Origin of the sequence: Streptomyces lothianensis (assembly GCF_047779955.1) — a bacterium.
Classification (GTDB): Bacteria; Actinomycetota; Actinomycetes; order Streptomycetales; family Streptomycetaceae; genus Streptomyces.
This window is the reverse complement of record NZ_JBLMKT010000015.1, coordinates 56241-162709: the sequence shown is the minus strand read 5'-3', so window position 1 is coordinate 162709 and position 106469 is coordinate 56241. Positions and strand designations below refer to the sequence as shown.

The 106469-nt window shown below is 70.0% G+C and carries 103 protein-coding genes and 3 tRNA genes (1 of these 106 only partly in view); 34 read left to right on the top strand and 72 right to left on the bottom strand.

The window, feature by feature from the left end; genetic code table 11:
- The 7 genes from ACLF6P_RS03015 to ACLF6P_RS02985 all read left to right on the top strand — a co-directional run.
- A partial coding sequence (locus ACLF6P_RS03015) for an FHA domain-containing protein (RefSeq protein WP_415947834.1) occupies positions 1-337 on the top strand: 337 nt, incomplete at its 5' end.
- 10 nt (positions 338-347) lie between these two features.
- On the top strand, positions 348-887 hold the full coding sequence (locus tag ACLF6P_RS03010; RefSeq protein ID WP_415947832.1) for an FHA domain-containing protein FhaB/FipA: 540 nt from the start codon (positions 348-350) through the stop codon (positions 885-887).
- A gap of 132 nt (positions 888-1019) precedes the next feature.
- Complete coding sequence (locus tag ACLF6P_RS03005) at positions 1020-2510, top strand: PP2C family protein-serine/threonine phosphatase (RefSeq protein ID WP_415947830.1); 1491 nt, start codon at positions 1020-1022, stop codon at positions 2508-2510.
- Positions 2511-2532: 22 nt separating this feature from the next.
- Positions 2533-3975: an FtsW/RodA/SpoVE family cell cycle protein gene (locus ACLF6P_RS03000; RefSeq protein WP_415947829.1), complete on the top strand. Its 1443-nt coding sequence runs from the start codon at positions 2533-2535 to the stop codon at positions 3973-3975.
- Between the two features lie 94 nt (positions 3976-4069).
- Entirely contained in the window at positions 4070-5533 is a 1464-nt protein-coding gene (locus ACLF6P_RS02995; RefSeq protein WP_415947827.1) for a peptidoglycan D,D-transpeptidase FtsI family protein, read from the top strand.
- 159 nt (positions 5534-5692) lie between these two features.
- A complete protein-coding gene (gene pknB / locus ACLF6P_RS02990; protein ID WP_415947825.1) occupies positions 5693-7723 on the top strand; it encodes a Stk1 family PASTA domain-containing Ser/Thr kinase in 2031 nt (676 codons plus the stop codon).
- Between the two features lie 204 nt (positions 7724-7927).
- Entirely contained in the window at positions 7928-8959 is a 1032-nt protein-coding gene (locus ACLF6P_RS02985; protein ID WP_415947823.1) for a restriction endonuclease, read from the top strand.
- A gap of 103 nt (positions 8960-9062) precedes the next feature.
- On the opposite strand, the gene ACLF6P_RS02980 is transcribed toward ACLF6P_RS02985, so the two are convergent.
- From ACLF6P_RS02980 to ACLF6P_RS02955, 6 genes are read right to left on the bottom strand one after another with little or no spacing between them, the layout of a single operon-like run.
- Positions 9063-9833: a class E sortase gene (locus tag ACLF6P_RS02980; protein ID WP_415947821.1), complete on the bottom strand. Its 771-nt coding sequence runs from the start codon at positions 9831-9833 to the stop codon at positions 9063-9065.
- Between the two features lie 45 nt (positions 9834-9878).
- Positions 9879-11213 (bottom strand): class E sortase, encoded by a 1335-nt coding sequence (locus ACLF6P_RS02975; protein ID WP_415947819.1) that lies wholly within the window; start codon positions 11211-11213, stop codon positions 9879-9881.
- Complete coding sequence (locus ACLF6P_RS02970) at positions 11210-11848, bottom strand: aminodeoxychorismate/anthranilate synthase component II (protein ID WP_415947817.1); 639 nt, start codon at positions 11846-11848, stop codon at positions 11210-11212. Before ACLF6P_RS02970 ends, ACLF6P_RS02975 begins: the two co-directional genes overlap by 4 nt.
- Entirely contained in the window at positions 11845-12051 is a 207-nt protein-coding gene (locus ACLF6P_RS02965; protein WP_415947848.1) for a hypothetical protein, read from the bottom strand. The genes ACLF6P_RS02970 and ACLF6P_RS02965 overlap by 4 nt, the downstream gene beginning before the upstream one ends.
- Positions 12052-12105: 54 nt before the next feature.
- A complete protein-coding gene (locus ACLF6P_RS02960; RefSeq protein WP_415947846.1) occupies positions 12106-12861 on the bottom strand; it encodes a class E sortase in 756 nt (251 codons plus the stop codon).
- Positions 12862-12920: 59 nt separating this feature from the next.
- On the bottom strand, positions 12921-13688 hold the full coding sequence (locus tag ACLF6P_RS02955; RefSeq protein WP_415947816.1) for a DUF881 domain-containing protein: 768 nt from the start codon (positions 13686-13688) through the stop codon (positions 12921-12923).
- 159 nt (positions 13689-13847) lie between these two features.
- Between ACLF6P_RS02955 and crgA the strand changes: the two genes are divergently transcribed.
- On the top strand, positions 13848-14105 hold the full coding sequence (crgA, locus tag ACLF6P_RS02950; RefSeq protein WP_415947814.1) for a cell division protein CrgA: 258 nt from the start codon (positions 13848-13850) through the stop codon (positions 14103-14105).
- A gap of 246 nt (positions 14106-14351) precedes the next feature.
- Here the strand turns inward: crgA and ACLF6P_RS02945 are convergent, their stop codons facing one another.
- Positions 14352-15233 carry a rhomboid family intramembrane serine protease gene (locus ACLF6P_RS02945; protein WP_415947812.1) on the bottom strand — a complete coding sequence of 294 codons (882 nt, stop codon included), beginning with the start codon at positions 15231-15233 and terminating at the stop codon, positions 14352-14354.
- A gap of 145 nt (positions 15234-15378) precedes the next feature.
- Positions 15379-15906 carry a peptidylprolyl isomerase gene (locus tag ACLF6P_RS02940; protein WP_415947810.1) on the bottom strand — a complete coding sequence of 176 codons (528 nt, stop codon included), beginning with the start codon at positions 15904-15906 and terminating at the stop codon, positions 15379-15381.
- Between the two features lie 294 nt (positions 15907-16200).
- Between ACLF6P_RS02940 and ACLF6P_RS02935 the strand changes: the two genes are divergently transcribed.
- On the top strand, positions 16201-17004 hold the full coding sequence (locus tag ACLF6P_RS02935; protein WP_415947808.1) for a DUF5324 family protein: 804 nt from the start codon (positions 16201-16203) through the stop codon (positions 17002-17004).
- 266 nt (positions 17005-17270) lie between these two features.
- Here the strand turns inward: ACLF6P_RS02935 and ACLF6P_RS02930 are convergent, their stop codons facing one another.
- From ACLF6P_RS02930 to ACLF6P_RS02780, 31 genes are all read right to left on the bottom strand, one after another.
- On the bottom strand, positions 17271-18413 hold the full coding sequence (locus ACLF6P_RS02930; RefSeq protein WP_415947806.1) for an XdhC family protein: 1143 nt from the start codon (positions 18411-18413) through the stop codon (positions 17271-17273).
- Positions 18414-18521: 108 nt separating this feature from the next.
- Complete coding sequence (locus tag ACLF6P_RS02925) at positions 18522-19748, bottom strand: IS701 family transposase (protein WP_415947804.1); 1227 nt, start codon at positions 19746-19748, stop codon at positions 18522-18524.
- Between the two features lie 377 nt (positions 19749-20125).
- A complete protein-coding gene (locus ACLF6P_RS02920; RefSeq protein ID WP_415947803.1) occupies positions 20126-20842 on the bottom strand; it encodes a TMEM175 family protein in 717 nt (238 codons plus the stop codon).
- Positions 20843-20937: 95 nt separating this feature from the next.
- Positions 20938-21279 carry a nuclear transport factor 2 family protein gene (locus ACLF6P_RS02915; protein WP_415947801.1) on the bottom strand — a complete coding sequence of 114 codons (342 nt, stop codon included), beginning with the start codon at positions 21277-21279 and terminating at the stop codon, positions 20938-20940.
- A gap of 65 nt (positions 21280-21344) precedes the next feature.
- On the bottom strand, positions 21345-22826 hold the full coding sequence (locus ACLF6P_RS02910) for an ATP-binding protein (RefSeq protein ID WP_415947800.1): 1482 nt from the start codon (positions 22824-22826) through the stop codon (positions 21345-21347).
- The gene (locus ACLF6P_RS02905; protein WP_415947799.1) at positions 22823-24217 is read right to left on the bottom strand and encodes an MFS transporter; all 1395 of its coding nucleotides are present in this window, start codon (positions 24215-24217) and stop codon (positions 22823-22825) included. Before ACLF6P_RS02905 ends, ACLF6P_RS02910 begins: the two co-directional genes overlap by 4 nt.
- On the bottom strand, positions 24214-26115 hold the full coding sequence (gene glgB, locus ACLF6P_RS02900; RefSeq protein ID WP_415947798.1) for a 1,4-alpha-glucan branching protein GlgB: 1902 nt from the start codon (positions 26113-26115) through the stop codon (positions 24214-24216). The genes ACLF6P_RS02905 and glgB overlap by 4 nt, the downstream gene beginning before the upstream one ends.
- A complete protein-coding gene (locus ACLF6P_RS02895; RefSeq protein ID WP_415947797.1) occupies positions 26112-28286 on the bottom strand; it encodes an alpha-1,4-glucan--maltose-1-phosphate maltosyltransferase in 2175 nt (724 codons plus the stop codon). The genes glgB and ACLF6P_RS02895 overlap by 4 nt, the downstream gene beginning before the upstream one ends.
- 111 nt (positions 28287-28397) lie before the next feature.
- Positions 28398-29267, bottom strand: a complete 870-nt coding sequence (locus tag ACLF6P_RS02890) for an FAD binding domain-containing protein (protein WP_415947795.1) — start codon at positions 29265-29267, stop codon at positions 28398-28400.
- A complete protein-coding gene (locus ACLF6P_RS02885) occupies positions 29264-31690 on the bottom strand; it encodes a xanthine dehydrogenase family protein molybdopterin-binding subunit (protein ID WP_415947794.1) in 2427 nt (808 codons plus the stop codon). Before ACLF6P_RS02885 ends, ACLF6P_RS02890 begins: the two co-directional genes overlap by 4 nt.
- The gene (locus tag ACLF6P_RS02880) at positions 31687-32151 is read right to left on the bottom strand and encodes a (2Fe-2S)-binding protein (RefSeq protein ID WP_415947793.1); all 465 of its coding nucleotides are present in this window, start codon (positions 32149-32151) and stop codon (positions 31687-31689) included. Before ACLF6P_RS02880 ends, ACLF6P_RS02885 begins: the two co-directional genes overlap by 4 nt.
- 217 nt (positions 32152-32368) lie before the next feature.
- Positions 32369-32995 (bottom strand): NADPH-dependent F420 reductase, encoded by a 627-nt coding sequence (locus ACLF6P_RS02875; protein ID WP_415947792.1) that lies wholly within the window; start codon positions 32993-32995, stop codon positions 32369-32371.
- A gap of 162 nt (positions 32996-33157) precedes the next feature.
- Positions 33158-34642 carry an aldehyde dehydrogenase family protein gene (locus ACLF6P_RS02870; protein ID WP_415947791.1) on the bottom strand — a complete coding sequence of 495 codons (1485 nt, stop codon included), beginning with the start codon at positions 34640-34642 and terminating at the stop codon, positions 33158-33160.
- A gap of 131 nt (positions 34643-34773) precedes the next feature.
- Positions 34774-35514, bottom strand: a complete 741-nt coding sequence (locus ACLF6P_RS02865) for a type 1 glutamine amidotransferase domain-containing protein (protein WP_415947789.1) — start codon at positions 35512-35514, stop codon at positions 34774-34776.
- A 121-nt stretch (positions 35515-35635) separates the two neighbouring features.
- Positions 35636-36886, bottom strand: a complete 1251-nt coding sequence (glgA, locus tag ACLF6P_RS02860) for a glycogen synthase (protein WP_415947787.1) — start codon at positions 36884-36886, stop codon at positions 35636-35638.
- The gene (locus tag ACLF6P_RS02855) at positions 36877-38184 is read right to left on the bottom strand and encodes a sugar phosphate nucleotidyltransferase (protein WP_415947786.1); all 1308 of its coding nucleotides are present in this window, start codon (positions 38182-38184) and stop codon (positions 36877-36879) included. Before ACLF6P_RS02855 ends, glgA begins: the two co-directional genes overlap by 10 nt.
- 16 nt (positions 38185-38200) lie before the next feature.
- The gene (locus tag ACLF6P_RS02850) at positions 38201-38944 is read right to left on the bottom strand and encodes a MinD/ParA family ATP-binding protein (RefSeq protein WP_415947784.1); all 744 of its coding nucleotides are present in this window, start codon (positions 38942-38944) and stop codon (positions 38201-38203) included.
- The gene (locus ACLF6P_RS02845) at positions 38944-40194 is read right to left on the bottom strand and encodes a PP2C family protein-serine/threonine phosphatase (protein WP_415947783.1); all 1251 of its coding nucleotides are present in this window, start codon (positions 40192-40194) and stop codon (positions 38944-38946) included. Before ACLF6P_RS02845 ends, ACLF6P_RS02850 begins: the two co-directional genes overlap by 1 nt.
- A gap of 14 nt (positions 40195-40208) precedes the next feature.
- Positions 40209-40739 carry an ATP-binding protein gene (locus ACLF6P_RS02840; protein WP_415947782.1) on the bottom strand — a complete coding sequence of 177 codons (531 nt, stop codon included), beginning with the start codon at positions 40737-40739 and terminating at the stop codon, positions 40209-40211.
- A gap of 178 nt (positions 40740-40917) precedes the next feature.
- On the bottom strand, positions 40918-41229 hold the full coding sequence (locus ACLF6P_RS02835) for an STAS domain-containing protein (protein WP_415947781.1): 312 nt from the start codon (positions 41227-41229) through the stop codon (positions 40918-40920).
- A gap of 1 nt (position 41230) precedes the next feature.
- Positions 41231-43369 (bottom strand): glycogen debranching protein GlgX, encoded by a 2139-nt coding sequence (gene glgX / locus ACLF6P_RS02830; RefSeq protein WP_415947779.1) that lies wholly within the window; start codon positions 43367-43369, stop codon positions 41231-41233.
- Positions 43366-43692: an STAS domain-containing protein gene (locus ACLF6P_RS02825; protein WP_415947777.1), complete on the bottom strand. Its 327-nt coding sequence runs from the start codon at positions 43690-43692 to the stop codon at positions 43366-43368. The genes glgX and ACLF6P_RS02825 overlap by 4 nt, the downstream gene beginning before the upstream one ends.
- Positions 43689-45533 carry an AGE family epimerase/isomerase gene (locus tag ACLF6P_RS02820; RefSeq protein ID WP_415947776.1) on the bottom strand — a complete coding sequence of 615 codons (1845 nt, stop codon included), beginning with the start codon at positions 45531-45533 and terminating at the stop codon, positions 43689-43691. Before ACLF6P_RS02820 ends, ACLF6P_RS02825 begins: the two co-directional genes overlap by 4 nt.
- Positions 45526-45954, bottom strand: coding sequence for a VOC family protein (locus ACLF6P_RS02815; RefSeq protein WP_415947775.1), 429 nt, complete (start codon positions 45952-45954; stop codon positions 45526-45528). Before ACLF6P_RS02815 ends, ACLF6P_RS02820 begins: the two co-directional genes overlap by 8 nt.
- Entirely contained in the window at positions 45954-46568 is a 615-nt protein-coding gene (locus ACLF6P_RS02810) for a DJ-1/PfpI family protein (RefSeq protein ID WP_415947774.1), read from the bottom strand. Before ACLF6P_RS02810 ends, ACLF6P_RS02815 begins: the two co-directional genes overlap by 1 nt.
- Positions 46561-48171 (bottom strand): GMC family oxidoreductase, encoded by a 1611-nt coding sequence (locus tag ACLF6P_RS02805; RefSeq protein WP_415947772.1) that lies wholly within the window; start codon positions 48169-48171, stop codon positions 46561-46563. Before ACLF6P_RS02805 ends, ACLF6P_RS02810 begins: the two co-directional genes overlap by 8 nt.
- Positions 48172-48181: 10 nt before the next feature.
- The gene (locus ACLF6P_RS02800; RefSeq protein WP_415947771.1) at positions 48182-48562 is read right to left on the bottom strand and encodes a nuclear transport factor 2 family protein; all 381 of its coding nucleotides are present in this window, start codon (positions 48560-48562) and stop codon (positions 48182-48184) included.
- A gap of 35 nt (positions 48563-48597) precedes the next feature.
- Positions 48598-49053 (bottom strand): nuclear transport factor 2 family protein, encoded by a 456-nt coding sequence (locus ACLF6P_RS02795; protein ID WP_415947769.1) that lies wholly within the window; start codon positions 49051-49053, stop codon positions 48598-48600.
- Between the two features lie 17 nt (positions 49054-49070).
- The gene (locus ACLF6P_RS02790) at positions 49071-49511 is read right to left on the bottom strand and encodes a nuclear transport factor 2 family protein (protein ID WP_415947768.1); all 441 of its coding nucleotides are present in this window, start codon (positions 49509-49511) and stop codon (positions 49071-49073) included.
- Between the two features lie 74 nt (positions 49512-49585).
- Positions 49586-51232: a thiamine pyrophosphate-binding protein gene (locus ACLF6P_RS02785; RefSeq protein ID WP_415947766.1), complete on the bottom strand. Its 1647-nt coding sequence runs from the start codon at positions 51230-51232 to the stop codon at positions 49586-49588.
- A 36-nt stretch (positions 51233-51268) separates the two neighbouring features.
- Positions 51269-52093, bottom strand: coding sequence for a type 1 glutamine amidotransferase domain-containing protein (locus tag ACLF6P_RS02780; protein WP_415947764.1), 825 nt, complete (start codon positions 52091-52093; stop codon positions 51269-51271).
- A gap of 315 nt (positions 52094-52408) precedes the next feature.
- Between ACLF6P_RS02780 and ACLF6P_RS02775 the strand changes: the two genes are divergently transcribed.
- The 5 genes from ACLF6P_RS02775 (at position 52409) to ACLF6P_RS02755 (ending at position 56117) form a co-directional block, all read left to right on the top strand.
- Entirely contained in the window at positions 52409-52675 is a 267-nt protein-coding gene (locus ACLF6P_RS02775) for a UBP-type zinc finger domain-containing protein (RefSeq protein WP_415947763.1), read from the top strand.
- Positions 52676-52683: 8 nt separating this feature from the next.
- On the top strand, positions 52684-54492 hold the full coding sequence (locus ACLF6P_RS02770) for an FAD-dependent oxidoreductase (protein ID WP_415947762.1): 1809 nt from the start codon (positions 52684-52686) through the stop codon (positions 54490-54492).
- Between the two features lie 58 nt (positions 54493-54550).
- Entirely contained in the window at positions 54551-55117 is a 567-nt protein-coding gene (locus ACLF6P_RS02765) for a hypothetical protein (RefSeq protein WP_415947761.1), read from the top strand.
- An 83-nt stretch (positions 55118-55200) separates the two neighbouring features.
- On the top strand, positions 55201-55536 hold the full coding sequence (locus tag ACLF6P_RS02760) for a putative quinol monooxygenase (RefSeq protein ID WP_415947760.1): 336 nt from the start codon (positions 55201-55203) through the stop codon (positions 55534-55536).
- The gene (locus ACLF6P_RS02755; RefSeq protein WP_415947759.1) at positions 55533-56117 is read left to right on the top strand and encodes a group II truncated hemoglobin; all 585 of its coding nucleotides are present in this window, start codon (positions 55533-55535) and stop codon (positions 56115-56117) included. Before ACLF6P_RS02760 ends, ACLF6P_RS02755 begins: the two co-directional genes overlap by 4 nt.
- Before the next feature lie 115 nt (positions 56118-56232).
- Here the strand turns inward: ACLF6P_RS02755 and ACLF6P_RS02750 are convergent.
- Positions 56233-56308 (bottom strand) — tRNA-Ala (locus tag ACLF6P_RS02750).
- A gap of 173 nt (positions 56309-56481) precedes the next feature.
- Here ACLF6P_RS02750 and ACLF6P_RS02745 point away from each other — a divergent pair.
- Together ACLF6P_RS02745 and ACLF6P_RS02740 are read left to right on the top strand one after the other, a co-directional pair.
- The gene (locus tag ACLF6P_RS02745; protein ID WP_415947758.1) at positions 56482-57093 is read left to right on the top strand and encodes a hypothetical protein; all 612 of its coding nucleotides are present in this window, start codon (positions 56482-56484) and stop codon (positions 57091-57093) included.
- Complete coding sequence (locus ACLF6P_RS02740) at positions 57090-57320, top strand: hypothetical protein (RefSeq protein WP_415947756.1); 231 nt, start codon at positions 57090-57092, stop codon at positions 57318-57320. The genes ACLF6P_RS02745 and ACLF6P_RS02740 overlap by 4 nt, the downstream gene beginning before the upstream one ends.
- A gap of 112 nt (positions 57321-57432) precedes the next feature.
- On the opposite strand, the gene ACLF6P_RS02735 is transcribed toward ACLF6P_RS02740, so the two are convergent.
- From ACLF6P_RS02735 to ACLF6P_RS02725, 3 genes are read right to left on the bottom strand one after another with little or no spacing between them, the layout of a single operon-like run.
- A complete protein-coding gene (locus ACLF6P_RS02735) occupies positions 57433-58284 on the bottom strand; it encodes a helix-turn-helix domain-containing protein (RefSeq protein WP_415947755.1) in 852 nt (283 codons plus the stop codon).
- A gap of 23 nt (positions 58285-58307) precedes the next feature.
- Positions 58308-58835, bottom strand: coding sequence for a DUF6879 family protein (locus ACLF6P_RS02730; protein ID WP_415947754.1), 528 nt, complete (start codon positions 58833-58835; stop codon positions 58308-58310).
- Positions 58807-59067, bottom strand: coding sequence for a hypothetical protein (locus ACLF6P_RS02725; RefSeq protein WP_415947753.1), 261 nt, complete (start codon positions 59065-59067; stop codon positions 58807-58809). Before ACLF6P_RS02725 ends, ACLF6P_RS02730 begins: the two co-directional genes overlap by 29 nt.
- Positions 59068-59262: 195 nt before the next feature.
- Here ACLF6P_RS02725 and ACLF6P_RS02720 point away from each other — a divergent pair, with 195 nt between their 5' ends.
- From ACLF6P_RS02720 to ACLF6P_RS02710, 3 genes are read left to right on the top strand one after another with little or no spacing between them, the layout of a single operon-like run.
- Positions 59263-59487, top strand: coding sequence for a hypothetical protein (locus tag ACLF6P_RS02720; protein WP_415947751.1), 225 nt, complete (start codon positions 59263-59265; stop codon positions 59485-59487).
- Entirely contained in the window at positions 59484-59639 is a 156-nt protein-coding gene (locus ACLF6P_RS02715) for a hypothetical protein (RefSeq protein ID WP_415947749.1), read from the top strand. Before ACLF6P_RS02720 ends, ACLF6P_RS02715 begins: the two co-directional genes overlap by 4 nt.
- Positions 59636-60037, top strand: a complete 402-nt coding sequence (locus ACLF6P_RS02710) for a DUF6907 domain-containing protein (RefSeq protein WP_415947747.1) — start codon at positions 59636-59638, stop codon at positions 60035-60037. The genes ACLF6P_RS02715 and ACLF6P_RS02710 overlap by 4 nt, the downstream gene beginning before the upstream one ends.
- A 360-nt stretch (positions 60038-60397) precedes the next feature.
- Here ACLF6P_RS02710 and ACLF6P_RS02705 read toward each other — a convergent pair whose 3' ends face one another.
- The 7 genes from ACLF6P_RS02705 to ACLF6P_RS02675 are packed head-to-tail and all read right to left on the bottom strand — an operon-like array spanning position 60398 to position 63856.
- Positions 60398-60622: a hypothetical protein gene (locus tag ACLF6P_RS02705; protein ID WP_415947745.1), complete on the bottom strand. Its 225-nt coding sequence runs from the start codon at positions 60620-60622 to the stop codon at positions 60398-60400.
- On the bottom strand, positions 60619-61431 hold the full coding sequence (locus ACLF6P_RS02700) for a hypothetical protein (RefSeq protein ID WP_415947744.1): 813 nt from the start codon (positions 61429-61431) through the stop codon (positions 60619-60621). The genes ACLF6P_RS02705 and ACLF6P_RS02700 overlap by 4 nt, the downstream gene beginning before the upstream one ends.
- A 17-nt stretch (positions 61432-61448) precedes the next feature.
- A complete protein-coding gene (locus tag ACLF6P_RS02695; protein ID WP_415947743.1) occupies positions 61449-61625 on the bottom strand; it encodes a hypothetical protein in 177 nt (58 codons plus the stop codon).
- A gap of 14 nt (positions 61626-61639) precedes the next feature.
- On the bottom strand, positions 61640-62989 hold the full coding sequence (locus tag ACLF6P_RS02690; protein ID WP_415947742.1) for an AAA family ATPase: 1350 nt from the start codon (positions 62987-62989) through the stop codon (positions 61640-61642).
- A complete protein-coding gene (locus tag ACLF6P_RS02685) occupies positions 62986-63360 on the bottom strand; it encodes a DUF2742 domain-containing protein (RefSeq protein ID WP_415947740.1) in 375 nt (124 codons plus the stop codon). The genes ACLF6P_RS02690 and ACLF6P_RS02685 overlap by 4 nt, the downstream gene beginning before the upstream one ends.
- Entirely contained in the window at positions 63357-63653 is a 297-nt protein-coding gene (locus ACLF6P_RS02680) for a hypothetical protein (RefSeq protein ID WP_415947739.1), read from the bottom strand. Before ACLF6P_RS02680 ends, ACLF6P_RS02685 begins: the two co-directional genes overlap by 4 nt.
- Positions 63650-63856, bottom strand: a complete 207-nt coding sequence (locus ACLF6P_RS02675) for a helix-turn-helix domain-containing protein (RefSeq protein WP_415947738.1) — start codon at positions 63854-63856, stop codon at positions 63650-63652. The genes ACLF6P_RS02680 and ACLF6P_RS02675 overlap by 4 nt, the downstream gene beginning before the upstream one ends.
- 145 nt (positions 63857-64001) lie before the next feature.
- Here ACLF6P_RS02675 and ACLF6P_RS02670 point away from each other — a divergent pair, with 145 nt between their 5' ends.
- Together ACLF6P_RS02670 and ACLF6P_RS02665 are read left to right on the top strand one after the other, a co-directional pair.
- Positions 64002-64559 carry a helix-turn-helix domain-containing protein gene (locus tag ACLF6P_RS02670; protein ID WP_415947737.1) on the top strand — a complete coding sequence of 186 codons (558 nt, stop codon included), beginning with the start codon at positions 64002-64004 and terminating at the stop codon, positions 64557-64559.
- On the top strand, positions 64540-65760 hold the full coding sequence (locus ACLF6P_RS02665; protein ID WP_415947736.1) for a tyrosine-type recombinase/integrase: 1221 nt from the start codon (positions 64540-64542) through the stop codon (positions 65758-65760). The genes ACLF6P_RS02670 and ACLF6P_RS02665 overlap by 20 nt, the downstream gene beginning before the upstream one ends.
- A 76-nt stretch (positions 65761-65836) precedes the next feature.
- Here ACLF6P_RS02665 and ACLF6P_RS02660 read toward each other — a convergent pair.
- Positions 65837-65909 (bottom strand) — tRNA-Ala (locus ACLF6P_RS02660).
- 161 nt (positions 65910-66070) lie between these two features.
- Here ACLF6P_RS02660 and ACLF6P_RS02655 point away from each other — a divergent pair.
- Positions 66071-66622, top strand: a complete 552-nt coding sequence (locus ACLF6P_RS02655; protein ID WP_415947734.1) for a helix-turn-helix domain-containing protein — start codon at positions 66071-66073, stop codon at positions 66620-66622.
- 71 nt (positions 66623-66693) lie between these two features.
- Positions 66694-68319, top strand: a complete 1626-nt coding sequence (locus ACLF6P_RS02650; protein WP_415947733.1) for a serine/threonine-protein kinase — start codon at positions 66694-66696, stop codon at positions 68317-68319.
- Positions 68320-68338: 19 nt separating this feature from the next.
- Here the strand turns inward: ACLF6P_RS02650 and ACLF6P_RS02645 are convergent, their stop codons facing one another.
- Both ACLF6P_RS02645 and ACLF6P_RS02640 read right to left on the bottom strand, forming a co-directional pair.
- A complete protein-coding gene (locus tag ACLF6P_RS02645; protein ID WP_415947731.1) occupies positions 68339-69682 on the bottom strand; it encodes a hypothetical protein in 1344 nt (447 codons plus the stop codon).
- Positions 69683-69852: 170 nt separating this feature from the next.
- Positions 69853-69981, bottom strand: a complete 129-nt coding sequence (locus tag ACLF6P_RS02640) for a DLW-39 family protein (protein WP_003999697.1) — start codon at positions 69979-69981, stop codon at positions 69853-69855.
- 405 nt (positions 69982-70386) lie between these two features.
- Here ACLF6P_RS02640 and ACLF6P_RS02635 point away from each other — a divergent pair, with 405 nt between their 5' ends.
- On the top strand, positions 70387-70779 hold the full coding sequence (locus ACLF6P_RS02635) for a DUF6344 domain-containing protein (RefSeq protein ID WP_415947729.1): 393 nt from the start codon (positions 70387-70389) through the stop codon (positions 70777-70779).
- A gap of 52 nt (positions 70780-70831) precedes the next feature.
- Here ACLF6P_RS02635 and ACLF6P_RS02630 read toward each other — a convergent pair.
- From ACLF6P_RS02630 to dnaA, 9 genes are all read right to left on the bottom strand, one after another.
- Positions 70832-70905, bottom strand: a tRNA-Ile gene (locus tag ACLF6P_RS02630).
- Between the two features lie 213 nt (positions 70906-71118).
- Positions 71119-71772, bottom strand: coding sequence for a DUF3566 domain-containing protein (locus ACLF6P_RS02625; RefSeq protein WP_415947728.1), 654 nt, complete (start codon positions 71770-71772; stop codon positions 71119-71121).
- An 18-nt stretch (positions 71773-71790) separates the two neighbouring features.
- Positions 71791-74391, bottom strand: coding sequence for a DNA gyrase subunit A (gyrA, locus tag ACLF6P_RS02620; RefSeq protein ID WP_415947726.1), 2601 nt, complete (start codon positions 74389-74391; stop codon positions 71791-71793).
- A gap of 69 nt (positions 74392-74460) precedes the next feature.
- Entirely contained in the window at positions 74461-76509 is a 2049-nt protein-coding gene (gyrB, locus tag ACLF6P_RS02615) for a DNA topoisomerase (ATP-hydrolyzing) subunit B (RefSeq protein WP_415947724.1), read from the bottom strand.
- Between the two features lie 424 nt (positions 76510-76933).
- Positions 76934-77542, bottom strand: a complete 609-nt coding sequence (locus tag ACLF6P_RS02610) for a DciA family protein (RefSeq protein ID WP_415947722.1) — start codon at positions 77540-77542, stop codon at positions 76934-76936.
- A complete protein-coding gene (gene recF / locus ACLF6P_RS02605) occupies positions 77539-78660 on the bottom strand; it encodes a DNA replication/repair protein RecF (protein ID WP_415947721.1) in 1122 nt (373 codons plus the stop codon). The genes ACLF6P_RS02610 and recF overlap by 4 nt, the downstream gene beginning before the upstream one ends.
- A 53-nt stretch (positions 78661-78713) precedes the next feature.
- On the bottom strand, positions 78714-79592 hold the full coding sequence (gene gnd / locus ACLF6P_RS02600; protein WP_415947844.1) for a phosphogluconate dehydrogenase (NAD(+)-dependent, decarboxylating): 879 nt from the start codon (positions 79590-79592) through the stop codon (positions 78714-78716).
- Between the two features lie 211 nt (positions 79593-79803).
- Positions 79804-80934: a DNA polymerase III subunit beta gene (gene dnaN / locus ACLF6P_RS02595; protein WP_415947719.1), complete on the bottom strand. Its 1131-nt coding sequence runs from the start codon at positions 80932-80934 to the stop codon at positions 79804-79806.
- A gap of 979 nt (positions 80935-81913) precedes the next feature.
- Complete coding sequence (gene dnaA / locus ACLF6P_RS02590) at positions 81914-84112, bottom strand: chromosomal replication initiator protein DnaA (RefSeq protein ID WP_415947718.1); 2199 nt, start codon at positions 84110-84112, stop codon at positions 81914-81916.
- Between the two features lie 401 nt (positions 84113-84513).
- Between dnaA and rpmH the strand changes: the two genes are divergently transcribed.
- The 9 genes from rpmH (at position 84514) to ACLF6P_RS02545 (ending at position 91579) form a co-directional block, all read left to right on the top strand.
- Positions 84514-84651, top strand: a complete 138-nt coding sequence (gene rpmH / locus ACLF6P_RS02585) for a 50S ribosomal protein L34 (protein ID WP_016644655.1) — start codon at positions 84514-84516, stop codon at positions 84649-84651.
- A gap of 19 nt (positions 84652-84670) precedes the next feature.
- Positions 84671-85057: a ribonuclease P protein component gene (gene rnpA, locus ACLF6P_RS02580; RefSeq protein WP_415947717.1), complete on the top strand. Its 387-nt coding sequence runs from the start codon at positions 84671-84673 to the stop codon at positions 85055-85057.
- Positions 85054-85362: a membrane protein insertion efficiency factor YidD gene (gene yidD, locus ACLF6P_RS02575; RefSeq protein ID WP_415947716.1), complete on the top strand. Its 309-nt coding sequence runs from the start codon at positions 85054-85056 to the stop codon at positions 85360-85362. Before rnpA ends, yidD begins: the two co-directional genes overlap by 4 nt.
- 3 nt (positions 85363-85365) lie before the next feature.
- A complete protein-coding gene (yidC, locus tag ACLF6P_RS02570; RefSeq protein ID WP_415947714.1) occupies positions 85366-86676 on the top strand; it encodes a membrane protein insertase YidC in 1311 nt (436 codons plus the stop codon).
- 14 nt (positions 86677-86690) lie between these two features.
- The gene (locus ACLF6P_RS02565; RefSeq protein ID WP_415947713.1) at positions 86691-87206 is read left to right on the top strand and encodes a Jag family protein; all 516 of its coding nucleotides are present in this window, start codon (positions 86691-86693) and stop codon (positions 87204-87206) included.
- Between the two features lie 190 nt (positions 87207-87396).
- The gene (gene rsmG / locus ACLF6P_RS02560) at positions 87397-88134 is read left to right on the top strand and encodes a 16S rRNA (guanine(527)-N(7))-methyltransferase RsmG (RefSeq protein ID WP_415947712.1); all 738 of its coding nucleotides are present in this window, start codon (positions 87397-87399) and stop codon (positions 88132-88134) included.
- Between the two features lie 327 nt (positions 88135-88461).
- Entirely contained in the window at positions 88462-89538 is a 1077-nt protein-coding gene (locus ACLF6P_RS02555; RefSeq protein WP_415947710.1) for a ParA family protein, read from the top strand.
- Positions 89535-90626, top strand: coding sequence for a ParB/RepB/Spo0J family partition protein (locus tag ACLF6P_RS02550; protein WP_415947709.1), 1092 nt, complete (start codon positions 89535-89537; stop codon positions 90624-90626). The genes ACLF6P_RS02555 and ACLF6P_RS02550 overlap by 4 nt, the downstream gene beginning before the upstream one ends.
- Positions 90627-90961: 335 nt before the next feature.
- Positions 90962-91579, top strand: coding sequence for a GNAT family N-acetyltransferase (locus ACLF6P_RS02545; RefSeq protein WP_415947707.1), 618 nt, complete (start codon positions 90962-90964; stop codon positions 91577-91579).
- A 73-nt stretch (positions 91580-91652) separates the two neighbouring features.
- Here ACLF6P_RS02545 and trxA read toward each other — a convergent pair whose 3' ends face one another.
- From trxA to ACLF6P_RS02510, 7 genes are all read right to left on the bottom strand, one after another.
- Positions 91653-92000, bottom strand: coding sequence for a thioredoxin (gene trxA, locus ACLF6P_RS02540; RefSeq protein WP_415947705.1), 348 nt, complete (start codon positions 91998-92000; stop codon positions 91653-91655).
- Positions 92001-92046: 46 nt separating this feature from the next.
- Positions 92047-93006 (bottom strand): thioredoxin-disulfide reductase, encoded by a 960-nt coding sequence (gene trxB / locus ACLF6P_RS02535; RefSeq protein ID WP_415947703.1) that lies wholly within the window; start codon positions 93004-93006, stop codon positions 92047-92049.
- Between the two features lie 156 nt (positions 93007-93162).
- On the bottom strand, positions 93163-94206 hold the full coding sequence (locus ACLF6P_RS02530; protein ID WP_415947702.1) for an anti-sigma factor family protein: 1044 nt from the start codon (positions 94204-94206) through the stop codon (positions 93163-93165).
- A complete protein-coding gene (gene sigM / locus ACLF6P_RS02525; RefSeq protein ID WP_415947700.1) occupies positions 94203-94958 on the bottom strand; it encodes an RNA polymerase sigma factor SigM in 756 nt (251 codons plus the stop codon). Before sigM ends, ACLF6P_RS02530 begins: the two co-directional genes overlap by 4 nt.
- A gap of 25 nt (positions 94959-94983) precedes the next feature.
- A complete protein-coding gene (locus ACLF6P_RS02520) occupies positions 94984-96690 on the bottom strand; it encodes a serine/threonine protein kinase (RefSeq protein WP_415947698.1) in 1707 nt (568 codons plus the stop codon).
- A gap of 129 nt (positions 96691-96819) precedes the next feature.
- On the bottom strand, positions 96820-99285 hold the full coding sequence (gene murJ, locus ACLF6P_RS02515) for a murein biosynthesis integral membrane protein MurJ (RefSeq protein WP_415947697.1): 2466 nt from the start codon (positions 99283-99285) through the stop codon (positions 96820-96822).
- A 47-nt stretch (positions 99286-99332) separates the two neighbouring features.
- A complete protein-coding gene (locus ACLF6P_RS02510; RefSeq protein ID WP_415947696.1) occupies positions 99333-101846 on the bottom strand; it encodes a DUF6049 family protein in 2514 nt (837 codons plus the stop codon).
- Between the two features lie 210 nt (positions 101847-102056).
- On the opposite strand from ACLF6P_RS02510, the gene ACLF6P_RS02505 reads away from it, so the two are divergent.
- On the top strand, positions 102057-103523 hold the full coding sequence (locus tag ACLF6P_RS02505; RefSeq protein WP_415947694.1) for a CCA tRNA nucleotidyltransferase: 1467 nt from the start codon (positions 102057-102059) through the stop codon (positions 103521-103523).
- Positions 103524-103597: 74 nt separating this feature from the next.
- Here ACLF6P_RS02505 and ACLF6P_RS02500 read toward each other — a convergent pair whose 3' ends face one another.
- From ACLF6P_RS02500 to ACLF6P_RS02490, 3 genes are all read right to left on the bottom strand, one after another.
- Positions 103598-104035, bottom strand: a complete 438-nt coding sequence (locus tag ACLF6P_RS02500) for an LppU/SCO3897 family protein (protein WP_415947692.1) — start codon at positions 104033-104035, stop codon at positions 103598-103600.
- 114 nt (positions 104036-104149) lie between these two features.
- On the bottom strand, positions 104150-105412 hold the full coding sequence (locus tag ACLF6P_RS02495) for an MFS transporter (protein WP_415947691.1): 1263 nt from the start codon (positions 105410-105412) through the stop codon (positions 104150-104152).
- A gap of 135 nt (positions 105413-105547) precedes the next feature.
- A protein-coding gene (locus tag ACLF6P_RS02490) for an inositol-3-phosphate synthase (RefSeq protein WP_415947690.1) crosses the window boundary here: on the bottom strand, positions 105548-106469 show its 3' portion. It continues 161 nt past the right edge of the window; only the last 922 of its 1083 coding nucleotides appear in the window; the start codon falls outside the window, past its right edge; the stop codon is at positions 105548-105550.

The following is a 106469-nucleotide window of genomic DNA, read 5'->3' as shown; positions in this document are numbered from 1 at the left end:
CGCGGGCCGCGGCCCCGCCCGCGCCCCGCAGCCCGGCGGCGCGGTGCCCGGCGCGCAGACCCGTCGCTGGATCGAGGTCAACGGCCAGCGCCACCAGATCTCCCGCCCCACTCTGGTCCTCGGCCGGAGCACCGAGGCGGATGTACGGATTGACGACCCCGGCGTCTCCCGCCGGCACTGTGAGATCCGGACCGGAACGCCCTCGACGATCGCGGATCTCGGGTCCACCAACGGCATCGTGGTGGACGGGCAGCACACCACCCGCGCTACGCTCCGCGACGGCTCGCGGATCGTCGTGGGCAGTACGACGATCATCTACCGACAAGCCGAAGGGTGAAGCGGGGGCAATGTCAGAGCTGACCCTGACGGTCATGAGGCTGTGTTTCCTCGCAGTCCTGTGGCTGTTCGTGTTCGTGGCCATCCAGGTCATCCGCAGCGACCTGTTCGGCACACGAGTCACGCAGCGCACCGCGCGGCGGGGGGCCGCCGACGCGCGCCAGGCGCAGGGCGGGCGGCAGGCACAGGGCGGGCGGCAGGCCGCGCCCACGCCGCCGCGCCAGCAGGGCGGCGGCCGGCAGCGCCGGGGCGCCCCCACGAAGCTGGTGGTGTCCGAGGGCATCCTGGCCGGCACCACGGTCGCGCTGCAGGGCCAGACGATCACACTCGGCCGTGCACACGATTCGACGATCGTGCTCGACGACGACTACGCGTCGAGCAGACATGCCAGGATCTACCCGGACTCCGGGCAGGCGGGCCAGTGGATCGTGGAGGACCTCGGGTCCACCAACGGGACGTATCTCGACCGGACCCGGCTGACCACCCCGACACCGATCCCGCCTGGCGCGCCGATCCGCATCGGCAAGACCGTCATCGAGCTGCGGAAGTAGTACGAGAATGAGCGAGCGGAGCGAGCGAGCCGGCCGGAGCCGCGCCAGGCCACTGCCTGGCGCCCCGGACGCGCTCCCGACCGGAGGGTGGGCGCTGTGCGGATGTACCCGGAGCCGACGGGCGAGGTGCGCATGAGTCTGTCACTGCGCTTCGCCGCCGGATCACACAAAGGCATGATCCGCGAGGGCAACGAGGACTCGGGCTACGCCGGTCCCCGCCTCCTCGCGATCGCCGACGGCATGGGGGGCCAGGCCGCCGGCGAGGTGGCCTCCTCGGAGGTCATCTCCACGATCGTCGCACTCGACGACGACATTCCCGGCTCGGACATCCTGACCTCGCTCGGCGATGCCGTGCAGCGGGCCAACGACCAGCTGCGCGTCATGGTCGAGGAGGACCCGCAACTGGAGGGCATGGGCACCACGCTCACCGCCCTGCTGTGGACCGGCCAGCGCCTCGGCCTCGTCCACGTCGGCGACTCCCGCGCCTACCTCCTCCGGGACGGCGTCCTCACCCAGATCACCCAGGACCACACCTGGGTGCAGCGCCTCGTCGACGAGGGCCGGATCACCGAGGACGAGGCCACCACCCACCCGCAGCGCTCGCTCCTGATGCGCGCCCTCGGCAGCGGCGACCACGTCGAACCCGATCTGTCGATCCGCGAGGTGCGGGCCGGCGACCGCTACCTCATCTGCTCCGACGGCCTCTCCGGTGTGGTCTCGCACCAGACCATGGAGGAGACCCTCGCCAGCTACCAGGGCCCGCAGGCCACCGTGCAGGAGCTGATCCAGCTCGCGCTGCGCGGCGGCGGCCCCGACAACATCACCTGCATCGTCGCCGACGTCCTCGACATGGAGTCCGGCGACACCCTCGCCGGGCAGGTCACCGACACCCCGGTGATCGTCGGCGCGGTCGCCGAGAACCAGCACCAGCCGCACGACAACGGCGCCATGCAGACCCCGGCGGGCCGCGCCGCGGGCCTGGGCCGCGGCGTACCGCCGCAAAGCCACGGCGGCGGCGCTCCCGGCGGCGCCTTCGGACCGCCGCCCGGCTCCGGCGAAGGAGAGTCCTACGCACCCGACGGCTCCTTCGGCCCGTACGGCGACGAGGACTTCGTCAAGCGCGGCGGCCGCGGGAAGTGGGTCAAGCGCTCGCTCTTCCTGGTGCTCGCGCTCGCCGTCATCGGCGGCGGCCTCTACGCGGGCCACCGCTGGACGCAGACGCAGTACTACGTGGGCGCCAACGACGGCCATGTCGCCCTCTACCGCGGCATCAGCCAGGACCTCGCCTGGGTGAGCCTGTCCGAGGTCGAGAAGGACTACAAGGACATCGAACTCAAGTACCTGCCGCCCTACCAGCGCAAGCAGGTCGAGGCGACCATCGCCGCGGGCGGCCGCGCCGAGGCGGACGCCAAGATCAAGGACCTGGGCACCCAGGCATCGGCCTGCCGCAAGCAGGAAGCCCTGCGCAAGGCCGAGGACGAGCAGAACGCGCGCACCGGCGAGGGCGAAGCGGGCGGCACCACCGGCGGACCGGCCACCGAGTCCACCGCCAAGGCACCCTCGCCCAGCCCCGGCCTCTCCGAGGAGGAGAAGCAGCTGGTCGGCAACTGCGACAAGAATTAGGGCACTGGGGGCCCGCCAAACCATGAGCAGCACGACACACACCTCGACCATCGGCGCGATCGGCGCCCCGAGCAGGCGCAACACCGAACTGGCGCTGCTCGTCTTCGCCGTGCTCATCCCCGTCTTCGCCTACGCCAACGTGGGCCTCGCCCTCGACGGGACCATGCCCACCGGCATGATCGGCTACGGCCTGGGCCTCGGCCTGCTCGCCGCCGTCGGCCACCTGGTGGTGCGCAAGTTCGCGCCGTACGCCGACCCGCTGCTGCTGCCGCTCGCCACCCTCCTGAACGGGCTCGGCCTGGTCCTGATCTGGCGGCTCGACCAGTCACCCCGGCTGATCCGGCGCGCGGAGGCCATCTTCGGGGCGTTCAACCCCTCGGCCCCCAACCAGCTGATGTACTCCGCCATCGGCATCGCGATGTTCGTCGGCGTCCTGCTGCTGCTCAAGGACCACCGCATCCTGCAGCGCTACACGTACATCTCCATGATGGTCGCCCTGGTGCTGCTGCTGCTTCCCCTGGTACCCGGCCTCGGCGCCGATGTCTTCGGCGCGAAGATCTGGATCCGCGTCGGCGGCGTCTCCATCCAGCCCGGCGAGTTCGCGAAGATCGTCCTCGCGGTGTTCTTCTCCGGCTACCTGATGGTCAAGCGGGACGCGCTCGCCCTGGCCAGCCGCCGCTTCCTCGGCCTCTACCTGCCCCGTGGCCGCGACCTCGGACCCATCCTGACGATCTGGGCGATGAGCCTGCTCATCCTCGTCTTCGAGAACGACCTCGGCACGTCCCTGCTGTTCTTCGGCATGTTCGTGATCATGCTGTACGTGGCCACCGAGCGCACCAGCTGGGTCGTCATGGGTCTGCTGATGTCCACCGCCGGAGCCGTCATCGTCGGCTCCACCGCAAGCCACGTCCAGTCCCGTGTGGCCGCCTGGCTCGACCCCTTCGGCTGCCTGGAGACCGCCGAGCCCGGCACCAACATGGCCAATGCCTGCGACCAGATGACCCAGGTCCTCATGTCCTTCGGCTCCGGCGGCGTCCTCGGCACCGGCCTCGGACAGGGAAACTCCGACCTCATCGGCTTCGCCACCAACTCCGACTTCATCTTCGCCACCGTCGGCGAGGAACTCGGCCTCGCCGGCGTCATGGCCTTCCTGCTCATCTACGCCCTCATCGTCGAGCGCGGCATCCGCACCGCCCTCGCCGCCCGCGACCCCTTCGGCAAGCTCTTCGCAGCAGGTCTGTCCGGCGCCTTCGCGCTGCAGGTCTTCGTCGTCGCCGGCGGGGTCATGGGCCTCATCCCGCTGACCGGTATGACCATGCCGTGGCTCGCCGCCGGCGGTTCCTCGGTGATCGCCAACTGGGCCCTCGTCGGCATCCTGATCCGCATCAGCGACACCGCCCGCCGCCCCGCCCCGGCCCCCGCGGCCGACCCCGACGCGGAAATGACCCAGGTCGTACGCCCGTGAACCGCCGCAGCACGCCCGTGAACCGCCGCAGTACGCCCCTGAACCGCCGCAGTACGCCCCTGAACCAGGCAAAGCACGTGAACCAGGTAGGCCCGTGAACAAGCCCCTCCGCCGGATCGCCCTGTTCTGCGGGCTGCTCGTGCTCGCCCTGCTCGTCCGGGACAACTGGCTCCAGTACGTCAAGGCCGACGCCCTGCGCACCCACGAGAACAACCGGCGCGTCCTCATCGAGCGCTACGCCCAGAAACGCGGCGACATCATCGTCGACGGCACATCCGTCACCGGCTCCCAGCAGACCACCGGCAGCGACTTCGCGTACAAGCGCACCTACCGCGACGGGCCGATGTGGGCGCCCGTCACCGGCTACGCCTCACAGGCCTACGGCGCCACCCAGATCGAGGCCATCGAGGACGGCATCCTCACCGGCAACGACGACCGGCTCTTCTTCCGCCGCACCCTCGACATGGTGACCGGAACGAAGCAGGAAGGCGGCAAGGTCGTGACCACCCTCGACGCCGCCGCCCAGCAGGCCGCCTTCGAAGGACTCGGCACCAAGAAGGGCGCCGTCGCCGCCCTCGACCCCGCCACCGGCGCGATCCTCGCCCTCGCCTCCACCCCCTCGTACGACCCCTCGGCCTTCGCCGGCAACAGCCTCGACGACCAGCAGGCCTGGACCGAGCTGACCGGCGACATCGACAAGCCGCTGCTCAACCGCGCACTGCGCGAGACCTACCCGCCGGGCTCCACCTTCAAGGCCGTCACCGCCGCGGCCGCCCTCGAACACGGCCTCGTCCCCGGCCCGGACGTGAAGACCGACTCGCCCCTGCCGTGGACCATGCCGGGCACCAGGACCGTCCTGGAGAACGAGGGCGACCTGCCCTGCGAGAACGCCACCCTGCGCGAGGCCCTGCGCGTCTCCTGCAACACCGTCTTCGGCAAGATCGGCGCGGACCTCGGCCAGGACCGGATGCTTCAGACCGCCGAGAAGTTCGGCTTCAACGCGGAACAGTTCGTCCCCGTACGCTCCGCCGCCTCCGTCTTCCCCACGGACAAGCTGTACCCCTCGCAGACCGCGATGTCCGCCATCGGCCAGTTCGAGACCACGGCCACCCCGCTGCAGATGGCCATGGTGACCGCTGCGATCGCGAACGACGGCAAGCTGATGAAGCCGTACATGGTCAGCGAACTGAAGGCCCCCAACCTCGACACCATCGAACGGCACAGCCCCGAGGAGCTCAGCCGCCCGCTGTCCGCCCAGCACGCACAACAGCTGCAGGACATGATGGAGACGGTCGTCGAACGCGGCACCGGCAGCAACGCCCGCATCCCCGGCATCACCGTCGGCGGCAAGACCGGCACCGCCCAGCACGGCGTCGACAACAGCGAGAAGCCGTACGCCTGGTTCATCAGCTATGCGAAGACCGCGGACGGCTCACCGGTCGCCGTCGCGGTGGTCGTCGAGGACTCCGACGCCCACCGCGAGGACATCTCCGGCGGCGGCCTCGCGGCCCCCATCGCCAAGAGCGTGATGCAGGCGGTGCTGGGCACCGCGAAGTGAGACAGAACACGTGATCTCGGCCGCTGCGGTACCGGTCCTGTATCAGACCTTGACGAGGGCCGGATCATGCCGGACCGGGCCGGTACGGTATGCCGGGACAGCACACCGCCGCCACCCGGGGGGTGCGGTGGGACTGACGGAGAGGGCTGGTAAGTAGCTATGGAAGAGCCGCGTCGCCTCGGCGGCCGGTACGAGCTGGGCCAGGTGCTCGGCCGTGGTGGCATGGCGGAGGTCTACCTCGCGCACGACACCCGGCTCGGCCGCACCGTGGCGGTGAAGACGCTGCGCGTCGACCTCGCGCGCGACCCGTCGTTCCAGGCCCGGTTCCGCCGGGAGGCCCAGTCGGCCGCCTCGCTCAACCATCCCGCGATCGTGGCGGTCTACGACACGGGCGAGGACTACGTGGACGGGGTCTCCATCCCGTACATCGTGATGGAGTACGTCGACGGATCCACCCTGCGCGAGCTGCTTCACTCCGGGCGCAAACTGCTGCCCGAGCGCGCGCTCGAGATGACCGTCGGCATCCTGCAGGCCCTGGAGTACTCGCACCGCGCCGGCATCGTGCACCGCGACATCAAGCCCGCGAACGTCATGCTGACGCGCAACGGCCAGGTCAAGGTCATGGACTTCGGCATCGCCCGCGCCATGGGCGACGCCGGCATGACCATGACGCAGACCGCGGCCGTCATCGGCACCGCCCAGTACCTCTCCCCGGAGCAGGCCAAGGGCGAACAGGTCGACGCGCGAAGTGACCTCTATTCGACCGGCTGCCTGCTCTACGAGCTGCTCACCGTGCGCCCGCCGTTCGTCGGCGACTCCCCCGTCGCGGTCGCCTACCAGCACGTACGAGAAGAGGCACAGCCGCCCTCGTCCTTCGACCCCGAGATCACGCCCGAGATGGACGCCATCGTCCTGCGCGCGCTGGTCAAGGAGCCCGAGTACCGCTACCAGTCCGCCGACGAGATGCGCGCCGACATCGAGGCCTGCCTCGACGGCCAGCCCGTCGCCGCCACCGCGGCCATGGGCGCGGCCGGCTACGGCGGCGCCGACGCGTACGGCGCCGACCAGCAGACGGCCATGCTGCACCCGCAGAACGGCGGCGGCGCACAGACCTCGATGCTGCCCCCGATGAACCCGGACGACGGCGGCTACGGCTACGACGACCGCCCCGACCGCCGCCGCGGCGGCGCCAAGAAGGGCGGCGCCTCCACGGCACTGCTCGTCATCGCGGGCATCCTGGTCCTCGTCGGCGCCATCCTGATCGGCAAGGTCGTCTTCGCCGGCGACGGCGGCGACAACGACGCCATCAGCGTGCCGAACTTCGTCGGCCAGACACTGGACGCGGCGAAGAAGCAGGCCGCGAACGTGGGGCTCGAACTGGAGAGCACCAACAAGCCCTGCGAGAACCAGCCCAAGGGCCAGATCTGCAGCCAGGACCCGGCCGTGAACACCGAGGCCGAGAAGGGCGACACCGTCAACGTCGTCGTCTCCGAGGGAGCGCCGAAGGTCGCGGTGCCGAACGTGCTCGGCGACGACGTGGACGAGGCCCGCGCCGAGCTCGAAGGCGAGGACTACGGGTTCAACGTCAAGATCGAGCGCAAGGAAACCTCCACCGCCGAGCCGGGCGAGGTCCTCAAGACCGACCCGAAGTTCGGCGAGGAGGTCGAGAAGGGCTCCGACATCACGCTGACGGTCGCGGAGGAGAAGAAGCAGATCCCCGTTCCCGACGTGATGGACCAGCAGCTCGACCAGGCCCGCAAGGCCCTTGAGGACAAGGGCTTCCGGGTCAAGGTCCAGCAGCAGCCCCGCAGTGATGTTCCCGAGAACCAGGTCGTGGCACAGACCCCGCAGGCACCCACCGAGATCGACAGGGGCTCCGAGGTCACGCTGACGGTCGCCAAGGCACCGGAGAAGGTCCAGGTGCCCCTCCTGAGCGGCAAGAAGCTCTCGCAGGCGCGGCAGGAACTGGAGCGGGCCGGACTCACCGTGGGGGCCATCGACGGCCCCCGGGACGACAACGCCATCGTCGAGGCCTCGGTTCCGAGCTTCCCCCAGGAGGTCGAGACCGGCACGGCCGTGATGCTCAAGACCCGAGACGCCGACGGCGGCAACGGGGGCGGCGGCAACGGCGGCCAGGACGGCGGCACCATCTTCGGCCAGAGCGGCTTCAGCGGCCGCGACGAGGAATAGTCCTCGCCGGACAGCACCAAAGGGTCTGGCCCCTCCTTCGGGAGGGGCCAGACCCTTGTTCGTGGCACTGAGGTCCTCAGAGGACCTCAGTACAGACCATCGGCATTCGATCGTGTCTTCATTTATCCCGACTCGTTGATCGGGTGAGGTGACGTGGGGCTCCCTCACGCACACCGATCCTGCACGAGCGGAAAGGACACAATCGTGATCGACGATGCAGTACTGCTGGAGTCGAGGTCACTGCGGAACAGCGTGCTGGCGCAGACAGAAGTGCTGGACAGGGTCAAAGTGCTGTCGCTGCTACCGGACGGGATGCACGTGACGACGGCGATGGTCGCAGCGTACTTCGAGGTGGCCGTGAAGACCCTGGAGTCCGTGATGGAGGACCACAAGGAAGAGCTGGGCGCCAACGGACTCCAGGTTCTGACAGGTACGCGACTGGCCCTCTTTAAGGGGGCCTGTGGGATCCAGTCACGCTCACGGGCACTCGCGCTCTTCTCACGGCGCGCCGTCCTCAACGTCGCCATGCTCCTCCGGGACAGCGAAATCGCACGTCAGGTGCGTGTCTATCTGCTCGACATGGAGTACCTGGCGCGGACCCAGCCTGTGGATAACTTTGTCCACAGGCAGCCCGAGGACCTCGACGAGCGGATCGACCACCGCATCCGGCACGTCCTCGGCAAGACTGTCGTCCCCATGTTCAACGCCCTCATCGAGACCTCCGGCGAGCACCGCAAGGAGCTGATCTCGCTCCGGGACGACGTCGAGCGGGTCGAGCGGAGGCTCTGCGACCACCACCGCAGGCTCAGGCACCTCGAATACGCCCAGGGCCCCCGCGCGTACACCGGGATCATGGCGTCCATCGACGCCATGAACTGGCGGGACTTCGAGCACCACGTCGCCGCGCTGCTCCGTCGCGACGGCTGCACGGACGTCGTGGTGCACGGCGGCCACGGCGACCGTGGGGTGGATGTCGCCGCCGTGACGTCTGACGGACGGCGTGTGGTCGTGCAGTGCAAGAGCTTCGCGCCCTACCGGCCGGTGTGGAGCGCCGAGCTGCAGAAGTTCCTGGGGGCTTCCTTCGTCCAGCACGGGGCCGATGTGGCGCTGTTCGTCGCCACGACCACCTTCGCGCCCGACGCCCGGGCCATCGCCCAGACATACGGCGTCACCCTCGTCGACCGCGCGCACCTTGAGAAGTGGAGCGCCGGGGTTCCGCTGCCTGCCCTGCGGTAGCCGCGACCGACATCCGGCGCGGAAAGGCCCGAAGCCGCAAGACGAAGTTGCGGCTTCGGGCCTTCGCCATCCTAGAACGACTGAGTGCCTTCAAGGCACTCAGTCAACGCAGTTCCTCAGGCGGCGTCCGCCGCGAATCCACCTTCTCCACCCGCTCCAGCTCACCCCACACGATGTAGCGGTACTTCGAGGTGTAGACCGGGGTGCAGGTCGTCAGGGTGATGTAGCGGCCGGGCTTCTTGGCGCCCGAGGCCTCCGGGACCGCGTTGAGGACGTCCACGTTGTACTTCGAGGTCTCCGGGAGCTTCGCGTAGACCTTGTAGATGTACCAGTTGTCCTTGGACTCGAAGACGATCGCGTCGCCCTCGTCCAGCTTGTGTATGTTGTGGAACTTCGCGCCGTGCCCGTCGCGGTGGGCGGCGAGGGAGAAGTTGCCCTTGTCGTCCTCGGGGAGCGCGGACTTGACCGGGTCGATGTAGTAGCCGGCCACCCCGTCGTTGAGGGTCTCCAGGTCCGTGCCCTGCTTGACGAGGATGTCTTCCTCGCCCATGGCGGGCACGTGCAGGAAGCCGATGCCGTCCTTGGTGTCCAGTTCGACGGGTCCGGTGTCCCCGGTGCCGGTGCCGCCCTCTTCGGCGGCCCATTCGTCGCGTACGGCGTCACCCTGCTTCTGCGCCTCGCGGTCGGCGAGGACGTTGGTCCACCACAGCGAGTAGACGACGAAGAGGCCGAGCACCAGGCCCGTGGTGATGAGCAGTTCGCCGAAGACCATGACCGCCGTGGCGACGGGGCCGCGGCCGCGGGGGGTTCGGGCGGGGGCGGGGGCGGCGGAGCGCTGTGTCCGCTCCTGCTCGTCCTGGTCGGTGGCTGCCACTGTGTGTCTGTCCCTGCCCCGTCGTCGTACGTCGCGTCTGCGGCCCTATTGAACCAGCGCGGGCGGCTTGCCCTCGTCGCGCGGGCGTTCCTCGGCCAGTTCGCCCCAGACGATCATGCGGTACGTGCTGGTGAATTCCGGGGTACAGGTGGTCAGCGTGATGTAGCGGCCGGGCTTGGTGAACCCGGAGCCCTTCGGGACGGGGTTGAGCACCGAGATGTTGTCAGGCGTGGTCTGCGGCAGGATGCTCGCCATCTTGTACACGTAGTACGTGTCCTTGGTCTCCACCACGATGGGATCGCCCGGCCGCAGCTTGTTGATGTAGCGGAACGGTTCGCCGTGGGTGTTGCGGTGGCCTGCCACCGCGAAGTTGCCCTGCTTGTCCTCGGGCATCGCGGTCTTGATGCTGTCCTCGCCGTAGTGCCCGACCATGCCGCGGTCGAGCACCTTTGCCTTGTTGATGCCCTCGGCGATGGGCACGACCACGTCCAGCTTGGGGATGTACATGATCGCGAAGCCCTCGCCGGGCTCGAAGGCACCGGGCCTGCCCTCGCCGTTGGCCCAGTTCTCCTGGATCTTGTCGGTCTCCGCGTTCGCCTGCTGTTCGGCGCGGACGTTGGTCCACCACAGCTGGTACGTGACGAAGAGCAGCATCAGGACACCGATGCTGATGAACATCTCGCCCAGCGCGCGGCTCGCCAGCACCGCCGGGCTCGGGCGCTTGGCGCGCTCGGCGCGGCGGGCCTCCAGGCGGGAGGGTCCCGGCACGGGGCGGGTCCTCGGGGTGCGGCGGGTGTCGGAGGTGCGCAGGCCGACGGTCTCGTCGTCGACGGCGGCTTCCGGTGACGGGCGGTGGGGGGCGGTCTGCGGGGACGGCTCGGTGGAGGCGCCCTCCGTACGGGAGGTCTCCTCGGTGTACGAGGTTTCCCCGGTGTACGGAGTGCTGTCGGCGTACGGCAAGTCCCCGGTGTACGGGGTCTCCCCGGTGTACGAGGGCCCCTGGGCCGCCTCCGGGTACGCGGCGCCCGCACCGTACCCACGCGCCGCCTCATAGGCCCCACGCGCCCCCTGAGGCGCTTCGTACGCCCCGTGCGCCCCTTGCGCCCCCCGCTCCCCGTACCAGTCCCGCTCGTACCCCTGCGGGTCGTACCACTCCTCCTGCGGCTCCTGAGGCGCGGTGGAGGGCGCCGGTGCGGACGCGCGGAACCACGGCGAGGGATGCTGTCCGGGCAGTGGATCGCTCAGCGGGTCGTCGAGCCCGTCCACCGCGGCCTCGAACGAAGCCCGTTCCCCGTACGGAGCCCGCTCCCCGTACGAAGCCCGCTCCCCGTACTCCTCGCCGTACGGGGAACCGCCCTGCCCGGAGCGGGGGTACGTCACGCGGAAGCCCTGCCCACGACCGGTGCGAGGCCTTCCGATCGGGCCACCGCCTCCACATCACCGCAGCGCTCCAGCCAGTTGGCGAGCATCCGGTGACCGTGCTCGGTGAGCACCGACTCGGGGTGGAACTGCACTCCCTCGACCGGCAGTTCCCGGTGCCGCAGCCCCATGATGATGCCGTCCTCGGTCCGTGCGGTGATCTCGAGGTCCGCCGGGAAGGCGTCCGGCTCCGCGGCCAGGGAGTGGTAGCGCGTCGCGGTGAACGGCGAGGGCAGCCCGGCGAAGACCCCGGCGCCCTCGTGCCGTACGAGCGAGGTCTTGCCGTGCAGCAGCTCCGGCGCGCGGTCCACGACCCCGCCGTACGCCACCGCCATCGACTGCATGCCGAGGCAGACGCCGAAGACGGGGATGCCGGTGGCGGCGCAGTGCCGGACCATCTCGATGCAGACACCGGCCTGCTCGGGCGCCCCGGGACCGGGGGAGAGCAGCACCCCGTCGAATCCGTCCTCGGCGTGCGCCGTCGTCACCTCGTCGTTGCGGACGACCTCGCAGTCGGCGCCCAGCTGGTACAGGTACTGGACGATGTTGAAGACGAAGCTGTCGTAGTTGTCGACGACGAGGATGCGCGCGCTCATCGCGCCGCCCCTGGCGCGGCGACGAGCCCGTGCACGGCGCCGAGGCCTTCGTCGACCGTCACGTCGTTGAACGGAAGCAGCGGCTCCGCCCACGGGAAGACGTACTGGAACAGGACATAGACCACACCCAGGATGAGCAGCAGCGAGAACACCGCCTTCAGCCAGGCATTACCCGGCAGATGCCGCCAGATCCAGCCGTACATGCTGTCCCTTCCGTCGACGCGCGCCCCGTCCTTCCGTCGGCGCACGCCAACAGCCTAACGGCGCAGCGCCTCCGGCTTGCCGTTGTCCACAGGCTGGGTGGCATCGAGGTGGGCCCAGACGATCAGCCGGTGGCTGTGGCCCCACTCCGGCTCGCAGGTCGTCAGCGTCAGATAGCGTCCGGGCCCGTCGTAGCCGGACCTGCGCGGCACCGGATCGATCACGGCGACATCGGTGGGCAGCGTCTTGTACGGCTTCTCGGTGTCGATGCGGTACGTGAACCAGGTGGTCCCGTCGTTGAGGACCACCGCATCGCCCTCGCGCAGCTTCGGGAAGTCCTTGAAGGGGTCGCCGTAGGTGCGCCGGTGGCCGGCCACCGCGAAGTTGCCCCGCTGCCCGAGCTGCGCGGTGTCCGCGTAGTGGCCGAGGCCCTTCTTCAGGGTGTCCGTCTTCGTGTTCTCCAGGACGGGCTTCTTCCAGCCGTCGCCGAGCCGCGGGATGTACATCACGGCGAAGGCCTTGCCGTCCTCGTACGGCTCGGGCGGCGGACCCTCCCCCGCAGCCTCCCCGTCCGCACCCGCACCACCCGTACCCCCGCCGGCGGTCTCCGACTCCGCCGCGCCGCCCGCGGCCTCGATCTCGGCGCCCGTCATCGCGCCGTTCGCCCACCGGTCCCGCAGCCCGTCGATCTCGCTCTGCATCGCGGCATCGGCCTTGACCCCGGTCCAGTACATGACATACGTCACGAACAGGACGATCAGGGCACCGACAGTGATGCACAGTTCGCTGAAGGTTCTGACGAGCACTCGCACCGACACGGGCCGACCCCTCCCCGAGTACGCCTGCTCCCTCGGAGCCCGCCCGCAGGCTCCTACTCCACAGGCTGCGCGTAATGGAGATCCACTGTGCCCGAGTAGCCGGGAAGAGTCACTGCCCCCGGCTCCTCGACTTCCCAGCCGAGGCCGTACACCTTCACGTACTCCAGATAGTTCCTGATCTCCGGCGAGGAGTTCAGCGCCTTCTTCAGCTTCCCGGTGTCACCGACCGCCGTGACCTTGTACGGGGGCGAGTAGACGCGGCCCTGGAGGATCAGGGTGTTGCCGACGCAGCGCACCGCACTGGTGGATATCAGGCGCTGGTCCATGACCTGGATGCCCTCGGCGCCGCCCTTCCACAGGGCGTTGACGACCGCCTGGAGGTCCTGCTGGTGGATGACCAGGTCGTTCGGCGAGGGCTCGGGGAAGCCGGGGAGCTTGGGCCCCGCGTCCGGCGGGGCGTCGGTCAGGGTCACGGAGAGGGCCTCGCCGCGCAGCTTCTTCGTGCCCGCCTCGTTCTCCAGCGCCTTGAGCTCGGCCTCCTCCTCGTCCGTCGCACCGGTCTCGCGCTCCGCGAGCGACTCCACGTCCGCACGCAGCGAACCGAGCGACTCCTCGAGGTTCCCGTTGTTGTGGCTGCGCTCCTCGATCAGGTCGGAGAGCTTGAGCAGCGAGGCATCCGTGCGGATATTGGTGCCTTTGGCGGTGTTGAAACTCGTCACGAAGAGGAGCCCGGCGAGCGCGAAGACGCCCAAGGTGAGCACTCTCACCGGCCGCCACCGGGCTCGGCGGCCCTCGTCGGGGCTGTCGGCAGAATTGCTCAACGTACCCTTACTCCTTACGGCGCCGCGGAAGCACTACGCTAACGGACGCCCGGGGGAAGCAGATGGTCCCCCATGTGCGAACCCCAAGCGCCCCGCCCGGCGCCCCAGCCACACCCGTTCCCTGCGCGGCCACGCAGCGCATCGACAGGAGAGACCCTCGTGCCGAAGTCACGTATCCGCAAGAAGGCCGACTACACACCGCCGCCCTCGTCGAAGCAGTCGGCCGCCATAAAGCTGACCAACCGCAGCTGGGTCGCCCCGGTGATGCTGGCCCTCTTCCTCATCGGCCTCGCCTGGATCGTCGTCTTCTACGTCACGGACACCCGGCTGCCCATCGAGGCCTTCGGCAACTGGAACATCGTCGTGGGCTTCGGCTTCATCGCAGCGGGCTTCGGCGTCTCCACGCAGTGGAAGTAGAAAAAGTTATCCACAGGGTATCCACACGCTATGGATAACTCTGACCATCTACTGACCGCCTGTGGATAACTATCGACAGGTTGACGCCGGTACGACTGCGCATCCGCCATACGGAAGTCCTCGCGCCCCTTGCCCTGACTGGGAGAACCCGGATCGGGGACAAGGGGCACGTGCGTTCCCCACAGCGTGCACAAGATCCGGCACACGCTGTGGATAAGTGAGCGATCGGACGAGCCGGGGGCGCGCTCAGGTGAGCCGCGCCGTCTGCGCGACGACCATCACCAACGTGATCAGCAGGACCGCCCCGCAGGTGCCCCACTGCACGAGCGCCCGGTGCTCACGCGGTGCGTGGACCATCCCGTAGGCGATGGCCGCACCGGCGACGAGGCCGCCGACGTGGGCCTGCCAGGCGATATTGGGCACGGTGAAGGTGAACACCATGTTGATCGCGAGCAGCACGATCACCGGGCGCATGTCGACGCGCAGTCGGCGCATCAGCACGACTGTGGCGCCCATCAGCCCGTATACGGCTCCGGATGCGCCGAGCGAGTACTGGTAGGGCTCGATGACGTAGGTCAGCGCGCTGCCGGCGAGGCCGGAGAGCAGATAGAGGGCCAGATAGCGGACGCGGCCGAGGTGTGCCTCCAGCGGCGAGCCGAGCCACCAGAGCAGCAGCATGTTGAAGCCGATGTGCCAGATCTCCTGGTGGGCGAACATCGACGTGAACAGGCGGTACCACTCGCCTTGGGCCACACCCTCGGGCACGTAGAAGGGAGGTGTGTCGCCGAGCAGCATGAGGTCGCGCAGCAGTGGTTCGCTGATCGCCCCGGCGATGAACACCGCCAGGTTGAGGCCGATGAGGATCTTGGTGACGAGCCGTGGGTCAGCCGCGATGGTGCCGCCGGCGATGTTCCGCGGGCGGTTGGCTTTCGGTGCGTGGCCGGTGCCCGAGCCCTCGCGTACGCAGTTCGGGCACTGGAAGCCGACCGAGGCGCTGATCATGCACTCGGGGCAGATCGGCCGCTCGCAGCGCGTGCAGCTGATGCCCGTCTCGCGGTCCGGGTGCCGGTAGCAGCCGGGCAGGCCGGAAGCGCCCTGCGGCTGCTGCGGGCTGCCTGGCTGGTCCATGGGAACCCCTCACCTCTTCTGCGCGGCCGGAGCGCGTACACCGCCCCGCTTTTCCTACGGACGGGCGGGCCCAAATGGTTCCCGTGCGCCCGCGCCGGTCCGCGGCGCCCGGACGCAGCCTGCCCGTCCGCGCCGCGCCGTATCCTCAGCGCTTCTCGATCACGACCGATTCGACCCGTACCTCGGTCAGCGGACGGTGGGTCGACGGGTTGACGGGGGTCGTACCGATCGCGTCGACCACCTTGCGGCTGGGGCCGTCGACGACCTCGCCGAAGATGGTGTGCTTGCGGTTCAGCCAGGCGGTCGGGGCGAGGGTGATGAAGAACTGCGAGCCGTTGGTGCCGGGCCCGGCGTTCGCCATGGCCAGCAGGTACGGGCGGTCGAAGCGCAGTTCGGGGTGGAACTCGTCGGCGAATTTGTAGCCGGGGCCGCCGGTGCCGTTCCCGAGCGGATCGCCGCCCTGGATCATGAAGCCGGCGATGACGCGGTGGAAGCTCGTGCCGTCGTAGAGGGGCTGTGTGGTTCTGGTGCCGGTCGCCGGGTCGGTCCACTCGCGTTCGCCCGTGGCGAGCTCGACGAAGTTGCGGACGGTCCTGGGTGCGTGGAACGGCATCAGCCGGATCTCGATATCGCCCTGGTTGGTTCTCAGGGTGGCGTACAGCTGCTCAGCCACAAGGTGCCTTCCGTTTGTCGCGTCCCACGCCCGCATCCTCGCACGCGCCGCGGCCGGGCCCGCCGCACGCGACTGCTCCTGACCGAAGCCGGTACGAGTCCGCACCACAAGGGCGCGCATCGCGCCGATCCGTGGCATTGTCGGCGGCAAGCTCCCCTTGCACCGCATTGCCCGAAGATCGTCCCATACCGGTGGATGCTCACCCGTGGTGCATGCCGGGGCATCGCCCGAGAGGCATGATGCAGAAAAGGGTGGAAAGGTGAATTACCGTACGCCACCGAGGAGGAGGAACCCGTGACCCGCATCGACAGCGCGCGTGCCGCGGCCGGCTCGGCGAAGGAGAGCATGCGGCACGCCGCGGAAGCGGTGGCGCCCTACGCCGACACGGCGAAGGACCGGGCCGCGCACTATGCGCACGAGGCCCGCGTACGGCTCGTACCCGTGGTCTCCGACGCCGCGCACCAGGCCGCCGACCAGGCACGCTCCCTGCACCATGACCATGTGGCGCCGCGCCTGAAGCAGGCCCGTACGCATGTACCGCCGAAGGTGGACGTCGCCGCCCACAAGGCCGCCGCCCACACCCGCCATGCCGCCCGCCAGGCGGCCGACTACACCCGGCCGAGGCTCGACCAGGCCGTCGCGGCCGCCGGGCCGGTCAGGGACGCCGCGGTGGACCGCGGCGCGGCGGCCGTCGCTGCGCTGCGCGGCGAGGTCTCCGCGAAGGAGATCCGGCGTCTGGTCCGCCGCCACGAGCGCCGCTCGTTCGCCGGCCGCTTCCTGAAGCGGATCGCGGTGGTGGGCGCGGTGGGGCTCGCGGGTCTTGCCGCCTGGAAGTGGTGGGACAAGCAGGCGAATCCCGACTGGCTGGTCGAACCGCCCGAGCCGACGGAGGTCCGGGAGTCGGGGGCGTCGATGTCCTCGGCGGCGTCCGCGTCGTCCTCGGCCTCGTCGCCGACGTCCCTGACGTCGGTGGACGGCAGCGACCGGTCCGTCCTCGACCCCGAGGTGCGGGCCAAGCAGGCGGAGGCCGAGGCGGCGGGCGAAGCCGGGGGCACCGGCGGTGAGGACTGGTCACCGCGGCGGCCCGACGAGCACTGAGACACCGCCTGCGTACGCCCGAGGGGCGGGAGACCGGAAGGTCCTCCCGCCCCTCGGGCGTACGGGGCGGGCGGATGCCGGTCAGGCGAATGGCGGGAGGTGCGGGTGCGGGGAGGCGGGGACGACCGGGAGGCGGTGGCGGGGGGACGCGAGGACGCGAGGACGCGAGGACGCGAGGACGCGAGGACGCCGGGAGGTGCGGACGCCGGCGGGCGGTTGCCTGGGCAGGGACTACGGAGGCGCGGGGCGGGCGGTTGCGTGTCGCCTCACGCGTCCGGTGTCGCGGGCGGGCGGTGGATCGGGGCGTCGGTCGAGGTCAGGGGGTGTCCCGTGGCCCCGTGCCGCAGCGCGATGATCTCGGCCGCGATGGACAGTGCTGTCTCCTGCGGGGTGCTCGCGCCGAGGTCGAGGCCGATCGGGGAGCGCAGCCGGGCGAGCTCCCGGCCGCCGACGCCTTCCTCGCGCAGGCGGGCCAGCCGGTCGGTGTGCGTACGGCGGGAGCCCATCGCGCCCACGTAGCCGACCGGGAGGCGCAGGGCCAGTTCCAGCAGGGGCACGTCGAACTTGGGATCGTGGGTCAGCACACAGAGCGCGGTGCGTCCGTCCAGGCGGCCCGCGCGCTGTTCCGCGGCGAGATAGCGGTGCGGCCAGTCGACCACGACCGTGTGCGCCTCGGGGAAGCGCTCGGCCGTGGTGAACACCGGGCGCGCGTCGCACACCGTCACCTCGAAGCCGAGGAAGCTCCCGGCCCGGACGAGCGCGGCGGCGAAGTCGATCGCGCCGAAGACGATCATCCGGGGCGGGACGGCGGCCGATTCGACGAACAGCGTCACCGGCTCGCCGCACCGGCCGCCTTCGGCACCGGTCCGTACGAGTGTCGTGCGGCCCTCCTGGAGCAGGGCCGCCGCCTGGGCCGCGGCGCTCGTGTCGAGGGCCGCGGAGCCGAGCGTCCCCTCGTGGCTGCCGTCGGGCGCGACGGTGAGGGCGCCGGGGGCGGCGGCGCTGTCGCTCTCCGCGGCGATCCGCACGAAGGCGGCGGGCCGACCGGCGGCGGCCGCGTCGAGGGCCGAGCCGAGTATGGCGCGCGCGGGGTCGCCGCGGCGCACCGGGGTGACGAGGATGTCGAGCTCGCCACCGCAGGTGAGGCCGACGGCGAAGGCGTCGTCGTCGCTGTAGCCGAAGCGCCGTACGAGGGGGCGGCCCGTTTCCAGGGCCTCGATGCACAGGTCGTACACGGCGCTCTCGACGCACCCGCCGGAGACGCTGCCCAGGGCCGCTCCGGTGTCGTCGACGGCGAGGGTGGCGCCGGGCGGGCGCGGGGTGCTTCCGCTCGCGGAGATGACCGTGGCCACGGCGAAGTCCCGTTCCCGCAGGATCCATTCGCGCAGTTCTTGCGCCAGGTCGAACATCGGTGGGCCCCCTTTGGCCGCCGTCGGCTGCGACGACGACTGTTTCGACGGGTCTGCGGGTGAAGCGGCTCGTGCGGTCCGGCGCACCGTCCGGTCGGAACCTTCCGGTCAGCGGATGAACTCCCACTGGGCCGCCCCGTGGCCGTGGCGCGGTTCGCCGTGCGGGCGCCCTTGCGGGGGCACGACGGCCCCGCTCGACACGCGGGCGGACGGTGGCGCGTAGGTGCGGGAGCTGAGCAGGGCCGCCGCGTGCGCGATGCTGGCGAGCGTCGCGTGGTGGTGCCAGCCGCGGAAGGAGCGGCCTTCGAAGTCCCGGATGCCGACGGGTTCGCTCACCTCGGCGAAGTCGAGGGCGACCCGGTCGGTGAGCTTGGCGAGGAGGAAGAGCTGGGCGAGCGGCAGGTCCGGGATGTTCGCGATCCAGAACTCGGAGGGCATCGCGTTGGCCGGGTCCGTCCAGGCGCCGAGCAGCAGCAGGGGCTGGGCTCCGGCGGCGTAGCCGTCCACGCCCACGGGGTGGACGGTGGCCGCCACCAGGGGGGTTGCCGCGTCGTCCGCGCGGCCGTGCCGGGGCCATTCGACGGGGCGGCGCTGGGAGCGCAGGGAATCGATCAGTTCCCTGGCGGATGCGGTGTAGAGGGTGGTCTTGTGGCGCCCCGTGGCGGCCAGGACGACCGGCAGGGTGCCTTCGACCTTGAGGACGAAGGGGATGTCGCGGGCCGAGAACGTCTCGATCACCTGGGGGAGTTCGGCGTTGGCCACGTCCATCATGACGGGCCTGCGCTGGAGTTGCCAGGTCTCGGCCATCCGCAGGACGGCGTGCAGGGCGTCCTCGGTCGGGGTGCGTGAGCGGGCGGTGTCGGGGATGCGGGCCCGGCTGCGGTAGAGCTCGGTCGTCCAGGGCGCCGGCAGGGTGAGGCTCCACTCGACGGGGAAGCTTGCGTCACTGGAGGCGAACCAGATTCCCGTGGCCTGCTGGCAGTTGGCCATCCGGCCCAGTTGGGGCACGAACTGGCGGCCCACTCCCACGGACCGGTCGCCGGCCTTCTCGATGATCATCGACTGGACGACCCAGGCGAGCGGGCGCTGCACGCTGCTCTCCAGGTGTTGGGCCAGGGTGCGGCGCACGGGGGTCCAGTCCCAGGGGGACTTGCTGATGAACTGCTGGAGGTTCTGCTCGACCGCGCCCGCCTCGCCACCCGAGATATTGCGGATCGTCTTGCGTCCCTTGGTGGATACGAGACCGCGGAGGTAAACATTTGCCCAATTCCGCTGGTCCCGCCTGGGTAAGGAGACGAATAAAAGAGAAGTCAATTGCTCGAGAAGTGCGGACATTTCCCTCGTGGGCCCCGCCGCGAGTATATCGCTCTCCATCTGAGCCTCCCCCGCTGGTGACTTGATCCAATACCCTACTTGAGTCATATCCTTGGCCATAGGCCGCCGCTTCTACTTCATGAAGTCACCGCGTCCCTTTCGACCCGGACGGGGAGCCCGGGCGGCGGCGGGTGAGGGGTACGAAACGGCGAAGTCGCCGATGAGCGGGGCTCCGGGCCGGGTGGCGCCCGTGTCCGTCGGGGGACTCGCGCGACGGCCCGCTCGTCGTCGGCCGGCCCGGTACGGCCGCGCCTTGTATACCCGCCGGGGGGTTCTGGGGCCGTGGCGGCCGGTGCCGCGGCCCGCGAGCAGGATCGGCTTGAAATCGACCTTGGCGGTCAGGGCGATGAGGATGCGGGGGACTCGGACGCGGGGGACTCGTACGCGGGGGACTCGGACGCGGGGCGCTCGGGTCCTGCCGCTTCCCCGCCCGCCTCCTCGTCCTCGACGACCAGCGGGATGGGGATCTGGTTGGCCGCGTAGTAGAGCGCGATCAGAGCGTGGGCCACCAGCGTGAGCGGGGCGGAGAAGAACGCCAGCACGAGGGTGCAGGGATAGGCGAAGGCGCCGAGGCCGAAGCGCAGCCGTGTGGCGCGGGCTCCGGCCTTGTCGACGTGCTCGTGGAAGAGGTGTCCGACTCGGGTGACGTACCACCAGAACAACAGGAAGACCAGGGCGTACACAACCGTCCACGCGCTGTAGAGGACGGCGGCGGCTCGGGCCGAGGACTCGTCCCGCAGGTGTTCGGCGAGCACCGCGGTGGTCCAGGGGATCACCGAGACCACCATCAGGACCAGCAGGTTCAGGAAGAGCAGCGGCCGGTCGGCCCGCTTGAGGTGGTTGAAGATCGTGTGGTGGTTGACCCACATCACGCCAATCACCATGAAGCTGACCACATACGCCGCGTAATGCGGCCATTGCTCGGCCAGGGCGCTCCATAAATGTGGCCCCGCGTCGTCCGGTACCTTGATCTCAAGGACGAGAATCGTGATGACGATGGCGAAAACGCCATCGCTGAATGCCTCGACGCGGCCTGTGTCCGCTGAGTTCGGCAAGAAAGTTTCCCCCTCAATCATCTGCGGTCCGTACCAAGTCGCGTCGGCGTGCGGGGAGGTGCCCTTCCCCGCACGCCGACGAAAAGCAACGTCGATTACTTGCCAAATCCGGCCGTCTGGCGCCAGATTCGGCCATCCTTCACGACGAGCGTGCCGAACGCGTGCTCCGGTTCACCATTCAAATTCATAATGGCGCGGTAGAAGATGGTGTCGCCGGTCTCGACGTATTCCTGGAGCTCCACCAGGGTCGGCTTGAGCGTGAGGTACCCGGTGAACGTCTCGCGGACCGCGTCGATCCCCTCCGACACGCCCTCGAAGCGGAGCAGGACCGCGTCGTCGGTGTAGTTCTTCATGACCGCGTCGATGTCCAGCGCGGCCAGCGCCTCCATCTGCCGGGCGAAGACCGGGTGCAGCTTGGAGATGTCGTACTCGGGCATGAGCAACTCCCTGTGTCGTGGCGGTACTCGATGGTTCCCCGGACCGGATCGGCCGGTCCGGCGGGTCATTGCGGGGTGGCGCAGCCCGCTTCCTGGGCACTGCCGCCCAGCGGCAGCCGCACCACCATGCGGGTGTCGCCGGGCACGGAGCGGGCGGTGATCGAGCCCCGGTGGCGCTGGGTCACGATCCGGTAGCTGAGGTGCAGCCCGAGACCGGTCCCCTTGCCCACGTCCTTCGTCGTGTAGAAGGGCTCGAAGATGCGGGGGAAGTCGTCCTGAGGGATGCCGGACCCGGTGTCGGCGACCTCCACGACCAGGCAGCCGCCCTCGGCCCCGGCGCGCAGCGTGAGGGTGCCGGCGCCGTCCATGGCGTCCACGGCGTTGTCGATGAGGTTCGTCCACACCTGGTTGAGCTCGCCGGGGTAGCCGGTCAGGGGCGGCAGGTCCGGGGCGTACTCCCGGACGATCCGCACCTTGTCGAGCTTGGCGCCGAGCATCGTGACCGTGGTGTCGAGGCCTTCGGTGACCGAGAACTCCTGCTCGGGCGCCCGGTCCAGATTGGCGTAGTCCCGGGTGTCGGCGACGAGCTGGGAGATCCGGGGCCCGGCCGCGTGCAGTTCGGCGACCAGGGCGCGGGCCTCCAGGACGGCGCCGAGATGGTCGAGGACGCGGGGCAGCGCCGGGTCCGTGATGTCCGCGAGCCCCTCCTGCAGCCAGTCGAGCCCGAGCCCGAGGTCACTGACGCCGGCGGCGACGAGGTCGGGGCGGTCCGCGCCCGCGTCCTCGGCCCAGTCGGCGATCTCGTCCTCGGTGTCGGCGAGCGCGACGGGGTCGAGGTGTGCGGCGGTCGGTACGGCGTCGAGGGATTCGGTGAGCCGGTCGAACGCGGCGCTCTCGGCGGGCGAGGCGACGGCGCCCCAGGCATGCGCGGAGGCGAGCAGCCGGCTCACGGCGGGCCCGAGCTCCTGGGCCGCGCGGGCCACGGCCGCCGCCGGGTTGTTGAGCTCGTGGGCGAGGCCCGCGGCCAGGGTTCCCAGTGCCTCGACCGTGGCCCGGCTCCGCGCCTGCACCTCGGAGGACTTGATGCGCCAGGCCAGTACGGGCAGCAGCACGGCGGCGATGCCCTGGCAACGGGTCAGCATCTCGAAGAAGACGTCCTTGGGGTAGGCGAGGACGGTCGTCTCGCCGCTCGTGGCGACCGTGGCGACGTATCCGCCGTCGGTGAGCAGGGGGAGTTCGCCGGTGAAGCGGTGGGCGGCGGTCGGTTTCGAGTCGTGCTGCGCGGTGGGGTCGTCCCGGGTGGAGTGCCGGGTCAGGACCTCCTCCCGTCCGTCGACGACCTTGGTGACGACGAGACCGCCCTCCAGGAGCACGTAGAAGTGGGTCGCCTCGTCGCCGTCGTGGAAGAGGACCTCGCCGTCGGCGTACCGCACGGGGTGCGAGACGGATGTGAGCCAGTCGAGCTGCTCGTCGGTGAGCCTGGCGAAGAGCTCCAGGGAGCGCAGCGTGTCGCGCAGTCGGGGCGCGCGGAGGTCCGCCTGGGTCACGGTGCCTTCCTTTCCTCGGTCGCGGTGGCGCCCTGGGTCGCGGTGGCGCCCTCGGTCCCAGCGGTGCCCTGGGTCGCGGTGGTGCCCTCGGTCCCAGCGGCGCCCTCGGTCGCAGTGGTGCCCTCGGTCGCAGTGGTGCCCTCGGTCGCGGTGGTGCGGGCGGCGAGCCGGGCCGTCGCGAGCAGCGCGAGCACGCACAGGCCGGCCACGACCGCCATGAAGGCGACGGCCGTGTCGTGCAGTCCGTACCGGGCGCTGAGCACTCCGGCGAGAACCGCGGGCAGGCTCATCGCGAGGTAGCCGAAGACGTAGACGGCGGCGGTGAGTTCACCCCGGTGCTCGGGCCGCCCGAGCCCGACGAGCCCACGGAAGGCACCGAGGAAGGCGCCGCCCCAGCCGGTCCCGAGCACCACCGTGGCCAGCAGGAACAGCGGTGCCGACGAGGCGTACAGGGCGGTCAGGACGAGGCCGAGGCCGGTGATGAGCAGGCCGAGACCGAGCAGGGTGGTGCGCAGCGGCGCGAACCTGACGAGCAGCAGCTGCATGAGCGTGGCGCCGATCGCGAGCAGGGCGACGGTGGCCCCGCCGACGAGGTGGTCCGTGCTGCCAAGCAGGGACAGCGCGAGCTTCGGGCCGAGGGAGAGGTAGAAGCCGCCCACCGACCAGACCGCGACAATGCTCAGCGCGAGCACCAGGAACCTGCGACGGATCCCGGCCGGTATCCGTACCCGGTGCGGCACGATCCGCCGGGGCCCGCCGACACCCGGCGCGGTCTCCGGCAGCCGGTGCAGCCCGGCGAGCACCGCGGCGAAGGCGACGGCCAGGACGAGGAAGGTCAGCGCGGTCGGCGCGGGCGCGTACTGCACGAGAACCCCGGCGGCGAGTCCGCCCAGACCGATGCCGACGGTCGGACCCAGGCTGTTGACCTGGGCGCCCAGCGCGGGCCGGGCCGGTGGGGCGAGTTCGAGCAGCGCGGCGCCGAGGGCGCCGGTGGCGAGCCCCACGGCGAGTCCCTGTACGACGCGGGCGACCAGCAGCCAGACCAGGCCCTGGGCGCCTGCGAACACCAGCATGGAGATCAGGGCGAGGAGCAGGGACACGGCGAGTGTGGGGCGCCGCCCGACGCTGTCGGAGAGCGAGCCGAACAGCAGCAGCGCGGCCAGCACGGTGACGGCGTACACGCCGAAGACCACCGCGATCATGCCGTAGGACAGCTGCCATTTCTCCTGGTAGAGGACGTAGAGCGCGGAGGGCGCCGAGGAGGACAGCATGAGCAGCACCAGGATGGTGCCGACGAGCCAGAATCCGCCGCGGGAGGCCGGGGAGGCCGGGGAGGCCGGGGCCCGGACGCCTGCCGGGGTGCCTGAGGGGATGCTCTGCCGCTGGGTCATCGGGTGTACTCCTGGTGCCAGGGGGCCAGCCAGAGCCCGGCCAGTGGGGGAATGACGGCATGGGCACGGGCGGGCAGCCCCTGGTGCGGTACGGGTACGGCGCGCACCGTGCCCAGGTTGCCGACGCCGCTGCCGCCGTAGCAGCCGGCGTCGGTGTTGAGGACCTCGCGCCAGGCCCCGGCCCGTGGCAGGGCGAGCAGGAAGTCCTCGTGCACCACGGGGCTGAAGTTGAACACCCCGACGAGCGGGTTGCCCTCGTGGTCGTAACGGATGCACGAGAGCACGTTGCGCAAGGCGTCGTCGGGGTCGATCCAGGAGAAGCCGCCGGGGTCGCCGTCGCGCTGCCACAGGGCGGGCGTCTCCCGGTGGACGCGGTTCAGATCGCGTACGAGGGCGCGCATGCCGCGGTGCCGGTGCGCGTCGGGCCGTTGCCCGCCGAGGGCGTCCCAGTCAAGACCGCCGTCGTGCCACCACTCCCCGGGCTGCGCGAACTCCTGCCCCATGAACAGGAGCTGCTTGCCGGGGTGGGTCCACATGAACGCCAGATAGGCACGGAGCTGGGCGAACTTACGCCAGCGGTCGCCGCCGTGCATCTTGGTGAGGAGGCTGCCCTTGAGGTGCACCACCTCGTCATGGCTGAGGGCCAGCACGTAGGACTCGGCGTAGGCGTACATCATGCCGAAGGTCATGCGGGTGTGGTGGTGCGCGCGGTGGACGGGGTCCTCGCCGAGGTAGGCGAGGGTGTCGTGCATCCACCCCATGTTCCATTTGAGGTCGAAGCCGAGGCCGCCCTCCCCGGTGGGCCGGGTGACTCCTTCCCAGGCGGTGGACTCCTCGGCGATCGTGAGGGCTCCGGGGACCTCGGCGTGCACGGTGTCGTTGAGTTCGCGCAGGAAGGCGACGGCGTCGAGGTTCTCCCTGCCGCCGTGGTCGTTGGGCGTCCAGGTGCCGGGTTCGCGCGAGTAGTCGAGATAGAGCATGGAGGCGACCGCGTCCACGCGCAGCCCGTCGATGTGGAACTCCTGAAGCCAGTAGAGGGCGTTGGAGATGAGGAAGTTGCGGACCTCGGGCCTGCCGTAGTCGAACTCGAGGGTGCCCCAGTCGGGGTGCTCGGCGCGCCGCGGGTCGGGGTGCTCGTACAGCGGTCCCCCGTCGAAGCGGGCCAGCGCCCAGTCGTCCTTGGGGAAGTGCGCGGGGACCCAGTCGAGCAGGACGCCGATGCCGGCCTGGTGCAGTGCGTCGACGAGGTGTCTGAAGTCGTCGGGGGTGCCGAGGCGGGCCGTGGGTGCGTAGTAGGAGGTGATCTGGTAGCCCCAGGAGCCGCCGAAGGGATGCTCGGCCACGGGCAGCAGTTCCACGTGCGTGAACCCCAGGTCGCGTACGTAGCCGGGGAGTTCGGCGGCGAGTTCGCGGTAGCCGAGTCCGGCCCGCCAGGACCCGGCGTGCACCTCGTAGACCGACAGCCGCTGTGTGTGGGCGGGGCCGCCGGTGCCGCGCCGGGCGAGCCATTCCTCGTCGCCCCAGACGTACCCTCCGGAGTCGACCAGGGAGGCGGTGCCGGGCGCGGCCTGGGAGGCGCGGGCGCAGGGGTCGGCCTTGCGGCGGGTGCGTCCGTCGGCGCCGTCGATCTCGTACTGGTAGGCGCAGCGGTCCGGCACCCCCGGTATGTGCAGTTCCCAGACCCCGCTGCGCTCCGAGCGGCGCATCGGGTGGGCGGCGCCGTGCCACCGGTTGAAGTCACCGACGACCCGCACGGCGCGGGCGTTCGGCGCCCAGACCGCGAAACGGACCCCGTGCGCGTCGCGGTGCGCGCCGAGCACCCGCCACAGCTCCCGGTGGTGTCCTTCGGCGAGCAGATGCAGGTCGAGTTCGCCCAGCGGACGGACGGCGGCCGTCATCGGGCGGCCGCGGTGCGGGTGCGGGCGGGGTTCGGCCGGACGGTGAGCACGCGGGCGATCCGTCCTGCCGGGTCGAAACGCACCTCGCCGGTGCGTCCCCAGCGGTGGCGTCCGCCGCCCAGGACGTCGTGGACCAGGAAGGTGTCGGTGGGCCCCAGACCCAGGGCCTCGGTGTCGAGGGTGAGACGGGCCCGCTGCGGCCGGTGCGGATCGAGGCTGAGGACGACAAGGACGGTGTCCTCGCCCTCGTCGGTGACGGCCCGCTTGGAGAAGCAGATGACGTGGTCGTTGTCCGTGCGGTGGAAGCGGAGGTTGCGCAGCCGGCGCAGCGCCGGGTGCTGGCGGCGCAGCCGGTTGAGCCGGGTGATGAGCGGCGCGAGGCTGTCGCCCGCGGCCTCGGCGGCGGCGTGGTCGCGCGGCCGGTACTGGTACTTCTCCGAGTCCTTGTACTCCTCGCTGCCCGGCGCCGCCGGCTGGGCCTCGTACAGTTCGAAGCCCGCGTAGACGCCCCAGGTCGGTCCGGCCGTGGCGGCGAGCACGGCGCGGATCGCGAACGCGGCTCGGCCGCCGTCGACGAGGTGGGCGGGCAGGATGTCGGGGGTGTTGACGAAGAGGTTGGGGCGGAGGTAATCGGCGGCGGGCGTGCCGTCGAGCCCGGCCAGTTCACTCAGGTACGCCTCGATCTCGGTCTTGCCGGTGCGCCAGGTGAAGTAGGTGTACGACTGGTGGAAGCCGATCCGGGCGAGGGCCTGCAGCATCGGCGGGCGGGTGAACGCCTCGGCGAGGAACAGTACGTCGGGGTCGCTCGCCCGGACCTCCGCCAGCAGCCGCTCCCAGAAGAACAGCGGCTTGGTGTGCGGGTTGTCCACGCGGAAGATCCGCACCCCGAGCGCCATCCAGTGCCGCAGGATCCGCAGGCACTCCCGGTGGATCCCGTCGGGGTCGGTCTCGAAGCTGAGCGGATAGATGTCCTGGTACTGCTTGGGCGGGTTCTCGGCGTGGGCGATGCTGCCGTCGGGGCGGTGGGCGAACCACTCGGGATGCTCGGTGACCCACGGGTGGTCGGGCGAGCACTGCAGCGCGAAGTCGAGGGCGATCTCCAGGCCGAGCGCGCGGGCCCGGTCGACGAAGGCGCGGAAGTCGTCGAGGCTGCCGAGGTCGGGGTGGACGGTGTCGTGGCCTCCGGCGGCCGAACCGATGGCCCAGGGCGAGCCGGGGTCGTCGGGACCGGCGGTGAGACTGTTGCCGGGGCCCTTGCGACGGCTGTGACCGATGGGGTGGACCGGTGGCAGGTAGACCACGTCGAAGCCCATGGCGGCGACGGCGTCGAGCCGCTGCGCCGCGGTACGGAAGGTACCGGAGCGGGTGACACCGTCTCCGGTCCGCGCGCCCTCGGAGCGCGGGAAGAATTCGTACCAGGAGCCGAACAGGGCGCGCTCCCGGTCCACCCGGAGCGGCAGGTCCGCGCCGCGGACCACGTGCTCGCGCAGCGGGTGCCGCTCCAGGGCCGCGGCCGCGGGGCCCGTCAGCTCGGCGAGCCGTTCGGCCGGCGGGCGGGCCGGGTCCCGCAGGGTGTCGGTGAGTTTGCGCAGCACGTCGACGGTGTCGTCGCAGGACGCCGTGTCCTCGCAGAGCACACGGGCCGCCCGTTCGAGGAGCGCCGCGCCCTCGAGGAGGGTCTGCTCGCAGTCGACTCCGGCCGGGATCTTCAGCCGGGCCGCGTCCAGCCAGGTGGCCAGCGGGTCCACCCAGGCCGTCACGTGGTAGGTCCACAGGCCCTCGGCGTCCACCGCGACGTCCGCGACGAAACGGTCGGTGCCGGGCACCCGTTCGGACATCGGCACCCGCAGCACGCGCCGGCGGCGCTTTCCGCCGGGCGCCGGACCGCGCAGCACGACCTCGCCCACGAGGACGGCCCGGCCGTCGGTGAACACGGTCGCGGAGACCTCAAGCGTCTCCCCGGGGACCGCGCGCGCGGCCCGGGCACCCCCGTCCACCTGCGGCCGGACGTCGACGACCGTGATCCGGTCACGGCCGCCGGCCCCGGACCTGCGCGCGCTGCCGGCTGCTGTCTGGCTGACCACGTCTGCTCCCCCCGTCTGTGTGGCTGCCGTCGTGTGACTGCCGTCGTGTGGCTGCCATCGGTGTGACTGCCGTCGTGTGGCTGCCATCGGTGTGGCTGCCGTCGGTGCGGCTGGCGTCGTGTGACTGCCGTCGGTGTGGCTGCCGTCGATGCGGCTGCCGTCGTGTGACTGCCGTCGGTGCGGCTGGCGATGAGCGGCTCAGTCCGCGGTGATCCGGCCCAGAGCCCGGGCCGCGAGCACTCCGGCCAAGTGCCTCAGGTACTCCGCGGAGGTCCCCCGGCCGGGCACGAACCACTGCCCGGGCAGGTCCCGGAAGGCCGCCAGGACCGTCTGAGTGGTGGGTACGGTGCCGCGCAGGCGCTCCTCGGCCGGCTCCGCGCGACGGGCTCGGGCGGTTGCCCCGGTCACCGCGATCCGCAGCTCGTCGAGGCTGCCGTCGGCCGCGCGGGTGGCGCGGACGGCCACCGCGCACTGTGGGTACCGGGTGGCCCGGTCCGCGGTCTTGGCGAAGGCGCTGCGGGTCCGCGGGCTGTGCAGCGGCAGTTCGAGGGCGGTGACGAGGGTGCCCGCGGGCAGCGCGTCGAGCGCGAACGCGTCGGCGGACCGGGTGTCCGGGCCGCCGGGCCCGGCCAGCAGCAGGCTCGCACCGAGAGCGAGCACCGCGGGCGGCAGATCGGTGGCGTGGGTCCAGGGGCCGCCCGCCGGCCGGGTCCGCTCGGCGCCGAGGTTCCCGCCGACGGTGCCGCGGTTGCGGACCTGCGGGTCCCCGCAGGAGTGGGCCGCCTCCGCGAGAGCGGGGGCCCCGGTCCGTATCTCCGGGTGCGCGGCGAGTTCGGCGAGCGTGGTGAGCGCGCCGATCCTCAGCCGCCCCGAGGCGGTGCGGCTGATGCCGCGCAGGTCGGCGAGCCCGTCGAGGTCCACGAGGCGGCTGGCGCCGGCCTCGCCGGTGCGCAGGTCCACCAGGAGGGACTGGCCGCCGGCGAGCGGGCGGCTGCCCTCGGCCGCGAGCAGTGCGACGGCCTCGTCGAGGGTGGTGGGCCTGACGTAGTCGATGTCGGTGAGGATCACGCGTCAGCTCCTGTCGTGCCGGCAGCGGGGTCGCCGTGCAGCGCCCGCCAGACCTTCTCCGGGGTGAGGGGCATGTCGATGTGGCGCACGCCCACGTCGCGCAGCGCGTCGACGACGGCGTTGACCACGGCCGCGGCGGGCGGCACGGTGGCGATCTCGCCCGCGCCCTTGGCGCCCAGCGGGTTGTGCGGGCTCGGCGTCACGGTCCGGTCGAGACGGAACTCGGGGGCGTCGGCGGCCCGGGGCAGTGCGTACGTACGCAGGTCGGCGGAGACGAGCCGGCCGTCCTCGTCGTATTCGGCGGCCTCCATGAGCGCCTGGCCGAGGCCGTGCACGATGCTGCCCTCGATCTGGCCCTGGACGATCGCCGGGTTGCCGATGTTCCCGGCGTCGTCGACCGCCGTGTAGCCGACGATCTCGGTCTCACCGGTGAGTTCGTCGATCTCGACGACGGCGATGTGGGTGCCGAAGGGGTAGTTGAAGTCCGGCGGGTCGAAGTGGGTGGTCTCGTCGAGGGCGGGCTCGACGGACGCGGGCAGGCCCCAGCCGTACCAGAGCGCCATCGCCATCTCGGCGAAGGTCTTGGACTGCTCGGTGTCGGTGTCCGGGTCCGTGCCCTGGACGAAGACCCGGCCGCTCCGGTAGACGACCTTCTCCTCGTCGACCTGGAACATCGCCGCGGCGGCCCGGCGCATCTTGTCCTTGATCTTCTGCGCGGTGAGCGCGATGGCGGGTCCTGCCATGCTGTAGGAGCGGCTGCCGTACGTGCCCTGCCCGTAGGGGGCCTTGAGGGTGTCGGCCTCCAGGACCTGCACGCTCGCCGGGTCGATGCCGAAGGCGTCGGCGGTGACCTGGGCGAAGACCGTCTGGTGGCTCTGGCCCGTGGAGGCGGAGCCCACGGTGACGGTGACCTCGCCCGAGGGGTGGACGCGGATGTTGGCGCTCTCCCAGGTGCCGCCGAGCATGCCCTCCTGCGACATCCGTGTGGACGGGCCCACACCGCAGACGGCGACGTACGTGGCGATGCCGACGCCGAGCCGCTTGCCACGCGAGCGTGCCTCGCCCCGGCGGCTGTCCAGGTCCGCGTAGCCGGCGAGGGCGAGCGCCTTGTCGAAGTTCTCCTCGTAGTTCCCCGAGTCGTAGGTCCAGCCGAGGCCGTTGTCGTACGGGAACGCGGTCGCCGGAACCAGGTTCCTGCGCCGCACGGCGGCCGGGTCCATGCCGATACGGGCCGCGAACTCGTCGACGAGCCGCTCCATCAGGAACGCCGCCTCGGCGCGGCCGCTGCCGCGCTGCGCGCCCAGCGGCACCGTGTTGGTGAACGCCGCGTACACCTCGCAGAACGCGGCGTCGATGTCGTACATGCCGGTGATGCTGCGCCCCATCAGGGCGGTGGCGACGCCGGGTCCGATGGTCGACGGATAGGCGCCGAGGTTCGCGTGGCTCGTGCAGCGCACGGCGGTGATCCGGCCGTCGCGGGTGCCGGCGATCACCGCGTGCTGGAGGTGATCGCGGCCCTGCACGGTGGAGTTCATCAGGCCGGTGCGGGTGTCGACCCACTTCACGGGGCGCCCGAGAGCCTTGGAGAGCAGCAGCACGAGGGGCATGTCGGGGTAGAGGTAGCCCTTGGTGCCGAAGCTGCCGCCGACGGTCGGTGCCACCACGCGGAGCTTGGTGAACGGGATGCCGAGCACCAGCTGGGCCAGCAGGAACCGGTGGTTGTGCGGTCCCTGCGTCGAGGCGTACAGGGTGTACTCCTCGGTGACCGGGTCGTAGTGGCCGACGGCGCCGCGGGGCTCCAGCGGGCTGTTGATGGTGCGCTGGTTGACCAGGTCGAGCTCGACGACCACCTCGGCATCGGCGATGTTGCGCTCGGTGCGCTCCTGGTCGCCGCAGGTCCAGTGGGCGTTGAGGTTGTTCGGGACGTTCTCGTGCAGCTGCGGGGCGCCGTCCTGAAGGGCCTGGTCCGCGCGGGTGACGACGGGAAGCGGCTCGTAGTCGACGGCGATGGCCTGCAGCGCCGCGGCCGCCTGCCGCGGGGTCTCGGCCACGACCACCGCGATCGGGTCGCCGACATGCCGGACGGTGTCCCCGGACAGGACGGGGCGGGCGCCGGGGAGGCCGTAGGGGTGCGGCGGGAAGTGGCTCTCGACGCCGCCGGGTATCCAGATGCAGGGCAGCGGCATGACATCGGGGAAGTCGGCGGCGGTGGCGACCTTGAGGACGCCGGGCAGCCGCTCGGCCGCGGAGGTGTCGATGCCGCGGATGCGGGCGTGGGCATGGGCACTGCCGAGGATCGCCATGTGTGCCGTGCCGGGCAGCTGGATGTCGCCCACGTAGGTGGCCTCGCCGCGCAGCAGCGCGGCGTCCTCCCGGATGGCGAGCGGGGTGCCGAGCAGCGGCTGGTCCTGCGCTGTGGTCATGACGTCACCGCCGCGTCGTCGCCTGCGCGCCGCACGCCGCGGACCACGCTGTGGTAGCCGGTGCAGCGGCACAGGTTGCCGGTGAGCCACTCGCGGATCTCGGCCTCGGTGGGAGCGGGTCCTTCGCCGCGCTCGACGAGTTCGCCGAGTGCCATGACCATGCCGGGGGTGCAGAAGCCGCACTGGGTGCCGTGCTCGGCACGCAACGCCTCCTGGAGCCCGGTCAGTTCCCGGCCCTCGCCGACGCCCTCGATCGTGGTGACCTCGTGGCCGGCGGCCTGGGCCGAGAGGGTCAGGCAGCTCTTGACGGACCTGCCGTCGAGCCGCACGACGCAGCTGCCGCACTGGCCGGTGTCGCAGCCGACCTTGGTGCCGACGAGTCCGAGCCCCTCCCGCAGCCGTTCGACGAGAAGTTCACCGGGCTCGGCGTCGAATTCTTCCTGCACTCCGTTCACTTTCACGGAAATTCTCATCACCACGCCCTTTTCCGACCTTCGTCTGGCCTTCAGAAAACCTTGGCTGTTTCAGAAACCCTTGCCTGCCGGAAACCTGATCCCCGGGAATTCGGTCTTCAGGGGGTACGTCTCCAGGAACCGGCCTTGGGGACCGGCCTTGGGGACCGGCCTTCGGGACCGGCCTCGGGCACCGGCCTTGGGCACCGGCCTCGGGGAACCGCCTTCAGGAGCCGATGACGGCACGGGCCTGCCGCTCGGTCATCGGCTTGTTGAAGAGCGGCCCGCCCGGCTGCTGGAGCAGCCCGCCGGTGTGCAGCGAACCCGTGTCGACCGGCGCGAAACCCAGCTCCGAGATGAGCGCGGCGACCGTCTCCTTGGCCTCCTGGTCGTCCCCGGAGACGTAGTGCGCGAGCCGCTCGCCGCCGTCCACGGCGCCGGGGCGCCCGGCGGTGGCGAGCGTCTCGTAGTGCATCGTGTTGAGGGACTTCACCAGGCGCGCCTTCGGGTAGAGCTCCGCGACGAGCTCACTGGAGCCGCGGCCGCCGAGGTCACGCGGCGCCCCGGCCCCGGCGAACGCGTTCATGGCGTCGACCAGAACCCTGCCGGCCAGGGACTCGGGCGGCAGCAGCCCCTCGGCGCTGTCGAACGGCACCATGAGCACGAGCAGTTCGGACTCGCGCGCCACCTCGTGCGGCGTGCCGGCCGAGGCCCGGGGCCCGAGCTCGTCGATCAGCGGGGCGAGGCGTTCGGGTCCGTGCGCACCCGCGAGGCACACGGGGTGCCCGGCTGCGACGAGCAGTCGCGCGAGGACGGCCCCGATACGGCCCGCTCCGATGACACCTGTCTTCATGTGTCGAATCCCTACTCGCGAAGAACCAATGGACCGGATGCACAATTACCGGAGGGCGGAGAAATTCCCGGTCGAGCCATAATCACCGACTGCGGGAACCTCGAACCAGCGGCGCGCTTGAATTCAGGAGCACTTGGTGACGTCGCACATCACTTGGTGACGTCACCCCATGCCGATCCACACCGACTTCGTCTGGGTGTAGCTCTCCAGGGATTCCGGGCCGCACTCCCGGCCGAAGCCGGAGGCGTGATAGCCGCCGTACGGAACGGCCGGGTCGTACTGGTTGTAGCAGTTGACCCAGACGGTGCCCGCCTGGATCCGGGAGGCGACCCGGTGCGCCCGGGTGAGGTCCCTGGTGTGCACGCCGGCGGCGAGCCCGTACGCACTGTCGTTGGCGATGCGTACGGCCTCCTCCTCGGTGTCGAAGGGGATGACACCGAGGACGGGTCCGAAGATCTCCTCCTGGGCGATCCGCATGCGCGGGTCCACGCCGGTGAAGACGGTCGGCCGGAAGTAGAGGCCCTCCCCGGACGTGCCCTCGGGGACGCAGCCCTCGCCGCCCGCCCGCAGCGTGGCGCCCTCCTTGCGCCCCAGCTCCACGTACGAGGCGACCTTCTCGAACTGGCCACGGTGGGCCAGCGGGCCGAACAGGGTGGCCGGATCACGCGGGTCGCCGGGGCTCAGCGCGGCGGCGCGGGCGACGAGCCGCTCCACCATCTCGTCGTGCACGGAGCGGTGCAGCAGCAGGCGGGAGCCCGCCGTGCAGATCTCGCCCTTGTTGTAGAAGATGCCGAAGAACGCGAGCTCCTCGGCGGCGTCCAGATCGGCATCCGCGAAGACGATGTTGGCGGACTTGCCGCCGAGCTCCATCGTGACCTTCTTGAGCGTCGCGGATGCCTTGCGGACGATGCTCTGGCCCACGGTCGTGGAGCCGGTGAACGCGATCTTGTCCACGCCGGGATGCTCGACGAGCGCCTCGCCCAGCTCCACGCCGGGGCCCGTCACCACGTTCAGCACCCCGTCGGGCACTCCGGCCTCCTGGAACAGCTCCGCGATCTTCAAGGCGGTCAGCGGGGTGGCCGGCGAGGGCTTGTGGACGACCGTGTTGCCCGCGGCCAGGGCGGGCGCGATCTTGGTCATGGACAGCAGCAGCGGGAAGTTGAACGGGGTGATCGCCGCGACGACCCCGAGCGGCTCCCGCACCGTATACGCGAAGTGCCCGCCCGCCGGGGCCCGGGTGGCGCCGTCGACCCGGGTGGCCGCACCGGCGTAGTAGTGCATGAGCCGGGCGGCCATCGGGACGTCGACCGTGCTGGAGAAGGCGAACGGCTTGCCCATGTCCACCGTCTCAAGGAGGGCGATCTCGTCGTTGTCCCGCTCGATCAGCTCCCCCACCCGGTGCAGCAGCCGGGCCCGCTCGTGATCGGCCATCCGCCGCCACGGGCCGTCCTCGTAGGCGGCGCGCGCAGCCCTGACCGCACGGTCCGCGTCGGACTCGTCGGCCTGGGCGACCGGGATGATCGCCCGCCCGTCCACCGGGCTGACCGTGGGTTCGGTCCTGCCCTCGCGGGCCTCGGTCCAGACCCCGTCGACGTACAGCCTTCCGGGGTTGGCTATCGGATGGTCACTGAGCACGAGCTTGGTCATGACTGCCTTCCGGTGGGGGCGGATCGATCATGTAGACGGACGGACGGGCGGGCGGGCATCTCTCCCGGAGCTGCCGGTCTCCAGGTGCTGCCGGTCTCCCGGAGCTGCCGGTCTCCAGGTGCTGCCGGTCTCTAGGCGCTGCCGAGCTGCCGGAGGAACGTCTCGGCCAGCGCCTTGGAGGAGTACGGGTTCTGGCCCGTCGTCAGGTTGCGGTCGACGACGACGTGCGAGTCCCAGATCGCCTCGGCCTTCTCGTAGCGCGCGCCGAGCCGCTTCAGCTCGACCTCGAGGATGAGCGGAAGCCGGCCGGCCATGTTGGTGACCAGTTCCTCGCTGTGCGAGAAGGCCGTCATCCGGTAGCCCTCGAACGGCCAGCGGCCCTCGCCGTCGCGCAGCGCGAGCAGCGAGGTGTGCCCGTGGCAGACCGTCGCCAGCGGCTTGCCGCCGGCGAGCCACCAGCGCAGGATCTGCGCCAGCTCGTCCGACTTGGGCAGGTCGCCGATGGCGCCGTGGCCACCGCTCACGTAGAGCCCGTCGTAGGCGGCGATGTCCTGCTCGGTGAGGTTCTCCAGCGCGATCGGCTTCTCCAGCTGCGGAGCGCTGTCGATGACGCGTACGTACTCGGCGGCGTCGTCCGCGTCGTGGTCCGCGGAGCCCTGCGGGCGGACCCACTGCAGGAACTGCGGGTCGATGCTGGTCGCGTCGACGGTCGGGGTGCGGCCGCCGATGGTGGCCACGTCCACGGTGTGGCCGGCGTCCAGGAACAGCTTGTACGGGACGACGAACTCCTCGGCCCAGAAGCCGGAGGGGTGCTGCTCCCCGTCCAGCAGGTGCAGGGTGGCCTTGGCCGTCATCACTACGAGGATCTTCACGGTCGATCACTCCTTGGTGAGTGCGTGGATGGGGCAGTACTGCGGGATGTGGTGCGGGTCGTGGATGTGGTGCGGGTCGTGGATGTGGTGCGGGTCGTGGATGTGGTGCCGGATGTGGTGCTCATGCGCGCCCCGCCGCGACGGCTTCGTAGAGCGCGCATGTCTCCTTCGCGACCGTGTCCCAGCCGAAGTCCCGCTCGGCCCTGGCGCGGCCGCGCCCGCCCATGCGGGCGGCCCGGCCGGGGTCGGCGAGCAGGGCGTTGACCCGGTCCGCGAAATCCTGGGCGAAGACCTCGGGCCGTGCCGGTTCGCAGTCCGTGCCTTCGCCGTCCGTGCCGTCGCCGGGGTCGAGGGGTACGAGCAGGCCGGTGACGCCGTCGTCGACGACCTCGGGAATGCCACCGGTCGCCGTGGCCACCACCGGGGTGCCACAGGCCATGGCCTCCAGGTTCACCAGGCCCAGCGGCTCGTACACCGAGGGGCAGGCGAAGACGTCCGCCAGGGTGAGGAGTTGGCGCACGGCGCGGGCGGGGAGCTGCTCCCTGATCCACACCAGCTCACAGCCCGCCGCCCGCACCTCGGCGGCGAGGGCGCTGAACTCCTGCTCGATCGCGGGGGTGTCGGGCGCTCCCACGCACATCACGAGACGGGTGCCGGGCAGCAGCAGCGGGGCGGCGCGCAGCAGATGCGCCATCCCCTTCTGCCGGGTGAGCCGGCCGACGCAGACGACGGTGGCGCGCACACCGGGATCATCCACGCGGATACCGAGGCGCGTGAGTTCGCCGGTGCCCCCGTCGGGACGCCAGGCGTCGGTGTCGATGCCGTTGCGGATCACCGTGACCCGCTCCGGGTCGAGTTCGGGATAGCAGCGCAGCAGGTCGGCGCGCATCGCGGACGAGACGGCGATCACCCGGGCGGCGCCGAGCAGCGCGGTGCGTTCGGCGAATCCGGACAGGGCGTAGCCGCCGCCGAGCTGTTCGCGTTTCCAGGGCCGCAGCGGCTCCAGACTGTGCGCGGTCGCCACGTGCGGCACCCCGTGCAGCAGCTGGGCGAAGTGGCCCGCGAGAGAGGCGTACCAGGTGTGGCTGTGCACCACGTCGGCGTTGCCCGCGGCCTGCGCCATGGCCAGCTCGACGCCCATGGTGCGCAGGGTCGGATCGGCATCGCGCAGGGTCTCGGGCGGCCGGTGCGCCGTGACGCCCGCCTCCGTACGCGGGGCACCGAAGCAGTGCACGTCGACGTCGAGGCCGGCCGAGGCGCGCAGGTGACGCACGAGTTCCTCGACGTGGACGCCCGCGCCGCCGTAGACCTCGGGCGGGTACTCCCTGGTCAGCTGTGCCACGCGCAGGCGGGCTCCGGGGTTCACAGCCATTGCAGCAGATCCCGTACGTCGCTCAGGTGGGCGCCCTGCGGAATGCGGGCGCCGCCGATCTCCAGGCGCGGGAAGGCGCTGACCCCGCTGAGCCGGGTGCCGGGCAGCACGCGGACCTCGTCGCCGAGGGCGCAGTAGTCGTCGAGGGCCACCGGCCGGTCCAGTGTGGAGCGCACGTCGACCATGGAGCCGAGGAAGACGTCGCGCAGCCGGGCGCCGGGCCCGATGATGCTGTGGTCGCCGCAGGCCACGCCGCGCAGGGTGGCGCGTTCGCCGATGTCGACGCCGTCGCCGATGTCGGACTCGACGATGAGCACGCCGGGCCCGATCTCCACATCGCGGCCGATCCGCACCCCGGGACCGATCCGGACGCTGCCGTCCTCGATCTTCTCGGCCAGGGTGCGCCCGCTGACCTGGTCCTTCATCTCCAGGCTGGAGGAGTGGACACGGAATCCGGTGGGCCCGCCGAGCTGGGACGCAAGGACCGGATAGCGGCCCAGGAGCACGTCCTTGAGGGTCTGCAGATAGTCCCGCGGGCTGCCCAGGTCGCCGAAGCGGGCGATCGGATGGGCGAGCACCCGGTGTCCGCGGCGCACCAGGTACGGCAGCAGGTCGCCGCCCCAGTCGAGCCGGCTGCGGGCCATGGCGGCCAGGCCCGGCTCGCGGGCGGCCATCCGCAGCCGCTCGCAGTCGATCAGGTACATGCCCGCGTTGGTGTGGACGGGATCCTCCACACCGCCCCAGGTCATCGAGCGGATCACGGACAGGGGCGGCTTCTCGTGGAAGGCGCTGACCTCGGTCCCGCTGCCCAGCTCGAGCAGCCCGTACTTGCCCGCGGCCTCCGCTCCGGGGCGCAGCACGGTGGCGACCGTGACATCGGCGCGGGCGGCCCGGTGGGCCCGGACCATCGCGCCGAGGTCGAAGTCGAAGACGGAGTCGGTCGGGAAGACCAGCGCGAGCCCGGACAGGTCCCAGTAGTCCAGGCAGCGCAGGGTGGCCTCGCCGCTTCCGGTGTTCTCCTGGTCGAAGCGGGTTCTGGAGTAGCGCACGTTGACGCCGAACTGCTCGCCGTGGGCGAGGATCTCCTTGGTCTGCGCCCGGTTCTCCCGGCCGTTGGCGACGACGTAGTAGTGGTCCACGCCCTGGCTTCTGAGCGAGGTGACGGCCCATTCGATGAGCGGATGGCCGGCCAGCCGCATGGCCGCCTTGCTTCTGATGTAGTCGCTGGAGTTGAGGGTGATGGGCCGGGCCCGCACACCTTTGCCTCCGGCCAGGGCTATTGCCGGTATGGATTCCATCTGCGTCCCCTGTTCGCTACGTTTCGCCAAGGTTCGGCACGAGGGTGGAAATGATCTTTCTGAGTTCCGCCACCAGCGGATGACCGGGACAGGCCTCGGCGAACAGCCGCTCCCCGCCGAGCGCCGCGAGTTGCCCGACGTACGGCAGCACTCCGGCCGTGGGGGCCCCGTACGCGCCCTCGGCCCGCTCACGCACGCGTTCCAGGTCGACGCCCTCGGGCGCCATGTTGATCACCAGGGCGCGGCGGCAGCCGAGCCGGGCGGTCAGCGGAGAGGTCTCGTCGGCGCCCGTCAGGTCGATCCGGTCGGGGCGCAGGGCGATCAGCAGCACGTCGGCGCTGGCCATGGCGGCCAGGGTCTCGTTGTTCAGGCCAGCGTGCGTGTCGAGCAGGAGGACGTCCAGGTCGTGCACCGCCGCGAGCCGGTCGAAGGCCTCGGGCAGCAGTCCCACGTCGTATCCGCTGCTCCTGATCTCGGCGAGCGAGGAGGACGAGGTGCGGGCCGGCACGACATAGAGCCCCTCCGGGCCGACCCGGTGCGCCGCGTCCTCGATCTCGCAGCGGCCCAGCAGATAGTCCGTCAGCGAGCATTCGCCGGGCGGCAGTTTGAGGACGACGTCGAGGGCGGGGGACTGGATATCGGTGTCGACGAGCGCGACGCGGTGGCCGGCGGCGGCGATCAGCACCGCCATGTTGGCGAGCAGCGTCGTCTTGCCGGTGCCGCCCCGGTGGGAGTACAGCACGATCGACCGGGCGCCCATCAGGCCACCGCCCGCGCGGCGGCCGCATCGGCGCGGGGCCGGTGCAGGGCCAGCATGGTCACGTCGTCGTGCTGTTCGCCGTCGCCGGTGTGCGCGCGTACGGCGCTGTCGACGCGGCTCAGCACCTCCTGGCCGTTGCAGGCGGGGGCGAGGAGCAGATCCATCATGCGGTGCTCGCCGAGGAACGTCCCCTCGGGGCAGCGGGCCTCCGGCACTCCGTCCGTGTAGACGAACAGGGTGTCCCCGGGGTCGAGTTGCGCATAGCCAAGTGCGAAGGAACAGTCGGGCAGGACACCGACCGCCGGTCCGGTGGGCTCCAGCGGTACGGGCCTCGCACTGTCCGCTCCGAGCAGCAGCGGCGGATTGTGGCCGCCGTTGATGTAGACCATGCTGCCCGTGGCCGGGTCGAGGACGCTGAAGAACATGGTCGCGAAGTAGCCCTGCGCGAGGTGGTTGCGGGTGAGGTAGCCGTTGGTCGCCGTGACCGCGTTGAGCAGCGGGGTGGCCCCGACCACGGGGATCCCGGAGTGCTGCGCCGAGGACGGTGGTGCCGTGGCCACCAGGTGCTGCAGCCCGCTGTTCTCCGCGGTGTGCCGTAACAGGCTGCGGATCAGCGCCATGAACAGGGCGGCGCCCACGCCCTTGTCGCAGACGTCGGCGACCACGAGGGCAAGACGGCGGCGGTGGACCAGTTCGAAGACGTCGTAGAAGTCGCCGGCCACCTGGCGGGCGGGCCGGAACGTCACGTCGATCTCCCAGCCGTCCGGCACCGGGAGCGTGTCCGGCAGGAAGCCTTCCTGGATCTCCCGCCCTATCTCCAGTTCCCGTTCGTAGCGGATGAGTTCGGCGCGGGCATCGGCCTCCGCGGCGCTGCGGCCGAGGGCGACACGCTCCGAGCAGTGGGCGAGGCGCGCGCCGACCAGGGCCGGCAGGAAGGGCGGCACCACGTAGTCGTGCCCGAGCCGCACATGAGCCTCCAGTTCCTCGAAGTCCCCCGTGGCGTACACCAGCACCACCGGTTCCTGGCCGCCGCGTCCCAGCAGGCGGGCCAGCGCCCGCACCGTCCCGGGTGCGCATCCCGCCGGGGCCAGCAGGGCGTCGGCGGCGGGCGGGTGGGCGTCGCCCGGTCCGCCTCTGAGCCGGTCCAGGGGCCGGTGGATCGTGCTGACGCCCGCGCCTTCGAGGGCCTGGAGCAGTGCGGGAGGAGCGGGTACCCGCTCCTCCACGATGAGCACCGTGGTGCCGGTCATGTGGCGTCCTGTTCTCAAGGGCGTGCGGACGGGCCGTCGCCGGGTCGTGCGGACGGGGCGTCGGCCGGTCGTGCAGACAGGCCGTCGGCCGGTCGTGCGGACCCGGTGCGGACCGCGAGCACGCTGATGTTGCGTCCGTCGGTGCGCTCGTACCGGAAGGTGTCGACGCTGGTGAGAGCGAGATGGACGCCGAGACCCCCGATGGGTCGCTGTTCGGGCGGTACGCCCACGGCGGGCGCGGACCGGCCCTCGCGCGGGTCGAAGGGCGGCGCACGGTCCTCGATCCGGACCCGCACCCAGTCGGGGTCGGCCGAACCGGCCACGACGATCTCGCCGTCGGCCCCCTGGTAGCCGTGGGTGACGACGTTGGTGGCGAGCTCGTCGACCGCGAGGCGCAGCCGGTAGGCGGCCGCCGGGTCGAGGCCGGCCCGGCGGGCCAGCGCCCGCACGTATCCGGCGATCTCGGCCAGCGACCGGAGCTCGGCGGGCACCCGCAACTCGGATGCCCGCTGCGCCACGTCCATCACCTCAGAGGCTGTCGTCAACCCCCTCTCCGGGCCCGAGCGGCCTGGCACCGCCGCCTCCTGCGTTGTCGTCACTCGCCGACGCTCCGCGTCGACTCCCTCCTCCGCCTTGGATTCCGGGGGTACCCCCTGCTCGAAGAGCTTGGGGGAGGCACCAGACCACTCGGTCTGATCCGAAGCGGGGTTTGACAACAGCCTCTTACTCATCCGCGAGCACCAGACTGTGTTCGAGACCCGCGGTACGGATCGTGCGGGCCACCGGCTCACTGGCTCCGACCACGCGGATGGTGACGCCTTCGGCGACCTTCTGCTGGGCGAAGACGAGGGAGCGCAGTCCGGCGCTGGCCATGTAGGAGACGCCGTGCATCCGGATCTCCACGGTGGTGGTGCCGTGGCCGGCGGCCTTCTCGATGGTCTGGTGGAAGTCCGGCGCCGTGTGGGCGTCGAGCTCGCCGGCGAGTTCGATCACGGTGACGTCGCCGTCGACGGACAGGGACACGGAAAGCGGCATGTCAGACTCCTTGGCTCGAAGGGGCGGCGGCCCGCCCGACGAGGACCACGACGCTGCGCGGCCCGATCAGATAGCTGCCTGCCTGCTCCAGTGCGGGTTCGGCGCCCAGCGGGTGCAGATCGTGCGGGGCCGCGGCCCCGGTGTCGGCGAACAGGTGCCAGGTCCGGCCGCCCGGCAGGGCGGGCAGGCTCAGGTCGTGGGACTCCCAGTGGGCGTTCATCGCCACGTAGACGACGTCGTCGTCGCCGGTGCCGCTGCGTGCGACGGCGAGGAGCCGGCTCTCGGCGGACCAGTCGGGCTCCCCGGCGCGCTCGCCGTGCCAGCTGATGTCGGGCATGCCGGTGGTGGGCACGTCGAGGCCGGTGGCGTGCTCGGTGGACCGCAGTTCGGGATGGGCGCCGCGGAAGGCGATCAGGGCCTGGGTGAAGCGCAGCAGCTCGGCGTTGGAGCGCACCAGCTCCCAGTCCATCCAGGACAGTTCGTTGTCCTGGCAGTACGTGTTGTTGTTGCCCTGCTGGGTGCGGCCGACCTCGTCGCCCGCGAGCAGCATCGGGATGCCCTGGCTGGTGAACAGGATCGCCAGGGCGTTCTTCATCTGCCGCAGCCGCAGCGCGTTGATCGCGGGGTCGTCCGTGGGGCCTTCGACGCCGTGGTTCCAGCTGTCGTTGTCGTTGGCGCCGTCGTTGTTGTCCTCGCCGTTGGCCTCGTTGTGCTTGTCGTTGTACGTGACGAGGTCGGCGAGGGTGAACCCGTCGTGTGCGGTGAGGAAGTTGACGGAGGCGGTGGTGCCGCGGCCCGCGTAGAGGTCCGGCGATCCGGCGATCCGGGTGGCGAGTTCACCGACGGTGCCCGGCTCGCCCTTGAGGAAGCGGCGCACGGTGTCGCGGTACTTCCCGTTCCACTCGGCCCAGCGGCCGTAGGCGGGGAAGTTGCCGACCTCGTAGAGTCCGGCCGCGTCCCAGGCCTCGGCGATGAGCTTGGTGTGCCGCAGCACCGGGTCGTGGGCGAGCAGGTCGAGCAGCGGGGGATTGGGCAGCGGGGTGCCGTCCATGTCCCGGCCGAGGATCGCGGCGAGGTCGAAGCGGAAGCCGTCGATGTGGTAGTCGGAGACCCAGTGCCGCAGGCAGTCCAGGACGAACTCACGCACCACGGGGTGATTGCAGTTGACGGTGTTGCCAGTGCCGCTGAAGTTGAAGTAGTACCCCTCGGGCGTGAGCATGTAGTAGGTGGCGTTGTCGAGCCCCTTGAAGGAGATCGTCGGCCCCTGCTCGTTGCCCTCGGCGGTGTGGTTGAAGACGACGTCGAGGATGACCTCGATGCCGGCCGCGTGCAGCTCCTTGACCAGGGTGCGCAGTTCGTCGCCCTGCATGCCGTAGCGGCCGGTGGCCGCGTAGCCCGCCTTGGGGGCGAAGAAGGCGACCGTGTTGTAGCCCCAGTAGTTGTACAGCCGCTTGCCGGTCGCCGGGTCGGTGCGCGGGTTGTCGCTCTCGTCGAACTCGAAGATGGGCAGCAGCTCGACGCAGTTCACCCCCAGTTCCTTCAGATAGGGGATCTTCTCGCGCAGGCCGGCGAAGGTGCCGGGAGCGCGTACCCCGGAGGAGGGGTGGGCGGTGAAGCCCCGCACATGGGTCTCGTAGATCACGAGATCCTCGGCCGGGGTGCCGAGCGGGGAGTCGTCACCCCAGTCGAAGTCCTGCAGGCAGACGCGGGAGCGGTACGCGTAGATGTCGTCCCGGTCCGGTTCCACGCCCCAGACGTCCCGGCCCGAGATGAGCCGCGCATAGGGGTCGCTGAGGATCTGCCGCGGGTCGAAGCGGTGTCCGGAGACCGGGTCGTAGGGCCCGTCGGCCCGGAAGCCGTACTCGATGTTCTCGTGGTCCAGGCCGAAGACGGTCATCGCGAAGACGCTGCCGGTCCTGAACTCGGCGGGGAACTCCAGTTCGGCCATGGGCTGCGGGGCGCCGCGCTCGAACAGCACGAGCGTCATCCGCGTCGCCTGGTCCGAGTAGACGGCGAAGCTGACGCCGCCTGGCACCACGTACGCGCCGAACGGGTAGGGCTTGGCGGCCCGTACGCCGTATCCGGCGACCTGGTGGGTGGGGTAGGCATCCACCCTGCGCAGGGAGTCGAGGGAGGTCATGCACTGCCCCCTTCGCCGTCGTCGGTCTCGAAGAAGTCCAGGAAGCCGGTCGCCGACATCACGAACCTGACCTCCTCGCCGACTCCGCTCAGGGTCACCGTGGCGCCCGCGTGCTGGGCCTCCCGGTAGACGACGAGGAGGGTGCGCAATCCCGCGCTGGACACGTAGCCGACGGCCGTCAGGTCGACACGGAGCCTGCCCCCGCCCGCCACCAGCGGCAGCAGCCGCTCCAGCAGCAGGCCCGAGGTCTCGCTGTTGATCTCCCCGGTCAGCGCCACCACGGTCGCCGTCTTGGTGCGCCGCTCCTTGAGTGCGAGAGTCATCGCTGCTCCGCGGGTCGCTCCGCCGGGGCCACCGGGCTCATCCGGACCTTGACCCGGACCCGCTCCTGCGCCTCGGGCAGGCGCACGGTGAGACCGGCGGCGTCGAAGTCCTCGTGCACCTGGCCGTCGATCTCGACCGAGGAGATCCGCACCGAACCGGCCGGCAGGAGGTCGGGGGCGACCCGCAGGACCCGGTCGGGCAGGGCGGAGGGGTCGGGCTTGAAGTGGAAGTCCATGTCGCGCCCGTTGACCAGCAGATTGTTGTAGACGGCGGCCAGGTAGCACAGCTCGGCGGAGTGGTACATGGACATGGAGTGGCTGCCCTTGAGCCGCTCCGTGCCGAGCAGGTACGGCGTGCCGCTCGCCAGGACGTTGAAGTAGACGGCGCCCTCGTCGTGGTCGAGGAAGAAGGTGTTGTAGAAGGCCTCGGCCTGCCGGGCCTCGCGCCGGAACTCCTCGTCGCCCACCGTGCCGGCGAGGATCAGGTAGGCGAGGATCGCCTGCTCCTGCTGCCACCACGCCTTGCGGTCGTGCCAGGCGAAGCGGTGGATCTCCTCGCCGTCCGCGCGCCGGCGCTCGACGACGTCGTACCAGCCGCCGCGCTGCCGGTCGCTGCCGACCTCGGGCATCAGCCGGCCGATCTTCGCGGCCAGGTCCGTGTACGCGTCCTTGGACCTGAGCGAGTTCATCCGCATCAGGTTCCAGGCGATCTTGAGGTTGTGGCCGACCACGGCACGGTCCTGCTGCCAGCCGTGTTCGGTGTCGTGGGACCAGTCGCGGTGGAAGCGCTCCTGGACGAAGGGGCTGTTCTTGTAGTCCGGGAAGCGGTCGGCGATGGTGTCGAAGGTGTACTCCAGGAAGTCGGCGTACTTCCGGTCACCGGTCGCCAGATAGAGGTTGATCAGATAGGCCGGAGCGTGGTCGCCCACCGAGTTCCAGTTCTTGCGCTCCCGGTTCTCGCCGAGCGACTCGTGGTCGGCGCTGAACAGGATCGGGTCGATGTGCGAGTAGTAGCCGCCCTGCTCGCGGTCGAGGAAGAACTTGTCGAAGAGCCGGATGGTGGCGTCCGCGTCCTGCTTGATCCGGGGGTCGCCGGTGACCCGGTAGGTCTGCACCGGCCCGGCGAGCGCGTAGATCTGCTCGTACATCGGGATCGCGTCGTAGTCGTCGGAGAACTCCGAGGTAAACAGCTTGCGTTCGGATCCCTTGTCGATGCTGATGCCGTGGTACCAGTAGACGACGTCCTCCTCGCCGTCCACGACCCGCATGTGCCGGCGCAGGTACTCGGTGCCCCGCTCGGCGACCTCCAGGTACTCGTCCTTGCCGGTCAGCAGGTAGGCGGAGGCCATGCCGTAGACCAGCCGGGAGATCGTGTCGGTCTCCTGCACATGGCTGGCCGTCTTGTCGCCGCCGAGCCGGATCTCGGTGCGGTACTCGGTGAAGTCGACCGGTCCGTCGCCGAACTGGGCCTTGCGGTAGAAGGCGGCGAGCGACTCGATCTGCTTGACCCACCAGCCGCCCTCCTCGAAGCGGAAGTCCTCCGCGCCGCGGCCCAGGAACACCAGGCGCTTGGCCTCGAAGCGGCCGCCGCCGTCCGGGTAGTGGATCCCGTACGTGATGAGCAGCCGGCCGGGGGAGAGCATCTCGTCGATGTGCCCGGAGGCGTCGATGTAGGGCTCGTCGAGGTTGCGCACCAGCTCCGCGCTCGGATCGCCGGCCAGCGAGACGGCGAAGGTCCTGCCGTCGACCGTACGCAGGCTCAGCAGCCGGGCTTCGGAGTCGAAGTGCTCGACCGAGCCGGCGATCGTGTCGGAGAAGGAGAAGGCCACGGGCTCAGCCATGTCGGACACCGTCCTTGTCGTCTGTGTCGTTGTCCCGGAACCCCTGGCTCACTTCGACGATCACGCCGTCCGGGTCGCGCACCCAGACGGTGCGCCAGCCGCAGATGAAGTCGTCGAAGTCCAGCGGCCCGAGGGTGATGTCGTCCCGGTCCGGGAGGGTGTCCAGGAAGGCGTCGACATCGTCGGTCTGGAAGGCGAGGTGCCGGATGACACCCGCTCCGGTGGGTCCGTCGCCGCTCGCGGCCGTGGCCGGCCCGGCGGCGGGGAACAGCTCCAGATACGCCTCGCCCTTGCGCAGGAACACGATCTCGGACTCGCCCAGGTCGACGGTCCGGGCCCGGGTGAAGCCGAACAGCCGGGTGTAGAACTCCTCGGTCACCTTCTGGTCGGTGCAGTTGAGCCCCACGTGCGCCCAGCGCATCAGAGCTCACCGCCCCGGCCACGGCGCGCCGCGAGCAGCTCGACGATGCGGCGGGCGAAGAGGTGGTGGTGGCCGCCGGTACGCCCGGTGACCAGGTCGCCGTCGACCACGACGTCCTCGTCCACGTACTGCGCGCCCATGTTGCGGACGTCGCCGACGAGGTTGTTGTGGCAGACGAGCTTGCGGCCGCGCACCTTCTCGGGGATCGAGGAGGCGAGCCACATGCCATGGCAGATGATCCCCTTGAGCACGCCGGGCTCCTCGAAGGCACGGCGCAGAAAGTCGGTCGCCGGGGCGAGCCGGTCGACGTCCTCGGTGTAGCGCAGCCGGTCGGCCACCATGCCGGAGGGCACGATGACGGCGGCGTATCCGCGCAGCTGCTCGTCGGTGAGCGTCTCGAAGCTGCGGTCGGCGGTGAACGGGGCGCGGTGCTCGTGCCCCTGGAAGGTGATCGCGTCCTGACCCCACAGCCGGGTCAGGAAGTGCACCTCGGCGCCCTCCTCGGCGAACCGCCGCTCGTAGTAGGAGATCTCGGGCTCGAAGAAGTCGCTCTCGATGAGGACGGCGAGACGGAGCCCGTTCAGCGGGCCGTCGCGCAGCACGGCATCAGACACGACAGACCCCCTTGATGAGGTCGGCGGCGCGCTCGGCGATCATCACGATCGCGGTGTGGCAGTTCCCCGAGGGCACCGCCGGCATCACGCTGGCGTCGACCACGCGCAGGTTCTCGACCCCGTGCACCCGCAGCTGCGGGTCGACGACGGACAGGTCGTCGACGCCCATCCGGCAGGAACCCGCCTGGTGGTGGTAGCTGTCCGACTTCTGCCGTACGAAGTCGGACAGTTCGGCATCGGTGCGGACCTCGGACCCCGGCTGCAGTTCCTGCTTGTACCAGGGCTTGAACGCGGAGCTCGCGAAGAGGTCACGGGCGATCTTCACGCCCTGCACCATGCGCTCCAGGTCCCAGCGGTCCCCCAGGTAGTTGGGGTTGACCAGCGGCGGGGTGGCCGGGTCGCGGTCCGCCAGCCGGATCCAGCCGCGCGAGACGGGCCGCACGACTCCGGGCAGGATGCTCACCGTGTTCGGGTGGCTCTGCCCCACGATGACGTCGAACGGTACGTGCACGAAGGCGATCTGCAGGTCGGGGGCGGGCAGACCCGGCCGGGAGGCCAGGAACAGCGCGCTCTCCGACAGGTTCTGCCGCGGTGCGGGCAGCTCCTGCGAGACCTCGGCCATCAGCCCGGTGAGCACGTGGTTGTGGAAGTTCTCGCCCACGCCCGGCACCGCGGCCGTCACCGGGATGTCGAGCTCGCGCAGCCGGTCGGGGGCGCCGATGCCGGAGAGCAGCAGCAGCTTCGGGGACTCGATGGCGCCGCCCGCGACGACGACCTCGCGCCGGGCCCGCACCGTCTGCGTGCCCGGGGTCCCGGCGGAGCCCGCCACTGTGCGTCCCTCGATGTCCGCGGGATCGGCGCCCTGCTCGTACTCGGCGCCCACGCAGGTGCTGCCCTCGAAGAGCAGCCGGGTGGTGCGGGCGCTGGTGCGCAGGGTGAGGTTGGGCCGTGCGAGGGCGGGTTCGAGATACGCGGCCAGCGTGCCCTGGCGCTTGCCGTCGGCGACGTCGATGTGGTGCCATCCGGTGCCGAACAGGCCGCGGCCCCGGCCGTCGGTGTTGAAGTCGGCGATCTCCTCGTGGCCGAGTTCGACCGCGGCGTCGATGAAGGCGCGCGAGACCGGATTGGGGCCGTGGGCACCGGCGTTGGTGACCCGCTGCGGGCCCTTGGTCCCGGTGGTGGGGGCGGTGACGTCCTCCTGCGACTCCAGGAGCGCGAAGTAGGGCAGGACGTCCTGGTGGGACCAGCCGGCCGCGCCCTGGTAGGCCCAGTTGTCGAAGTCCGAGGCATGGCCGCGGATGTGCATCATGATGTACAGGTTGCTGCTGCCGCCGGGTAGCTTCCCGCGCGGCTCGTACACGCTGCGGCCGCCGAGGCCGGGCTGCGGGACGGTGGTGTAGCCCCAGTCGACCCGGCTGCCGAGCAGCTTGTACCAGGAGGACGGGTCGTCCACCTCGGGCGGAATGCGGTTGCCGCCCGCCTCCAGGACCAGAACGGTGGTGTCGGGGTCCTCGGAGAGCCGGTTGGCCAGCACGCTGCCTGCGGCGCCGCTGCCGATGACGATGTAGTCGAACTCCTGGACCTCTGCGGGTGCTGTGGTCATCTGCGGCTCCTCAGACCTGCGACAGGACCTGGAAAGGCACCGTGTCGTGGTAGTTGGCCATGTAGACGATCTTTCCGTCGACGACCCGGAAGAAGTTCATGACCTCGGCCTCGATGGCCTTGCCCGAGGCCTTGCTGACGGCGCTCAGATGGGAGACCGCGGCCGCCTTCTGGCCGTCGGCGTCGACGATGAGGTGCACCGGCTCGTTGCGGAAGGAGGCGTACATGTCCCCCATGCCGGCCATCATCGAGCGCAGCTTCGCCAGGCCCTCGATATGTCCGGCGAGCTGTTCGTCCATGACCTGGTCCTCGGCGAACAGATCGCACCAGCGTTGCCAGTCACCGGCGTTGGCGTACTCGTAGTACTTGGTCAGCACCTCGCGGGCGTCCATACTCTGTCCCTCGCTCTCGGGTTGGGGCGGGCCGGTCAGCGGCCGGTGCGTACGCCGCCGGGCGCGAACGGCGCCCAGAACTGGCTGAAGGCGGTGGCGTCGTCGCCGAACAGGCCGTCGCGGCCCTCGACGATCCGGCCGTCGCGCCAGCGCATGAAGTGGAAGACCTTGGCGTCCATCCGCTCGTACGGGGACTGCGCGTCCTCGGGGGCGCCCGCGCGCAGGCCCACGTTGTGGCACACGTCGGCGGAGCAGTCCTCGCCCACGAGGATCACCTCGCGGTCCATGCGGAAGGTGCCGCCGGTGAGCTTGCCGGTGCGTCCCATCAGATCGAGGAACGCGTCCAGGGACTCGTACCAGCCGGCCAGCGGGTGGTTGCCGGGGACCAGCCAGCGCAGGTCCTCCGCGTAGTACTCCAGGATCCTGGAGCGGTCGCCGGAGCCGAGCGCGCGGTAGGCGGCCTCGACACGTTCCCTCGTCACCTCGGTCATCGCCGTGTCCCCCGGCCTCAGAGGGTGCCCGAGCCGGGCATCGGGTCCAGGGCGTTGACCGTGTACTTGCTGATCTGCGGGCCGTTCGGGCCGGGCACCACGGTCCAGGTCTGGTCTGCGTCGAAGCCCAGCCACTCGCTCCGGGCGGCCGGCCGCTTCCACACCTTGGCCTGCCAGTTGACGATCACCTGGACGATGGCGCGGTCGCCCTCGATGACGGCGTCCACCTTGGTCACGGTGTGCTCCTCGTCGAAGAAGAGGTTCGTGACGGCCTCGTACCAGCGGGCGAAGCCGTCGTGGCCGAGGAAGGTGTCCTCCGGGACGGCGAACTCCAGGTCGTCGGTGATGAACGCCAGCACCTCCTCGAGCGGTACGTGCCGGTCGAGGGCGACGTACCAGTCGGTGGCGAACGTGCGGATCGCTTCCTCGGTGAGCTGCGACGTGTCTGCGTCGGGCATGCGGTGACCCCTTCTCGTACGGCGGATCGGTCGGTGGCGTGCGGGCCGGTCTCGGAGCTGCGTGCGAGCCGGTCTCAGATCTGGAGGTCGATGAGGAACGGACCGGGGTGGGCGAGCATGCGCCGCACCGCGTCGGCGGCCTGTCCGGGCTTCTCGACCCTGGCGGCTCCGGCGCCCAGCGACCGGGCCAGACCGGCGAAGTCGATCTCCGGCTGCGAGAGATCGAAGGAGTGCGGGAAGGCGTGCGGCGCGATGGCGCGCTCCTTCCAGTACTGCGCGATGTTGTCGTCGAGCAGGCGGTACTTGTGGTTGTTGCAGACGACGAACTTCGCCGCGACACCGTGCCGGGCCGCCGTCCACAGGGCCTGGAAGGTGTACATGGACCCGCCGTCGCCGGTGAATCCGACGACCGTACGGTCCGGATGCGCGAGCTTGGCACCGATCGCCCCGGGGATCCCGACACCGAGCGAACCGCCGCGGGTGACGTGGTAGTCACCGATACGGTCCGGCGGCAGATACGCGGTGACCAGCGGGGAAGTGGTCAGGGCCTCGTCGAAGACGATCAGATCGCCGCCGGTCTGCCCGGCGAGCGCGTGCAGCAGCGCCTCGGCCGCCGTGCCGTCGTGCGGCGCCGCCTCGAACGCGGCCTGTCGCGCCGCGCGTTCCTCGGTACGCGCCGCCAGCCGGGCCGCCGCCTCGGCACGCCGATCCGCCGGGAGCGCCCGGTCGAGCCCGGCCCGCAGGGCCCGCAGCGCCGACCTGGGATCGGCGACGAGACCGACGTCGACGGGGAAGTTCTTGGCGATCTCGTAGGCGTTCAGATCGATGTGGACGATCTTCGCTCCGTCGGCGAACGGGCTCTCCAGGTCGGGGAAGACCTCGGGGAACAGATAGGTGCCGACGACGAGAACCGCGTCCGCATCGCGCACCAGCTCCCTGCTGTGCGCGCCGAACATGTGGCCCGTGGCCCCCCGGTGCAGGGGATGCGAGGCCGCCATGAGCACCTCGGAGAAGTCGACGTCCCAGACATCGGCGCCGAGCAGCTCGGCCACGGCGGTGAGTTCGGCCTGCGCACCGGCCAGGCTCACCCCGTCGCCGGCCAGGATCAGCGGCCGCCGGGCGCCCGCCAGGAGCGCTGCGGCCTCGCCCACACCCCGGTCGGAGGGCGCGCTGTCCGTGCGCGGCACGACGGTCGGCAGCACCGGTTCGGTGTTGGGCGCGTCCAGCACGTCCATGGGCAGCGCCACGAAGACCGGGCCGCGGGGCGGGGTCAGGGCGATCTTCACCGCGCGGCGCACGGTGCGCAGCACGGAGGCGGGATCGGTGACCCGGGTCGCGTACTTGGTCACCGGCTTCGCCATGGCGACCAGATCGGCGGCCATCTGCGCGTCGGTCGCGTCGTAGCGGACCCCGGCGTCGCCCGCGACGACGACGAGCGGGGTGTGGCCGCGCATCGACTGGTAGAGCATGCCGATCCCGTTGCCGAGGCCGACGCCGGAGTGCAGCTGGAGCAGCGCCGCCCCGCCGGTGGCCCGTGCGTAGCCGTCCGCGATGCCGGCCGCGACCGTCTCCTGCAGCGCGAGAACGTACTGGAATCCCGCTGCCTTGTCGGCGGCGTCGAGAAAACCCTGCTCCACGGTTCCAGGGTTTCCGAACATGATGTCGAGGCCATCGGCCTTGAATTGTTCGATCAGTTTTTCCGTGCCCGGCTTTGCCGTCATGAATAGCCTTCCGGTCCGCGACCTCAGCGCTCGGAATTACCAGCCGTATCGAGTGAGACCCTCTTCGAGAACCTGGACGAGTTTCTCGCCCGTGAGATACGAGTCCGGTGTGGAACGGCCGGTCACGAACGGGTAGTCCACGATGACCGAGAGCGGCTTGCCGAAGTTTCCGTGGTACCGGCCGTCGGGGCCCGTGGCATCCCGCAGGATGTATTCGAGCGGATACGGCGGCGGCCCCATGTTGAAGTCGGTGCCGAGGAATCCCGTGCCGTCCTTGTAGTCGTACTCCTTGCAGTGCCCGGTGACGTGCTTGCCGCGGATGATCGAGGCGCGGTCGTCCCAGTCGCGGGCGAAGGCCAGGCAGGCGACCCCGTAGCACTCGGCGGCGACCGCCTTGCCGGCCTTCACGAACGCCAGGATCAGGGCGTGCACCCGCTCGTTGTTGGCCAGGTCGGCGATGGGGCCGCTGCCGCCGACGATGAGCAGCGCGTCGAATTCCGCGATGTCGTCCGCCAGCCGGTCGAGATCCCGGTGGTACTGCTCCAGCTTGCGGAGGTAGCCCTCCTCGCTCGTGTACGGCCGCTCCGGCGCCCAGCCGGAGAGGTCGAGGGACTTGTCGAGGCGGCTGCCCTCGTCGAACTCCCGGCCCTTTCGGGCGTTCTCGGCGCTGGTGACACTGCGCCCGAGCGGCGGGTCGACGTAGTTCTCGTCGAGGCTCGGGGGCAGCGCACGGGCACGCTTTCCCGTGGGGGTCGCGAAAACGACCTCATAACCGCGTTCGTCGAACACGGAAACCGGACCGATGAGTTCTTCGGCCCAATATCCGTGCTCGGAGACAATGACCAGAATTTTCCTGCTCACGGTTTCCCCTCCTGGCGCCGTCTTGGTGGCTGGCTCGCACAACACTGCGGCGGAACCCAAGCGCTGTCAAAGCCCTGGGCAGTGACTAGGTGAGGTAGGAATTCCAACTCCTGGCGACGTCCAGAAGTCGGCCGGAGACCTCATGAGGTTCACCCACGACATCAGGAAGTAGGCCCGGGACTTCCTGATGTCGGGGAAATCGATAAACCCTGCGCGGGACGCGCGCCCTAGTGTGTTCGCGTTGGCTCATGAACCCGGCCGAAGTCCCCCCACTCACGGCCGAAGCCCCCCACCCCCGACCAGAAGGACTTTCCGATGACCAGCAGGTGTACGCACCGGGACGGAATGCGTCCGGTGACGGCCGGCTCCGACGGCTGCGCGGAGTGCCTGGCCCTCGGCGACGCCTGGGTCCATCTGCGGATGTGTCTCAGCTGCGGACATGTCGGCTGTTGCGACTCCTCGAAGAACCGTCACGCGACCCGGCACTTCCACTCCACCAAGCATCCGATCGCGGCCTCGCACGAGCCGGGCGAGACCTGGATCTGGTGCTACGTGGACCAACTGATCATGGAGCGGGCATGAAGGCGGGCATGAACAGGGGAACGCGCGAGAAGGCCTGCGGCGACACCGCCCGCACTCTGACCGCCGAACGCCCTGCCCGCACCGCCGAGCGTCCTGCCCGCTCCGCCGAGAGCCCTCCCCGCAGCGCCGAACGCCCCGCCCAGGCGGCGGCCGACGAGGGCCGCAAGCCGGTGATCCTCGCGGTGGACGACGACCCGCAGGTGCTGCGCGCGGTCCGGCGCGATCTGCGCTCCGCGTACGGAAGCCGCTACCGGGTGCTCGGCGCCTCCTCCGCGGCCGACGCCCTGAAGATCCTCGACTCCCTGGACGAACGCGGCCACGACCCGGCGCTGTTCCTGGTGGACCAGCGGATGCCCGACGTGACCGGCGTGGAGTTCCTGCTTGAGGCCGTCAGCCGCTTCCCCGACGCGCGACGGGTGCTGCTCACCGCGTACGCGGAGACGGACGCGGCGATCACGGCCATCAACCAGGTGCGGCTCGACTACTACCTGATGAAGCCCTGGGACCCGCCGCACGAGCGCCTGTTCCCGGTCCTCGACGACCTGCTGTCGGACTGGCTGGCCAACTACCGTCCCGCCTACGACGGCATCCTCGTCGCCGGCCATCTGGTGTCGCCGGGCACCCACACGGTCCGGGACTTCTTCACCCGCAACGGGCAGCCCTTCAAATTCCTCAACGTCGAGCGCGACCCGGAGGCGCTGGCGCTGCTCGCCCAGCTCCCGGACGCCTCCCTGCCGTTGGTGCGCTTCCCGGACGGCGCGCTGCTGTCCGCGCCCACGGACGCCGAACTCGCCGAGCACCTGGGCCTGTCGACGACGGCGTCCCGGCCGCACTACGAGTGCGTCATCGTCGGCGCAGGACCGGCCGGGCTCGCGGCCGGGGTGTACTCGGCCTCCGAGGGCATGAGCACGCTGCTCGTGGACTCCCGGGCGCCGGGCGGCCAGGCGGGCACCTCCTCGCTGATCGAGAACTACCTCGGCTTTCCCTCGGGCCTGTCCGGCGGGGACCTGACCCGCCGCGCCACCATCCAGGCGACCCGGTTCGGAGCCGAGATCCTGCACCCGGTCGAGGTCACCGAACTGACCCGGGACGACCCGGCCAAGATCCTCACGCTGACGGACGGTACGGAGATCAGCGCCGAGACGGTCCTGCTGTCGACCGGCGTGGCCTACAACCGCCTGGAGGCTCCGGGCGCCGAACGCTTCGAGGGCGCCGGCCTCTACTACGGGGCCGCCACCACGGAGAGCTCCGCCTGCATCTCGCAGCACGTGCACATCGTCGGCGGCGCCAACTCCGCGGGCCAGGCCGCCGTGCACTTCGCCAAGTACGCGGCACAGGTGACGATCCTGGTGCGTGCCGACTCCCTCGCCAAGAGCATGTCGCAGTACCTGATCGACGAGATCGAGCGGACCCCGAACATCGAGGTCCAGGTCAACACCTCCGTACGGGAACTGCTCGGCGGCGAGCACCTGGAGCGGATCGTGCTGCACGACACCGACCGGGGCGAGGACACCGAGGTGCCGTGCCGGTTCATGTTCACGTTCATCGGTGCACGGCCGCACACCGACTGGCTGGCCGACATCGTCGAGCGGGACGACCACGGCTTCGTGCTGACCGGCTCCGACCTGGTCAGCAACGGCGGCGAACTGCCCGCGGAATGGCCCCTGGAGCGGGCCCCCTACCCACTGGAGACGAGCGTGCCCGGGGTCTTCGCCGCCGGTGACGTACGCGCCCACTCGATCAAGCGGGTCGCCTCCGGCGTCGGGGAGGGAGCCATGGCGATCTCGCTCGTGCACCGCTACAGGTCCATGGGCTGAGCGAGCCGGCCCGGCTCGCCCTCTTGCCGTGTCCCCGTAGGCGCGTAGCGTGTATTACATGATTACAGGCGAACAGCGAGAACAGCTCCGCGGCTGGTTCGCCGGCCGCCTTCCGGACGATCTCTTCGAAGCCCTCGTGGAGGTGACGGCCGACCGCGAGGAGATCACCGTCATCGGCCGCATCCCCGAACCCCGGCTTGCCGACTCCGCCTCCGAGGCGGAGCGGGAGGCCGCGGTCCGCAGCCGGATCCAGGAGTTCCGGGAGCGCACCCGGGACGCACGCATCTCCGTGGCCCGCGAGGCCGAGCACCGGTACCGCAAGAAGGTCTCGTGGGGCGTGGAGTGCGGCACCACCCGCGCCCTGTACACCCACGTGTCCGCGCCCGTCATGACCCGGCTGCGCCAGCCGGAGCGCGAGGTGCTCGACACCCTGATCGCGGGCGGTGTCGCCCGCAGCCGCAGCGAGGCGCTCGCGTGGTGCGTCCGGCTCGTCGAGCGCCACGCGGACGACTGGCTGAGCGATCTGCGCGAGTCGCTGGAGCAGGTCCAGCGGGTCCGCGCGCAGGGCCCCGACGCCCGGCCCTCGAACGAACCCGGCACCGATCCCCCGGCCGAGGCCGAATAGGCCGTTTGCCTGACGAACGGGGATCAGCGGGGCAAGCTGACACCTGACGAGCTGACGAATCGGACCCAGGGAGATCTCACAGCATGCCGTCGACCGTTGAGTACATCCGCTACCGGATCGCGTCGGACGACCAGAAGGGGTTCGAGGACTCCTACCGCAAGGCCGCCGAATCCCTCGCAGCGGCCCCCGAGTGCATCGACTACGAGCTTGCCCGCTGCCAGGAGGATCCCGAGCACTACATCCTGCGGATCCGCTGGACCTCGGTCGAGGCCCATCTGGAGGGCTTCCGCAAGGGGGAGCACTTCCCGGCCTTCTTCGGCGCCATCCGCCCGTACGTGACCGCCATCGAGGAGATGCGGCACTACCTGACCACGGACGTCGTGGGAACCGGCCGGGCCGCCGGTCAGGAGGCCCCGTGAGCGACCCGCTCGACACCGCACCGGACCCGACCGCACCGGACGCGACCGCACCGGACCCGACCGCACCCGACCCGTCAGCATCCGAGCCGACCGCACCCGAGCGGCCCGCCTCCGGCGGGAAGCCGGGCACCCCCAGCATCTACGAGTGGGCCGGCGGCATCGACGCGCTGAACCGCCTCACCGAGGTCTTCTACGACCACGTCCTGAAGGACCCGCTGCTGGCCCCGGTCTTCGCGGGCATGGACCCGCGCCACCCACAGCACGTCGCCATGTGGCTCGCCGAGGTCTTCGGGGGCCCCGCGGGCTACACCGAACGGCGCGGCGGACACCCGCACATGGCGCAGCAGCACCTGGGCCGCGGTATCACCGAGCCGCAGCGCAGACGCTGGGTCGAGCTGCTGCTCGACACCGCGGACGAGGTGGGACTGCCCTCCGACCCGGAGTTCCGCGGCGTGTTCCTCTACTACATCGAGTGGGGCACGCGCATGGCGCTGATCTACTCGGGCGAGAACCCACCGCCGGTCGACGCCGCCGAGGTACCCGTCTGGCAGTGGGGCCAGACACCCCCCTGGCAGGGCTGAACACACGCCCCGCCGGACGCCACCCCGCGCACCGCCCCACACCCGGCGCACCCCGAAGAGCAGACAAGAACACCCCCCTGACCACGTTTCCGCAGGTCAGGGGGGTGTCTTCAAGTGGAGCCTAGGGGAGTCGAACCCCTGACATCTGCCATGCAAAGGCGTTCAGGGGGCTCCGCCACCTGCGCGAATCCAGTCACAGGCCGGTTGACCAGCCAAAACGCATCCCAGCGTTTCCCGTGTCATCCCGGCCTTTCCCGCCGTCATGTGTACTGCATGTGTACTGCGGCGGGGCGGCCCCGGAAGGTGTTTCCCCACCTCAACCGGGGCCTACGGCCGGACCCTTCACAAGCAAGGAAGTCCGACCATGCACCACAAGGTACCGTCCCCCGACGCTCCCACCGCCGAGCACGCGGCGGCCCGAAAGTTCGTCGACCGCCACTTCCCCGCGGTCGCGAAGTTCCTCGCCCATGACGGCCAGGCCGCCGAACAGCCCGCGCCCCCGCAGCTCGACCTCCCCCAGCTCGCCGAGGCGATGCCCGACGCGGTCCGGGTCGCCATGCAGCAGGTGCTACCGGACCGGTACACGCCGGAGCTGGCCGAGAAGATCGCAGCGGACGTGCTCGCCGAACTCGCCGGCACACCTACGAACGGGCAGCCGGACACAGGGTGTACGGCACTCGACGGGCAGTGCCTCGGCGAGGACTGCCAGGACCGGCGCGAGCCGATACACCGCGGCCCCGAGCACGGGATGCGTGTCTCGTTCACCGGCGAGCCGCTGCTGCTGTTCGAGCTGAAGCAGTGGGGGGACGACGCCCCCATGCTGTCGTTCTACTCGGACGGCTTGTGGCCGGACCTCGACCTCGCCCAGGTCGACGAACTACTCCTCGCCCTCGACGAGTACACGGGCGTTCTGCGGGTCGGCCGCGAACACCTCGCGGCCGCCCTCGACCAGCAGCGGGCGGAGGGCGAGCGGTGAGCCGCCCGCGCTCCCTGTCGGTACGGATGACGCCGACCCTCGTCGACGACCTGGAGGTGCTGCAGCGCACCGGTATGACAGCGTCCGACGCGGTCCGCTTCGCTGTGCGACGCCTCGCCGAGGCGCACCGCTACACCGCCCAGGCCGAGCAGCACACCGGGCACCGGCCCGCGGTCCTGTCCATCCCCGTCCGCGACCTGTACGACAGGCCCGACGAGGACGTATGACGCCCTTCGGCCCAGACGCGGGTGTGAGGGACGGGGTGTCCCTCACACCCGACGGACGGAACCCTTGGCGTCACTGGCAGTACGCGAGAGCGACTGACCGACTTGAAGTAGGTCAGTCGAGGGTGTCGAGGGCGCGCGTGATGATGGCCCGCGCCTCCGCCCCGTACACGGCCATGCTGCGCAGCCGCTCGAACGTCCGGAGGTACTGTTCGACCTCGCCGGGCTGCGTCACGTTCACCTCCGCCGACACCAACTCGACCGACACAAGCCGGTCGTCGTACACGTGAAACGTCTCCTCAGGCCAGTGCGTCCGACGCGCTGTCTTCGGGATGACTCCAAGCGACACCGCAGGCAGCGCACCGACCGTCAGCAGATACCCGAGCTGCGCGGCCATCGTGTCAGGTTCCGCGACCCGCGCGTGCAGCACGGACTCCTCGACGACCACCACGAACACGCGCCCCGGTTCGTGGATGATCCGGGACCGCTCCAGGCGTGCCCGTGCCGCCTCGGCGCTGTCGTCGTCCGTCAGCCCGTGGACCCTGGCGGCTATGCCGAGCACGGCCAGGGCGTAGCCCTCGGTCTGCAGCAGCCCGGGGACGATACTGGAGGAGTACACGCGGAACGACTCGGTGTTCCGGAACGCCCGGCCCTTTGTCTCCTGGATGTGCCGTAGGCCGGCGCGGACTTGGTCGCGCCACTGCCGGTACATGGACTCGGCGTTGAGCGACTGAACCACCAAGTCCTGTGCCTGCCCAGGTGCGTTCACTGCGGAGCACCACCGGCGGATGTCCGTCGCGGACGGCCCGGTGAGGGCGTTCTCTATGCGGGACGTCTTGGAGTAGTGCCAGCCGCACGCGGCCGCCAGCTGCACCACCGTCAACCCGGCTTCCTTGCGGAGGTCGCGGAGCCGATGGGCGACGGCTTCGCGTGCGGCCTGGGCCGACGAGGACGGGGAGACGGGCATGAGCTGGCGGCCGTGCTTTCTTCTCAGCGGATCTTGTACTCGTCGTGCGGGATGGCACGATCCCACACCGCCTGGAAAGCGGCGGCGCACAGCTTCACGGCAGTCGGATCATCGGACACCTCGTGACCGGTAAGCGCGCCATCTCCGGAGAAGTACCCCCAGCGGACAAGCCGGTCATCGAACAGCCAATAGTCGTTGCCCGGCAGGGCGATGGTGGAGGCATCGCGGCGGGGCAGCCACCGGACTTGTTCGCCGGCGTGCACGTTGACGCTGGTGGATGCGTGCTCGTATCGGATGTACGCCGTGACGGGCTCAGACACGATGCGGGCGCGCCTCACCGTGACGCCTCGGGCGACGGCCCGCGATACGGCCTGGACCCAGGGCGCCCAGTCCTCGGAGGCCGGATCGTCGTCGAGGGCTCCTGTGTCGAGCCAGGCCTGGAAGTCCGCGGCCTCGGTGGCGACGCCGTAGTGGTCCCTCATCTCAAGGTGAACGGCGCTGCGCGTGGAGGCGGCGAGAAGTTCAGTGATCGTCGGCACGTTCGACTGCATCGCACGCCCTCCTGACCATGTCCACCATCCTGGCGGGGATACGGATGACGGCCTCTCCGTCGGGGATGCCGACGGCGTGGCCCGGTACCTCGAACGCTTCGCACTCGGCTTGGAGTTCGGGGCCGGGTAGCCAGCCCTGGAAGACAAGTTCGCGTGCGTCCTGATCGACCCACACCGTCGGGGAGTCGCCGGTCTTCGTGTCGGGGTCGATTCCGATGAACTGTAACGACATGCCAGCCTCCGCCTATGGGGTGTGCAGTTCTTTGCGTCACAGTCATGCAGTCGGATGGCCAGGTCAAGGGCACAAACGCGACAAGTACCCGGGAAAGCGGGGGTTGATGCAAAGAACTGCACATGCCTCGCAGTGCTGCACATCGTGCCCCTAGCTTCATGAGCAGCGGCAGCCCCAGCTCTCCGGAGGCGTGTGATGGCGACCAGATCCCCCGCCCGGCCCTTGCAGGGTGCGGCCCTGCCGAAGCTGAGTGAGCTGAGCGCGCCGCAGATACGCGGCCGCGCCTGCGTGTGGTGCTCGATCATCCTCGCCGCCGGCAACGCCGTCGACCTCGGCCCGCAGCACGCACGCCGAGCCGGAATGCGGTTCGCCTGGTTCCCGCGAGCATGCAACGACTGCCACCGGGAGGCAGCCCAATGATCTGCTGCCGCTGCGACAAGCCCATCCTCCCCGGCCAGAAGTCGCGCCAGGTCACCAAGTTCTCCGCGTCCGGCGGAGGCATCACCCTCCACGAGCACAAGGCCTGCCCGCCGGACGGGCTCACCCTCCGCAATGCGAAGAGGCGGCGGTGAACAAGCTCCGCGCGGTGACCGTGCCCACCCGCGACCACGGCCCGGTGATACTTACCTGCCCCGCCTGGTGCACCACCGACCACACAGCCGAACCGGTCCACTACCGGGCCGACCTGGCGCACAGCGGCCAGCACCTCACCGCCACCGTGCCGTTCATGCCCGGCCAGCTGCCATGGCTCGTCATCTCAGCCGAATGGGCGCCCCACGCCGAATTCACCGGCCCACACCCATACCTCGCGGTAGACCTCGGCGGCTACACCCGACGACACACCCCCACCACCCTCCTCGCCCTCGTCGACATCCTCGCCACACAGCTCGACGAGGTACGCGCCTACGCCCACCGCCTCGAGGCCGAGGGCACCGACTGGCAGACGCCGGCCACCCGCCCGCCTGGATGAGGGCGAGAAGGGTCACGCCCAGATCGTGACCCCTGGTGGCCGCCAGGAGGGCGAGAAAAGGTTCGTTCGTCGGTACGAACCTTTCTGACGCCCTCGCCCTCCTCGACGAGGGCGAGAAGGGTACGGCGATTAGCCGCACCCCTGACAGGCGACGGAACCCCGAACTGATCACTTTCGAGGGACCTCGAAAGTGATCAAGCGGCATCACGTTGCGTGACGGCGGGGCACCCTTTGAACCCTGCTCGCCCCCGAGCGCCCTCCCCCGCGCTGTTCCACCCCCAGGCCGGAGGGGGTCACCCCCCTGGGTCTGGTCACGCGGCGTGAGGCTCGCATCCCAACCACCTCACGCCGCGCGGGTCTTCAGTCGGTGCCGTTGAGCAGCTGGTCGAGGCGTCCGTCTCCCTGTGCCTGCACGATCTGGTGCGGGGTCATGTGCTGCAGGTGCTCCCTGCCGAGCTGCCCCTCGGTGGGGATGTCGTGCACGGGGCGACCGAGCAAGGCATCGAGCCTGCCTTCCTGCTGTGCCTGCACGATCTCGTGAGGGCTCATGGTCTTGAGCTGTACTTCGGTGATCTGTTCGTTCATGCTGCGTCTCCTCGTTCGCTGCGGGGGATGAAGCGTGTGTTGGCCTGGGAGGCGGGGGCACCGGGCAGGCGGGGGCTGGGCTGCTCGGGCGGCCAGCCGTCCAGCCACGCCTCGACCTTCCCGTCGCGCAGGAAGTCCGCGGCGAGGCTGGAGGGCACGTGGATTACCCGGCCGTCCGTGAGGCGGACGTGCCGCTTACTCGGGGGCGTGCGGGTGGTGATCTTGGAGAGTTGCTTGGCGACCTGGTCGGCTCCGTAACGGGCGGCGTAGAAGTCGGGCATGCCGCTGAGGGCCTTGGGGTGGAGGCGTACCTCTGCGCCGGTGTCGAGCGCTTCGACGACGTGCAGCAGCTCGGTTGCTTCCCTGACCATGCGGTAGCGGTAGCTGAGCGCGCGTTCGGCCTTGTCCAGGGCCTCGCGGTAGGCGGCGAGTGCGGGATGCATAGTGGCCGCGGCCGCGTCGACGAGGTGGCCGCGGGCCTGGTCGTCTCGGAGGGCGACGACCAGGCGGCGGCCGATGGAGTCGCGTTCGGCTTCGACGATGGGCAGGGCCTGCTTGGCATTGTCGATCCGGGCGAGGGTGGCCGTCTCGTGCTCCGGGTCGGGCAGGGGGCGGCCGTCGATGGCGGCGGCCTTGATGGCTTCGGCGTCCTTGTTGCGGGCGTCGGGGAGCGCGCTGGTGGCTTCGCGGTGGTGCCTGCGGATGTCCTTGACGTGCTGGTCGGCGGCGCGCCACTGGTCGGCCAGGGCGTGGACGCTCTCGGGGAGATAGTCGTTGCTGGGAAGGCTGGTGATGGGTGCCTTGCTCATAGTGGATTCCCTTCAGTTCAGGCCGCGGTGGTGCGGCGGGGGGTGTGGTCGGGGCGGAGGGCCCAGACGAGTTCGCATGCGGTGTCGGGGCACTGGACGAGGGTCTGTTTGTGGCCCTTGATGGTGGTGGTGCCGACGCGTCGGGTGATGCGTTCGCAGCGGCAGGCGGGGCAGAGGGCGACGCGGACGAGCATGGGCGGTCCCTTCGTTAGGCGGCGGTGCGGCAGTCGACGCAGAGGGGGGAGCCTTCGGCGTTCCACTGGGGTCTGTCGCACTTCTCGCAGGGGGTCTTGGGCCGGTCGGAGCCGACTGCGGACAGTGACCGGGGTGGTGAAGGTGTCAGCGAAGGTGCCGAAGGTGCCAGGTCCCTGGGTGCTGGCACCTTCGGCACCTTCGTGTCGTCTTCGCGGTTGTCGGTCACGCTCAGTACCCAGGCCCAGCCCTTGCCGAAGCCGGACTTCTGGGACGTCACGCCGACCTTTGCGCGGGAGCGCTGGATCGTGCGCTTGGCGAAGCCGTCCCTCTCGGCGGCCTTGATGACCTCTCCCGCAGGGGCTTCGCCTCCCTGGTCGGTGAGGTAGTCGACGAGCCAGGCGGCGGCCTCGTCCCGCTCGCCGGCCTCGTCGCGGTCGACCGGGGCGGAAAGGGTGTCCTCGACGCTGCGTTCGGAGATGCCGGTGAAGACCAGGCGGCCGACGTTCGCCACACCCTTCCTGGTGTGCACGTCGAATCCCTCGATGCAGTAGGACAGGGAGGGGAGGTCGAGGCGGCCGAGGCTGTTCTTCGTCTGCGTCATGACCTGTTCTTCGGTCTCGCGGTCGCGGGCGAACGCGATGACGGCGCGGGCGAGGTCTTTGAACGCGCCGGAGCCGGAGATGAGTTGAGACGCATCGGTGCCGCTGCCTTTGTTGAAGTGGGCGATGCCCAGCGTCAGGGCCTTGGTCCGCTCCGCCATGCGCACCAGGGGCTCGAGCGCCTGGCGCACATCCTGCGTGCGGTGCGCGTCGGTGCTGCTGCCCAGGGTGGACATGAGCGGGTCGACGATGAGCGCGGCAACATCGTGCTCGGCGATGGAGCGCTCGATGAGGGACACGTCCATGGGCAGGGACAGCATCGTCTCGCCGTGCTCGATGTCCTCGACGTCGATACGGAAGACGCGGTCCAGGTCGGCCCCGGCCGCGATGAGGCGGGGCACGAGGGTGCGAGACCACGAGTCCTCTACGGCCGCGTAGAAGACGTTCCTCGGCTGCCCGTGGAAGGTGCCCGGCAGTTCACCACGGGAGAGGCGCGCGGCAACCCAGATACCGAACGACGACTTGCCGGTGCCCTCGCGACCGGCGGCGAGCGTGAGTGCGCCCGCGGGAATGCGGCCCTCTCCGACTTCGGGCTCCCAGGCCCAGATGACCGGCTCCGGCTCGATCGCCGAGGCCGGGGTCAGCTTGATGCGCCGCTTCGGGCCATCGGCGGGCCCGCCATCGGGGATGTACGCCAGCGGGTCCTCGTTCGGCTGCCAGTTGGGGCCGCCCGTGAGTTGCTGGGCGAGATCATCGGTCGTCATGCAGCGTTCTCCCGGGCGACGAGGTAGCGGCCGGACTGGCCGGGGACCGCGATCGGCGGCCAGCCCGGTGTGGCCCGGAGCCGGTGTGGCGGACGCGGCGTGGCCGCGGCGTCGAGCTCGGCCCGGGTCCGGCGGTCGGCGACCGAGGGCCGTGCACGGCACGCGTCGCGGAACCAGTCGAGGAGGGCCTGTTCGTCGCCGTAGCGGCGCCACATCTCGGCGGCCGTGATCAGCGCGGCGGCCTTGCGGGGGTCGCCGGCGGGGAGCTGCAGCCACTCGCGGGTGCCGTAGGCGGGCACACGGACCTCGTGCGGCAGGAGCGTGGTCACCTGCTGCTCGGCCCACATGATGACCTCGTCGTCGAGGCTCACGGCGCCTCCTCGATGGGCTGCAGCCAGTAGCCGCCGAAGTCCCGCCTGCCGCAGTGCGCTGCCCGGTGCCCGTAGGAAGGGCGTTCCCCGTCGCCTCCGCCGTGCCGGTGCGAGTGGCTGCACAGCGGGCAGCGGTCGACGACGAGGAGCCAGTACGGCCCGGTGCCGGTGCTCACCCGCTCGGCGCGGCAGTAGGCGATGACGGAGCTGCGCGGTACGGTGTGAGTCGACCCGCCGTCCAGCCGGTCACTATGCGCCCCGGTTGCCCCCGGGGCGTTTTTCTTGGCGCTCACGCTGCGGCGCCCCCGGTCTGCACAGTCTGTGCGTCCAACCAGGCCTCGACGGCGGCGCGGCGGTAAACGATGCGGCCGCCGCGGCCGGGCGTCTTCTTCACGTAGGCCGGCCCTATGCCCTGCCACCGGTAATTGGCGAGGGTCTGCACGGCAATGCCGTACTCCTCTTCCACCTCTGCCGGGGTCATGAGTTGCTGCGCCACGAGTGTGCTCCTGTCGAGTTTTTCGCGACAAAGACTTGCATCATCTCGGTATGCTCCGAGATGATGCGGAGCGTACCCGGGATGATCCGGTGTCCGCAAGATTCGGGCCGCTGTCGCGATTACCTCGACTGCTAGCGTCCGGATCATGACGACAGGACGTATCGAATTGGGACCGACGGGGCGGACTGTTGCCGCCAACGTGAAGCGACTGCGCGGGGAGCGGGGGCTGACCCTCCGGGCCCTCTCTGCAGCGCTGAAGGAATCCGGAAGGCCGCTGAGCGCCGACGCGCTCAACAAGATTGAGAACGGCGCGGTCGGCACGGAGCCGGGCAAGGGTGGGGAGCCGAAGCCTGTACGCCGGGTGGACGTCGACGACCTCATGGCGCTCGCCGTGGCGCTCGAAGTTCCGGTGATCACCCTCCTTGTACCGGAGAGCGTCCGGGGCTCTGTCGAACTCACCGGCGCCGGGGAGGTGCCCGGACATCTCGCGTGGCGTTGGGCTCAGGCCCGGGTGCCTCTGAGGTCCCCCGAGGGAGCTGACGAGGAGGCGCGCCGTCGCCAGTTGGCGATGTACCTCATGACTGCCACACCGGACGGTGTCGGCTGGGACCAGACCACCCACGAGGGGCAGCGCGCAGCCCTGCAGGTGTTCAAAAACTGGGCCGACGAGGGAGGGGGGGCCGATGGCCCGGGTGTGGATTGAGGACCGTAAGCCGCACGCCGAGTACCGGGCGGCGGTCGAGCGGTGGAAGGCGGCGAAGAAGGCCGGCAGTAAGCGGCAGCCGCCCGGGCGGTGGCGGGTCCGCTGGTACGGGCCGGACGGCAAGCCGAAGTCGGCGACGTTCCAGAAGCTGCCCGAGGCCGAGAACCACGTGCACGTCGTCGAGGCGAAGCTGCGGGACGGCTCGTACCGGGACGCGTCCGCGGGGAAGGCGACGCTGCTCGACGTGTACGAGAAGTGGCGAGGCACCCTCGGCGGCCTGGAGCCGACCACGCGGGAGACGTACCTGGACACGTGGCGGGTGCACGTCGAACCGCGGTGGGGTGACTACCAGGTGCGGCGGATCGAGTGGGAGGACATCGCCGAGTGGGTCGGGCATCTCGCCGAGGGCTCGCACGGCTGCCGGAAGGTTGGCCCGGGGCGGATTCAGAAGATCCACCTCGTGTTGTCGCTCGTACTCGGGCACGCCGTGCGGGCGAAGCGCATCGCCGCGAACCCGGCGGCCGGCGTCCCGCTGCCGAGGCCGGTCCCGCAGGATCACGTCTACCTCAAGCACGCCCAGGTGGACCGGCTCGCCGAGGCCGCCGCCGAGTACCGGCTGCTCGTGCTGCTGCTCGCGTACACGGGTCTGCGCTGGGGTGAGATATCAGCCGTGACCGTGGGGGCCGTCGACACGGCGGCGCGGCGGCTCTCGGTTCGGCAGGCGTACAAGAAGACGCGCGAGGGCCTGGTGCTCGGGCTGCCGAAGACGCACGAGCGGCGGAAGGTACCGCTGCTGCGGTCGCTCGCGGCCGAGCTGGGGGAGATGACGAGCGGCCGCGCCGCATCGGAGCTGCTGTTCACCGCGCCGGGGGGCGGGCCGCTGTACGGGGACAACTTCCGCACCCGCGTGTTCAACCCGGCGGTGAAGGCCGCGGGGTTGGCCGGCCTCGGGGTCACGCCGCACAAGCTGCGGCACACCGCGGCCTCGCTGAGCATCGCGAGCGGGGCGGACGTGAAGGTGGTGCAGACGATGCTCGGGCACAAGTCGGCGGCCATGACGCTGGACACCTACGGGCATCTGTTCCCGGACCGGCTCGACGAGGTGGCGGACCGGCTCGACCGCGAGCGGGCCCGGCGGGACGCTCTGCGGGACGTGGCCACGGTGGTCACAAGGTACTCCGCGAGCAAGGAAGATCACTAGGCATGTGTACTGAATGTGTACTGCGGCCCCGGAGCCCTCCCGTGGGAGGACCCCGAAAACCGCCTGTGACCTGGAGTGGAGCCTAGGGGAGTCGAACCCCTGACATCTGCCATGCAAAGACAGCGCTCTACCAACTGAGCTAAGGCCCCGGGACGACGAAGGTGGCTGATACCGCCTCGCCACGCGTGCGTCGGGGACAAGAGTACCGGGTCACCCCCCGGGGTCCGCAAAGGGATGAGGTCTCCCCGTTCACGACCACTCTCCGTAAGATGCTCCGCGAGGTTCGCACGAGCGAAGGGGAGGACGCATCGTGGATGCGGAACAGCAGGAAGCCACTGCGAGAGCCAGAGAACTTCAGCGCAGTTGGTACGGGGAGCCGTTGGGGGCGCTCTTCCGTAGGCTGATCGACGACCTGGGCCTGAACCAGGCCAGGCTGGCGGCCGTGCTCGGACTGTCGGCGCCGATGCTCTCGCAGCTGATGAGCGGGCAGCGCGCCAAGATCGGCAATCCGGCCGTGGTGCAGCGGGTACAGCTGCTCCAGGAGCTGTCCGGGCAGGTCGCGGACGGCAGCGTGAGTGCCTCCGAGGCGGCCGAGCGCATGGAGGAGATCAAGAAGAACCAGGGCGGTGCGGTGCTCACCACGAGCGACCGCTCCAGGGGGACCGGCGTGGGGGCGCCGACCGTCAAGCGGGTGGTGCGCGAGATCCAGTCCGTGCTGCGCTCCGTCGCATCGGCCGGCGAGATCATCGAGGCCGCCGACACCATCGCCACGACCCACCCGGAACTGGCAGAGTTCCTCCGGGTCTACGGCGCCGGGCGCACCGCTGACGCCGTAACCCACTACGAGTCGCACCAGGGCTGATCCGGGCTTCCGGTCCGGGCTTCTGGTCCGACGGTCCGCCGGGGCCGGGGCAAGGGGGAGGCAGCACGGGCATGGGCGAGGTCTTCGCCGGCCGGTACGAACTGGTCGACCCGATCGGACGCGGTGGCGTGGGCGAGGTATGGCGCGCCTGGGACCACCGCCGGCGCCGCTATGTCGCCGCCAAGATACTGCTGCAGAGCGATGCGTACGCGCTGCTCCGTTTCGTACGGGAGCAGGCGCTGCGGATCGACCATCCGCATGTCCTGGCCCCGGCGAGCTGGGCCGCCGACGACGACAAGGTCCTGTTCACGATGGACCTCGTCGGAGGCGGCTCGCTCGCCCGTCTCATCGGCGACTACGGGCCGCTGCCGCCGCGCTATGTGGCACTGCTGCTCGACCAGTTGCTGTCCGGGCTCTCGGCGGTGCACGCGGAAGGCGTCGTGCACCGGGACATCAAGCCCGCCAACATCCTGCTCGAAGCGACCGGGACGGGGCGGCCGCATCTGCGGCTCTCCGATTTCGGGATCGCCCTGCGCAAGGGGGATCCCCGGCTGACCCGGACGGACCTGGTGGTGGGGACACCGGGGTACATCGCGCCCGAGCAGTACGACTACGACGAGCCGGACTTCCCCGCGGATCTCTTCGCGACGGGGCTGGTGGCGCTCTGCCTTCTGGAGGGCGCGAAGCCGGACACCGAGGCGCTCCTGGAGCTGTTCCGCAGCCAGGGCACTCCGCACGCGCCGCGTACGATCCCCGAGCCCCTGTGGCAGGTGCTCGCGGGGCTCCTCCAGCCCGAGCCGCATGCCCGCTTCCGCAGCGCGACGGGTGCGCGCAAGGCGCTCGCGGAGGCGACGGCCCTCCTCCCGGAGCCGGGCCCCGACGACGAACTCATCGAAATCTTCGACCAACTGGGCCCGCTCCCGTCCCCCTTCGGCCCCGACGGCCCCCTCCCCCCACCAACGACACCGACACCGACACCGACCACGTCTACGCCAACCGCGCCGCCTCCGGCCGCGTCCATCCCCGTCACACCTGCCCCGGCCACACCGACCACGTCCGCACCGATACCGGCCCCGCCTGCCCCGGCCACCCCCACTCCGGCCACGCCGACACCGGCCGTCTCAGGGGACTTCACCACCGCCACCCCATCGACGGCACAGCACCCTGCGGCCCCGCCGTCCGCCGCCCCGCCACCAGGCCCCCCGGCACCCCCGGGCGCCCCACCGGCCCCGTTCATCGCGGATACGGCGACAGGCCCGCCCTTCCCTCATGCGGCACCGACCCCGGCCCCTCCCACCACACCACCGCCCCACACCCCGACCGGCCCGGCCCACCAGGCCCAGGTGGAAGCGTGGCCGCCGGAATCCACCCCGCGCGGGGGCTCCGCCCCCGATACGCCCGCAGCGCACCCGGCCCACCCCAACGCGCAAGCCGAGCCCGCGCACGCGGCCCCGGCCCCCGGCGCCCCCACACCTCACGCCGACGCGCTTCACGCGGGACCCCAGCCCGCGCACCCCACCCCACGCCACATCACCCCGCACGCGGCCACCGCCCCCGACAACACCCCCGCCGCACCCAGCAGCCACCGGCGGCCGAGGCCCGGGCGTTCCGGTCCGCCCGTCAAAGTCGCCGTGCCGGTGCTGCTTCTCGCGGCTCTCTGTTTCGCTGTCGGGTTCTGGGCGCTGGGGCAGATCTGAGACAGGGGAGGGAGCCCCTTCAGCTCTCCCGGTGCCGACGGCCCACCACGGCCCACACCGCGAGCCACAGCACCAGGGCCGTGCCCAGCGCGATCGACACGGCCGCGACGAGCTGCATCCCGCCGTCGTGGCCGGCGGCCGGGCCGGTGCCGTCGGCCGCCTGGCCGTCCGCATCCCGGTCCGCGCCCTCGCCCTCATCCGCGCCCTCGCTCCCATCCGTCCCCGCGTCCGCGTCCGTGCCCGCGTCGACCGCCTCCGCATCGAAGATGCCCGGATCGCCGACATACGAGGGACCGGCGACCGCCGCGCCGTCCACGCCGACCCGCAGCGTCACGTCGAGCGGCCCCTCGCCGTACCGCTCGGCGAGGTCCGGGCTGAGCGTGAGCTGCAGGTAGTACGCGCCGGCGAAGCGCATGCCCTTGACCCGCGGCGCCGAGGCGAGCCGGTTCTCGTAGGCCACCGGCGGCAGCCCGTCGAGCGCCGCCGACACCCGGGTGCCGCGCAGGGAGGGCTGGTCGGCGGCGACCTCGTCGTGCGCGGGGTTGTGCAGCCCGAGCCGCAGCGCCTGCGCCACGACCGCCTCGTCGCCGGGGGCGCGCAGTTCGGCGCCTGCCGCGATCCGCTGTCCCCAGTCGACGGGCACCTTGTAGAAGAGGGTGCGCCCCGGTTCGATCCGCCCGCGCCACACCCCCGTCCCGATGGCGACCGCGTCGTGGAAGCTCGTACCGCCCTGCCGTTCCTCTGCGGCACCTTCCGGCAGCGGCCCGCCGTCCTCCGGCCGGGGCGAGGGCGTCTCGCTCGGCGCAACGCCCTCGAGCGCGGGCTCGTTGACGAGGTCGAGTTCCAGGTCCCAGGTCTCCCGCGAGGCGGACCTGCCGCCGTCCGTACGCGCGACGATCAGGGTGTACGTACCTGCGGCCCGGCAGTGCAGCGCCCCCTGGGCCACGAGCCGTTCCACGGACGCCACGAGCGGCCGCGGGAAGTCCGCGTTGCCGAACCCGGTGCGCGCGGTGCCGCAGCGCCCGCCCTCGGCGTTCTCCAGGCGCAGCGCGAGGCCGTCCCCGAAGGCCACACGGTCGCCGAGGCCCGGCAGCGCCACCGCCGACACGTAGGCGGAGGAGGCGTCGTCGAGCCGTACCCGGTAGTGCAGCTCCTGCCCGGGCCCGATGGTGCTGCGGTACGTCTCGCCCGCGTCGAGCACCGGCGCCCCGCCGGGCCCCCGCGCGCCCGCCACCTCCCGGGTCTCGTCCGGGAAGCCGTACGGGTAGGGCTCGGCGGCCGCCGCCGGTGCGAGCGCCAACGCGGCGCCCACGGACATCGCCGCCACCACCGCCGTACGCCTGCTGCCGCGCCGTGTCGTCACCCTGCTCCCTCGTCCTCGCCCGGATCGGCCGCTCTCATCCTGCCGCGAGGCCCGGGGCGCTGCCAGCGAATCCGCACCGCCCGGAAGCCACGGTTCGGCCGCTCATGACAGCACGAAGCCCCGGTCGCGGCGGGCGACCGGGGCTTGGTGCAATGGAGACGTATGCGGTCTCACGAACCCGTGGGCACGGAGTCAGTCGCCTCCGTCCACAGATCCTGCTCGGCGCGATCCGCCTGGATCTGGCGGTACACGAGGAGCCCGCCGATGGCGGCCAGTGCGACCAGGAGAAGCTTCTTCACCGCGCTACCTCGTCTTTCCTTGACGTAGAGGGACTTCTGGCGCCCGACTATACACACCGTCACCGGCCGCCCGGCGGCCTGTCGGGGCACCCAACTCCCGCCCCGAGCACCGCAGTCGACCTGCGCCTCGGCGGCCTTTCGGGCCTGTGTGACACGCCTTCAGGGCGCTGTGATGTTCGACGCTTTCACCCCTCGTACGGACAAAAGCGAGCCATCACGGAGGAAACAGGGCGCTCACGCGGCCGAACGGGTGGTGTTCATCTGAAGATCGGCGCATCGCGGCACGGGCTCCCCCACATCACGTCCTGCGTACACATCATGAGGAAAGTACGCAAATCGTCCGACCCGAACGGGGCGGGCGAGCAACCGGTACGACCGGTAGAACCGCTTCGAAAAGGAGAGATCATGGCTGCCACCAAGGCCACGCGCCTGTGGTCCGCACTCATCGGCGCACTGCTCGCGTTCTTCGCCTCGCTGGGCCTCATCACCCCCCAGGCCGCCGCTGCCGTACCGCAGCAGACCGAGGCCGGCAACCCGGCGACGGTGCCCCCGGCCGACCGCACCCGCCCGGCCGCGCCCGTCTCGCGCCCCTACGATCCGTCGAGGCCGCCGACGATGAAGCAGCGCATCCGCGCCGAGGCGCACAACAGCTCACCGGCGTCCCGCAGCCCGAAGATCCCGCGCGCCGAGGCCCGGCACCGCGCCGACACCCGCGAACCCGCCCGGCTGAACGAAGAGGCGGTATTCACCGGCGAACACGGCCGGGCGGCGGCCGCGCAGCACCACGGCAATGAATGAAGCCCGGCAACTCGAAGAGCTACCGGGCTTCTCGACCTCATCGGTCGGGCTGTGGGGCTAACAGGATTTGAACCTGTGGCCTCATCCTTATCAGGGATGCGCTCTAACCAACTGAGCTATAGCCCCGCCGCGCTTTGCGGGTGTGTGTCCCGCGCGCTGACTTGAAGAAGATTAGCGCACGACGCGCCCAGTCCCAAAATCGATACCGCAGCACCCCCGGGGAAAAGCCCCCGGACCCCCGGCTGACCAGGCCGGGAGCGGGCGGACGAACAGTGACGACAGACAGAAGACCGAGAGAGACGGTCAGAGACAGTCAGAGACGGACAGCCGTCAGGCGGGCTATTCGTCCTCGGCGAGCGTCAGCTCGATTCCGCCGACGAAACCGGCGGAGAGGTTGTAGATGAACGCGCCGAGCGTGGCGAGCGCCGTGGCCAGAACCACGTCGATCACCGCGATGACCGAAGTGAACATCAGGACTCGCGGCAGCGAGAGAAACGCCTGAAGATCGAAACCATTCGACTCGTTCGACCCCGTGGCCTCCGAGATCGTCCCGCCGACCGTGGAGAAGACGCCCATGGCGTCCATGACCATCCACAGCACGGCCGAGGCGACGATCGTGCAGATGCCCAGGGCGATGGAGAGCAGGAAGCTGACCTTCATGACCGACCACGGATCGGCCTTCGCGACCCGCAGCCGCGCCTTGCGCGTGCGCGGAGTCGTACGTGCGCCGGTCCGCGCACGACGTACCGCACCCTGCGGGGCACCCTGGGAAGGTGCCGGATAGGCCTGCGGCGGATGATAGGGACCGTCCGGCCGGCCCGGCTGACGCTCACCCGGCAGCGGCCCGGCCGCGTACTCCGACTCGGAGGCGTAGGCCTGCGGCCCTCGCGTGTCCGTCACTGTGCCCCCCTGGGCTGTGTGTACCGACTCGGCGGGGCCACGGCCGCCTTCCGTTCCGGGTCCGTGCGTTCCGGCGCCCGTGGCTCCACTCACGTCGTGCACTCCTCGCGCTTACTCGGCTGCCGCGGGCTCGGTGCCCTCGTCCATGCCTGCGGCCGGCTGCGGCTCGGCCGATGCGTCGACACCCGCGTCGACTTCCTCGGCCTCACGCCCGGCCTCGGCGTTGCGAGCGATACCGACCACGGCATCGCGCTTGCCCAGGTTGATCAGCTGGACGCCCATGGTGTCACGGCCCGTCTCCCTGACCTCGTTGACTCGCGTACGAATCACACCGCCGCCCAGCGTGATGGCGAGGATCTCGTCGGTGCCCTCGACCACCAGCGCGCCGACCAGCTCACCGCGGTCCTCCACGATCTTGGCGGCCTTGATGCCGAGGCCACCGCGACCCTGGACGCGGTACTCGTCGACGGCGGTCCGCTTCGCGTACCCGCCGTCGGTGGCGGTGAACACGAACGTACCGGTCCGCACCACATTCATCGAGAGCAGCTCATCGCCCTCGCGGAAACTCATGCCCTTGACGCCCGAGGTGGCACGGCCCATGGGGCGCAGCGCATCGTCCGTCGCGGTGAATCTGATCGACTGGGCCTTCTTGCTGATGAGCAGCAGATCGTCCTCGGCGGAGATCAGCTCGGCGCCGATCAGCTCGTCGTCCGAACCCTCGTCCGTCTCGCGCAGGTTGATGGCGATGACACCGCCCGAGCGCGGCGAGTCGTAGTCCTTGAGAGCCGTCTTCTTGACGAGACCCGACTTGGTCGCGAGAACCAGGTAGGGGGCCGCGTCGTAGTCGCGGATCGCGAGGATCTCGGCGATCTGCTCGTCCGGCTGGAAGGCCAGCAGGTTCGCCACGTGCTGGCCGCGCGCATCGCGTCCGGCGTCCGGCAGCTCGTAGGCCTTCGCCCGGTAGACGCGGCCCTTGTTGGTGAAGAACAGCAGCCAGTGGTGCGTGGTCGAGACGAAGAAGTGGTCGACGATGTCGTCTTCCTTCAGCTTCGTGCCCCGTACGCCCTTGCCGCCGCGCTTCTGCGAGCGGTAGTCGTCGGTCTTGGTGCGCTTGACGTAGCCGCCGCGGGTGATCGTGACGACGATGTCCTCCTCGGCGATCAGGTCCTCGATGGACATGTCACCGTCGAAGGGCACCAGCTGCGAGCGGCGGTCCTCGCCGAACTTGTCGACGATCGCGGCGAGTTCCTCGCTGATGATCTGCCGCTGCTTCGCGGGCGAGGCGAGGATCGCGTTGTACTCGTCGATCTTCGCCTGCAGCTCGTCATGCTCCTGCATGATCTTCTGCCGCTCCAGGGCGGCGAGCCGGCGCAGCTGCATCTCGAGGATGGCGTTCGCCTGGATCTCGTCGATCTCGAGCAGGCTCATCAGGCCGGTGCGCGCGACATCGACCGTGTCACTGCGCCGGATCAGCGCGATGACCTCGTCGATCGCGTCGAGGGCCTTGAGCAGACCGCGCAGGATGTGCGCGCGCTCCTCGGCCTTGCGCAGCCGGAACTTGGTGCGCCGGACGATGACCTCGACCTGGTGGTTCACCCAGTGGCGGATGAACGCGTCCAGGGAGAGGGTGCGCGGCACTCCGTCGACCAGGGCCAGCATGTTGGCGCCGAAGTTGGTCTGCAGATCGGTGTGCTTGTACAGGTTGTTGAGGACGACCTTCGCGACCGCGTCCCGCTTGAGCACGATCACGAGACGCTGGCCCGTGCGCGAGGAGCTCTCGTCGCGGACGTCGGCGATGCCGCCGACCTTGCCGTCCTTGACGAGGTCGGCGATCTTCTGCGCGAGGTTGTCCGGGTTGACCTGGTACGGAAGCTCCGTGACCACCAGGCACTGGCGGTTCTGGATCTCCTCGACCTCGACGACCGCGCGCATCGTGATGGAGCCGCGGCCCGTGCGGTAGGCCTCCTCGATGCCCTTGCGGCCCACGACCAGCGCGCCGGTCGGGAAGTCGGGGCCCTTGATCCGCTCGATCAGCGCGTCCAGGAGCTCCTCGTGGGAGGCCTCCGGGTTCTCCAGGTACCACTGGGCGCCGGACGCGACCTCGCGCAGGTTGTGCGGCGGGATGTTGGTGGCCATGCCGACCGCGATACCGGCGGAGCCGTTGATCAGCAGGTTCGGGAAGCGGGCCGGCAGGACGGTCGGCTCCTGGGAGCGGCCGTCGTAGTTGTCCGTGAAGTCGACGGTCTCCTCGTCGATGTCGCGGACCATCTCCATCGACAGCGGCGCCATCTTGCACTCGGTGTAGCGCATGGCGGCCGCCGGGTCGTTGCCCGGGGAGCCGAAGTTGCCGTTGGAGTCGACGAGCGGCATCCGCATCGACCACGGCTGCGCGAGGCGCACCAGGGCGTCGTAGATGGAGGAGTCGCCGTGCGGGTGGTAGTTGCCCATGACGTCGCCGACGACGCGGGCGCACTTGTAGAAGCCCTTCTCGGGCCGGTAGCCGCCGTCGTACATCGCGTACAGGACGCGGCGGTGCACCGGCTTGAGGCCGTCACGGACGTCCGGGAGCGCACGCGAGACGATGACGGACATCGCGTAGTCGAGATACGAGCGCTGCATCTCGGTCTCGAGCCCGACGGGCTCGATGCGCAGGGTCTGGTCTTCTTCTTCGGCTGCTGCTGCGGCGGTGCTGGGGGTGTTCTCGTCGGCCATGGCCGGCTCTGGTCCTTTCGAAGCTGGTACGTGACCGGTCTTGGGTAACCGGGCTGGTACGTGACCGGCTCAGATGTCGAGGAAGCGGACGTCCTTGGCATTGCGCTGAATGAACGAGCGGCGCGCCTCCACGTCCTCGCCCATCAGGACGGAGAACAGGTCGTCGGCCTGTGCGGCATCGTCGAGGGTGACGAGGCCGAGCACGCGGTGCTCCTGGTCCATGGTCGTGATGCGCAGCTCCTCGGCGTTCATCTCGCCGAGACCCTTGAAGCGCTGGACCGAGTCCTCCTTGATGCGCTTGCCGGCCTGGCGGCCGAGCTCGATCAGCGCATCGCGCTCGCGGTCCGAGTACGCGTACTGGAAGTCGTCCCGCGACCACTTGATCTTGTACAGCGGCGGGCGCGACAGATAGACGTGCCCGGCCTCGACCAGCGGCCGCATGAAGCGGAACAGGAAGGTCAGCAGCAGCGTGTTGATGTGCTGGCCGTCGACATCGGCGTCCGCCATCAGGATGATCTTGTGATAGCGGAGCTTCTCGATGTCGAAGTCCTCGTGGACCCCGGTGCCGAAGGCCGAGATGAGCGCCTGGATCTCCTGGTTCTGCAGGATCTTGTCGACGCGGGCCTTCTCCACGTTCAGGATCTTGCCGCGGATCGGCAGGATGGCCTGGTACTGCGGATTGCGGCCGGACTTCGCGGAGCCGCCGGCCGAGTCGCCCTCGACGATGAAGATCTCGCACTTCGTCGGGTCGTTCGACTGGCAGTCGGAGAGCTTGCCCGGCAGCGAGGCCGACTCCAGCAGGCCCTTGCGTCGGGTGAGGTCACGCGCCTTGCGGGCCGCCACACGGGCGGTCGCCGCGGCGATGGCCTTGCGGACGATGTCCGCGCCCTCGTTCGGATTGCGGTCCAGCCAGTCGGCCAGGTGCTCGTAGACCGCCCGCTGCACGAAGGTCTTGGCCTCCGTGTTGCCCAGCTTGGTCTTCGTCTGGCCCTCGAACTGCGGCTCGCTCAGCTTGACCGAGATGATCGCGGTCAGACCCTCGCGGATGTCGTCACCCGTGAGGTTGTCGTCCTTCTCGCGCAGCAGCTTCTTGTCCCGCGCGTACTTGTTGATCAGGCTGGTCAGGGCCGCACGGAAGCCCTCCTCGTGCGTACCGCCCTCATGCGTGTGGATGATGTTCGCGAAGGAGTAGACACCCTCGGTGTACTGCGAGTTCCACTGCATCGCCACTTCGAGCGAGAGCGCCTTGTCGGTGTCCTCGGCCTCGAGGTCGATCACGGTCGGGTGGATGACCTCGCCCTTGCGCGAGTTCAGGTACTTCACGAAGTCGACGATGCCGCCCTCGTAGTGGTACGTGACCGTCCTGACCTGCTCGGCGTCCTCGCCGTCCGCGGTGTCCGCACCGGCCACGGCCTTCGCCGACTCGCGCTCGTCGGTGAGCTTGATCGTCAGGCCCTTGTTGAGGAAGGCCATCTCCTGGAAACGCCGCGAGAGTGTCTCGAAGGAGTACTCGGTGGTCTCGAAGATGTCCGGATCGGCCCAGAACGTGACCGTCGTACCGGTGACGTCGGTGGCCTCGTGCCGCTCCAGAGGAGCGGTCGGGGCGCCGCCCTTGTACTCCTGCGTCCACCGGTAGCCGTCCGTCTTGATGTCGACGGCGAGCTTCGTGGAGAGCGCGTTCACGACGGAGACACCGACGCCGTGCAGACCACCGGAGACGGCATAACCGCCGCCGCCGAACTTGCCGCCCGCGTGCAGCACCGTGAGGACGACCTCGACGGCCGGCTTCTTCTCCACCGGGTGGATGCCGACCGGGATACCGCGCCCGTTGTCGACGACGCTGACGCCGCCGTCGGCGTGGATCGTGACGTCGATCGTGTCGGCGTGACCGGCCAGCGCCTCGTCGACCGCGTTGTCCACGACCTCGTACACGAGGTGGTGCAGACCGCGCTCACCGGTCGAACCGATGTACATGCCCGGTCGCTTGCGGACCGCGTCCAGACCCTCGAGGACGGTGATGGCGCTGGCGTCGTAGACGGTGTCGCCGGCGTCGGTGGACGGGATGTTCTCGTTGGGGTTGCCGGAATCGGCCACGAAGCGCCCTTTCTGGCACAGCACAAGCCGAACTCCCGGCAGGTGTCGGGAGCGGCTGCGTCGTTCGTATATGACGGCGGTCTCCGATGAGCCGCGTGGGGTGCGCGTGCCGCACGGAGACGTGGTGCAGCGATCTGGCCCCGTCCCCCCGATGGGGCGGGATTGTCACCCAGTCTACCGGTAGCGCCGACAGTAATGGGGGCTTGCCGGGCCTTGAGTCCGCATGTGCCGTCCTGAACCGGACTCGCACGACTCCCCATATGTGGAACGGGGGTCCAAGAAGCTCACACGGGCGCTCAGCGCTTCGGGCTGTCAACCGACCGCTACGGTGAGGGACGGACCCCTCATACAACGTGCATACGGCCCTGCCTACGCCCGCCCGTAAGCCCGCCCACAGGCCCCGGCCCAACGTCCAGACCTACGTCCGGCCCAACGTCTAGCCGTACGTCTAGCCGTACGTATCGCCCGGCCCCGTGCTTCCCGGGGCACGCAAGGGTCCGTAGCGGCGGGCGGGGCCACCGGGGCCCAGCACCCGGATGAGGCGGACGGTGCCCTGACCCAAGTCCTGGTTGAGCCGCGCCACCAGCTGCGGAGCAAGCAGACGCAGCTGCGTGGCCCAGGCCGTCGAATCGCACTGCACCATCAGAACGCGGTCGTCCTCGTCGTACTTCTGCGGGACACAGTGCTTCGCGAGGTCCTCGCCGACGATCTGCGGCCAGCGGCCCATCACCCCGCCGACGGCCGCCGGGGTCTCCCAGCCGCGCTCACTGATCAGCCGGTTGATCGCGGCGCCCAGCGGCAGCGGATCACGGCCGTCGGAGCGCGCGCCGGAGCGCAGGCCGCCGCCGCGCCTGGCCTGCTTCTTCTGCTGGGCCTCCGCGCCACGCGCACGGGCCTGCTCCTTCGCGGCGCGCAGCGCCACGCGGGCGAGGTCGATGCCGCTGGGTTCGGGGGTCCTGGGCTTGTCCGGGGTCCCGGCGGCTCCCGCGTATTCTCCGGGGTTCTCGGGGCCTCCGGGGCCTCCGGGGCCTTGGCCGGCGCTTCCTTCGGAGGTCATACGCGCGTCACCTCGCCCTGCGCGACCGCGTACCGCACCCCGGTCAGGATCTCCGGTACGTCGTCCTCGACCGCCGCCGTCACCAGGACCTGCTCCCCGGGCGCCACCAGCTCCGCGAGCCGCTCACGCCGCCGGGTGTCGAGCTCGGCGAAGACATCGTCGAGGACGAGCACCGGCTCATTGCCCTCGGCCCGCAGCAGATCGTACGAGGCGAGCCGCAGCGCCAGCGCGTACGACCAGGACTCACCGTGGCTCGCGTACCCCTTCGCGGGCAGGTCCCCCAGCTTGAGCTGCAGGTCGTCGCGGTGCGGCCCGACCAGGGTCACCCCGCGCTCGATCTCCTGCCTGCGCACCCCGGCGAGCGCGCCGAGCAGCTGCTCGTACAGCTCATCGCGGCTGTGCGCGGGGCCCTCCGCGGACGGCCGGTACTCCAGCGCCAGCGGACCGCCGCCCGGCGCCAGCTGCTCGTAGGCCTTGTCGGCGAGCGGCTGCAGCGCGGCAATCAGGTCGAGGCGCTGGGCGAGCAGCTCGGCGCCCGCCCGCGCCAGATGCTGGTCCCAGACATCGAGCGTCGACAGGTCCATGGAACGGCCGCCGTGCCTGCGGGCCATCGCGGCGGACTTGAGCAGGGTGTTGCGCTGCCTGAGCACCCGGTCGTAGTCGGAGCGCACCCCCGCCATCCGCGGCGAACGCGCCGTCACCAGCTCGTCGAGGAACTTCCGCCGCTCACCCGGATCCCCCTTCACCAGGGCCAGATCCTCCGGCGCGAACAGCACCGTCCGTACGATCCCCAGCACATCACGCGGCCTGACCTGCGAGGACCTGTTGATCCTGGCCCGGTTCGCCTTGCCCGGATTCAGCTCGAGCTCCACCAGCTGCTGCCGCTCGCCCTGCCGGACCTGGGCCCGGATAACGGCCCGCTGCGCCCCCATCCGTACCAGCGGCGCATCCGAGGAGACGCGGTGGCTGCCGAGCGTGGCCAGATAGCCGACGGCCTCGACAAGATTCGTCTTGCCCTGCCCGTTCGGGCCCACGAACGCCGTGACGCCCGGGTCGAGCGGCACCTCGACCCGGGCGTACGAGCGGAAGTCGGCCAGCGACAGATGCGTGACGTGCATGGTGGGCGCCGACCTCCCCCGGCTGCTGTGCACGGCCTGTGCACAGCTGTGGATTACTTCTTCTCGACCGCGTGGCCGCCGAACTGGTTGCGCAGCGCCGCGATCATCTTCATCTGCGGCGAGTCGTCCTGCCGGGAGGCGAAACGCGCGAACAGCGAGGCGGTGATCGCCGGCAGCGGCACGGCGTTGTCGATCGCGGCCTCCACCGTCCAGCGGCCCTCGCCGGAGTCCTGTGCATAGCCCTTGAGCTGGTCCAGGTGCTGGTCCTCGTCCAGCGCGTTGACCGCGAGGTCGAGCAGCCAGGAGCGGATGACCGTGCCCTCCTGCCAGCTGCGGAAGACCTCGCGGACGTTGTCCACGGAGTCGACCTTCTCCAGGAGCTCCCAGCCCTCGGCGTAGGCCTGCATCATCGCGTACTCGATGCCGTTGTGAACCATCTTCGCGAAGTGGCCCGCACCGACCTTGCCCGCGTGCACCGAGCCGAACTCGCCCTCCGGCTTGAGCGCGTCGAACACCGGCTGTACCCGGGCGACGTCCTCGGCGGAGCCGCCGTACATCAGCGCATAGCCGTTCTCCAGGCCCCAGACACCGCCGGAGACACCGCAGTCGACGAAGCCGATGCCCTTCTCGGCGAGCTGCTCGGCGTGCTTCTCGTCATCGGTCCAGCGCGAGTTGCCGCCGTCCACCACGATGTCGCCGGGCTGCAGCAGCGCCGCGAGCTCGTCGATGGTGTCCTGGGTCGGCCCGCCGGCCGGGACCATCACCCAGACCACCCGCGGACCCTTCAGCTTCTCCACAAGCTCCTGCAGGCTGTGGACGTCCGCGAGGTCCGGATTGCGGTCGTATCCGATGACGGTGTGGCCTGCGCGGCGGATGCGCTCGCGCATGTTGCCGCCCATCTTGCCGAGACCGACGAGACCGAGCTCCATCAGGTGTTCCTTTTGCGTCGCGTGGGTGGGCTGCGGGGCGGCAGCCCCTGGTGCTTTCGTACCTGCGTCCGAGCTTAATCCCGGACGCAGACACCCACCCGCGGGGCCACCCCGGGGCGGCCGCCGGGCTGCCCCGGGGCACCGGGCCGCACCGGTCGGCGGCCCGGACCGGTCGGCGGCCCGGACCGGCGGGGAAGCCGCCGGGGCCCTGCCGTCAGCCGCTGAGGCGGACCGGCATGATCAGGTACTTGTACGCGTCGTCGGCCTCGGCGTCCACGGCCGGCTTGCCGCTGAGCAGCGCGGGCTTGGTGGACGTGGTGAAGCTCAGCTGCGCGGCCGGCGAGTCGATCGCGCTCAGACCGTCCAGCAGGAACGTCGGGTTGAAGGCGATCGAGATGTCATCGCCGTCGAGCTGGGCGTCGACCCTCTCCACAGCCTGTGCGTCATCGCTGGAACCGGCCTCCAGGATCAGCACACCCTGCTCGAAGCTCAGCCGCACCGGAGTGTTCCGCTCCGCCACCAGGGCCACACGCTTGACGGCCTCGACGAACGGGGCGGTCTCGATGACCGCGACCGAGTTGAACTCCGTCGGGAAGAGCGTCTTGTACTTCGGCAGATCGCCTTCGAGCAGCCGCGTCGTCGTACGCCGGCCCGCGCCCTCGAAACCGATCAGACCCTCGCCCGCACCCGAGCCGGACAGCGCGATGGTGACGCTGTCACCGCTGGTGAGCGCCTTGGCGGTGTCGAGCAGGGTCTTCGCGGGCACCAGGGCGACCGCGGAGGAGTCCGGCACCTCGGGCTTCCACAGGAACTCGCGGACCGCGAAGCGGTAGCGGTCGGTGGAGGCGAGGGTGACGGTGTCGCCCTCGATCTCGATCCGCACACCCGTGAGCACCGGCAGCGTGTCGTCACGGCCCGCCGCGATGGCCACCTGGGCCGCGGCCGCGGCGAAGACCTCACCGGGAACCGTGCCGGTCGCCGAGGGCATCTGCGGCAGCGCCGGGTACTCCTCCACCGGCAGCGTGTGCAGCGTGAACCGCGAGGATCCACAGACCACCGTCGCCCGTACACCGTCTGTGGAGATCTCCACCGGACGGTTGGGCAGCGCCCTCGTGATGTCGGCGAGCAGGCGGCCGGAGACGAGCACCGTGCCCTCCTCGTCGACCTCCGCGTCCACCGAGACGCGGGCCGAGACCTCGTAGTCGAAGCCGGAGAGGCTCAGGGCACCTTCCTCCGCCTTCAGCAGCAGGCCCGCCAGGACCGGCGCCGGCGGGCGGGCAGGGAGGCTGCGAGCCGCCCAGGCCACCGCCTCCGCGAGTACGTCGCGCTCCACCCGGATCTTCACCGTAAGCCGCCTCCTGCTGATGCCTGGCTGCTCGCCCTGCTGGTCTGTCTTGCTGTCTGTGTGGTTGGCCCGTCCCCAAGGTGGGGATGAAGCCGGAGACCAGTCTGACGCACCGCACTGACAGCTGGTGCCTGTCGGGGTCAAGTCGTGACCGGCGCACGGACGACAACGCGCCCCCCGTTGTGCACAGCCCCCACTTCGAAACGAATCCCGAGCTCTCTCTAGTTGGTCGTAGTAGTAGGGCCTGTGGAAACCGTGGATAACCCCGTTTGCGCAGGTCAGAGCCGAGATTTTGTCCACCGCGCCTGTGGGCGGCGGTGGTGGATAACCCGGTCGCACTGTGGAGAACGGAAAGTTCTGCACAACCGGTCCACAGGACGGTGCTACTTCTCCCCAGCTCCGTCCCCAGGTTTTCCTCCGTTGCCCACAGGGCCCCTCGGCAGCTCGGTGTGACGCCTTTCACTCGACCCGGTGAGGACGCGCGTTGCGTTGCCGAACAGTGGACAGTGATGTGGAGAAGCTGATGGATCCTGGGGACAAGCAGCTCCAGCCTGTGGGCGGGCGGTGGACAACTTCATCAACAGGCTGTGCACAGATCTTTTGTCCACAGGTTGTGGAGATCGGTTGTCCACGAATCCACAACCCGCTGACCTGGGCTGATGAGCTGTCAGCAGGATCGCCTGTGGATGCGGTCTGGACAACTTCCAGGTCCCCAGGGTGTGGACGGGGGTTTCGGCCCACTTCTGTGGAGAAACCGTCCTGCGGAAGGGCTAATCGAACAGGCCCGGTGGACGGATGGGGAGGGGCGGGAGGGGCGGGAGGCTCGGGGAGACGGCTCAGGGCCGGGGCGGCGGAGGTCAGGCTTCGGCCGAGTGGCGTACGTACGACGAAGGGCGCCCCCGGAGATGTCCCGGGGGCGCCCTTGAACCTTGTGACGTCGGCGCGGTCAGCCGTGCTCAGCCGTGGTCAGCCTGCGCGGTCAGCCGTTCTTGATGCGGTTGGTGAGCTCGGTGACCTGGTTGTAGATGGAGCGCCGCTCCGCCATCAGCGCACGGATCTTGCGGTCCGCGTGCATCACCGTCGTATGGTCGCGGCCGCCGAAATGCGCGCCGATCTTCGGCAGCGAGAGGTCGGTCAGCTCGCGGCACAGGTACATGGCGATCTGCCGGGCCGTCACCAGGACGCGGCTGCGCGAGGAGCCGCACAGATCCTCCACGGTGAGCCCGAAGTAGTCAGCGGTGGCGGCCATGATGGCCGGCGCCGTGATCTCCGGTGCGGAGTCCTCGCCGCCCGGGATCAGGTCCTTGAGGACGATCTCGGTGAGCCCGAGGTCCACCGGCTGCCGGTTCAGCGAGGCGAAGGCCGTGACGCGGATGAGCGCGCCCTCCAGCTCGCGGATGTTGCGCGAGATCCGCGAGGCGATGAACTCCAGGACCTCCGGCGGGGCGTTGAGCTGCTCCTGCACCGCCTTCTTGCGCAGGATCGCGATCCGGGTCTCCAGCTCGGGCGGCTGGACGTCCGTGATCAGACCCCATTCGAAGCGGTTGCGGAGCCGGTCCTCCAGGGTCACCAGCTGCTTGGGCGGCCGGTCGCTGCTCAGCACGATCTGCTTGTTCGCGTTGTGGAGCGTGTTGAAGGTGTGGAAGAACTCCTCCTGCGTCGACTCCTTGTCCGCGAGGAACTGGATGTCGTCGACGAGCAGGATGTCCATCTCGCGGTAGCGCTTGCGGAAGCTGTCGCCCTTGCCGTCGCGGATGGAGTTGATGAACTCGTTGGTGAATTCCTCCGAGCTCACGTACCGCACCCGGGTGCCGGGGTAGAGGCTGCGCGCGTAGTGCCCGATGGCGTGCAGCAGGTGTGTCTTGCCGAGGCCCGACTCCCCGTAGATGAACAGGGGGTTGTAGGCCTTGGCCGGTGCCTCGGCGACGGCTACGGCGGCCGCGTGCGCGAAGCGGTTCGAGGCCCCGATGACGAAGGTGTCGAAGAGGTACTTCGGGTTCAGCCGCGCGGTCGGCTCACCGGGGCCGGTGGCCGGAGCGGGCTGGGCGGCCAGCGGGCCGGGGGCCCCGCTGGGGGCGCCGTGGCCGGTGGGGCGGCCGTGCGGGGCGCGGCCCGGGTGACTGCCGGGGCTGGTGTGGCCGGTGTGGCCCGTGTGGCCGCCGGTGGTCGTGCTTTCGGGGCGCTGGGGCTCGTATCCCTGGTGCTGTTTGTCGTACGGGCCGCGCTCGCTCTCGTACGAGGAGCGCTCGGAGTCGTACGCCGGGCGCTCGGAGCGGTAGTCGTGCGTGGCCTGGGGGGAGGCGTAGGGGGCGCGCTCGGGGTAGGCCTCGCGCTCCGGGGACTGGTAGTCCGAAGGCTTGTACTCCGAGTGCTTGTAGTCCGGCTGGTTGTAGTCCGGGGACTTGTATTCGGTGCCGGACTCGTAGCCCTCGCGCTCCGGGGCACCGTAGGTCTCGCGGTCCTGGGAGGCGTACGCCTCGCGCTCCTGCGGGTTGTACGCCTCGCGTTCGGGGAAGCCGAGGCGCGGCTGCTGCCAGCCGTAGTCGTCCTGCTGGCCTGGGCGCGGCCAGGCGCCCGGCTCGCGTCGCTGGTAATCCGGGTAGGCCGGGCGGACCGTGGGCAGCGGGTCGTGTTCGTCGTGGCGCTCGCCGTGCCGGTCGTCCCTGCGCTCGTCGCGGCGCTCGTCATGCCGCTCCTGCCGTTCCTCCCGGCGCTCGTCCCGGCGGTCCTCGCGGCGGCCGTAGCTCTCGTACGACTGGCCGCTGTGGCCCATGCCGGGGAGCGCGCCCGGGAGCTCCGGCTCCTCGAAGCGCTGGGGCGGCTGAGGTGCGTGCGGTGCCTGGGGCGCCTGTGCCGTGGGTGCCGCGGATGCCGGCGTCGGCGGGAGCTCGCCCATCGACTCGTCCACGGTGATCGCGATACGGATCGGGCGCCCGCACTCGCGGCTCAGCGTCTCGCTGACGACCGGGGCCAGCCGGCCTTCGAGCCGGTTCTTGGCCATCTCGTTCGGCACGGCGAGCAGTGCGGTGTCGGCGACGAGCGCGAGCGGCTGGCAGCGCCGGATCCACTGCACGTCCTTGGCCTCGACCCCGGAGCCGTGACCGCCCTGGCCCTCGCCGAGCAGTTGATCCAGTACTCGCGGCCAGACTGCGGCAAGATCGGCAGGTACGTCAGCCACAGGGCACGCTCTCTCAGCAGGTCACGAGTCACGATGTCCCACGAAGGTGTGGTTCGTGGGACGGTTTGGGTCAATCCGAGTCTGGCCACGGTAGTCAGGGCGATGCCTGCGGTTCAAGTTGTTGTCCACAGGCTGTGCACAGCGCCCGCCGCCCTGCGTACAGTGTCGGTCCCGCCCGTCCCGCGCTGCTCCCGACTGCGCTGGTTTGACCGGATGGCGTAGCCCCGCGTACCGTGACCAGGTCGAGTTGTCGATGGCTGCTGCCGCCTGCCTCCGATGGGCGTAGATCACGCACTGTGGTCCACAAGCGGTGCACTCGGGCGTAATCGCGAGCTACTCGTGGGCGCACGGTGACAGCCAGTCGGCATCGTCCACCCGATTGATTTCTCTGGAGCCCCCGAGTGAGCAAGCGCACCTTCCAGCCGAACAACCGTCGTCGCGCGAAGACCCACGGCTTCCGTCTGCGGATGCGTACCCGTGCCGGCCGCGCCGTCCTGGCGTCCCGCCGCAGCAAGGGTCGCGCCCGCCTGTCGGCCTGATTCCGCAGGTCATGACGTCGTGCTGCCTACCGAGCATCGGCTGAGGCGGCGCGAGGACTTCGCGACCGCGGTACGACGGGGACGCCGGGCAGGCCGCCCGAGCCTTGTCGTGCATCTGCGCAGCGGTGCTGATCTCTATAAAGCAGCGGACCCGCACGCGCCGGGGGAGAGTGTTCCCCCGACGCGTGCGGGTTTCGTCGTGAGCAAAGCCGTGGGCGTTGCGGTCGTACGCAACAAGGTGAAGCGCCGCCTCAGGCATCTGATGCGCGAACGACTGAGCGAGCTGCCCCCCGGTAGCCTGGTAGTCGTACGAGCACTGCCCCCCGCGGGCGGTGCCGACCATGCACAGCTGGCCCGGGACCTGGATGCCGCACTCAAGCGGCTGCTGTCAGGGGGCGCGCGATGAAATATCCACTGCTGGCTTTGATCAAGCTGTACCAGTGGACCATCAGCCCACTTCTGGGGCCGGTGTGCAAGTACTACCCGTCGTGCTCCCACTACGGCTTCACGGCCATCGACCGGCACGGCGCGATCAAGGGAACAGGGCTCACGGCCTGGCGCATCCTGCGCTGCAACCCGTGGTCGCACGGTGGTGTCGACCATGTACCACCGCGCAAGCGGCCGAGATGGCACGAAATGCTGCGCAGCGCCTGGCGCAACCGGGGCGGGAAGGCCCCCACCGAGACTCCGTCCCACGCTCAAGGAGCCTGATTAGTGGACACGATTGCCAGCCTCTTCAGCTTTATCACCACACCTGTCTCGTGGATCATCGTCCAGTTCCACTCGGTGTACGGGAAGATCTTCGGCCCTGACACCGGCTGGGCCTGGGGCCTGGCCATCGTGTCCCTGGTGATCCTGATCCGAATCTGTCTGATCCCGCTCTTCGTGAAGCAGATCAAGGCGACGCGTGGCATGCAGACGCTGCAGCCCGAGATGAAGAAGATCCAGGAGCGCTACAAGAACGACAAGCAGCGCCAGTCCGAAGAGATGATGAAGCTGTACAAGGAGACGGGTACCAACCCGCTATCCTCGTGCCTTCCGATCCTGGCGCAGTCCCCGTTCTTCTTCGCCCTGTACCACGTGCTCAACAGCATCGCGTCGAACAAGCAGGTCGGAGTCATCGACCAGCAGCTGCTCGACAGCGCGCGTGAGGCGCACATCTTCGGTGCTCCGCTGGCCGCCAAGTTCATGGACAGCGCGGAGAAGCTCGCGACGCTGGACGCGTCGGTCACCAGCGTGAAGATCGTGACCGCGGTCATGATCATTCTGATGTCGGCCTCGCAGTTCTTCACACAGCGCCAGCTGATGACGAAGAACGTCGACATGACCGTGAAGACGCCGTTCATGCAGCAGCAGAAGATGCTGATGTACGTCTTCCCCGTCATCTTCGCCGTCTTCGGTATCAACTTCCCCGTCGGTGTCCTTGTCTACTGGCTGACCACCAACGTGTGGACCATGGGCCAGCAGATGTACGTCATCCGCCAGAACCCCACCCCGGGCTCCAAGGCGCAGGCGGCCTTCCTGGAGCGCCTGCAGGCCAAGCTGGTGAAGCACGACGGTGGCAAGACGCGCCGGGGTGAGCGCAACATCATCAAGGCGATCGTCGCCAAGGGCCGCGACCGCAATGATCACGAGCGCAAGTTCATCAACGGTCTGAGCAAGGCCGGCCTGGCCGCCAACACGGAGGGCATCGTCGCCAAGAGCGACAGCGCCGTGGCGGTGCTCGACGGTGAGGACGAGAGCGGTACGGCAGGTCCGGCCCGGCGGCAGCAGCCCAAGCGGCAGTCCAAGTCGCAGCGGCAGTCCGGCGGTGCGGGTGGCGCCTCCGGCTCCCCGCAGCAGGGCTCGAAGGCCGGCGCAGGCAAGACCTCGCTGAGCAAGTCCGATGCCCCGCAGGACGCCAAGTCGAAGACCCCGGCCAAGCCGGCCGGTGCCAAGCAGCAGCCCGGTACGGGTGCGCGCAGCAAAGCCAAGTCCGGACAGCGCAAGGGCCAGCAGCGGCCCAAGCACCCGTCCAAGAAGTAAGAAGGAGTTCCTCCGTGACGGACGGCACCACCACCGAGGCCGCTGCCGAGGCCGGCGACACCCTCACCCGCCTCGAGCAGGAGGGCGAGATCGCAGCCGACTACCTTGAGGGTCTGCTCGACATCGCCGATCTCGACGGCGATATCGACATGGACGTCGAGGCCGACCGCGCCGCCGTGTCGATCATCAGTGACTCCGGTTCGCGTGATCTGCAGAAGCTCGTCGGGCGCGATGGCGAGGTCCTGGAGGCGCTCCAGGAGCTGACCCGGCTCGCGGTCCACCGTGAGACCGGCGACCGCAGCCGCCTGATGCTGGACATCGCCGGCTACCGGGCCCAGAAGCGCACCGAGCTCTCCGAGATCGGTGCCAAGGCCGCGGCCGAGGCGAAGAGCTCCGGCGAGCCGGTCAAGCTGAAGCCGATGACGCCCTTCGAGCGCAAGGTCGTGCACGACGCGGTCAAGAGCGCCGGTCTGAACAGCGAGTCCGAGGGCGAGGAGCCGCAGCGCTTCGTCGTCGTACTGCCCGCCTGAGCAGCTGACAGCAGCTTCTGAGCGAGCCTTGTTCTGTCCGGCCCCGTCTGTTCGCAGGCGGGGCCGGTCTTTGTCAGCCTTGATAGTGAGCCCTCAGCCCCAGCCCCAGCCCTCAGCCTCAGCCCTCAGCCTCAGCCCTGACCGCGTCCTGCGTGTCAGCGCGGTAAAGCGGTACGGAAGGACGATTCCCGTGACGGAGACGTCAGAGCTCCCCTCGTCCGAGCTCCCCCCGGCGCCCGAGCAGGCGCGCGCCGTCTTCGGCGCGCGTTTCGACGACGCGGTCCGGTACGCGGAGCTGCTCGCCGATGCCGGGGTGAAGCGCGGTCTGATCGGCCCGCGTGAGGTGCCCCGGCTGTGGGAGCGCCATCTCCTGAACTGTGCGGTGCTCTCCGAGGTGGTGCCGGAGGGCGTCACCGTCTGCGATGTGGGCTCCGGTGCCGGTCTGCCGGGCATCCCTCTCGCACTGGTCCGTGAGGACCTCAAGATCACGCTGCTCGAACCGCTGCTGAGGCGTACGACTTTCCTCACCGAGGTCGTCGAACTGCTCGGCCTCGACCATGTGACCGTGGTACGTGGGCGCGCCGAGGAGGTCATGGGCAAGATGCCGTCCGTGCACGTCGTCACGGCCCGGGCTGTGGCTCCCCTGGATCGCCTCGCCACTTGGGGTATTCCGCTGCTGCGGCCGTATGGCGAGATGCTGGCGCTCAAGGGTGACACCGCTCAGGAGGAGCTCGACGGGGCGAAGGCCGCATTGGCCAAGCTCGGCGCCGAGTCGACCTCGGTGCTGCAGGTCGGCGAGGGGGTCGTGGATCCGCTCTCCACCGTTGTACGGGTCGAGGTGGGCGAGAGCCCGGGCGGTGTGCGCTTCGCCGCCAAGCGGGCGAAGGCGGCCCGGGTGGGGCGCTCGCGCAGGCGTCGGCGTGACTGATGTCTCGGCCTGACTGAGCTCAGGGGGTGTGCGGCGGATCAGCCGGGCACCCCCTGAGGTTTTTCGGCCGCTGATCCGTCCTGATGACGATCCATAGGCCACACAAGCTGTCAAACGTACGCACGTCGGAGTGTCGCCCGGTGCCATTCGCGGCGTCTCGGCATCGTGTTTCACGTGAAACGTCGCTCTCTCCTGCATGGGATCATCAGCCGCAGCCGAAGTGCGGCACCTCGTGATCGCAAACCCCCCGTGAGGGGGACGGAGTTCTCCACAACGGGGGATTCATCCACAGAAGACCGGGCCTCGCTGGTTCACGACCCCGAAGGCATGGGAGGCTCTGTTCATCGCGAGCCTGAAGCCGAGGAGAGTGAATCCTTGCGGTCCGACGCCAACATCGCGGGACCGATGACCGATCCGGTCCCCGGTCCCCGTACCGAGTCAGCGGGGGAGGATGTTTCACGTGAAACACCGCCCCCGATGGACGACACCCCGATTGGTCGTGCTGCCCAACTGGCGGTCGAGGCCCTGGGCCGAGCCGGGGAAGGGCTGCCACGCCCTGACCGGACACGCGTCATGGTCGTCGCCAACCAGAAGGGCGGCGTCGGCAAGACCACGACCACGGTCAATCTCGCCGCTTCGCTCGCCCTGCACGGTTCCCGTGTCCTGGTGATCGATCTGGACCCACAGGGCAATGCCTCCACGGCGCTCGGGATCGACCATCATGCCGAGGTCCCCTCGATCTACGACGTGCTGGTGGAGAGCAAGCCACTCTCCGATGTGGTCCAGCCCGTTCCCGATGTGGAAGGTCTCTTCTGCGCCCCCGCCACGATCGATCTCGCCGGTGCGGAGATCGAGCTGGTGTCCCTGGTGGCGCGGGAAAGCCGGCTGGAGCGTGCCATCCAGGCATACGAACAGCCGCTGGACTATGTCCTCATCGACTGCCCACCCTCGCTCGGGCTCCTCACGGTCAACGCGCTCGTGGCGGGCAACGAGGTGCTCATCCCCATCCAGTGCGAGTACTACGCGCTGGAGGGTCTCGGGCAGCTGCTGCGCAATGTGGATCTCGTACGCGGGCATCTCAACCCAGCCCTCCACGTCTCCACGATCCTCCTCACCATGTACGACGGCCGGACCCGCCTTGCCTCCCAGGTGGCGGAAGAGGTACGGAACCACTTCGGTGACGAGGTACTGCGGACCAGCATCCCGCGCTCGGTCCGCATTTCGGAGGCCCCCAGCTACGGACAGACCGTGCTGACCTACGATCCGGGTTCCAGCGGTGCGCTCTCGTATCTCGAAGCGGCCCGGGAGATGGCCCTGCGTGGGGTACGTGTCCCCATGGACTATGCGCACGGGCAGACCGGCGCACGGAATGATCAGCAGAACATGGCGGAGGGAACCCAGTGAGCGAGCGACGAAGAGGACTGGGGCGGGGACTTGGCGCGCTGATTCCCGCAGCGCCTTCGCCGGAGAGCTCTCCGGCCGCGGGCGGCGCAGCGGCCTCCCCCTCCGGGGCTCCGCTGCTCACCGCGGAGCGTGGCGTGGCCGCCGCGAAGGTGGCGGGGCTGTCGCAGGGCAATGTTTCACGTGAAACCGAGCCGCCCGTGGCGGTCGAGTCGCTGGTTTCCGAGCCGCCTCCGGCCGGAGCGCACTTCGCCGAGCTGCCGTTGGACTCCATCACGCCCAACCCGCGCCAGCCGCGTGAGATCTTCGACGAGGACGCGCTGGCCGAGTTGGTGACCTCCATCAAGGAGGTCGGGCTGCTCCAGCCGGTGGTCGTACGGCAGATGGGCTCCGGGCGCTATGAGCTCATCATGGGTGAGCGCCGCTGGCGCGCCTCCCATGAGGCCGGGCTCGACCGGATCCCTGCGATCGTGCGGGAGACCGAGGACGAGAAGCTTCTCCTTGACGCCCTCCTGGAGAACCTGCACCGCGCTCAGCTCAACCCGATCGAAGAGGCGAATGCCTACGAGCAGTTGCTGAAGGACTTCAACTGCACGCATGACCAGCTCGCCGACCGGATCGGGCGCTCGCGCCCCCAGGTCTCCAACACGCTGCGACTGCTGCGGCTCTCGCCAACCGTGCAGAAGCGGGTGGCGGCCGGAGTGCTCTCCGCCGGGCATGCGCGTGCGCTGCTCTCCGTGGAGGACACCGAGGAGCAGGAGCGCCTCGCCTACCGGATCGTGGCCGAGGGGCTCTCGGTGCGGTCCGTGGAAGAGATCGTGCAGCTGATGAGCACGGACCCGAAGAAGGCACCCAAGGCCAAGGGGCCCCGGGCCGGGACGCGGGTCTCGCCGGCGCTCACCCACCTCGCCTCCCGGCTCTCGGACCGCTTCGAGACCCGGGTCAAGGTCGACCTGGGGCAGAAGAAGGGCAAGATCGTGGTCGAGTTCGCCTCGATGGACGATCTCCAGCGCATCCTCGGCACCCTCGCCCCCGAGGAGGGTCCGGTCATGGAAGGGGCCCTGACCGAGGAGGACGAAGCCGAGAGCTGAGTTCAGACAGCGCTTCTCAGCGCGCCGCAGGAGCGGGCCGTGTCCGGAACATCCGGAACACGACCCGCTCTTTGCTTTGTTGGCGTTTCGCCGCAATCACCGGGTGGATACGATGCGATCGGGTAGGGCGCAACCACCGATCAGGCGCAAGCCACCGATCAGCACCTCGGCGAGAGGGAGGCGGGGGCCATGACCACGGTGAGCCGCACCGGGCTGATGACCGCGGGCCTGGGCCTGGGCGCAGCCGTCGGATTCGTCGGCAGCCTGCTCAGGGAACGGAGTGCGCTGACTGCCGCCCGGGCGGCAGCGGGCGAAGGAAATGAGGAACTGCCGTCATGGGGCGTCGGCTCGTACCGCTCACGCTGGACAACCTTCCGGACCTTCCCAAGCGCTGTCGCGCCTGTGTTTTCTGGGAGCTGGATCCGGTCAGCGGCCAGGCCGCGGTAGGAGCGGGAACTCCCGAGCTGGAGAAGGAAGCCTGGATCTCCGCAGTGCTTCTGGAGTGGGGCTCCTGCGGCCGGGTGGTCTATGTCGACGAGGTGCCCGTCGGCTTCGTCCTCTATGCTCCGCCCGCCTATGTGCCCCGCTCGACGGCCTTCCCCACGAGTCCGGTCTCGCCGGATGCCGTGCAGCTGATGACCGGCTGGATCTCTCCTGGCTATCAGGGGCAGGGCCTGGGCCGGGTCATCGTGCAGACGGTCGCCAAGGATCTGCTGCGCCGGGGCTTCAAGGCGATCGAGGCCTTCGGGGATGCCCGCTGGAAGGAGCCGGCGTGTGTGCTCCCCGCCGATCATCTCCTTGCCGTGGGTTTCAAGACGGTGCGCCCGCATCCGGTGCATCCCCGGTTGCGGCTGGAGCTGCGGACGACGCTCTCCTGGAAGGAGGACGTGGAGCTGGCCCTGGACCGGCTGCTCGGCGCTGTGCAGAAGGAGCCGGTGCTGCGGCCGCTGTGAGTGTGTTTCACGTGAAACATCGAGGGCGGGGAGACCGATCGGTCTCCCCGCCCTCGATGTCTGTGCCGAGACCTCAGGCCTTGGTGACCTCGTCGCCGATGAAGTCCTCCAGGTCACGCACGATCGCGGCCTTGGGCTTGGCACCGACGATGGTCTTGGCGACCTCGCCGGCCTGGTAGACGTTCAGCGTCGGGATCGACATGACGCCGTACTTCGCGGCCGTCTGCGGGTTCTCGTCGATGTTGAGCTTGACGACCTCGATCTTGTCGCCGTGCTCGGCGGCGATCGCCTCGAGGGACGGCGCGATCTGGCGGCAGGGACCGCACCAGGCGGCCCAGAAGTCCACCAGTACGGGCTTGCCGCTCCTGAGCACATCCTGCTCGAAGGAGTCGTCGGTCACGTTCTTCAGAGTGCCGGCCACGCTGGGCTCCTTTTAATTCGGTACTGCGGCGGGGGGGGAGTGAGGTTCAGACGGCAGCCGCGGCGCTCTCGCTGTCCGCGAGGGCAGCGAGGAAGCGCTCGGCGTCCAGGGCGGCGGAGCAGCCGGTACCGGCCGCCGTGATCGCCTGACGGTAGGTGTGGTCGACGACATCGCCGGCCGCGAAGACACCCGTGAGGTTGGTCCGCGTCGACGGGGCTTCCACCTTGAGGTAGCCCTCGTCGTCCAGGTCGAGCTGGCCCTTGAACAGCTCGGTGCGCGGGTCGTGGCCGACCGCGATGAACAGACCCGTTACGGCCAGCTCGGAGGTCTCGCCGGTCTTGGTGTTGCGCAGAGTCAGACCGGAGAGCTTCTGCTCGCCGTGGATCTCGGCGACCTCGCTGTCCCAGGCGAACGTGATCTTCGGGTCGGCGAAAGCGCGCTCCTGCATCGCCTTGGAGGCACGCAGGCTGTCGCGGCGGTGCACGATCGTCACGGACTTGGCGAAGCGGGAGAGGAAGGTTGCCTCTTCCATCGCCGTGTCCCCACCGCCGACCACGGCGATGTCCTGGTCCTTGAAAAAGAACCCGTCGCACGTGGCGCACCAGGAGACACCGCGGCCCGAGAGCGCGTCCTCGTTCGGCAGACCGAGCTTGCGGTGCTGCGAGCCGGTCGTGACGATGACGGTCTTGGCGCGGTGCACGGTGCCGGCCGTGTCGGTGACGGTCTTGATCTCACCGCTGAGGTCGACGGCGACCACATCGTCGGGGACCAGCTCGGCGCCGAAGCGCTCGGCCTGGCCGCGCATGTTGTCCATGAGTTCCGGGCCCATGATGCCGTCCTGGAAGCCCGGGAAGTTCTCCACCTCGGTGGTGTTCATCAGCGCACCGCCGGCGGTGACGGCGCCCTCGAACACGAGCGGCTTCAGCGACGCGCGCGCCGTGTACAGCGCCGCCGTGTAACCGGCGGGCCCGGAGCCGATGATGATCACGTTACGGACGTCGCTCACGGGTTGATTCCTCGTCTCTGCGGACTGACTGCCTGCTGCCTCGGGAGAGCCCTACCAGGACTCACACCCCACCCAACGGATCCTACGGGGCATGCATTCCCGCCATGACCGCATCGTGGGTGTGTTCGGCGGCCGGACGGCCCGCAGGACCTGGAGTCAGTTGCGAGGGTAGGACGTCTCCAGCAGCACCGCGCCCTTGGCCGTGGACTGGTCCTGTTTCTCACAGGAGGCATCCACCACATACGCGGAGACCCGGTTGGGCGAGGAGGCATGCGGCAGGACCACCAGCCAGGCCTGCGTGCCCTGGTATGTGCCGTCCTCCGCCACGAGCGGCTCCTCGTCGCGGGCGATCCCGCGTGAGACGCACTCGGGGATGATCGGCACGTTCTCCGCCTTGGGCATGTTGTAGGGCCCCTTGGTGGGCTCCCCGGACGTGAGGCCGACCTCGGGGGATTCGGCGGCGCTTGTCCGTGCTGACAACAGGCTCGCCACACGGTCCTTGAGGTCCGCCCCGGAGAACCGCTCCGCCGCTTGCGGTGGGGGCCCGCCGTCCTTGCTGTCCGGCAGGAGGACAAGAGTGCCGATGCCGACCGCGGCGGCCGTGGCGAGAATTCCCAGTGCCGCGACCGCCACCCGGCGGCGCCGCGGTGTGCCACGGCGCCCGGGACCGGTGGCTCCGCGTGGACGCCCCGCAGGGCGCTGAGTGAGGGGCGTGCCTTCGCGGCCACTGAGTGATGTTTCACGTGAAACATCACTCGGCGTTTCACGCACGGCGTCCGTTTCACGCACGGCGTCCGCTTCACGCACGGCGTCCGCTTCACGCACGGCGGCCGTTTCAGGCGCGAAGGCCGTTTCGCGCTCCCCCGCATCGGATGCGTGCGATGTTTCACGTGAAACATCGAGCGGCGCCTCGGTCGCAGCGGCCCCGTGGGGCGCCTCCACCGCCGCCGCTTTCACTGCCTCCGCTGCGAGTGCCCTGTCGAGTCGTTCGGCGACATCGTCCGGCATCGGGATGTCCTCAGGCTGTGAGCCGAGCAATCCCCGGATCTCCTCCAGCGAGGCCTGGACCTCGGCGCACTGAGCGCATGCGCTCAGATGCCCGCGTACGGCAGTGGTGCGTGCGGGCGGGAGCAGCCCTTCGGCGAGATCGGAGAGCTCGGAGACCTCCGGGTGCCCGGCCGCGTCGGTCGTGGATGTCACGCCTGCCCACCTCCGCCCTTCACTGCTGCCGAATCGCCTGTTCCCGTAATCCGTGCTTCTGCTGCCGGTGGGACGGATGTCCCCTCGGTCTGGTTCCTTCCGGATGCGGGTGGCGGGGTGGTCCTGGTGGTTCTTCCGCCGCCCTTGCTCGATCCGCTTCCGTTCTGCTCGTCCGCGGCGGTCGTTCGCAGGTGGCCGAGCAGCGGCAGCAGACGGGCTCTGCCCCGGGCACAGCGGCTCTTCACCGTGCCGGTGGGCACATCGAGGATCCGGGCGGCCTCGGCGACGGGATACCCCTGCATATCCACCAGGACGAGCGCGGCCCGCTGATCGGTGGGCAGGGTGGCCAGGGCCGCGATCAGCTCGCGGTGCAGATCGTGGCGCTCGGCCGGTGCCTCCGCCGATTCATGCGGTTCGAGAAGCTGCTCGAAGCGCTCCGTGTCGTCGACCGGGGAGGTCTTACGGAAAGCCGCTTTGCGGGCGCGGTCAAGGCAGGCGTTGACCGTGATCCGGTGCAGCCAGGTGGTGACCGCGGACCGGCCTCGGAAGGTGTGCGCCGCGCGGTACGCGGAGACGAGTGCGTCCTGCACGGCGTCCGCCGCCTCCTCACGGTCCCGCAGGGTGCGCAGCGCGACCGCCCACAGCCGGTCCCGGTGGCGTACGACGATCTCCCCGAACGCCTCAGGATCGCCGGCGACATGGCGGGCCAGGAGGTCCTGGTCGCTCATCTCGCCGTAGCCGGCTTCGCCCACGTGGAACCCCCTCCCCCGGCTACTCTCAGCTGCTGAACTGCACGTCCGTGATGCCTTGCTTGTGGCCCGGCTTGCTGTAACCGTCCTGGCCCGCGTACGGCAGCGCGGTCAGCCAGACAACCACATACCTGGTCTTCACCGGCTTCTCGGCCGTCACCTTCGCCGTGGTGTCCCGGGTCGTGGTCTCGGCCCCGATCCGCTGCAGCCCCTGCACCGAGCCCGGTGACAGGGAATCGGCCGCGTAGAGGGAGAGCGTGGTGTGGTCGCCGCCGTAGTGGAGCTTTATCTCCGCCGCGGTGACGTCCTGTTCGGCGCCGAGGTCGTAGACGATCCCGACGCCGGGCTTGATCTTTATTTCGGGACCGTCGATGTACGACTTGGTCCGCCAGTACGAGGAGCTGTCGTCGTCGAAGGTCTTGCCGACGTCGCCCGGGGCTTGTGCGCTCCCCGAAACGACCAGTTCCTTGGCGTCCCTGACAGCGAGAGGCTTCGGCGCCGGCGGCTTGTCCTGGCCGTTCTGCTCGGGCTGCTGACTTGTGCCGGGGCCGCTGGGAGCGCCGCGCTCCATCAGGGCATCGGCGAGCTGCCAGCTGCCCAGGCCGAGAGCGGCGATGAGGAGCGCCGAGACTGCCCACTTGAGCGCCTTGCCTGTACGGCTCTGCAGCGGAGCGGGTGGTGTGGGCACCGGCTGTGTCGCACCGGGCTGCGGTGTGCGGGCGTAGCTGCCCTGCTGGTACGTCGTGCGCCGGAACTCGGGCGCGGGGGTGTAGGCGGGCTCCGGAGGCTTGATGCGGGGCAGTTCGGCGACCGCCTTGGCGAGTTCCTCCGGGGTGGTGCAGGGCTGTTCGAGGCGCGATGCCGTGGCCCCGTCGTTCACCAGGGCACGCATCGCGAGCTCGGAGAGCCCGCGGTGGACCCCGGCGCGCACCTGGTCGGGGGCGATCCTTCCGGCGTCCTTGGGCAGTCCGCTGAGGCCGTAGGCATCGACCTCGTACGGCCAGCGCTGGGTCAGCGCGGCGTAGAGCAACGCACCGATCGCCTCGGTGTCGGCGCGCTGCGGGGTGTCCGATTTGATGCCGCGCAGCGCGGCATTCACGGCGAGGCCCCGGATGCGGTACTGGCCGGTGGAGGTGCGCAGCACGGCGCTCGGGGTCAGCCGCAGATGCGCAAGGCCTTCGCGGTGCGCCGCGGCCATCGCCTGCGAGAGCTGGCTGACGAGCTGGTAGGCCTCGTGTGCCTCCAGCGCTCCCGCGGCGAGCACCGCGGTCAGCTCGGTGGCATCGGGCAGCCACTCGTGCACCACGTACACGAGGTCGTTCTCCTCGACGGCGTCGAGGACCTGCACGAAGCGCGGATCGCCGAGCAGCGCGGAGGAACGCGCGGCCGCGAGCACGGAGCGGGCCCGGGGGTGTTCGGCGGGCAGCAGATGGACACCGACAGCGCGGCGCAGTTTCTCGTCGACGGCCCGCCAACTGCTGAATCCGTCCAGACGAGTGACACATTCTTCGAGTCGGTAGCGTCTGGCGAGCTTGTGGCCGCTGTGCAGTTCGGGGGTACGGACCTGAACAACGGCCTCCTCGGCCGCCTGCTCGCTCCGCTCGCCGCCCTCGTCGGCCGCCCTGATCCCGTCGTGTTCCGCCTCGTCGGCCGTGGCCTGCTCCGCCCGCGTGGTCAGCGGCTCGTCCCCGCCTCCCGCTGCCGATTCGACGGCAGCCGTACTCCGTTCCGCCACCGTCGTTCCTGCCTCCCCATCCGTTGCACGCTGTCCGACGTCAAGCCCAATTGTGCCCACACTCCGGTGCTATGCACGACACACGAGGACAGCCAAGGGTTGCGCCACAGGCCCTCGTTCACCGATTGTTCAGCGGCCGAGACGGCCACGGACCATTCCGACCATCGCGTTCATCTCCTCGATCCGCATCCGCCGGGCGGCTACGAAGAACACCCCGAGGAGCACGGCGAATCCGACGATCAGCGCGGTCAGTGAGCCGAGGGCATCATTGCCCATGCCCTGCATGATCGCGTACCCGCAGGCGCCGGCGAGAATCGCCGCCGGTACGGAGGCGATGGCGAGCCGCGCGTAGGTCCGCAGCACGTGCGAGCCGTCGAGATCGCCACCGAGCTTCACGCGCAGCCGCTTCCAGGCGACGGCCACGCCGATCGCGTAGGCGAGACCATACGAGGCGGCCATGCCGGTCACCGCCCAGCGCTCGGGCAGCAGGAAGAAGCAGGCGGTGGAGGCGGTCGCGTTGAGGGCGGCCACGATCACGGTGTTGTAGAAGGGCGTGCGGGTGTCCTCGTAGGCGTAGAAGGCACGCAGGACGACGTACTGCACGGAGTACGGGATCAGGCCGAGGCCGAAGGCCATCAGCATGTAGCCCATGGATGTCGCCGCGCCGCTGCCCGCCGAGCCGAACATCAGGGTGCACATGGGCACGCCCAGGGCGACGAAGGCGAACGAGATGGGAACGATCGCGACGGCCGTCGTGCGCAGGCCCTGTGAGATGTCGTCGCGGACCGCGCCCGTGTCGTTCTCGTGCGCCGAGCGGGAGATCCGCGGCAGCAGGGCCGCCATCAGGGAGACCGTGATGATCGCCTGCGGCAGCCCCCAGATCAGCTGGGCGTTGGCATAGGCGGCGAAACCCGTGCCGTCCTTGTCGCTGCCCGCGGCCGTCGAGAGCTGGGTGACGGCGATGGCGCCCGCCTGGTTGGCGAGCACGAAGAGGAGGGTCCACTTCGCGAGCTTGGCGGACTTGCCGAGTCCGTGGCCCTTCCAGTCGAAGCGGGGGCGCAGCCGGAAGCCGGCCTCGCGCAGGTACGGGACCATCGCGAGCGCCTGGACGACCAGACCGAGCAGCACACCCACGCCGAGGAGGCGGACGGCCTCCGGGGGGATGGTGTCGACCGACATGTCGCTGAACTCGGCCGTCCCGTAGACCCACAGGAACATGCCGAGGGTGGCGATGATGATCACGTTGTTCAGGACCGGGGTCCACATCATCGCGCCGAAACGGCCGCGCGCGTTGAGGATCTGGCCCATCACCACATGGACGCCCATGAAGAAGATCGTGGGCAGGAAGAAGCGGAGCAGGGTGACGGCGACCTCGTTCGCGGCCGGGTCGTTCGCCACCTCGACCGACAGGGCGCGGATCAGCAGAGGAGCGGCGAACATGCCCGCCACGGTGAGACCGGCGAGCGCCACCATCACGAGGGTCAACAGCCGGTTGGCGAAGGCCTGGCCGCCGTCCTCGTCGTTCTTCATCGCCCGGACGAGCTGCGGCACGAAGACCGAGTTGAGACCGCCGCCGATGGTCAGGATGTAGATCATCGTGGGCAGCTGGTAGGCGACCTGGAAGGTGTCCGCGAGCACGCCGAGGCCGAGCGCGGAGGCGATCAGGATCGAGCGCACGAAGCCGGTGAGGCGGGAGACCATGGTGCCCGCGGCCATCACGGCACTGGACTTCAGGAGCCCGGAGGCGCGGCCGCCCTTGCGCGCTGCCGGCGGCGCGGCGGGCGGCGGGGAGGGGGGCGCGGCCGGGGCGGGGATCACGGGATCGGCGCCGGGCGGACGGCCGGGGACGGCGTCCTGCGGGGCGATGGGACCCTGCTGCTGTTCGGTGGGCTGCTGACCGGGCTGATTCCGGCCGTGCTGGCTCTGACCGTGCTGCGCTTCGCTGTGCGGTGCCTGGCCGTGCGGTGCTTGGCCCTGCTGCTCCTGACCGTGCTGTGCGGGGCCGTGCCGGCGGTGGTACTGCTCCTGGCCGGTTCCGCCCTGGTCGTACTCGCCCGGCTGGTCGCCGCCGGAGGCCTGCGGATCGCGGTAGAGCCCCGCGGTCCCCTGCTGGTCCCGGTACAGGTGCGCGAAGGCATCCGGCGCCGAGCGCTCCTCGCCCGCCTGGGTCACCAGGTCGTCCACGCCGACGAACTGTGTCGTGCGCGCATCGTCCCCGTACGGGAACTGGCGTGAGATGCCGTCGGGCTCCGGCGCCGGGGGCTGGGCCCAGTAGCGTGGGTCCGGTGCGTGCTGCGCGGGAGGCGGCTGGGCGTAGAGCTGCTGCGGGTCCGGAAGGGTGCCCGGAGGCGGCGGCGGATGGGCGGCGCGGTCGTAGAGCGCCTCGGCGACGGGGTCCTGCGCGGAGAGGTCCTGCGCGCGGTAAGGGTCCTGGTCGTAGGCGTCCTGGATGTACACATCCGGGGCCGACTGCATGTCCCCGGCGGGCTGTGCCTGGGGGATCTCCGGCGTGGGCTGTTCCTGCGGGGGCCGCCCGCCGGCAGGATCGCCGCCGCCCGCGCCCTGGCCGCGGTCACCGTCGTACGGCGCGTTCATGCTTACCCCACCTCATCGGTCCCACGGCCCACCGGCCACATCATCGTTCAACGGTCCACTCTCTCACCCGTCCCCGACGGGTCCGTGCTTTCCGTGGCGGTGTCCGGTGTCGGGTCACTCGGCTGCTCGGGTACCGGGTCGCTCGACTGTTCCGGTTGCGGGGCGCCTGCCGGTTGCTCATCGGGGCTGCCCGGCTGCTCCGGGCCAGGGCTGTCCGGCCGCTTCGGTTCCGGGCCGCCGGAATCCGGACCGTCCTCGCCCGCCGGACCGTCCCCGCCCGCCGGACCGTCCCCGCCTCCAGGGCCGTTCTCGTTGCCGTCGTTCTGCTCCTCGGCCCTGCGGGCGGCGATGCGCTTGCGGCGCTGGTACATCCGGAACCCGGCAAGGACCAGGAGCAGGAAACCACCGGCGATGACCGCGAGAACGGTGGGCGGCACCTCGGTGACCTTCACGCTGAACGTGATCGGATCGCCGTACTTCCTGCCGTCCTCGGTCAGCAGCTGGGCGACCACCAGCACCCGGCCGCTGGCATTGGCCGAGGTGTCGAACTTCAGTGACTGGGCGTGGCCCGCCGCGACCTCGACCTCGTGCTCCGCGAACTTCTCGCCCTCGATCTGCAGCCGGTTCGGCTTGGTCGACGTCAGGCGGAGCCGGAGATTGTCGACACCCTGGGCGAGGTTGTTCTGAATCGTGACGGGGATCGTTGCGCTGCGCCCGGAGAGCTTCGCCTCGGACTTCTCGATCAGGACGACCTGCTCGGTGAGGAGCTTCAGATACTCCCTGACGCTCTGGCGGTAGCTGTGGGCCTGATCCGGCCGGCCGCGCCAGGAGGTCGACATCGCACGGTCGACCGCACGACCGAAGGGGACCACCACCCGTTCCGGGTTCGTCAGGATGACCTTGAACTCATCGAGCCGTACCTGGATGGCCCTGATCTCCTCGAAGCCCGACTGCGGCATCTCCTGCTTGCGCAGCGAGGCCGGGTACGAGCCCGCCGACGGCACCTTGGTGGCGGCATCGGGATCCGGCTGCGCCTTCGCGGCGTCGACCAGGTTCTCGGCCTGCGACCAGGCATCGCCCTGCTGTGCCCGGATGGCACCCGCCATCGTCACGACCTGCGCGGTGGTGGGCATCCGCTGGGGTGCGACAACGATGCTGCGCTGCTTCTCCGGGGCCTGGAGGTTGATCAGCAGGCTCTGTGCCAGGAACTCCTGGGTGGCGAGCGTGGACTTCTCCGCGCTGGTCATATCGCCCTGGAAGGCCTTCGACAGCCGGGAGTCGGCGACCACGGCCGTGGTACCGCCCCCGATCGGGCGGGCGGCGCTCGGCGTGTAGGTCATACGGCGCGACTCCTCGAAGGTGTCGCTGCGCGCGATGACGTTGCTCGCGCCTGCCGAGGTGCCCACCTTGACGATTGTCGGATCGAGGGCGCCCTCGGCCGGCCAGGCGAAGTCGGTGTTCGGGCTGACGTGCAGCACGGTGCTCAGCGTCGACGCGGCCGCCTCGGTGGCGCTCTTGAGGTGGCTGAGCGAGCCCTGTTGGCCCTTGACCGCCGCGCCGCCATGCGCCATCGACGCCAGATCGGGATCACCGAAGGGCAGCGCGACAACGCTCTCGTCCTTCACCGCCTTGACGAGGGAGTTCAGCCAGCTGCGGGCGATCTTCTGGTTGTCCTTGTCGCCGGCGACGATCTTGCCCTCGGCGTCCTGCACGTTGTAAGGCTCCGCCATCAGCGCTGCCGTATAGACGAGATCCGGGTCGATCACCCAGGTCACCGGGAGGGTGCTGCCCTCCGCGACCATCCGCTCCAGGCGGCCGCCCGGAGCGATCTCCTTGATCAGGTCCTCGTCCTTGAAGACGGGCGTCTGGTTCGCATCCGCGTCCGACTGGGCCGTCAGGTGCGTACGGGAGACCAGCGGCCACATATAGGTGGTGCGGGTCCGCTGGTCCGGGGCCTCGGGATGCCACGGCAGGAAGGTGCGCTCGATACCGAGGATCTGCTCGAACTGCTGCGTCTCGGACCGGCCGGTCAGCGTGACCGAGAGCTGATAGACGCCCTCGCCATCGAGGTCCAGTTCCTTGACGGGGATCCGGAGCTGGAAGTCCACGCTGCCCTTGGGGGCGATCGTCTTGATGTCCTGCTGGTAGTCCTCGCCGCCGGCCGGCACCCCCTCGGTGCCGGTGAGCCGGGCACCGGCCTTGGCGACCCGGTCGATCTGCGAGCGCGTGGTCATCTTCTGGCCCACGCGCAGGGCCATCGAGGCGTCCGTGACCGCCCGGGAGCTGTTGTTGCTGACCTTGCCCCAGATCGTGAGGGTGTCGCTCTCGGTCGGGACCTGGGGCGTGAAGTGGTTGATCGACACGGATACGGTCCGCGAGCCGGTGGGCTCCGCCTTCGCCGTCGTGGACTGATCGCTGCGGGCCTGGGTGGCCGCGCCGGCAGGGGTCTGCGCAAGCACTCCGGCCAGCAGGGGCAGCCCCGCCAGCGAGACCGCGGTGCGCCGCAGCCACCGGCGGGCAGGTGAGGGAATCATCCCCGGGAAGTCTGCCGCCTCGGCCACGCGCTCATCCGTCCCTCGTCGTCGTCAGCGGTCGTGTTTCTGCGTCCCCGCATGGTAACGATGCGGACTGTGGTCCAGTGCCGGGGACCGCTGCAGTGCCGATGTTCCACGTGAAACGACGCAGCCTGCCACTCCCGCGCCGAGATCTTCCCGACGCCGCCCCGGAAACGGGGAAGCTGCGGCCGTCGCGGACACGTACCCTTTTCTGTTGTGCCGAACGCTGATGAACACAACCTCAATGCACTGAGCCAGGTGCAGCGCCGCGCGGTGAGCGAACTGCTGCGGGTGTCCCCGGTCGCCGATGATCTCGCGCGCCGTTTCCAGGAGGCCGGGTTCACGCTCGCCCTGGTCGGCGGCTCGGTACGGGATGCTCTGCTCGGCAGGCTCGGAAATGATCTGGACTTCACCACCGATGCCCGGCCCGACGACGTGCTGAAGATCGTCCGTCCCTGGGCGGATGCCGTCTGGGAGGTCGGGATCGCCTTCGGCACGGTCGGCTGCCAGAAGAAGGGGAAGGCCGGCGATGTCGAGCAGGACTTCCTGATCGAGATCACCACCTACCGCTCCGAGGCCTACGACCGGACCTCGCGCAAGCCCGAGGTCTCTTACGGCGACTCGATCGAGCAGGATCTCGTACGCCGTGACTTCACCGTCAACGCGATGGCGGTCGAGCTGCCCGCGAAGGAGTTCATCGACCCGCACGGCGGCCTCGACGACCTCGCAGCGCGCGTACTGCGCACCCCCAGCACGCCCGAGGAGTCCTTTTCGGACGATCCGCTGCGGATGATGCGGGCGGCACGCTTCGCCGCGCAGCTCGACTTCGAGGTGGCACCCGAGGTCATCGCCGCGATGAAGTCGATGGCGGAGCGCATCGACATCGTCTCGGCCGAGCGGGTGCGCGACGAGTTCAACAAGTTGCTGATCTCCAAGCACCCCCGCAAGGGCCTCAGCCTGCTCGTCGAGACCGGTCTCGCCGACCGGATGCTGCCCGAGCTGCCGGCACTGCGCCTGGAGAGCGATGAGCACCACCGGCACAAGGATGTCTACGAGCACTCGCTGACAGTTCTCGAGCAGGCGATCGACCTCGAGGAGGAGGGGCCGGACCTCACGCTGCGGCTCGCGGCGCTCCTGCACGACATCGGCAAGCCCAGGACCCGGCGCTTCGAGAGCGACGGCCGGGTCTCGTTCCACCACCACGAGGTGGTCGGCGCGAAGATGACGAAGAAGCGGATGACCGCCCTGAAGTACTCCAACGAGCTGGTGAAGGACGTCACCCGGCTCGTGGAGCTGCATCTGCGCTTCCACGGCTATGGCACCGGCGAGTGGACGGACTCGGCCGTACGCCGCTATGTACGTGATGCCGGGCCCCTGCTGACGCGGCTGCACAAGCTGACCCGCTCGGACTGCACGACGCGCAACAAGCGGAAGGCAGCGGCGCTCTCGCGGGCGTACGACGGCCTGGAGGAGCGGATCGCGCGGCTGCAGGAGCAGGAGGAGCTCGACTCTATCCGGCCCGATCTGAACGGCAACGAGATCCAGGAGATCCTCGGCGTCGGCCCGGGGCCGGTCATCGGGCAGGCGTACAAGTTCCTGCTGGAGCTGCGGCTGGAGAACGGGCCGATGGAGCGGGATGCGGCGGTTGCCGCGCTCAAGGAGTGGTGGGCGGCTCAGGGCTGAGGCCCGGGCCGACAGGAACGGGGTCATGTTTCACGTGAAACATGACCCCGTTCGCGTCGGCCCGGGTACGGGCGTTACTTCGCTACCTTGAGGCAGAGAACCACCTCGTGGCTGCTGTCGCCCGTCTGGTAGTAGGAGATCGTCGCCTCCTCGACCGCCTCGCACTTGCTGTCGTCGCTGGTGTTGTCGAACTTCTCGACCACCTCGAACTCCGCGTCGCTCGAGGAGCAGTCGACGGTCTTGAGGTCCGGGCGTATCTGTGTGCCTTCGTTCTTCATGCAGTCGCCCACCGCAGTGGTCTCGGCGTCCGTCTGTCCCAGGTACCACTTGCCCACGCCGATCGCGGCGGCCACCACGACGATGCCGACAATGCTCAGCAGCTTCTTCTTGACCCCGTTGGAGCGGGAGGGCGGAGTGGCAGGCGCGCCGGGCGGGGGGAATCCAGGCTGGCCGGCCTGGCCCTGCTGGTCCTGGGCGAACGGGTTCTGGCCCTGGGGCGGCGGAGTGGTCACGTGGGAGTCCCCCTCGAACGATTGCCTGATGGCGTGGAATTGACTGCGGAAAAGCTATCCGGAATCTGTGGGAACTCTGTAACCCAGAGGGACTTCGTGGCACTGATGTGACACTTACTGCCGGACAGACCGGGACATAGCCGCAGTAGTCGCCCCATAGATGAGAGCCACGGTGACCACGAGGTGGGCGGACCTGCCGTCGGCGGGCAGTATCAACGCGGCCACCCCGGCCGCTCCCACGAAGGCGACGTTGAACAGCACGTCGTAAACGGAGAAGATCCGGCCACGGTAGGCGTCGTCCACCTCGGCCTGGACCGTCGTGTCCGTCGCGATCTTCGCGCCCTGCGTGACGAGGCCGAGCACGAAGGCGGCGATCATGATCGGCATCGGGGCGAAGGGCAGACCGAGAGCCGGTTCCAGCACGGTCGCGGTCCCCGCGCAGGCCACGATCCACCCCGTGGTCCCCAGCCGCCCCACCATCCACGGTGTCACCACCGCGGCGACGAAGAAGCCCGCTCCCGAGACCAGGACGGCGATGCCGAGCAGCGCCAGCCCTTCGGACTCGCTCGTCGTCCATGCGTACCGGCAGAGCATGAGCACCATGACGGTGAGCGCGCCGTAGCAGAAGCGCATCGCGGTCATCGCCGCCAGCGCTCGGGCCGCAGGGCGCCGCTCGGGATCGAGCAGATGCCGTATGCCCGCCACGAGCCCGCGTGCGGTGGAGGCGAAGGCCGCGCCGAGGTGTGGCTGCACCCGGTCGGGATCGGGGCCGAGGAGATCGCGGGCGAAGCCGACGGCGACCAGGGCGGAGCAGAGATAGAGGAGGGCACCGAGCAGTACCACGGCCGCATCGGAATCGGCGGCGAGCAGCCGCACGAGGAAGGCGAGTCCTCCGCCCGCGGTGGCCGCGAGCGTGCCGGCGGTGGGGGAAAGGGAGTTGGCGACCACGAGCCGCTCGCCGTCGACGACGCGGGGCAGAGCGGCCGAGAGTCCGGCCAGGACGAACCGGTTGACGGCCGTGACACAGAGGGCCGAGGCGTAGAACAGCCAGTCGGGGACGCTTGCGAGGATCAGTACCGCCGTGACCGATGCCAGGCAGGCGCGCAGCAGATTGCCGTAGACGAAGACCTGGCGGCGCGGCCAGCGGTCGAGCAGGACGCCGGCGAACGGGCCGATGAAGGAGTACGGCAGCAGCAGCACCGCCATCGCGGAGGCGATGGCCGCGGCCGATGCCTGCTTCTCAGGGGAGAAGACCACATAAGTGGCGAGCGCGACCTGGTAGACGCCATCGGCGCCCTGGGAGAGCAGTCGTACGGCGAGCAGGCGGCGGAAGTCCCGGAAGCGCAGCAGCATGCGCAGGTCACGTGCGACGGCCATGGGCACAGCCTCACACAAGGGTTCTCGGAGCAAGCGAAGGCCCCCGGCCGCGCTCGTGGCGCGTCCGGGGGCCCTGGCAGCCCTCAGGGGTGGGTTTCACTATGTTTCACGTGAAACACCCGCGAAGTACTGGGCTCAGCGCTCGACGTCGCCCTTGATGAACTTCTCGACGTTGTCGTAGGCCTCGTCGTCGAAGTACTGCACCGGCGGGGACTTCATGAAGTACGAGGAGGCGGACAGGATCGGGCCGCCGACGCCCCGGTCCTTGGCGATCTTCGCGGCGCGCAGGGCGTCGATGATGACACCCGCGGAGTTCGGGGAGTCCCAGACCTCGAGCTTGTACTCCAGGTTCAGCGGAACATCGCCGAACGCGCGGCCCTCGAGGCGGACGTACGCCCACTTGCGGTCGTCGAGCCATGCGACGTAGTCGGACGGGCCGATGTGCACGTTCTTGTCGCCGAGCTCGCGGTCGGGGATCTGCGAGGTGACGGCCTGCGTCTTCGAGATCTTCTTCGACTCGAGGCGCTCGCGCTCGAGCATGTTCTTGAAGTCCATGTTGCCGCCGACGTTGAGCTGCATGGTGCGCTCGAGACGGACACCGCGGTCCTCGAAGAGCTTCGCCATCACACGGTGCGTGATGGTGGCGCCCACCTGGGACTTGATGTCGTCACCGACGATCGGCACACCGGCCTCGGTGAACTTGTCAGCCCACTCCTTCGTTCCGGCGATGAAGACCGGCAGAGCGTTGACGAAGGCGACCTTCGCGTCGATGGCGCACTGCGCGTAGAACTTCGCAGCGTCCTCGGAGCCGACGGGCAGGTAGCAGACCAGGACGTCGACCTTGCGGTCCTTGAGCACCTGGACCACGTCGACCGGGGCCTCGGCGGACTCCTCGATGGTCTGGCGGTAGTACTTGCCGAGACCGTCGTGCGTGTGGCCGCGCTGCACCTGGACACCGGTGGACGGCACATCGCAGATCTTGATCGTGTTGTTCTCGCTCGCGCCGATGGCGTCCGCCAGGTCGAGGCCGACCTTCTTGGCGTCCACGTCGAACGCG

Bases quoted from the DNA above. Each gene is read 5' to 3' on its own strand.
- ACLF6P_RS03010 (WP_415947832.1), top strand. From the start codon at position 348: ATGTCAGAGCTGACCCTGACGGTCATGAGGCTGTGTTTCCTCGCAGTC.
- ACLF6P_RS03005 (WP_415947830.1), top strand. From the start codon at position 1,020: ATGAGTCTGTCACTGCGCTTCGCCGCCGGATCACACAAAGGCATGATC.
- ACLF6P_RS03000 (WP_415947829.1), top strand. From the start codon at position 2,533: ATGAGCAGCACGACACACACCTCGACCATCGGCGCGATCGGCGCCCCG.
- pknB (WP_415947825.1), top strand. From the start codon at position 5,693: ATGGAAGAGCCGCGTCGCCTCGGCGGCCGGTACGAGCTGGGCCAGGTG.
- ACLF6P_RS02970 (WP_415947817.1), bottom strand. From the start codon at position 11,848: ATGAGCGCGCGCATCCTCGTCGTCGACAACTACGACAGCTTCGTCTTC.
- ACLF6P_RS02965 (WP_415947848.1), bottom strand. From the start codon at position 12,051: ATGTACGGCTGGATCTGGCGGCATCTGCCGGGTAATGCCTGGCTGAAG.
- ACLF6P_RS02945 (WP_415947812.1), bottom strand. From the start codon at position 15,233: ATGGACCAGCCAGGCAGCCCGCAGCAGCCGCAGGGCGCTTCCGGCCTG.
- ACLF6P_RS02930 (WP_415947806.1), bottom strand. From the start codon at position 18,413: ATGTTCGACCTGGCGCAAGAACTGCGCGAATGGATCCTGCGGGAACGG.
- ACLF6P_RS02925 (WP_415947804.1), bottom strand. From the start codon at position 19,748: ATGTCCGCACTTCTCGAGCAATTGACTTCTCTTTTATTCGTCTCCTTA.
- ACLF6P_RS02915 (WP_415947801.1), bottom strand. From the start codon at position 21,279: ATGCCCGAGTACGACATCTCCAAGCTGCACCCGGTCTTCGCCCGGCAG.
- ACLF6P_RS02905 (WP_415947799.1), bottom strand. From the start codon at position 24,217: ATGACCCAGCGGCAGAGCATCCCCTCAGGCACCCCGGCAGGCGTCCGG.
- glgB (WP_415947798.1), bottom strand. From the start codon at position 26,115: ATGACGGCCGCCGTCCGTCCGCTGGGCGAACTCGACCTGCATCTGCTC.
- ACLF6P_RS02895 (WP_415947797.1), bottom strand. From the start codon at position 28,286: ATGGCAGCCACACGACGGCAGTCACACCGATGGCAGCCACACGACGGC.
- ACLF6P_RS02885 (WP_415947794.1), bottom strand. From the start codon at position 31,690: ATGACCACAGCGCAGGACCAGCCGCTGCTCGGCACCCCGCTCGCCATC.
- ACLF6P_RS02875 (WP_415947792.1), bottom strand. From the start codon at position 32,995: ATGAAGACAGGTGTCATCGGAGCGGGCCGTATCGGGGCCGTCCTCGCG.
- ACLF6P_RS02870 (WP_415947791.1), bottom strand. From the start codon at position 34,642: ATGACCAAGCTCGTGCTCAGTGACCATCCGATAGCCAACCCCGGAAGG.
- glgA (WP_415947787.1), bottom strand. From the start codon at position 36,886: ATGGCTGTGAACCCCGGAGCCCGCCTGCGCGTGGCACAGCTGACCAGG.
- ACLF6P_RS02855 (WP_415947786.1), bottom strand. From the start codon at position 38,184: ATGGAATCCATACCGGCAATAGCCCTGGCCGGAGGCAAAGGTGTGCGG.
- ACLF6P_RS02850 (WP_415947784.1), bottom strand. From the start codon at position 38,944: ATGGGCGCCCGGTCGATCGTGCTGTACTCCCACCGGGGCGGCACCGGC.
- ACLF6P_RS02845 (WP_415947783.1), bottom strand. From the start codon at position 40,194: ATGACCGGCACCACGGTGCTCATCGTGGAGGAGCGGGTACCCGCTCCT.
- ACLF6P_RS02835 (WP_415947781.1), bottom strand. From the start codon at position 41,229: ATGCCGCTTTCCGTGTCCCTGTCCGTCGACGGCGACGTCACCGTGATC.
- glgX (WP_415947779.1), bottom strand. From the start codon at position 43,369: ATGACCTCCCTCGACTCCCTGCGCAGGGTGGATGCCTACCCCACCCAC.
- ACLF6P_RS02825 (WP_415947777.1), bottom strand. From the start codon at position 43,692: ATGACTCTCGCACTCAAGGAGCGGCGCACCAAGACGGCGACCGTGGTG.
- ACLF6P_RS02820 (WP_415947776.1), bottom strand. From the start codon at position 45,533: ATGGCTGAGCCCGTGGCCTTCTCCTTCTCCGACACGATCGCCGGCTCG.
- ACLF6P_RS02815 (WP_415947775.1), bottom strand. From the start codon at position 45,954: ATGCGCTGGGCGCACGTGGGGCTCAACTGCACCGACCAGAAGGTGACC.
- ACLF6P_RS02805 (WP_415947772.1), bottom strand. From the start codon at position 48,171: ATGACCACAGCACCCGCAGAGGTCCAGGAGTTCGACTACATCGTCATC.
- ACLF6P_RS02800 (WP_415947771.1), bottom strand. From the start codon at position 48,562: ATGGACGCCCGCGAGGTGCTGACCAAGTACTACGAGTACGCCAACGCC.
- ACLF6P_RS02795 (WP_415947769.1), bottom strand. From the start codon at position 49,053: ATGACCGAGGTGACGAGGGAACGTGTCGAGGCCGCCTACCGCGCGCTC.
- ACLF6P_RS02790 (WP_415947768.1), bottom strand. From the start codon at position 49,511: ATGCCCGACGCAGACACGTCGCAGCTCACCGAGGAAGCGATCCGCACG.
- ACLF6P_RS02785 (WP_415947766.1), bottom strand. From the start codon at position 51,232: ATGACGGCAAAGCCGGGCACGGAAAAACTGATCGAACAATTCAAGGCC.
- ACLF6P_RS02775 (WP_415947763.1), top strand. From the start codon at position 52,409: ATGACCAGCAGGTGTACGCACCGGGACGGAATGCGTCCGGTGACGGCC.
- ACLF6P_RS02770 (WP_415947762.1), top strand. From the start codon at position 52,684: ATGAACAGGGGAACGCGCGAGAAGGCCTGCGGCGACACCGCCCGCACT.
- ACLF6P_RS02765 (WP_415947761.1), top strand. From the start codon at position 54,551: ATGATTACAGGCGAACAGCGAGAACAGCTCCGCGGCTGGTTCGCCGGC.
- ACLF6P_RS02760 (WP_415947760.1), top strand. From the start codon at position 55,201: ATGCCGTCGACCGTTGAGTACATCCGCTACCGGATCGCGTCGGACGAC.
- ACLF6P_RS02745 (WP_415947758.1), top strand. From the start codon at position 56,482: ATGCACCACAAGGTACCGTCCCCCGACGCTCCCACCGCCGAGCACGCG.
- ACLF6P_RS02735 (WP_415947755.1), bottom strand. From the start codon at position 58,284: ATGCCCGTCTCCCCGTCCTCGTCGGCCCAGGCCGCACGCGAAGCCGTC.
- ACLF6P_RS02730 (WP_415947754.1), bottom strand. From the start codon at position 58,835: ATGCAGTCGAACGTGCCGACGATCACTGAACTTCTCGCCGCCTCCACG.
- ACLF6P_RS02725 (WP_415947753.1), bottom strand. From the start codon at position 59,067: ATGTCGTTACAGTTCATCGGAATCGACCCCGACACGAAGACCGGCGAC.
- ACLF6P_RS02720 (WP_415947751.1), top strand. From the start codon at position 59,263: ATGGCGACCAGATCCCCCGCCCGGCCCTTGCAGGGTGCGGCCCTGCCG.
- ACLF6P_RS02715 (WP_415947749.1), top strand. From the start codon at position 59,484: ATGATCTGCTGCCGCTGCGACAAGCCCATCCTCCCCGGCCAGAAGTCG.
- ACLF6P_RS02705 (WP_415947745.1), bottom strand. From the start codon at position 60,622: ATGAACGAACAGATCACCGAAGTACAGCTCAAGACCATGAGCCCTCAC.
- ACLF6P_RS02700 (WP_415947744.1), bottom strand. From the start codon at position 61,431: ATGAGCAAGGCACCCATCACCAGCCTTCCCAGCAACGACTATCTCCCC.
- ACLF6P_RS02695 (WP_415947743.1), bottom strand. From the start codon at position 61,625: ATGCTCGTCCGCGTCGCCCTCTGCCCCGCCTGCCGCTGCGAACGCATC.
- ACLF6P_RS02690 (WP_415947742.1), bottom strand. From the start codon at position 62,989: ATGACGACCGATGATCTCGCCCAGCAACTCACGGGCGGCCCCAACTGG.
- ACLF6P_RS02670 (WP_415947737.1), top strand. From the start codon at position 64,002: ATGACGACAGGACGTATCGAATTGGGACCGACGGGGCGGACTGTTGCC.
- ACLF6P_RS02665 (WP_415947736.1), top strand. From the start codon at position 64,540: ATGGCCCGGGTGTGGATTGAGGACCGTAAGCCGCACGCCGAGTACCGG.
- ACLF6P_RS02650 (WP_415947733.1), top strand. From the start codon at position 66,694: ATGGGCGAGGTCTTCGCCGGCCGGTACGAACTGGTCGACCCGATCGGA.
- ACLF6P_RS02635 (WP_415947729.1), top strand. From the start codon at position 70,387: ATGGCTGCCACCAAGGCCACGCGCCTGTGGTCCGCACTCATCGGCGCA.
- gyrA (WP_415947726.1), bottom strand. From the start codon at position 74,391: ATGGCCGACGAGAACACCCCCAGCACCGCCGCAGCAGCAGCCGAAGAA.
- ACLF6P_RS02610 (WP_415947722.1), bottom strand. From the start codon at position 77,542: ATGACCTCCGAAGGAAGCGCCGGCCAAGGCCCCGGAGGCCCCGGAGGC.
- recF (WP_415947721.1), bottom strand. From the start codon at position 78,660: ATGCACGTCACGCATCTGTCGCTGGCCGACTTCCGCTCGTACGCCCGG.
- yidD (WP_415947716.1), top strand. From the start codon at position 85,054: ATGAAATATCCACTGCTGGCTTTGATCAAGCTGTACCAGTGGACCATC.
- ACLF6P_RS02555 (WP_415947710.1), top strand. From the start codon at position 88,462: ATGGGAGGCTCTGTTCATCGCGAGCCTGAAGCCGAGGAGAGTGAATCC.
- ACLF6P_RS02545 (WP_415947707.1), top strand. From the start codon at position 90,962: ATGGGGCGTCGGCTCGTACCGCTCACGCTGGACAACCTTCCGGACCTT.
- murJ (WP_415947697.1), bottom strand. From the start codon at position 99,285: ATGAACGCGCCGTACGACGGTGACCGCGGCCAGGGCGCGGGCGGCGGC.
- ACLF6P_RS02495 (WP_415947691.1), bottom strand. From the start codon at position 105,412: ATGGCCGTCGCACGTGACCTGCGCATGCTGCTGCGCTTCCGGGACTTC.